The sequence below is a fragment of the Lysobacter sp. DMC104 genome (assembly GCF_056313665.1).
Window position 1 is genome coordinate 1 of record NZ_JBQUZW010000009.1, and the last position, 115,343, is coordinate 115,343.

The 115,343-nt window shown below is 70.1% G+C and carries 87 protein-coding genes and 1 tRNA gene (1 of these 88 running past the window's edge); 46 read left to right on the forward strand and 42 right to left on the reverse strand.

The genetic code is table 11. The features are described 5' to 3' along the window. Positions 1–69: 69 nt before the first annotated feature. Both ACT53R_RS12370 and ACT53R_RS12375 read right to left on the reverse strand, forming a co-directional pair. On the reverse strand, positions 70–258 hold the full coding sequence (locus ACT53R_RS12370) for a hypothetical protein (protein WP_476172189.1): 189 nt from the start codon (positions 256–258) through the stop codon (positions 70–72). Between the two features lie 156 nt (positions 259–414). Then, positions 415–1,662 (reverse strand): hypothetical protein, encoded by a 1,248-nt coding sequence (locus ACT53R_RS12375; protein WP_476172190.1) that lies wholly within the window; start codon positions 1,660–1,662, stop codon positions 415–417. A 620-nt stretch (positions 1,663–2,282) separates the two neighbouring features. On the opposite strand from ACT53R_RS12375, the gene ACT53R_RS12380 reads away from it, so the two are divergent. From ACT53R_RS12380 to ACT53R_RS12425, 10 genes are all read left to right on the forward strand, one after another. Further along, positions 2,283–2,801, forward strand: a complete 519-nt coding sequence (locus tag ACT53R_RS12380; RefSeq protein ID WP_476172191.1) for a Tn7 transposase TnsA N-terminal domain-containing protein — start codon at positions 2,283–2,285, stop codon at positions 2,799–2,801. After that, positions 2,791–4,095, forward strand: a complete 1,305-nt coding sequence (locus tag ACT53R_RS12385; protein ID WP_476172192.1) for a DDE-type integrase/transposase/recombinase — start codon at positions 2,791–2,793, stop codon at positions 4,093–4,095. The genes ACT53R_RS12380 and ACT53R_RS12385 overlap by 11 nt, the downstream gene beginning before the upstream one ends. After that, positions 4,082–4,615 (forward strand): Mu transposase C-terminal domain-containing protein, encoded by a 534-nt coding sequence (locus tag ACT53R_RS12390; RefSeq protein WP_476172193.1) that lies wholly within the window; start codon positions 4,082–4,084, stop codon positions 4,613–4,615. Before ACT53R_RS12385 ends, ACT53R_RS12390 begins: the two co-directional genes overlap by 14 nt. Then, a complete protein-coding gene (locus tag ACT53R_RS12395) occupies positions 4,605–5,561 on the forward strand; it encodes a TniB family NTP-binding protein (protein ID WP_476172194.1) in 957 nt (318 codons plus the stop codon). Before ACT53R_RS12390 ends, ACT53R_RS12395 begins: the two co-directional genes overlap by 11 nt. Positions 5,562–5,564: 3 nt before the next feature. Beyond that, the gene (locus ACT53R_RS12400; protein WP_476172195.1) at positions 5,565–6,017 is read left to right on the forward strand and encodes a TniQ family protein; all 453 of its coding nucleotides are present in this window, start codon (positions 5,565–5,567) and stop codon (positions 6,015–6,017) included. Between the two features lie 832 nt (positions 6,018–6,849). Next, positions 6,850–7,743 carry an RNA polymerase sigma factor RpoH gene (rpoH, locus tag ACT53R_RS12405; RefSeq protein ID WP_476172358.1) on the forward strand — a complete coding sequence of 298 codons (894 nt, stop codon included), beginning with the start codon at positions 6,850–6,852 and terminating at the stop codon, positions 7,741–7,743. Positions 7,744–8,024: 281 nt separating this feature from the next. Next, the gene (locus ACT53R_RS12410; RefSeq protein ID WP_476172196.1) at positions 8,025–8,444 is read left to right on the forward strand and encodes a hypothetical protein; all 420 of its coding nucleotides are present in this window, start codon (positions 8,025–8,027) and stop codon (positions 8,442–8,444) included. A gap of 198 nt (positions 8,445–8,642) precedes the next feature. Beyond that, positions 8,643–9,068 carry a hypothetical protein gene (locus tag ACT53R_RS12415; protein ID WP_476172197.1) on the forward strand — a complete coding sequence of 142 codons (426 nt, stop codon included), beginning with the start codon at positions 8,643–8,645 and terminating at the stop codon, positions 9,066–9,068. A 141-nt stretch (positions 9,069–9,209) separates the two neighbouring features. Then, complete coding sequence (locus tag ACT53R_RS12420) at positions 9,210–10,088, forward strand: NYN domain-containing protein (RefSeq protein ID WP_476172198.1); 879 nt, start codon at positions 9,210–9,212, stop codon at positions 10,086–10,088. Positions 10,089–10,163: 75 nt separating this feature from the next. After that, the gene (locus tag ACT53R_RS12425) at positions 10,164–10,631 is read left to right on the forward strand and encodes a DUF1203 domain-containing protein (RefSeq protein ID WP_476172199.1); all 468 of its coding nucleotides are present in this window, start codon (positions 10,164–10,166) and stop codon (positions 10,629–10,631) included. Between the two features lie 24 nt (positions 10,632–10,655). On the opposite strand, the gene ACT53R_RS12430 is transcribed toward ACT53R_RS12425, so the two are convergent. The 4 genes from ACT53R_RS12430 to ACT53R_RS12445 all read right to left on the reverse strand — a co-directional run bounded on the left by ACT53R_RS12430 (position 10,656) and on the right by ACT53R_RS12445 (position 17,950). Further along, positions 10,656–11,900: an NAD(P)/FAD-dependent oxidoreductase gene (locus tag ACT53R_RS12430; protein WP_476172200.1), complete on the reverse strand. Its 1,245-nt coding sequence runs from the start codon at positions 11,898–11,900 to the stop codon at positions 10,656–10,658. A 73-nt stretch (positions 11,901–11,973) separates the two neighbouring features. Then, positions 11,974–14,388, reverse strand: a complete 2,415-nt coding sequence (locus tag ACT53R_RS12435; RefSeq protein ID WP_476172201.1) for a peptidoglycan-binding protein — start codon at positions 14,386–14,388, stop codon at positions 11,974–11,976. Between the two features lie 39 nt (positions 14,389–14,427). Next, entirely contained in the window at positions 14,428–15,609 is a 1,182-nt protein-coding gene (locus ACT53R_RS12440) for a hypothetical protein (RefSeq protein ID WP_476172202.1), read from the reverse strand. A 106-nt stretch (positions 15,610–15,715) separates the two neighbouring features. Continuing rightward, positions 15,716–17,950: a primosomal protein N' gene (locus ACT53R_RS12445; protein ID WP_476172203.1), complete on the reverse strand. Its 2,235-nt coding sequence runs from the start codon at positions 17,948–17,950 to the stop codon at positions 15,716–15,718. Between the two features lie 495 nt (positions 17,951–18,445). Here ACT53R_RS12445 and ACT53R_RS12450 point away from each other — a divergent pair, with 495 nt between their 5' ends. Beyond that, positions 18,446–19,102 carry a hypothetical protein gene (locus tag ACT53R_RS12450; RefSeq protein ID WP_476172204.1) on the forward strand — a complete coding sequence of 219 codons (657 nt, stop codon included), beginning with the start codon at positions 18,446–18,448 and terminating at the stop codon, positions 19,100–19,102. Between the two features lie 64 nt (positions 19,103–19,166). Here ACT53R_RS12450 and ACT53R_RS12455 read toward each other — a convergent pair whose 3' ends face one another. Both ACT53R_RS12455 and ACT53R_RS12460 read right to left on the reverse strand, forming a co-directional pair. After that, positions 19,167–19,529 (reverse strand): DUF4286 family protein, encoded by a 363-nt coding sequence (locus ACT53R_RS12455; protein WP_476172205.1) that lies wholly within the window; start codon positions 19,527–19,529, stop codon positions 19,167–19,169. A gap of 12 nt (positions 19,530–19,541) precedes the next feature. Next, positions 19,542–20,714, reverse strand: a complete 1,173-nt coding sequence (locus ACT53R_RS12460) for a DUF3667 domain-containing protein (RefSeq protein WP_476172206.1) — start codon at positions 20,712–20,714, stop codon at positions 19,542–19,544. Between the two features lie 95 nt (positions 20,715–20,809). Between ACT53R_RS12460 and ACT53R_RS12465 the strand changes: the two genes are divergently transcribed. Next, entirely contained in the window at positions 20,810–22,234 is a 1,425-nt protein-coding gene (locus ACT53R_RS12465; protein ID WP_476172207.1) for an MATE family efflux transporter, read from the forward strand. A 119-nt stretch (positions 22,235–22,353) separates the two neighbouring features. Beyond that, positions 22,354–24,249: a signal peptide peptidase SppA gene (sppA, locus tag ACT53R_RS12470; RefSeq protein WP_476172208.1), complete on the forward strand. Its 1,896-nt coding sequence runs from the start codon at positions 22,354–22,356 to the stop codon at positions 24,247–24,249. Between the two features lie 72 nt (positions 24,250–24,321). On the opposite strand, the gene ACT53R_RS12475 is transcribed toward sppA, so the two are convergent. Further along, complete coding sequence (locus ACT53R_RS12475) at positions 24,322–24,576, reverse strand: hypothetical protein (RefSeq protein WP_476172209.1); 255 nt, start codon at positions 24,574–24,576, stop codon at positions 24,322–24,324. A 61-nt stretch (positions 24,577–24,637) separates the two neighbouring features. Here ACT53R_RS12475 and ACT53R_RS12480 point away from each other — a divergent pair, with 61 nt between their 5' ends. From ACT53R_RS12480 to ACT53R_RS12495, 4 genes are all read left to right on the forward strand, one after another. Continuing rightward, positions 24,638–25,414 (forward strand): SDR family oxidoreductase, encoded by a 777-nt coding sequence (locus tag ACT53R_RS12480; RefSeq protein ID WP_476172210.1) that lies wholly within the window; start codon positions 24,638–24,640, stop codon positions 25,412–25,414. Positions 25,415–25,418: 4 nt separating this feature from the next. Next, positions 25,419–26,651, forward strand: coding sequence for a DUF418 domain-containing protein (locus ACT53R_RS12485; RefSeq protein WP_476172211.1), 1,233 nt, complete (start codon positions 25,419–25,421; stop codon positions 26,649–26,651). Positions 26,652–26,763: 112 nt separating this feature from the next. Beyond that, positions 26,764–28,263 (forward strand): lipopolysaccharide biosynthesis protein, encoded by a 1,500-nt coding sequence (locus tag ACT53R_RS12490; RefSeq protein ID WP_476172212.1) that lies wholly within the window; start codon positions 26,764–26,766, stop codon positions 28,261–28,263. 31 nt (positions 28,264–28,294) lie between these two features. Further along, complete coding sequence (locus tag ACT53R_RS12495) at positions 28,295–29,125, forward strand: TIGR04325 family methyltransferase (protein ID WP_476172213.1); 831 nt, start codon at positions 28,295–28,297, stop codon at positions 29,123–29,125. Positions 29,126–29,257: 132 nt separating this feature from the next. On the opposite strand, the gene ACT53R_RS12500 is transcribed toward ACT53R_RS12495, so the two are convergent. Together ACT53R_RS12500 and ACT53R_RS12505 are read right to left on the reverse strand one after the other, a co-directional pair. Then, complete coding sequence (locus ACT53R_RS12500) at positions 29,258–41,899, reverse strand: amino acid adenylation domain-containing protein (RefSeq protein WP_476172214.1); 12,642 nt, start codon at positions 41,897–41,899, stop codon at positions 29,258–29,260. Then, positions 41,899–42,711 (reverse strand): alpha/beta fold hydrolase, encoded by an 813-nt coding sequence (locus ACT53R_RS12505; RefSeq protein WP_476172215.1) that lies wholly within the window; start codon positions 42,709–42,711, stop codon positions 41,899–41,901. The genes ACT53R_RS12500 and ACT53R_RS12505 overlap by 1 nt, the downstream gene beginning before the upstream one ends. Positions 42,712–42,786: 75 nt before the next feature. Here ACT53R_RS12505 and ACT53R_RS12510 point away from each other — a divergent pair, with 75 nt between their 5' ends. From ACT53R_RS12510 to ACT53R_RS12530, 5 genes are all read left to right on the forward strand, one after another. Then, positions 42,787–43,635: an alpha/beta fold hydrolase gene (locus ACT53R_RS12510; RefSeq protein ID WP_476172216.1), complete on the forward strand. Its 849-nt coding sequence runs from the start codon at positions 42,787–42,789 to the stop codon at positions 43,633–43,635. A gap of 94 nt (positions 43,636–43,729) precedes the next feature. Beyond that, the gene (locus ACT53R_RS12515; protein WP_476172217.1) at positions 43,730–44,287 is read left to right on the forward strand and encodes a hypothetical protein; all 558 of its coding nucleotides are present in this window, start codon (positions 43,730–43,732) and stop codon (positions 44,285–44,287) included. Positions 44,288–44,455: 168 nt separating this feature from the next. Beyond that, positions 44,456–46,372 carry a M4 family metallopeptidase gene (locus tag ACT53R_RS12520; protein ID WP_476172218.1) on the forward strand — a complete coding sequence of 639 codons (1,917 nt, stop codon included), beginning with the start codon at positions 44,456–44,458 and terminating at the stop codon, positions 46,370–46,372. 268 nt (positions 46,373–46,640) lie between these two features. Then, on the forward strand, positions 46,641–48,449 hold the full coding sequence (locus ACT53R_RS12525; protein WP_476172219.1) for a M4 family metallopeptidase: 1,809 nt from the start codon (positions 46,641–46,643) through the stop codon (positions 48,447–48,449). 150 nt (positions 48,450–48,599) lie between these two features. Then, entirely contained in the window at positions 48,600–50,246 is a 1,647-nt protein-coding gene (locus ACT53R_RS12530) for a S8 family peptidase (protein ID WP_476172220.1), read from the forward strand. 7 nt (positions 50,247–50,253) lie between these two features. Here ACT53R_RS12530 and ACT53R_RS12535 read toward each other — a convergent pair whose 3' ends face one another. The 10 genes from ACT53R_RS12535 to ACT53R_RS12580 form a co-directional block, all read right to left on the reverse strand. Beyond that, on the reverse strand, positions 50,254–50,895 hold the full coding sequence (locus ACT53R_RS12535; protein WP_476172221.1) for a DUF4124 domain-containing protein: 642 nt from the start codon (positions 50,893–50,895) through the stop codon (positions 50,254–50,256). Between the two features lie 2 nt (positions 50,896–50,897). Further along, a complete protein-coding gene (locus ACT53R_RS12540) occupies positions 50,898–51,599 on the reverse strand; it encodes a DUF4124 domain-containing protein (protein ID WP_476172222.1) in 702 nt (233 codons plus the stop codon). Between the two features lie 106 nt (positions 51,600–51,705). After that, positions 51,706–54,258 carry a DNA topoisomerase I gene (locus tag ACT53R_RS12545; protein WP_476172223.1) on the reverse strand — a complete coding sequence of 851 codons (2,553 nt, stop codon included), beginning with the start codon at positions 54,256–54,258 and terminating at the stop codon, positions 51,706–51,708. 267 nt (positions 54,259–54,525) lie between these two features. After that, positions 54,526–55,452 (reverse strand): RDD family protein, encoded by a 927-nt coding sequence (locus tag ACT53R_RS12550; protein WP_476172224.1) that lies wholly within the window; start codon positions 55,450–55,452, stop codon positions 54,526–54,528. A gap of 37 nt (positions 55,453–55,489) precedes the next feature. Next, on the reverse strand, positions 55,490–56,395 hold the full coding sequence (locus tag ACT53R_RS12555; protein ID WP_476172225.1) for an RDD family protein: 906 nt from the start codon (positions 56,393–56,395) through the stop codon (positions 55,490–55,492). A 25-nt stretch (positions 56,396–56,420) separates the two neighbouring features. Further along, the gene (locus ACT53R_RS12560; RefSeq protein ID WP_476172226.1) at positions 56,421–56,957 is read right to left on the reverse strand and encodes a pilin; all 537 of its coding nucleotides are present in this window, start codon (positions 56,955–56,957) and stop codon (positions 56,421–56,423) included. 4 nt (positions 56,958–56,961) lie between these two features. Further along, positions 56,962–57,753 carry a DUF4339 domain-containing protein gene (locus tag ACT53R_RS12565; RefSeq protein ID WP_476172227.1) on the reverse strand — a complete coding sequence of 264 codons (792 nt, stop codon included), beginning with the start codon at positions 57,751–57,753 and terminating at the stop codon, positions 56,962–56,964. A gap of 150 nt (positions 57,754–57,903) precedes the next feature. Continuing rightward, positions 57,904–58,377 (reverse strand): DUF494 family protein, encoded by a 474-nt coding sequence (locus tag ACT53R_RS12570; protein ID WP_476172228.1) that lies wholly within the window; start codon positions 58,375–58,377, stop codon positions 57,904–57,906. Further along, positions 58,374–59,570: a DNA-processing protein DprA gene (gene dprA / locus ACT53R_RS12575; RefSeq protein WP_476172229.1), complete on the reverse strand. Its 1,197-nt coding sequence runs from the start codon at positions 59,568–59,570 to the stop codon at positions 58,374–58,376. The genes ACT53R_RS12570 and dprA overlap by 4 nt, the downstream gene beginning before the upstream one ends. Before the next feature lie 106 nt (positions 59,571–59,676). Beyond that, a complete protein-coding gene (locus tag ACT53R_RS12580) occupies positions 59,677–60,849 on the reverse strand; it encodes a LysM peptidoglycan-binding domain-containing protein (RefSeq protein ID WP_476172230.1) in 1,173 nt (390 codons plus the stop codon). A gap of 131 nt (positions 60,850–60,980) precedes the next feature. Between ACT53R_RS12580 and def the strand changes: the two genes are divergently transcribed. The 5 genes from def to ACT53R_RS12605 all read left to right on the forward strand — a co-directional run bounded on the left by def (position 60,981) and on the right by ACT53R_RS12605 (position 66,004). Then, positions 60,981–61,499 carry a peptide deformylase gene (def, locus tag ACT53R_RS12585; RefSeq protein WP_476172231.1) on the forward strand — a complete coding sequence of 173 codons (519 nt, stop codon included), beginning with the start codon at positions 60,981–60,983 and terminating at the stop codon, positions 61,497–61,499. Positions 61,500–61,670: 171 nt separating this feature from the next. Next, positions 61,671–62,597 (forward strand): methionyl-tRNA formyltransferase, encoded by a 927-nt coding sequence (gene fmt, locus ACT53R_RS12590; RefSeq protein ID WP_476172359.1) that lies wholly within the window; start codon positions 61,671–61,673, stop codon positions 62,595–62,597. After that, on the forward strand, positions 62,594–62,839 hold the full coding sequence (locus tag ACT53R_RS12595) for a hypothetical protein (protein WP_476172232.1): 246 nt from the start codon (positions 62,594–62,596) through the stop codon (positions 62,837–62,839). Before fmt ends, ACT53R_RS12595 begins: the two co-directional genes overlap by 4 nt. After that, on the forward strand, positions 62,836–64,131 hold the full coding sequence (gene rsmB, locus ACT53R_RS12600) for a 16S rRNA (cytosine(967)-C(5))-methyltransferase RsmB (RefSeq protein ID WP_476172233.1): 1,296 nt from the start codon (positions 62,836–62,838) through the stop codon (positions 64,129–64,131). The genes ACT53R_RS12595 and rsmB overlap by 4 nt, the downstream gene beginning before the upstream one ends. 166 nt (positions 64,132–64,297) lie before the next feature. Beyond that, positions 64,298–66,004 (forward strand): ArnT family glycosyltransferase, encoded by a 1,707-nt coding sequence (locus ACT53R_RS12605; RefSeq protein ID WP_476172234.1) that lies wholly within the window; start codon positions 64,298–64,300, stop codon positions 66,002–66,004. Between the two features lie 100 nt (positions 66,005–66,104). On the opposite strand, the gene ACT53R_RS12610 is transcribed toward ACT53R_RS12605, so the two are convergent. The 6 genes from ACT53R_RS12610 to ACT53R_RS12635 form a co-directional block, all read right to left on the reverse strand. Beyond that, the gene (locus ACT53R_RS12610; RefSeq protein ID WP_476172235.1) at positions 66,105–68,000 is read right to left on the reverse strand and encodes an ATP-binding cassette domain-containing protein; all 1,896 of its coding nucleotides are present in this window, start codon (positions 67,998–68,000) and stop codon (positions 66,105–66,107) included. 22 nt (positions 68,001–68,022) lie between these two features. After that, positions 68,023–69,156 (reverse strand): glycosyltransferase family 4 protein, encoded by a 1,134-nt coding sequence (locus ACT53R_RS12615; RefSeq protein WP_476172236.1) that lies wholly within the window; start codon positions 69,154–69,156, stop codon positions 68,023–68,025. After that, positions 69,157–70,086 carry a glycosyltransferase family 2 protein gene (locus tag ACT53R_RS12620; protein ID WP_476172237.1) on the reverse strand — a complete coding sequence of 310 codons (930 nt, stop codon included), beginning with the start codon at positions 70,084–70,086 and terminating at the stop codon, positions 69,157–69,159. Continuing rightward, complete coding sequence (locus ACT53R_RS12625; RefSeq protein ID WP_476172238.1) at positions 70,083–71,048, reverse strand: UDP-glucuronic acid decarboxylase family protein; 966 nt, start codon at positions 71,046–71,048, stop codon at positions 70,083–70,085. The genes ACT53R_RS12620 and ACT53R_RS12625 overlap by 4 nt, the downstream gene beginning before the upstream one ends. 155 nt (positions 71,049–71,203) lie before the next feature. Next, a complete protein-coding gene (locus tag ACT53R_RS12630) occupies positions 71,204–72,775 on the reverse strand; it encodes a protein adenylyltransferase SelO (protein ID WP_476172239.1) in 1,572 nt (523 codons plus the stop codon). A gap of 213 nt (positions 72,776–72,988) precedes the next feature. After that, the gene (locus ACT53R_RS12635) at positions 72,989–73,750 is read right to left on the reverse strand and encodes a glycosyltransferase family 2 protein (RefSeq protein WP_476172360.1); all 762 of its coding nucleotides are present in this window, start codon (positions 73,748–73,750) and stop codon (positions 72,989–72,991) included. 25 nt (positions 73,751–73,775) lie between these two features. Here ACT53R_RS12635 and ACT53R_RS12640 point away from each other — a divergent pair, with 25 nt between their 5' ends. Next, the gene (locus tag ACT53R_RS12640) at positions 73,776–74,828 is read left to right on the forward strand and encodes a CDP-glycerol glycerophosphotransferase family protein (RefSeq protein ID WP_476172240.1); all 1,053 of its coding nucleotides are present in this window, start codon (positions 73,776–73,778) and stop codon (positions 74,826–74,828) included. 120 nt (positions 74,829–74,948) lie between these two features. Here ACT53R_RS12640 and ACT53R_RS12645 read toward each other — a convergent pair whose 3' ends face one another. Genes ACT53R_RS12645 through ACT53R_RS12655 form a run of 3 tightly spaced genes read right to left on the reverse strand, consistent with a single transcriptional unit; the run spans position 74,949 to position 77,951 of the window. Beyond that, complete coding sequence (locus ACT53R_RS12645; protein WP_476172241.1) at positions 74,949–76,478, reverse strand: PH domain-containing protein; 1,530 nt, start codon at positions 76,476–76,478, stop codon at positions 74,949–74,951. Beyond that, entirely contained in the window at positions 76,462–77,034 is a 573-nt protein-coding gene (locus ACT53R_RS12650) for a PH domain-containing protein (protein ID WP_476172242.1), read from the reverse strand. Before ACT53R_RS12650 ends, ACT53R_RS12645 begins: the two co-directional genes overlap by 17 nt. Beyond that, the gene (locus ACT53R_RS12655; protein ID WP_476172243.1) at positions 77,031–77,951 is read right to left on the reverse strand and encodes a lauroyl acyltransferase; all 921 of its coding nucleotides are present in this window, start codon (positions 77,949–77,951) and stop codon (positions 77,031–77,033) included. The genes ACT53R_RS12650 and ACT53R_RS12655 overlap by 4 nt, the downstream gene beginning before the upstream one ends. A gap of 77 nt (positions 77,952–78,028) precedes the next feature. Here ACT53R_RS12655 and dtd point away from each other — a divergent pair, with 77 nt between their 5' ends. The 3 genes from dtd (at position 78,029) to ACT53R_RS12670 (ending at position 80,706) form a co-directional block, all read left to right on the forward strand. Continuing rightward, complete coding sequence (gene dtd / locus ACT53R_RS12660) at positions 78,029–78,469, forward strand: D-aminoacyl-tRNA deacylase (RefSeq protein WP_476172244.1); 441 nt, start codon at positions 78,029–78,031, stop codon at positions 78,467–78,469. A 235-nt stretch (positions 78,470–78,704) separates the two neighbouring features. Beyond that, complete coding sequence (rpoD, locus tag ACT53R_RS12665) at positions 78,705–80,558, forward strand: RNA polymerase sigma factor RpoD (RefSeq protein ID WP_476172245.1); 1,854 nt, start codon at positions 78,705–78,707, stop codon at positions 80,556–80,558. 72 nt (positions 80,559–80,630) lie between these two features. Continuing rightward, a tRNA-Ile gene (locus ACT53R_RS12670) sits at positions 80,631–80,706 on the forward strand. Positions 80,707–80,988: 282 nt separating this feature from the next. Here the strand turns inward: ACT53R_RS12670 and ACT53R_RS12675 are convergent. Continuing rightward, the gene (locus ACT53R_RS12675; protein WP_476172246.1) at positions 80,989–81,423 is read right to left on the reverse strand and encodes a helix-turn-helix domain-containing protein; all 435 of its coding nucleotides are present in this window, start codon (positions 81,421–81,423) and stop codon (positions 80,989–80,991) included. Positions 81,424–81,779: 356 nt separating this feature from the next. On the opposite strand from ACT53R_RS12675, the gene ACT53R_RS12680 reads away from it, so the two are divergent. The 5 genes from ACT53R_RS12680 to ACT53R_RS12700 all read left to right on the forward strand — a co-directional run bounded on the left by ACT53R_RS12680 (position 81,780) and on the right by ACT53R_RS12700 (position 89,499). After that, positions 81,780–82,919 carry a cytochrome P450 gene (locus ACT53R_RS12680; RefSeq protein WP_476172247.1) on the forward strand — a complete coding sequence of 380 codons (1,140 nt, stop codon included), beginning with the start codon at positions 81,780–81,782 and terminating at the stop codon, positions 82,917–82,919. Between the two features lie 1,263 nt (positions 82,920–84,182). After that, the gene (locus ACT53R_RS12685) at positions 84,183–85,451 is read left to right on the forward strand and encodes a cytochrome P450 (protein WP_476172248.1); all 1,269 of its coding nucleotides are present in this window, start codon (positions 84,183–84,185) and stop codon (positions 85,449–85,451) included. After that, positions 85,448–86,824 carry an MATE family efflux transporter gene (locus ACT53R_RS12690; RefSeq protein WP_476172249.1) on the forward strand — a complete coding sequence of 459 codons (1,377 nt, stop codon included), beginning with the start codon at positions 85,448–85,450 and terminating at the stop codon, positions 86,822–86,824. Before ACT53R_RS12685 ends, ACT53R_RS12690 begins: the two co-directional genes overlap by 4 nt. A gap of 21 nt (positions 86,825–86,845) precedes the next feature. Further along, positions 86,846–88,195: a M16 family metallopeptidase gene (locus tag ACT53R_RS12695; RefSeq protein WP_476172250.1), complete on the forward strand. Its 1,350-nt coding sequence runs from the start codon at positions 86,846–86,848 to the stop codon at positions 88,193–88,195. Beyond that, positions 88,192–89,499, forward strand: a complete 1,308-nt coding sequence (locus tag ACT53R_RS12700; RefSeq protein ID WP_476172251.1) for a M16 family metallopeptidase — start codon at positions 88,192–88,194, stop codon at positions 89,497–89,499. Before ACT53R_RS12695 ends, ACT53R_RS12700 begins: the two co-directional genes overlap by 4 nt. A gap of 9 nt (positions 89,500–89,508) precedes the next feature. Here ACT53R_RS12700 and ACT53R_RS12705 read toward each other — a convergent pair whose 3' ends face one another. From ACT53R_RS12705 to ACT53R_RS12730, 6 genes are all read right to left on the reverse strand, one after another. Next, the gene (locus tag ACT53R_RS12705) at positions 89,509–91,440 is read right to left on the reverse strand and encodes a pyridoxal phosphate-dependent decarboxylase family protein (RefSeq protein WP_476172252.1); all 1,932 of its coding nucleotides are present in this window, start codon (positions 91,438–91,440) and stop codon (positions 89,509–89,511) included. Next, entirely contained in the window at positions 91,437–92,150 is a 714-nt protein-coding gene (gene deoD, locus ACT53R_RS12710) for a purine-nucleoside phosphorylase (protein WP_476172253.1), read from the reverse strand. Before deoD ends, ACT53R_RS12705 begins: the two co-directional genes overlap by 4 nt. Next, positions 92,147–93,379, reverse strand: a complete 1,233-nt coding sequence (locus ACT53R_RS12715; RefSeq protein ID WP_476172254.1) for a phosphopentomutase — start codon at positions 93,377–93,379, stop codon at positions 92,147–92,149. The genes deoD and ACT53R_RS12715 overlap by 4 nt, the downstream gene beginning before the upstream one ends. A gap of 16 nt (positions 93,380–93,395) precedes the next feature. Continuing rightward, positions 93,396–94,145 carry a deoxyribose-phosphate aldolase gene (gene deoC / locus ACT53R_RS12720; RefSeq protein ID WP_476172255.1) on the reverse strand — a complete coding sequence of 250 codons (750 nt, stop codon included), beginning with the start codon at positions 94,143–94,145 and terminating at the stop codon, positions 93,396–93,398. A gap of 127 nt (positions 94,146–94,272) precedes the next feature. Then, entirely contained in the window at positions 94,273–95,289 is a 1,017-nt protein-coding gene (rtcA, locus tag ACT53R_RS12725) for an RNA 3'-terminal phosphate cyclase (RefSeq protein ID WP_476172256.1), read from the reverse strand. Positions 95,290–95,520: 231 nt separating this feature from the next. After that, positions 95,521–96,741, reverse strand: coding sequence for an RtcB family protein (locus ACT53R_RS12730; protein WP_476172257.1), 1,221 nt, complete (start codon positions 96,739–96,741; stop codon positions 95,521–95,523). Positions 96,742–96,755: 14 nt separating this feature from the next. Here ACT53R_RS12730 and ACT53R_RS12735 point away from each other — a divergent pair, with 14 nt between their 5' ends. Continuing rightward, positions 96,756–96,953, forward strand: coding sequence for a hypothetical protein (locus tag ACT53R_RS12735; RefSeq protein WP_476172258.1), 198 nt, complete (start codon positions 96,756–96,758; stop codon positions 96,951–96,953). Between the two features lie 858 nt (positions 96,954–97,811). Here ACT53R_RS12735 and ACT53R_RS12740 read toward each other — a convergent pair. Beyond that, entirely contained in the window at positions 97,812–99,365 is a 1,554-nt protein-coding gene (locus ACT53R_RS12740) for a TROVE domain-containing protein (RefSeq protein WP_476172259.1), read from the reverse strand. 181 nt (positions 99,366–99,546) lie between these two features. Here ACT53R_RS12740 and rtcR point away from each other — a divergent pair, with 181 nt between their 5' ends. Then, positions 99,547–101,142, forward strand: coding sequence for an RNA repair transcriptional activator RtcR (gene rtcR, locus ACT53R_RS12745; protein ID WP_476172260.1), 1,596 nt, complete (start codon positions 99,547–99,549; stop codon positions 101,140–101,142). A 27-nt stretch (positions 101,143–101,169) separates the two neighbouring features. Here the strand turns inward: rtcR and ACT53R_RS12750 are convergent, their stop codons facing one another. Further along, positions 101,170–101,931 carry a helix-turn-helix domain-containing protein gene (locus ACT53R_RS12750; protein WP_476172261.1) on the reverse strand — a complete coding sequence of 254 codons (762 nt, stop codon included), beginning with the start codon at positions 101,929–101,931 and terminating at the stop codon, positions 101,170–101,172. A 212-nt stretch (positions 101,932–102,143) separates the two neighbouring features. Between ACT53R_RS12750 and ACT53R_RS12755 the strand changes: the two genes are divergently transcribed. From ACT53R_RS12755 to ACT53R_RS12780, 6 genes are all read left to right on the forward strand, one after another. Next, positions 102,144–102,665: a c-type cytochrome gene (locus ACT53R_RS12755; protein WP_476172262.1), complete on the forward strand. Its 522-nt coding sequence runs from the start codon at positions 102,144–102,146 to the stop codon at positions 102,663–102,665. 80 nt (positions 102,666–102,745) lie between these two features. Continuing rightward, positions 102,746–104,410 carry an ExeM/NucH family extracellular endonuclease gene (locus ACT53R_RS12760; protein ID WP_476172263.1) on the forward strand — a complete coding sequence of 555 codons (1,665 nt, stop codon included), beginning with the start codon at positions 102,746–102,748 and terminating at the stop codon, positions 104,408–104,410. A 22-nt stretch (positions 104,411–104,432) separates the two neighbouring features. After that, entirely contained in the window at positions 104,433–105,107 is a 675-nt protein-coding gene (locus ACT53R_RS12765) for an alpha/beta hydrolase (RefSeq protein WP_476172264.1), read from the forward strand. Then, complete coding sequence (zapE, locus tag ACT53R_RS12770; protein ID WP_476172265.1) at positions 105,104–106,201, forward strand: cell division protein ZapE; 1,098 nt, start codon at positions 105,104–105,106, stop codon at positions 106,199–106,201. Before ACT53R_RS12765 ends, zapE begins: the two co-directional genes overlap by 4 nt. A 517-nt stretch (positions 106,202–106,718) precedes the next feature. After that, positions 106,719–107,966, forward strand: a complete 1,248-nt coding sequence (locus ACT53R_RS12775; RefSeq protein WP_476172266.1) for a zinc metalloprotease — start codon at positions 106,719–106,721, stop codon at positions 107,964–107,966. Then, entirely contained in the window at positions 107,963–109,837 is a 1,875-nt protein-coding gene (locus ACT53R_RS12780; RefSeq protein ID WP_476172267.1) for a tetratricopeptide repeat protein, read from the forward strand. Before ACT53R_RS12775 ends, ACT53R_RS12780 begins: the two co-directional genes overlap by 4 nt. Before the next feature lie 30 nt (positions 109,838–109,867). On the opposite strand, the gene ACT53R_RS12785 is transcribed toward ACT53R_RS12780, so the two are convergent. Continuing rightward, the gene (locus tag ACT53R_RS12785; protein ID WP_476172268.1) at positions 109,868–111,157 is read right to left on the reverse strand and encodes a hypothetical protein; all 1,290 of its coding nucleotides are present in this window, start codon (positions 111,155–111,157) and stop codon (positions 109,868–109,870) included. Between the two features lie 40 nt (positions 111,158–111,197). Here ACT53R_RS12785 and ACT53R_RS12790 point away from each other — a divergent pair, with 40 nt between their 5' ends. Continuing rightward, positions 111,198–111,560 (forward strand): putative signal transducing protein, encoded by a 363-nt coding sequence (locus ACT53R_RS12790; protein ID WP_476172269.1) that lies wholly within the window; start codon positions 111,198–111,200, stop codon positions 111,558–111,560. A 194-nt stretch (positions 111,561–111,754) separates the two neighbouring features. Further along, on the forward strand, positions 111,755–112,216 hold the full coding sequence (locus tag ACT53R_RS12795) for a bacteriohemerythrin (RefSeq protein ID WP_476172270.1): 462 nt from the start codon (positions 111,755–111,757) through the stop codon (positions 112,214–112,216). A 21-nt stretch (positions 112,217–112,237) separates the two neighbouring features. On the opposite strand, the gene mnmG is transcribed toward ACT53R_RS12795, so the two are convergent. Together mnmG and ACT53R_RS12805 are read right to left on the reverse strand one after the other, a co-directional pair. Then, complete coding sequence (mnmG, locus tag ACT53R_RS12800; protein ID WP_476172271.1) at positions 112,238–114,121, reverse strand: tRNA uridine-5-carboxymethylaminomethyl(34) synthesis enzyme MnmG; 1,884 nt, start codon at positions 114,119–114,121, stop codon at positions 112,238–112,240. Between the two features lie 515 nt (positions 114,122–114,636). Then, a protein-coding gene (locus tag ACT53R_RS12805) for a hypothetical protein (RefSeq protein ID WP_476172272.1) crosses the window boundary here: on the reverse strand, positions 114,637–115,343 show its 3' portion. It continues 70 nt past the right edge of the window; only the last 707 of its 777 coding nucleotides appear in the window; the start codon falls outside the window, past its right edge — the gene reads right to left on this strand; its stop codon occupies positions 114,637–114,639.

The following is a 115,343-nucleotide window of genomic DNA, read 5'->3' on the forward strand; positions in this document are numbered from 1 at the left end:
TTCTTCATGAGTTCTCCTTGGTCTGTCGAGGGTAGAGAACTCACCTCCCGGGCGGCTACATGATTCGTCTCAGGTCACCGCCTCATACTCTGGACTGTCGAATTCCATGCTGTCTAAATTCAGGGCGCGGAGGGCGATCACAGCGCTGTCCGCTATGCGTGCCGCTTGCTTTGTTTCGCCCTGATGGCAGGCATACACGCTTGTCCAGACCAACCGCTCCCGGTCTGACATCTGGTGCCATGGCATGAATGAAGTCATTGTGATCTCCTGAATTGAAAATTCGACGAGCACAACCATGCGGCCTGGAGTGAGAAGCTCTCGCCATCGACCTGACGATCTCCATGTCGAGCTAAGCGTTAACCCGCACAAGCGCCGGCACCACATTACCGGCCGACGGTGAAACAGCGAATTTTCTTATGATATTTCGACAGGAATGACGTCATATGGTATTTCTTTGTCACCGAAATGCTGCCAACTTTCGGCATTCATGCGGGGCCTCTCTCGTAAGCAATGCAAGGATGCCGGCATAACCAAGGGGGGAGGTTGTTCTTGACCGACCTCGGACATAGAGGTACCTGAGCCATCACTGTTCATCAGGAAGTCCACCGCGTGGTCGCAATGGGCAGCGATGAGGTCCCGATGATCCACCAGCCAATCTCCCATCGCAGAATTCGCGCAGTAGCAGTCGAAGGGGCGCGTACCCGTCGCCGCGTCGTTCTCTCTTTCTAACGACAACCGACAGGCTCTGGCCCAGATTTTTCTGCGCCACCGACGTTCGGCACGGCCTCGTGTATAAGAATCCGGCGGTAACGCTGGCCTTCCGCGCACGTTCTTGCCTCTAGGCGTGGCATGCCATTCATCAAGCAGAATCTCCTTGGCCTGCTCCAATTCGACTTTCTTCGGCTGGAAGCTCGGATCCCAACGCAACATTCTTGTTTGGATCAAGTAATGCCAGGTATCGAACTGTTCGCCCGAATAGCCATGAGCATCAGCAAACAGAAGCGCCGCTTCGTTTAGTTCTGCTCTTAGCGCCTTGACCTGCCAATTCCAAGCCATGTCTTGCGCTTCGCGATACAGCATCAGGAGCAATTGCAATGCATCAAGCGTTGCCCGCTTCGCGGTGTCGTTGATGCCATGAGGAAGTTCGCCCAGTCTTTCCAACCATGAGGCTGTGTTTGCATCGTATTCGCTGATCAGGCCGAGCGTCATACCGTGCGATACATCGACAAAATCCAGTCGGACGAGTCCATGCAAGCGCAACAACCTCTGTATGTCTTCACCATCTCGCGCACTTCGCGAGTGACGTGCCCCCAGCAGTTCCCACAGCGGGTGCTTGTAGCTGGCATGTGCACTCCTGTATTTGGCCTTGTCAGGCACGAACTCTGCAAAGTGCCTGAGCAATGACCGCGACGGTGCTACCGCCTGAACGCGATCAGGGTCGTAGCCGTCCAGTTGGATGGACTCGAACCGCCGGCTGACCGAGAGATCCCTGGAGAGAGGATGTCTTGGATGGTTCCGATCGAGTTCGGCGATCTCATCAACGCCGGCGATACGGACGATGTCTCCTAGCCAGTGCCAAGCCTTGGCCCGGGCAACCGGCTCTCTGAACGTTCCTGACGGACGCCCGGTACTTTTAGAGTGTAATGAGTATTTTGTGCTCATCCCGAGGTCGAGATGATGTGGTCTATTGGCGCAAATGTCCATGCATGACCACGACTGACCAAAGAAAATGACTATAAAAAAGTCAACGGCCCGCCAACTTATCCAAGCCGATCTGCTCCAAGTTTTTTTGGAGCGATATGGAGAATTGATGGACGCTGCCGCACTTGGAGCGCTGTTCGGGTTCCCGAGTGACCGTGCATTCCGCCGGGCAGTCGCCAAGGGAGCGCTGCCCATTCCGGTGTTCCGGATACCGGGGCGGCCGGGCGCTCATGCCAGAACCAGAGACGTGGCGGCATGGCTACGCGATGTCGGCCAGTCGGGCTGATGACGCCCCTTTATCTCTACAAGCCGTAAGGAGGAAAGCCGCGGATCGAACGCATCCGCATGAAACAACGAGGCCAGAAACGACAAAGGCCCAAGCGTTGCAGCGCTTGAGCCTCGTCGCATCGGCTTGCCCTGAGGCGCCGAAAGAATTGTCGATGTGAACCCGACAATCGAACGGTACCCCCATCCGGCAACTGCGTCAAGCAGCTGTGGTGGGAGCGTGTGCGCCGCTGAAGGGCAAGGGCCTCAGGACCCAACTCGGTCGCCATATCGGCGACCCCACCTGAGGAACCACCATGAACGTATACAGCGAGGCACAACGCCTGCGCGGCCGACTAGCAGCACCCATCGATCCGACAACCATCGAGGTTATACGCGTGCAGTTGGAGGCACGCACCATCCCCCTATCCTACGGTTCGCATGTGCGCGGGTGGCATCCAGTTCGCCCCGGACATGGATCCATCGCATTCGAGTCGAAGCTTGAGGCTCGTCTGATCACCCGGCTCGCGCAATTGCCAGAGCTGGTGTCCATCGTTTCGCAGCCCATCACGGTGCACTACCGGCAAGCCGGTACCTGGCGGCGCTACACCCCTGATTTTCTTGTCGAGTTGTCGTCAGTGCCGATTGAGCTGGCTGCGCTTGGATTCTGGCGGCGCACGCTCGTCGAGGTAAAGCAGCTCAATCGTGCCCTCCAGGCAGAGGCGAACTTAGTCCACCAGTTTGCTGCCGCATGCCTGGCCACTGGCCATCCCATCGCCTTGGTGACGCAGGTGGACATGTCACCCGAGACCAGGGAGGCGCGCCATGCTGCATGAGCTCAAGCCCGGTTGCCACGTGGTCTACCATGGCATGCTCGGCATGCTTGAGGAGTTCGTCCGGCACGATAGCGCTCTAGTGCGGCTGGAAGAGGACGGCGGCATTGTCGAGGTGCCTCGTGCCGCGTTGATCGCCTTGGCAGCGCCCGACAAGACGCTGGACAGGATTGAGCTGAACCGGATCGATCCTGTGGTGTGGAAGCAGGCAGAAGCTCGGGCCAAGGCTGTGCGTGAAGTGATGGCATGCCTCGAAGGGCGTACGCAATTGGCTAGGCGGAAAGCGCGAGAGCTGCGTCTCAGCGAACGCCAGTTCTGGCGAATGCTCGCGGACTACCAGCGCCACAGGATGGTCAGCGCAATGATCACGAAGGTCGGCGGACGACGCGTCGGCACTACGATTCTGGACGCTGAGGTCGAGCACATTATCGCCAAGCGCTACGAGTCAGATTACCTGCAGCGTGAACGCCCCACGATTAAGGCATTGTTCGAACGGATCGCAGCCGATTGTCGCCAGGCCGGAAGGAAGCCTCCGACACAGGCCACCGTTCGGCGACGGGTGGCTCGATTGGCGGGGCGTGTGGCCCTGCTGAAGCGCGAAGGCAGCAAGCGCGCCAAGTACAACTATGACCCGATGCCGGGCCACGTGGAGGTTTCACGCCGGTTGGAGCGGGTTGAGATCGACCATACACCGCTGGACATGTTTGCCCTGTCTGACGACGTGCTGTGCGCGTACGTCGGTCGACCTTGGCTGACAGTCGCAATCGATGTCTTCACGCGCTGTGTACTCGGCATCCATATCGGATTCGAACCGCCAAGTGCGCTGTCAGTGGCACTGTGCCTGACTCACGCAGTCCTGCCCAAGTCACCGGCCGAAGAGGTCGGCGTGCCCCTGGACTGGATCATGCATGGGCTACCGAGGGAAATCGTGGTCGACAACGGCAAGGACTTCCAGTCCGAAGCGTTCCGCCGCGGTTGTGGCGAATACGGCATCCAGCTCAGCTACCGACCTGTAGGATCACCGCATTATGGCGGCACCATCGAGCGCCTGATCGGCACGATGGTCGGGCAATGCCATCTTTTGCCCGGCACGACCAAGAACTCGATCAAAGCCAAGGGTGACTACAACCCGCAGATGCACGCGACAATGACGCTCAGCCAAGTGCGTCGCTGGTTCGTCGAGCAGTTGCTCGGGCGTTACCACACAAGGGAGCACCGGATACTGCGCGTCCCGCCGCTGGTGGCATGGCAGCAGGCAGCGAACCACGAGGAGGGTAACGACAATGCTGCCCACTAACCCTCTTGAATTCCTGGCAGCGTTCTTGCCCGGCGAAGACCGCGTGCTGACCCGCACAGGAGTCGAGATTCATCGGCTGCAGTTCTGGGCCGACGGACTCGAAGTGTGGGTGGGGCAGCGCGCCACGGTCCGGGTGCACTACGACCCGCGCGACATTACCTATGTGTACGTACGCACGCCAGTCGGAACGTTGATCAGGGCGAACGTCACCACGCCCGGCGTGAAGGCGATCTCACTCGCGGAGTGGTCGGCGCGCCGCCAGCATGAGCGCGCCTTGTCTTGCAATCCGAGCCTGACAAAACAGGCGGACGAAAGCCTGCGGCGCAATGACGAGAGCATCAAGCAAACCAAGATATCGCGCGCCGTCAAGCGTCGTCAGGCCACGGCCGCGGCAGGTGATCGCTATCGCGATAAGTCCAGCCCCACGCCGCACGAAACTCATGAAGGACCTGAAGCCCTCCCGATGCTTGCCGGGATAACCCAATCTTTTGCCGTCGAGGAACTCGACTATGATCTTTGACAGCCACGACACAACGGAAACTGCCCCGTCCACGACAGCTGCCGTGATGTCACCGGACGCCGTCTTGCCGGGGAATCGCTTGCATCCGGCGGCAGAGCGGGCACTGCAGTCCGGGACGCGCGACCGGATGGTGATGGCGATCCGTGACCATGTCATCCACTACCCCGCACTGGACCAGATCATCACCGAGGCCGAATGGATGGTGTACGAACCGCGCCAGACCCGCGCCCGCGGGCTGATCGTGGTGGCCAATCGCGGCAATGGCAAGACCAGCCTCTCCAGGCTGATTCACGGCCGCTTCGATGCCTACGACAGCCCCGGCCTGCCGTGCGTATTGCGCATCTCGATCTCCGGTGTGCGCGATGCCCGTTCTCTGTACGGGCGCATCCTGGAGGAACTCGGCAGTCCGGCACGCATCTCCCATCGCCTTAGCGACCGAGAACTGCTCGTCCAACGACTATTGCGCGAAGTCGACTGCCGCCTGCTTGTTCTGGACGAAGTGCAGGATGTGCTGTTGGGCAGCGATCGCGAACAGCAGCGTGCGCTGGAAGGAATCAAATTGTTGATGAACGAATTGAGCCTGCCGATCCTCGCCTTCGGTACGGACAGGGCTGGACAAGGGTTCGGCGCGGATCCGCACCTGCAGGCGCGCTTCAGCCACTTCGCAATGCCGACCTGGAAGGCGGACAACACGCTGGCCAATTTTCTCGCGACGTACGAACGCCTTTTACCGCTCAAAGAGCCCTCGAACTTGGCGGCAGCGGAGAAAGTCGCATACCTAGCAAGAATGAGCGAAGGCGTACTCGGCAAGATCGTCACGCGGGTGCAGAATGCGGCCCTTGCGGCCATCGTCGACGGCACCGAGCACATCACCATCGCGCACCTAAAGGCCGCGGTCACACGACCGGCGGTGTGCGGGCTGCGCCCGGACAACGCGGACTGCTAAGCCATGGCCAGAGCGTCCCTATGCCTGCGCGTCGACTCGCCATATCCTGGCGAGTCGATGTCATCATTTCTATCAAGGGCAGCGCAGTTCTATGCCATGCCGGCACCCGCCCTGCTCAAAGAGTTGTTGCAGGGGCGGAGCTGGTCGAGCACCGAACGTCGGGACCTTGACCTCGCGCCTTCGCCGGTGCTGTTGCAACGACTGTCGGAGACTGTTCGTAACTGGCAGCCACTGATCGAGGAACCGCAGGGGTTCATGAGCTGGACCCTCGCACAACGCTGGCGCCACGCCTACTGCCCAACCTGCTTCTTGGAAGATCTAGCAGCGGGGCGAACACCGTACTTTCGTAACGACTGGATCCCGGCACTGGTGACGACGTGTTGGAAGCACGGCACCCCACTGTTCGATTGGGAGATGGTGCGTTCCGGTGGGTGGCGTTACTGGCCGCAAACTTGACTGCACAAAGAGCGCGTGGCCCGGGACATCCCGGCTTTCATGCAGAGCCACCTCGACTTGGTGAAGCAGTTGGGGAGCCCAGCTGAGTCGGTCGTCGACGTCGGTGGTCGGATGCCGGCCTCCGAGGCACTCGCCTACCTGCACCAATTGCAAACTCTGGTCGAGAAGCCTGCAGGAATACCGATGCCGCGGCCCGAATCGTTCAGGACGGACTTGGGGGCGCTACGTTCTATCGCCCGGGAACTCGTGCGGTTCGTCTCCAGGTATCAAGACCAGCACAGAGAGCCACCCATCGCGACGGTGATTTGCCCGCCAGAAGCCTCGGACTGGATCGCGCCGATCCCCCCCAGTGCGGCCCGGCGTAGGTGGGAGTACACAGAGTTCGGGATACGGCAGACGGGTTGCATCCGTTGGCGGCGGTGTTACGCCTTGTTCACCGCCCGGACCCTGCTGGGGATGGAGCGGTTCAGGTTCCTTTTCCCGCCAGCGCCTTCGACAGCGTTCTCTCCATGGCGGGAGTGGTGGCTGGAGTGGGTACGACCGCGATTAGGTACCGAGCAGCAAGGTTCACTGGACTGGTATCGGCAATCGGTGCTTTGTGATGACTAGGGTTGCTGCGGCGAATCCTTTTAAGTAATTGAATTACAATCATTTTTGATCAACGGAAACGGCTCAACTGACACGGTTAAGCACGCGCTGACATGGTCAATTGGTTTGCTGACACCGTTAAGTGTTCTCGACACATCAGATGGCTTTCCGTTCCATGAATGGAACACAGGGAACTCCGCGCGGCTTTAGCACTCCAAGGACCCGACTGCTAACATCCATGACCATGACCCAGACCAACGCACCCACCGCCCTGATTCCCAACAGCCTGCCGGTCCCCGCGTTGAACGGCCTGAGCGCGCTCGGCTCGCTTGAGGCCTACGTCGGCGCCGTGCACCAGATCCCGGTCCTGTCGGCCGAGGACGAGCAGGCCCTCGCCCGCCGCTACCACGAACAGAACGACCTCGACGCCGCCCGCGAACTGGTGCTGTCGCACCTGCGCTTCGTGGTCCACGTCGCCCGCGGCTACAACGGCTACGGCCTGCAACTGTCGGACCTCATCCAGGAAGGCAACATCGGCCTGATGAAGGCGGTGAAGCGCTTCGATCCCGCGATCGGCGTGCGCCTGGTGTCGTTCGCGGTGCACTGGATCCGCGCCGAGATGCACGAGTTCATCATCAAGAACTGGCGCATCGTGAAGGTCGCGACCACGAAGGCGCAGCGCAAGCTGTTCTTCAACCTGCGCCGCAGCAAGACCCGCCTGGGCTGGCTCAACGCCGAGGAAGTGCGCAACGTCGCCAAGGATCTCAACGTCTCCGAGCGCGAAGTGCTGGAGATGGAAGCGCGCCTGTCCGGCCGCGACATCGGCTTCGACGCCCCGGACGACGCGGACGACGACCACGCCCCGCCGGCGCCCTCGGCCTACCTCGTCGCCGAAGGCGAAGATCCGGCCCAGGCCTACGAGGCCGCCGACAGCGAGGCCGACCAGCTGGAACTGCTGCGCGAAGGCCTCGCCCGCCTCGACGCCCGCTCGCGCGACATCGTCAAGCGCCGCTGGCTGGAGCCGGACAGCAAGGTCACGCTGCAGGAACTGGCCGACCAGTACGGCGTCTCCGCCGAGCGCATCCGCCAGATCGAGGCCAACGCGCTGAAGAAGATGAAGGCGCTGTTCGCGGCCTGATCCGCAACGGCATCGCCGGCACCACATCACGAAGACACGACGACGGCCCGGGCTACCGGGCCGTCGTCGTTTCCGGGCCCCGCGCTGGCCGGTCGGGGGACTTGATCCTGTCCGGCGCCGGATTGCGCTGAAGGACATACGGGACGGATGCGGGCACGCGCTCGCGGACCGTCCCGCGTCCGCACCCGTGCGTGGCAGTGCGCTCCCTCGACGCGCTGCCGTCCGCCGGCCACCGGACGGAAACGCCCGTCCTTCCATCGCGTACCCCAAGGAGCCCCGCCATGCGATCCACCCTGCTCTCCCTCGCCGCCTCCGCCGCGCTCGGCGCCTCGCTGCTGCTGCCCGCCCCGGCCGCGCACGCCGGCAACGTCACCAACGCCCAGCTCGGCTGCTACGTCGACACCTACGCCTACGACTACGCCGAGATCGGCGAGTGCTACGGCGTGTGGACGCCGTCGACCGCCAACAATCCGAGCGTCGCCGTGTTCCAGGTCGTCGGCCTGACCGCCGGCAGCTACACCTTCTACTGGACCGATCTCGCCACCGGCCAGACCGGCATCTGCCCCACCGGCAACATCAGCTGCCTGCGCACGATCCGCGTCGGCCAGAGCAAGAGCGTGATGGTCACCGTGGTCGACAACGCGACCGGTGCCAGCAAGACGGTGTCGGCGACGGCGTACTACGAGGACGGCTGGAACTGATCGCGGCACGCACCCTCGCGTGATCCGGCGGCCCGGGAAACCGGGCCGTCGTCGTTTGGGGCCTCCCGACGCTGGCGACACGCGCCATTCACCGCGTTCCACGTCGCAGGTCTCAATCGCGGCGACGTCGCGTGGTTACGCTGCACGGGCCCGCGACGGACGCGGGCGTTCCCCCGACTCTTACATTGGAGGTAAGCGATGAAACTGCTGAATGGGCCGCTCGGCTTCACCCTGCTGGCCGCTGCCCTGCTGGCCGGCCATGCCGAACCCGCACGCGCCGGCGACGTGAGCAACGCCCGCGTGGACTGCTACGTCGACACCTACGCGTACGATGTGCCGACCGCAGGCGATTGCTATTCGGTGTGGACGCCGGGCACGGCCAACAATCCGTCCGTCGCCGTGTTCACGGTCGCCGGCCTGCCCGCGGGCAGCTATTCGTACCAGTGGCGGAACCTCGAGACCGGCGGCACGATCTGCGGCAATCAGGCTTACTGCCTGGTGTCGATCGCCACCGAAACCCGCGGCGACGGCTACGCCGCAGCGTCGGTGACGGTGACCGATACCCAGACCGGCGCACAGAAGTCGTCGACCGCCGAAGCCTATTACTTCGACGGCTACAACTGACGGCTGCGAGGGCAGCCGGAACCGATCACGGCAGGTTGCATCGCAGGATCGGGCGGCCCGGGCGACCGGGCCGTCGTGCCCGACAGGTGACGCCACCACCGCATCCGGACTAGGCTGGCATCGTTCATCCCCGGAGGCGACATGGACGACCGGATGCGGATCGCGCTGTTGATCGATGCGGACAATGCGTCCGCCTCGACGCTCGAATATGTGCTCGGCGAGATCGCAAGCCTCGGCGTGGCGAATGTCCGCCGCGCCTACGGCGACTGGGCCAGCGGCTCGCTGAAGTCGTGGCGCGACGCGCTGCTGGACAACGCGATCCAGCCGATGCAGCAGATCGCGTACTCGAAGAAAGGCAACGCCTCGGACATGGCGATGATCGTCGACGCGATGGACCTGCTCTACACCGGGCGGTTCGATGCCTTCGCGCTGATGTCGAGCGACTCCGACTTCACGCCGCTGGCGATGCGATTGCGCGCCGCCAACATGCAGGTCTTCGGCTTCGGGAAGGCGAACACGCCCATCGCCTTCAAGGCGGCCTGTTCGACGTTCTTCCTGGTGGATGCGGCCGATGACGCCGCGCCGGAGGAAACGCAGGCGACGCCGGCCATGCATTCTCCCGTCGAGGCCGCGAAACATGTCGCCGAGCCGGTCGTGACGGCCACGACAGAGGTCGCTGCGACGGCGACGAAATCCGCTGCGCAGCCCGCACGCCCGAAGCCATCGCCTGCCCAGCCGCCTGCAAAGCGCTCCGGCGCCCAGTTGCGCAGCGACACGGCGCTGGTGAACCTGCTCCTGGGCGCGATGGAAGCCGCGAAGGGCGAGGACGGCTGGTCCAAGTTGAGCAAGGTCGGCAATCACATCGCCAACCGCGGATCATTCACGCCGAAGAACTACGGGTACCGGACGCTCAAACCGCTGATCGTGGCCACGGAACTGTTCACTCTGCATCCCGACGGGAACCACATCCGCGCCAAGGGCGCGAAAGGCGCGAAGAAAAAGCCGGGCACGAAGTCCTGACGCCACCGCAAGAATCGGATATCGCGCAAGCGCACCGGCGCACATCCTGCGCGCACCCCTTCCCGGAGTGCCGCCATGTCCTTCCAGATCCATGCCCTGCCACTCGATGCGTTCGCGCCGCTGTTCGCGCTGTCCGACGATGACCTGCGTGCCCGCAACGCGCGCCGCGTGGTCGCCGACGGGCGGCCGGTATATCCCTGCCGCGTCAGCCTGCAGGACGCGACCGAAGGCGAACGCCTGCTGTTGCTGCCGCACGACCACCACGCCGTCGACACGCCGTATCGCGCGTCGGGGCCGGTGTACGTGCGCGAGGCCGCGATGCAGGCGATGCCCGCGATCGACGAGATCCCCGCACTGCTGCGCACGCGGCTGCTGTCGCTGCGCGCCTACGATGCCCGCGGCATGATGGTCTGGGCCGACGTGCGCCCGGGCACCGAGGCGGAAACGGCGATCGAGGAACTGTTCGCGATCGAACGCACCGCCTACCTGCACCTGCACTACGCCAAGCCCGGCTGCTACGCCTGTCGCGTCGTGCGCGCATGAGGCGAACGTGCCGCGCAGCGCGCGTCAATCACGACCGAGGATGATCCGGGCGCTGCGCTGGTAGCTCCAGTACGCCTGCGCCCAGTCGATCAGCACGACGAGGCGGTTGCGGAAGCCGATCAGGAAGAACACATGCGCGGCCAGCCAGAACCACCACGCGAGCAGGCCCGACAGCCGCAGGCCATGCACGTCGACCACCGCGGCCATGCGGCCGATGGTGGCGAGATTGCCGAAGTCGCGGTAGCGGAACGGCGGCGGCGTGCCGCCGCGCAGTCGCGTGCGGATCGACCGGCCGAGATAGCGGCCCATCTGCTTGGCCGCCGGCGCCACGCCCGGCACCGGCTTGCCGTCGCACTGCACGGCGGCGAGATCGCCGGCGACGAAGACGTCCGGATGCCCGGGCACGGACAGATCCGGCTGCACCGGCACGCGACCGGCGCGATCCAGCGGCACGCCGAGGTCGCGCGCCAGCGGTGACGCGGCGACGCCCGCGGCCCACAGCACCGTGCGCGCGGCGATACGCTCGTCTCCCAATTGCACGCCGGCGTCGTCGATCGCGGCCACCGGCACGCCGGTGCGCACCTCGACGCCGAGCCGCGCCAGCTGCCGGCGCGCCTTTTCCGACAATGCTTCCGGAAAGGTCGACAGCACCCGCGGACCGGCTTCGAGCAGCAGCACTCGCGCCTGCCGCGGATCGACGCGGCGGAATTCGCCGTGCAGCGTGTGGCGCGCGATCTCGGCCAGCGTGCCGGCCAGTTCGACACCGGTGGGGCCACCGCCGACGATCGCGAACGTCAGCCACGCCGCGCGCGCGGCGGGATCGTCCTCGGCCTCGGCGCGCTCGAACGCGAGCAGGATGCGGCGGCGGATCTCCAGCGCGTCGTCCAGCGTCTTCAGGCCCGGCGCATGCGGCGACCAGTCGTCGTGGCCGAAATAGGCGTGGGTGGCGCCGGTGGCGAGCACGAGCGTGTCGTAGTCGAGCGTCCGGCCGTCGGCGAGTGCGAGGCGATGCGCGTCGGGATCGAGCCGCGCGACCTCGCCGAGCAGGACGGTGACGTTCTGCTGCCGGCGCAGGATGTGGCGCAGCGGCGCGGCGATGTTGGGCGCGGACAGGCCCGCGGTCGCGACCTGGTACAGCAGCGGCTGGAACAGATGGTGATTGCCGCGGTCCAGCAGCGTGATCCGCACCGGCGCGCCGCGCAGCGCGCGTGCCGCCCACAACCCGGCGAACCCGCCGCCGACGATCACCACATGAGGCACCGCATCCATCCGCCGCTCCTGCCGCCGCGGCGCCGTCGCCGCGGTGCGCATTGTCGCGCATCGCGGGCAACGGGTGGGACGGTCAGCGCGCGCCTTGTGCGATCGGCGCCTGCTGCGGCTGCTGGCGTTCCTGCGCCTGCTGGATGGCGACGTTCTGCGCGACCTGCACGGTCTGTTCGCTGCTTTCGCGGATCGGCTGCTGCACGGCCTGGCGCGTGGCGACGCCGTCGGTGTTGCGGTTGAGCTCCGGCTGATCGCCCATCGCGCTGAACTGCACCGCGCGCGCCATCGAACCGTCGCGGCTGAGATCGACGCGATCGACCTGGGTCAGGCGCTCGCGGACGGCCTCGACGGTGAGCGCGCCGGCGAGGTTGCGGCTGTGCTCGCCATGCGGCAGGTGGCGGGCGTTCTCGGCCTCGTACACCTTCTCCAGCGTCTGCCGGAAGGTGCGGTTGTTGGGGTGGTCCGGATGCGTGACCAATTCGCGGCCAGCCTCTTCGGCGGCGGCGCGCGTGCGCGGGCCGAGCGTGCCGGTCGGCTCGATGCCGTGGTCGCGCTGGAAGGCGCGGGTCGCGTGCTCGGTGTTCGGGCCGAACTTGTTGTCGACCGCCAGCGGGCGACCGTCGGCGCCGCGGTAGCCCATGTCGGCGAGCATGCGCTGGTACTGGCCGACTTCCGGCGCGGTCTCGCCGCGACGCAGGACGTTGTCGGCCATGGCGTCGCTGCGCGCGGGTGCGGCCGGGTGTGCGGCCGGGTGTGCGTCGGGCTGGGCGCGGGCGGCCTCGGCCGGCGGGCGCTGCGGATCCGCATGCGCGGGCTGGGCCGGGGACGGCGTCTGCGCCGGCGCGGCCTGCGGATGCGCGGGCTGTGCGGGCGTCGGCTGGGCGGCCTGCGGGTGCGCGTCCGGCTGCGCCGGGGTCGGCTGGGCCTGGCCCTGGGTGCGCTGGCGACCGTTCCAGAATGCCTCGGGATCGGTCAGCTGGCCCTGCGGGTCTCGGATCTGGTAGTGGACGTGCTGGGCGTACTGGTTCGGGCCGTCGGGACCGCGGCCGCCCATCGTGCCGATGGGATCGCCCGCCTCGACCCGCGTCGGCGGGTTGGTCACCCGCACCGACCGCGAATCCATGTGCAGGATCTCGTGCATGTTGCCCTGGTCGTCGCGGATCTTCACGGTGCCGTACTGGCCCTGGCCTTCGCCGTAGACCACTGTGCCGCTGACCGGCGAGCGCACGACCGGATGTTCGAGGTTCCGGCCGCTCTGGCCGCCGGTGTAGTTGAAGTCGACGCCGCCGTGGTTGTCGGGATGCCCGTTGAGCATCCGCTGGCCGTAGTGGCTGGTGAGGTGCGGCGCAGTGCCGGCCTGCGTCGGCAGCATGGTGCGCATCGTCTCGTCGAACGTGTGCGCGCCCTGCGCGGGCTGCGCCGGGGTCGGCTGCGCCTGCGGCGGCTGCGGCTGGGCCTGCTGTGGCTGCGGCTGCGCGGGATCGGCCGGCGTCGGCTGGGCCTGCGTACGTTCACGCGCGGCGGTGCCGATCGCCTGGCGGGTGGCGTCGTCGGCGATGCCGGTGGGCGGCAACTGGTGGCCGGTCTGGAAATCGCGGACCGCGGCTTCGGTCTGCGCGCCGTAGAAGCCGGTGGGACCGATCGGCCGATTCTGGTTGTCGCGGAACTGCACGCCCAGGGTCGCGAGGTCCTGCTGCAGCGCGCGCACGGGCTCACCGCGCTCGCCACGCTGCAAGCGGCCGTCGGCCAGCGGGTCGTTCGACGCATGCGGCTGCGCGGGCGTCGGCTGCTGGCCGGGGGTCGGCTGCTGGCCCGGCGTCTGCGCCAGCCCGGGCACCTGGTCGGAATACTGCCGGTACGGGGCCAACTGCTGGCCCATGCGGTCGTAGGCCTCGCGCACGGTCAGCACGCGGTCGCCGTCCATGTACAGGCCGGGATTGCGGCTGACGACGGTCTGCGACAGCAGGCCGTTGTCGGTCACCAGCGCGTCGGGATGCTCGGAATACGCGCGCAGGAACCGCGGGCCGGCGGTGCCGCCGAGGTTGTGCATGGCGTAGACGTTCGCATCGGCATTGGGACCGGCGAAATCGCGGACGGCGGCGAGGTTCTCGCGGGTGAACTCGGCCAGCATCGCGGCCTGCAGGTCGCGGTTGGTGCGCAGCTCGGGGGCGTTGGCCTGCTCGCGCGTCATCGTCGCGGCGCCTTCCACCCCGTGCTGCGCACCGTAGCGGTTGATCATCGTCTGCCAGGTGCCGTCCAGGAACTGGCCGTACCCGTAGGCGGAGGACATCGCCATCGTGCCGTCGAACTGGCGGACGGTGTTCTGCTCGGGATGCCGGCTGGAAACCGGTCGCGCCGCGTCGTTGAACCCGTGCGATTCGAAGCCCGCGATGCGGATCATCACGCCCGGGTCGATGCCGGCATTGTTGGCGGCGGTGACCAGGCGCTCGCGCGCTTCGTCGAACCGTTCCTGGACGCGATCCTGGTTGGCCATGGCAGATCCTTGCTGGAAACCTTGAAGTGAAAGGGGTGATCAGTGACTGGCGGGCACGGGATAGCGGCCGCCGGCCGGGTCGAACTGGATCGTGCTGCGGCCTCCGCCGCCGCCACGCGTGGTGACGATCAACGGATAGTGCTCGGCCGCGGGGTCGCTGGTGTCGAAGGCGATGTCGTGGTGCACGTCCTGCGCGTTCTCCTCGACGTCGGGAACGGTGGCGACCCGCGCCACCTTGCCGCCGACCGGCGCATAGACGGCGTGCGTCGACACTTCCACGCCCTGCCAGATGCCGCCGTCCACCATCGTCCAGCCGTAGACGTCGCGGCCCATGCGCTCCAGCCGGGCGGTGGCGCAGGCGCAATCGCCATTGGTGCCGATGGTCTCGTCGTTGGTACCGGCGACCAGCGACCAGCCGCCGCCAGGCTGCAGCCCGACCACGAACAGGCCGACCATGCCCGGGTCGGTCGAGGCATACGTGTACTTGCGCGGGCTCTGGTCGAAGTCCTGCACGCTGCCGGCGAGGAACAGCAGCTGCCGCCCCGCGCTGGTTTCCACGACGCTGGGCGTGCCCGGGCGCAGGCAGTAGTCGGTGGTTTCGCCGTTCTCGTCCAGCGTGGTCGGCCAGCAGTCGCGGGCCGCGTCGTAATGGTCGCCGTAGCGCGAGCGCATCACCTCGCGGACGATCGCGCGGTGGTCGGTCGCGGGCGCCGGGGCTTCGCCCGGGAAGGCCTTGCCGAAGGCCGGATCGACGATCTTCACCAGCGTCCAGCACCCGGCGTCGCGGCGGAAGACATAGCGCAGCTGGGCGTCGGTGTCGGGCTTCTCCAGCACGATGGTGGTGCGGTCGCCGGTGGTGCCGACCTCGCGATACTGCAGGCCGTCGCGCCGTTGCGCGGCGCGGTCGGGCATCACCGGGAAATGCAGCTTGTCGCGGGACAGCGGTTCCACCGACTCGGCCGGCTCCGGCTGCGCGTTCATGTCGACGAACGCGGTGTCGACCGTCGGCGCGGTGAAGGTCTGCTGGAGCGCCGGGTCGTCGGCGAAGGCGGCGACGAAGCCGGCGATGTCGGTCGCCGGGCAGGCGGTCGCACCGGCGGCGGACGGGGCCTGCGCGCCGGGCTTGCCGGTGCCGGCATCGCAGGCGCCGACCACGGTGATCAGGGCGGAGAGGCAGAGGGCGCGGAGCGCGCGGCCCCGGGAATCGGCAGTCGGTGACATCAGTGTCGTGGATCCGGTGGGGAGAGGTCTCGGGCCACCGGCGATCCCCCTCGCCCACGGCCTCTGTCGGCAGAGTAGCAGACGGCCCGGAACCCGCGCCGTGCGTTCAGTACAGGTCCACCGGGTCCACGTCGAGCGACCAGCGCACCTTGCGTGCGTCCGGCAGGGCGTGGATCCCGGGCAGGGCCGCATCGAGCGCGGCATGCAGGTGGCGGCGCTGCGCGGCGGTCAGCAGCAGCTGGGCACGGTACAGGCCGGCGCGGCGCGGCAGCGGCGCGGGCACCGGGCCGTCCAGCGCGAGGCCGGCCGCTTCGGCCTCCGCTCCCCGGGGTGGGCGCTGGGCGACCTGCAACAGCGCCGCCTTCGCCGCGTGCAGGAAGGTCATCGGCGCGTCGGCGTGTTGCGCCTCGGCACGCAGCAGCGCGAGATGCGCGTACGGCGGGAAGCCGGCCGCCTCGCGCTGCGCCAGTTCGGCCTCGGCGAAGGCGTCGTAGCCGCCGTGCAGCAGGGTGTGCAGCAGCGGATGGTCGGGATGATGCGTCTGCAGCACCACCTCGCCCGGACGCTCGGCGCGACCGGCGCGGCCGGCGACCTGGATCAGCAGCTGCGCCAGTTTTTCCGACGCCCGGAAATCGGCCGAGAACAGGCCTTCGTCGATGCCGACCACGGCGACCAGCGTCAGGTTCGGCAGGTCGTGGCCTTTCGCCAGCATCTGCGTGCCGACGAGGATGCCCGGCCGTGTGCCGAGGTCGGCGAACAGGGTTTCGAGCGCGTCCTTGCGCCGGGTGCTGGCGCTGTCGACGCGCAGCACCGGCACGTCGCCGAAGCGTTCGGCCAGCAGCGCTTCCAGCCGCTCGGTGCCCACGCCCTGCGGTTGCAGCGCGAGGCCGCCGCAGTCGGGACAGGCCGGCGGCGGCGTCTGCCGCGCGCCGCAGTGGTGGCATTGCAGGCGCCGGCCACCGCCGTGCACGGTCATCGGCGAGGCCCGCAGCGGCGTGCTGCAACGTCGGCACTGCGCGCTCCAGCCGCAGTCGTGGCACAGCAGCACCGGCGCGTAGCCGCGGCGGTTGCGGAACACCAGCACCTGGCCGCCGGCGTCCAGCGCCTCGCGGATGCGCAGCAGCAATTCGGACGACAGCCCGGCCTCCAGCGCGCGCTTGCGCACGTCCAGCACGCGCACCGCCGGCGGGCGGGCGTCACCGGCACGGCGGCGCAGGCGCAGGTGCGCGTAGCGGCCGGCGTCGGCGTTGTGCAGCGTCTCCAGCGACGGCGTGGCGCTGCCCAGCAGCACCGGCACGTCCAGCGCCTTGCCACGGACCATCGCGAAGTCGCGGGCGTGGTAGCGGATGCCATCCTGCTGCTTGTAGCTGCCGTCGTGTTCCTCGTCGATCACGATCAGCCCGGCCTGCGGCAGCGGCACGAACACGGCCGACCGAGTGCCGACGATCACCCGCGCCTCGCCGCGCCACGCGGCGGCCCAGACCCGGGCGCGCTCGGCGTCGGTCAGGCCCGAGTGCAGCACGTGCACCGGCACGCCGAGCCGGCGCCGGAAGCGTTGCAGCGTCTGCGGGGTGAGTCCGATCTCCGGCACCAGCACCAGCGCCTGCCGGCCGAGGGCCAGGCAGTCGGCGATGGCGTGCAGGTAGACCTCGGTCTTGCCGCTGCCGGTCACGCCTTCCAGCAGCCACGGCTGGAAACCGGGCCGGGCGCGCAGCGCCTCGACGGCCTCGGTCTGTTCGTCGTTGAGCATCGGCCCCGGCTGCGGCGCCGGCGCGTGCGCCACGGCGGCCACGGCGAGGCGTTCGGCCAGCCCGCGCTTCGCCAGCGCCCGGGCGGCGGCGCGCCAGTCGTCGAAGGCAAGGTCCAGCGCGTCCTCGTCGACGCCGGATTCATCGGCCGCTTCGCCCAGCCGGTCGGCCAGCAGGCGCGGGCGGCCGCGCAGGCGGGGCAATCCGGTGCGGCCGGCCTCGGTCAGTCGCCAGGCCCAGGCATGGGTGTCGGGCAACGGGTCGCCGTGGCGCAGGGCGACCGGCAGCGCGGTCGCCAGCACCTCGCCCGGCGGCGCGTGGGTATAGCGGATCAGCCAGTGCAGCGAGGTCCACAGCTCGTCGGCCAGCAGCGGCACGGCGTCGAGCGCGGCCTCGGCGGCCTTCAGTTCGCCGGCGACGGCCGGGTCGGGATCGCCGATCGCCGCGACCACGCCGATCAGGCTGCGGCTGCCGAACGGCACCCGCACGCGGCCGCCGACCACGGCCGTGCCCGTCGCCGGGGGCCGATAGTCGAACAGGCGCGGCAGCGGCACCGGCAGGGCCACGCGCAGGACGGATCCGGGGGCGGACATGGCCGGCAGTCTAGGGCCTGTCGACGCGATTCGGGGGTTGCCGGGTCCGTGCCCGGACGGCGGTCGCGGCAGGGGGCGACTTGCGCGCGATTGCTGCCCCCGGCCACACGAATGGCGTGCAAGTGGCGGATCGGAAAGGGATTCGCACCTTATCCACACAACCTGTGGACAACTTTGTGCATGACTGGACGCGCGGGCCGTTTTGCTCGGGAAATGCGGGGTATGCAAGACCTCTGGCGAAAAAAACGCCACCCCGTGTAACGCCTTTTGAATCAATCGGTTAGCCGTGAAACATCCGCCGCCGCCGACGTCGCCGCGACGCGTGCGGATCGATATGTCGGAAAAATGACCGCTGTGCACAACCTCTGCCGGGCCGGCTTGATGCGCAAGCCCTTGTCCTGCCGTGGGCGGCCGATTTCGTGACCATTGTCAAGTCGCTCTTTCATGGCCGGGGGGCATCATGGCGGCCCGACGTCCCCCTGCCAGCAGTACTGCATGCCGTCACAGAACACGCTCGATGCCGCCGCTGCGGCGACCGCTCCCGTCACCGGGTTCCTGCGCGGCGTGGAACGCCGGGCCGCCCTGCTGGCGGAACTGCAGTGCGGCGAACTGGCCCGGGGGGACCAGGCGCTGGAAGCCGCGATCCAGACCTTCGCCGAGACCTGCGAGGCCACGCCCTCGTCCGGCTGGCCGCTGCTGTTCTGGAGCACCCTGCTTCAGACCCCGATCCTCAACGCCGAACCGGTGGCGCCGTTCTGGGACGGCGACTTCGCGCCGCTGGCGCGGCTGGACTTCGGCACCCGCGCGGTGCTGCTGCTGCGTGTGGTGGCCGGGCTGGACGACGGCCTTGCCGCCGAAGTCTTCGGCGTGGCACCGCCGGAGTTCAAGCAGGCGCTGCAACGCGCGCTGCCGCAGCGCGAGGACGGCAGCCTGGACGGCGAGGCATGGCTGGCGATGAACGACGAGGCCCGCTACCTGCTGACCCATCTGCCCGCCGACCGCGTGGCCGCGATCGCCCGGCTGCGCGACGCCGCGCTGGCCGCGGCACTGACCGCCGCCGAACCCCGCCCCGCCCCGCGCGCCGTGGCCGGCCTGCCGCTGGGCAAGCCGCGCTGGCTGGGCAAGCTCTGGACCGGCATGGGTCTGGGTTGAGCAAGTCAGGCTGAACGGGTCGGCTTGACCCGGCCGGACCGGGCCGGCTCGTCCCCGTGCCGCCTCAGCGCGTCCCGCGCAGTACCCGTCGCGAGGCCTGGAAGCGATCCCCGAACCGGGCGACGCCGTCGGCGCGCAGCCGCGGCGCATGGTCGCGCAGGTAGTCGTCCAGCGCGGCGCGATCCTGCAGCGTGTACTGCACGCACAGGCCGATGCGCCCCGCGCTGGGCGGCGGCTCCAGCACGTCGAACACCTTCGCGCCCTTGAAGCCCGGCAAGGCCAGGATCTCGGCGACGTGGTCGCGCAACCAGGCGCGGTAGGCGTCCTGGACCGCGGCATCGACCTCGACGTTGACCTCGTAGATCACCTGCGTCGCCGTGCGGCGGGGGCGGGTGGCACGGCCGACTTCCGCCTTCGTGTCCGTCATGATCGTCTCCGGTCAGCTGCTCATGCCCGCGAGTACCGCATAGACCAGCACGAAGCTCAACAGCACGGTGTAGACGCTGCCCAGGATCGTGTATTTCGCCAGCGTCGCGAACCAGCCCTGGCCGTAGACCCGCTTCTGCATCCGCAGCAGGTACAGCGGCACCAGCACGAACATCAGCAGCGAACCGAGCGCCGCCAGCCCGCCACCCGCGGCGGCCGGGACGCCGGGCAGCGAGCCCAGGCCCAGCAGCAGGAAATCGGCGAGCAGCACGACCAACATGAAGGCATGGCTGTAGAACGCCACGACCAGGTGTTCGAGGTAGCCGTAGCGGCTGCGCAGGTACAGCAGCCGCAGGCACAGCGCGAACAGCGGCACCAGCAGGAACAGCGCGCCCGGCACGGCACCCAGCACGAGGCGGATGAATTCGTCGGGCGAGGCGCGCACCTTCTCGGCGTTGACCTTCAGCCGTTCCAGCCGATGCTCGATCCAGCGCTGGAACACGCCTTCGGACTCGGCGGCCTTCTTCGGCGGTTCGATCGCGGACGCAGGCACCGCCGCCGGCACGTCGAGCGCATGCAGCTGCGCAGGCGTCGCCCCCAGTTGCCGCAGGCGCGCGCGCGCCTGGCCGTCGATCTCGTCGTCGGCGACGTCGCCGATGGCGGTCAGCAGCCAGCCGGCGGAGGGGTCCTGCTTCGCCTTCGCCAGCTCGCGCTGCTTGTCCGCGCGCAGCCGCAGCACCTCCTCGACGGTCTTCGCCTCGGCGAAGTCGCTTTCACCGGTGTCGCCCGCGGCGCGCAGGTGCAGGCTGTTGGGCGTGCGCACGGGGGCGTCGCCGGCGTCGATCTGGATCGCGTTGCCGTTGTCGAAATGCAGCGTCAGCTTGCCGACGAAGAAGGTCAGCACCGACAGCACCAGGAACAGCCGCAGCGGCGGCACGTAGCGGGCGCGGTGACCGGCGAGGAAGTTGGCCGCCAGCCGCCCGGGCACGCACAGGTCGCGCAGGGTGCGGAAGAAACGGCCGTCGAGATGCCAGAACGACTCCAGCACCTCCTCCACCGCATGGCCGAAGCTGCGCAGCGGGTTGTGGCCGTGCTGACCGCAGACATGGCAGTAGGGGCCCTGCAGCGCGGTCGCGCAGTTCTCGCACTGCGCGGGCGCGGCGTGGGCGGCATCGGAGGCAGGCATGCGATTCCGGGAGGCGCGGACGTCGGGCGGTAAGATAACAGCCCGTGCGCGACGCCCGCGCCCGGCGCCCCGCCCCTTCCGCCGCCGGTTTCCCCATGTCCCCGCCCGCCCCCGAACGGACCCGCTTCCGCGACGAGCTGCGCACCAGTGCGCGGCTGGCCGCACCGTTGATGGCCGGCCACGTGTCCACCGGCCTGATCGGCCTGATCGACGCGGTGATCGCCGGCCGCCACGGCACCGCGACGCTGGCCGCCGTCTCGATCGGCACGGCGCTGTTCTGGCTGCCGCTGCTGGTCCCGATGGGCACGCTGATCGCGGTGCCGGCGTCGGTGTCGCAACTGGACGGCGCGGGGCGGCGCGAGGAGATCGGCCCGCTGTTCCGCCAGGCGATGTGGCTGGCGCTGGCGCTGGGCCTGCTGATGTTCGCCTTCCTCAGCGTGCTGCCGGCGTCGCTGGGGCTGCTGGGCATCGCGCCGGAGATCCGCCCGGGCGCGGCGGCGTTCGTGTCCGGCATCCGCTGGGGCGCGCCGGCGCTGGCGCTGTACCTGTGCATGCGCTACCTGTGCGACGGCCTGCATTTCACCCTGCCGACGATGGTGCTGGGCTTCGGTGGCCTGCTGGTGCTGGCGCCGGCGGGCTGGGCGCTGACCTTCGGCCTCGGTGGCCTGCCGGCGATGGGCGCCGGCGGGCTGGGCGTGGCCTCGGCGCTGATGCTGTGGGTGCAGGCGCTGGGCATGGCCGCGTACCTGCTGCGCGCACGGCGGTTCAAGCCGCTGCGGCTGTTCGCGCACCGCACCCCGCCGAAGTGGGCGCCGATCCGCCAGTTGCTGGCGCTGGGGCTGCCGATCGGTGTGACCTGGCTGATGGAGGGCGGGCTGTTCGTCGCCACCGCGCTGATCATCGGCCGCCTGGGCACGGTGCCGGCGGCGGCGCACCAGATCGCGATCAACGTCTCCAGCCTCTGCTTCATGCTGCCGATGGCGCTGGCCGAGGCGACCACGGTGCGCGTCGGCCACGCGGTGGGTCGCGCCGATCGCGACGGCCTGCGCCGCGCCGCGCTGGCGGGCTACGCGCTGGTGCTGGGCACGCAGCTGTGTTCCGGGGTGACGCTGCTGGCCGGTGGCCATGCGATCGCCGCGCTCTACACCGGCGACGCCGCGGTGATCGCGCTGGCGGCGTCGCTGCTGACGCTGGCGGCGGCGTTCCAGTTCCCGGACGGCGTGCAGGTGCTGTCGGTCGGCGCGCTGCGCGGACTGAAGGACACCCGCGTGCCGATGGTGCTGGCGGCGATCGCCTACTGGGGCATCGGCATGCCGCTGGGCGCGGTGCTCGGCCTCGGCCTGGGCGGGCTGACCCCGGCGCTGGGGCCACGCGGGATGTGGATGGGCCTGATCGCCGGCCTGAGCGTCGCCGCGGTGCTGCTGGCGCTGCGGTTCCGCCGCCGCCTGTCGCGAACCCCACTGCCGCTGGCCGACGACCGCCGGATTCCGCTGCACGATGCGGCAGAATCGGCGGGCTGACCCGCCCTTCCCCCTCGCTCCGACCCTGCAATCCGTCGCCGTGACGGATGGCGGATGACCGCGGCCGGGGCCACCGGCACACTGACCGCGAACGGAATACCCTCCAGGAGATGTCCCCCATGACCGACCCGCGACCGCGCGGCCCGATCCTCAGCCTGCTCTCCGGGCTGTGGGATGCGATGAACTTCGTCCGCCGCCTGATCCTCAACGTGGCGTTCTTCGCACTGGTCTTCTTCTTCATCGCCGCACTCGGCGCCAGCCGCCCGCGGGTGATGCCGGTCGATGACCGCAGCACGCTGGTGATCGCGCCCGAGGGCAGCCTCGTCGAGCAGTACAGCGTCGACCCGACCAGCCGCGCGCTGGCGCAGGCGCTGGGCGACAAGCGCAACAGCGAAGTGCAGCTGCGTGACCTGCTGCAGGTGCTGCAGGCGGCGAAGACCGACCGCCGCATCGAACGCGTGCTGCTGCGCGTGGACCGCATGCAGTTCAGCGGCTACGCCTCGATCCGCGAAGTGGCCAAGGCGCTGGCCGACCTGCGCGCATCCGGCAAGCAGATCATCGCCTTCGGCGAGAGCTTCGACCAGGCGCAGTACCTGCTGGCTGCGCAGGCCAACGAGGTCTACCTCGACCCGATGGGCGGCATCCTGATGGAAGGCCTCAGCCGCTACCGCCAGTACTACCGCGAAGGCCTGCAGGACAAGCTCGGCGTCGACGTGCACCTGTTCAAGGTCGGCGAATACAAGTCGGCGGCCGAACCCTACGTCCTCGACGCCGCCTCGCCGGCGGCGAAGGAAGCCGACCTGTTCTGGATGAACGACGTGTGGCAGCGCTACCTCGGCGACATCGCCAAGGCGCGCAAGCTCGACGCCGCGGCGCTGGGCGCCGGCGTCGAGACCATGCCCGCCGACATCGCCGCGGTGCAGGGCGACCTCGCGAAGTACGCGCTCGGCAGGAAGTGGGTGGACGGCCTGAAGACGCAGGAAGAAGTCGACGACCTGCTGATCAAGCGCGGCGTCGCCGACGACGGCGCCGAAGGCGGCTTCCGCCAGGTGTCGTTCGGCGAATACCTCGCCAACCTCAACGGCGCCCTGCCCGACTTCGGCGACAAGGGCCACATCGCGGTGGTCGTTGCCGAGGGCGAGATCCAGGGCGGCCAGCAGCCGCCGGGCACCGTCGGCGGCGAATCGACCGCGGCCCTGCTGCGCGAGGCCCGCGACGACGAGGGCACCAAGGCGGTCGTGCTGCGCGTGGATTCGCCCGGCGGCGAAGTGTTCGCCTCCGAGCAGATCCGCCGCGAGGTGGTGGCGCTGAAGAAGGCCGGCAAGCCGGTGATCGTGTCGATGGGCGACCTGGCCGCGTCCGGCGGCTACTGGATCAGCATGAACGCCGATCGCATCTACGCCGACCCGTCGACCGTCACCGGTTCGATCGGCATCTTCGGCATCGTGCCGAACATCACCCACACGCTGGAGAAGGTCGGCGTGCACACCGACGGCGTGGCCACCACGTCGATGGCCGGCGCGTTCGACATCACCCGCCCGCTGTCGCCGCAGGTCTCGCAGGTGATGCAGAGCGTGATCGAGAAGGGCTACCGCGACTTCACCGGCCGCGTCTCCGACGCCCGCAAGAAGCCGGTCGCCGACGTCGACGCCGTCGCCCGCGGCCGCGTGTGGACCGGTGCGCAGGCGAAGGAACGCGGCCTGGTCGACGCCTTCGGCGGCCTGCAGGACGCGCTGGCCGACGCCGCCAAGCGCGCCAAGCTCGGCGACAAGCCCGGCACCTACCACGTGCGCTACATCGAGCGCGAACTGACGCCGTTCGAGCGCTGGTTCGGCGGCTTCGCCACCAGCCGCAGCGGCCGCGCGCTGCTCGGCCATTCCGACGTTGCCCGCGAACTGGTCGCCAAGGCCGCACCGCAGGCGGCGCGCGACCTGGAACTGTTCCAGCGCGCGGTGGAAGACAACGGCAAGGGCCCGCACATCCGCACCCTCGCCTACTGCTTCTGCGGCTTCTGACCGAAGCCGGCATTGCAGGCAACAGGCGACGCCCGGCTCCGGCCGGGCGTCGTCGTTTCGGGGGGGGGGAACTCAGCCGCCGGTGGCGTCGTCGATCGCCTTGCGCTGGTCCTGGCCGGCCTGCTCGGTCTCGGCGCGCACGTCCTTGGCCTGATCGATCGGCTGCTGGATCGCCTCGCGCAGCGCGCCGGGCTGCGTCACGGCCGCGGGTGCGGCGGCCTGCGGGTCGGGCGGGGCATCGTGCGACGGCATTTCGGGCTTCGAACAGCCGGCGAGGGCGCAGAGCAGGCACGGGACGGCGAGGACGGCGTAGGTCAGGCGGCGCATGATCGTGCTCCCGGGGGGATGCGGCTTATCCTACGCCGGTCCCCCGCCACCGCCGCCCACCATGCCCTCCGATCGCTGGCGTCTCGACGGTCAACTCGCCCTGGTCACCGGCGGCAGCGCCGGTATCGGCCGCGCCATCGCCCGCGAACTGCTGGGCTTCGGCGCGCGCGTGCTGATCGCGGCGCGCGACCCCGGCGGCCTCGACGCGGTGCGCACCGAGCTGGAGGAGGAATTCCCCGACGGCGAAGTGCGCGCGTTCGCCGCCGACGTCAGCGACGACGAGCAGCGCCGCGAGCTGCTGGACTGGGTCGACGACCTCGGCGACGGGCTCAACCTCCTCGTCAACAACGCCGGCGGCAACGTCACCAAACCGGCGAACGACTACGGCGAGGACGAGTGGCGCGCGATCTTCGAGACCAACCTGTTCAGCGCCTTCGAGCTGTCGCGCAGTGCCTATCCGCTGCTGACGAAGCATGCGGCCTCGTGCATCGTGAACGTCGGCAGCGTGTCCGGCATCACCCACGTGCGCAGCGGCGCGCCCTACGGCATGAGCAAGGCCGCGCTGCACCAGATGACCCGCAACCTCGCGGTCGAATGGGCCGAGGACGGCGTGCGCGTCAACAGCGTCGCGCCGTGGTACATCCGCACCCGGCGCACATCAGGGAAACTCGCCGATCCCGACTACCTCGACGAAGTCCTGCTGCGCACGCCGCTGGGCCGCATCGGCGAGCCCGAGGAAGTCGCCGCCGCGGTCGCGTTCCTGTGCCTGCCGGCGTCGAGCTACGTCACCGGCGAATGCATCGCGGTCGACGGCGGCTTCCTGCGCTACGGCTTCTGAGCGCGTGACCGACGACGTCCGCACCGCCGCACCGCGGCTGGCGCTGATCGATGCCCTGCGCGGCGCGGCGCTGGCCGGCGTGCTGCTGGTCAACCTCGGCGGGTTCTCGCTGTACTACTTCCTCGACGACGGCGCGCGCGCCGCGCTGCCGACCGCGCGCGTCGATGCATGGCTGCACATGGCGATCCAGCTGCTGGCGCAGGACAAGGCGATCACGCTGTTCTCGCTGCTGTTCGGCGTCGGCACCGCCTTGCAGGCCGGACGCGCGACGACGCAGGGCCCGGGCGACGGCGCGCTGCCGCGCCGGCTGCTGGTGCTGCTGGCGATCGGTCTGCTGCACGCGCACCTGCTGTGGTGGGGCGACATCCTCGCGTACTACGCGATCGCCGGGCTGCTGCTGCTCGCGCTGCGGCGGTTGCCGGATCGATGGCTGCTGGCGAGCGGTTTCGCGCTCGCGCTGTTCTGGCCGCTGCTGACGCCGCTGGCGAACCGGCTGCTGCCCGCGGATCTGCCCGAAGACGCAGTGGCCCACGCCCGCGCGCTCGCCGCGTTTTCGTCGCCGGACGTGGCGACCGCGATGCGCGGCAACGTCGTCTACACGTACTGGAACTGGATGGCGTTCTGGGGCGTGTTCCCGTTCGTGCTGGCGCGGCTGATGATCGGCGACTGGATCGGCCGCCGCGGCATCCTCCAGCAGCCCGAAGCGCATCGCGCGCTGCTGCGCCGCACCTGCTGGATCGGGATCACGCTCGGGCTGGGCACCGGCATCGCGCTGGAAGTGATGGAAGCCACGGGCCTGACCACGATGCTGCTCGAAGGCGGCCGTCTGAGCGAATTCGCGCTGCGCACGCTGCGTCGCGTCTCGCCGCTGGCGCAGGGGCTGGGCTACGGCGCCGGCTTCGCGCTGCTGTTCCTGCAACCGGCGTGGGCGCGACGCCTCGCGTGGCTGGCGCCGATGGGGCGCATGGCGCTCACGCTCTACCTGATGCAGAGCCTGATCGGCGTCGCGCTGTTCTACGGCATCGGCTTCGATCTCGGCCCGCAGGGCGGACTGCCGCTGCGGTTCGCCGCGTGGGCCGCGATCTTCGGCGCGCAGGCGGTCTTCAGCCGCTGGTGGCTGGCGCGCTTCCGCCTCGGCCCGGTCGAATGGCTGTGGCGCTCGCTGGCGGCGGGGCATCGCCTGCCGCTGCGGCGGATGACAACGCAAGACGCGGCCGGCGCGGCCGGTGAGGGATGACCGCTCCGTTATCATGCCGCGGGGCGCATGACGGGGCAGACACGACGATGACGGCGAAGCGGGGCACGGCGGACGCCGCGCGCGGATGCGTCGCGGGCCGGGCGAACGCGCCATGAGCCGGCGCACGCTGTCCGACACCGCCTACGGTTCGCTCGCGGTCTACATCGAATATCTCTTCGGCCTGGTCGCGTCGATCCTCACCGCGCGCGCGCTGCTGCCCGGCGACATGGGCGTGTACAGCCTGCTGGTGTGGCTGGTCGCCAACGCGGTGGTGATCGCCAACGCCGGCATCACGTTGGGTGCGATCAAGTTCATCGCCGAACTGCGCGGCGCCGGTCGCGAAGGCGACACCGCGCGGCTGGTGCGCCGCCTGCGCGGCATGCAGCGCGCGATGCTCGCGATCGTGGCCGCGGTGCTGGCGCTGGTGTTCGTGCTGTTCCGCGAGCGACTGGGCCCGGGCGTGCCGGGCTGGGTGTTCGCGCTGCTGCTGGGCTCGGTGGCACTGCGCGCGCCGTACATGTTCAACATCGCCGTGCTCAAGGGCCGGCAGGATTTCCGCTCGACCGCGCTGGTCGCGGCGATCGGCGCCGCCACCAATCTCGCGCTGATCGTCGCACTGTGGTCCGGACGCACGCTGCCGGCGACGCTGCCCGCGTTCGTCGTCGTCTATGCGCTGTCGAGCCTGGTGTTCTTCGCCGTGTCGCACCGCCGCGCGATGCGCTTCCCCGAAGGCGACGGCGGCGACCGCACGCTGCCGCCCGAACTCGAAGCGCGCATCCGCCACCACCTGCGCGTGGCCGGCGTGACCACGGTGCTCGGCGCGATCGGCGCCAGCGAGATCGAATTGCTCGCGCTCAACCTGCTGAGCGATTCGGCGCACGCCGGCCTGTTCAAGGTCGCGAACGCGCTGGCCTCCGGCATCGCGCTGCTGGTGCCGGGCGTGCTCAGCGCGCAGCTGCTGCCGATGATGGCGAAGGCGCACGGCAGCGGCGGCGGCGAGGCCGGCCGACGCTTCATCGCGATGACGACGTGGCTGTGGGTGCTGGGCGCACCGCTGATCGCCGCCGGCAGCGTGTTCGCCGATCACGCCATCGGCCTGCTCTACGGCAGCGCCTACGCCGCGGCCTCGCCGGTGCTGGTCGCGCTGCTGATCGCGCGCACCGCAGCGGTGCTCGGACAGGGCGCCACCGCCTACCTGCTCAGTGCCGACCGCCAGACCGCGCTGATGCGGCTGACACTGGTGTTCACCGCGCTGCGCGCGATCGGCGCGTTCGCCGGCACGTGGTTCGGCGGGCTCGACGGCGCAGTGGCCGCCACGCTCGGGCTGTCGCTGCTGGCGACGATCGCCACCGTGCAGCTGGCGCTGCGGGTGTCGGCGACGACGCTGCCGTGGGCGCGCCTGCTGCGCATCGGCGTCGCGGCTGCAGTACCGGCGTTGCTCTGCCTGATCTTCGCGCGCCATCTCTCGCCGCTGTGGGGCCTGCTGGCCGGCACCGCGACGTTCGCGACGTTGTATCCGGCGGCGCTGTGGCTGCTGCGCGGCCTCGACGCCGAAGACGCCGGCTACGTCCGCACGTTCGTCGGGAAGCTGCGCCGACGCGCCGCCCCCTGATCGCCCGCCCTCTTCCTCCAGGCCTTTCCGCATGCGCTTCTTCGATCTCCCCGACCGCCTTGCCCGCCATGCCTGGCGCATGCCGCTGCTCGGCCGCGTGCTGGCCGCGGACTACGCACGCTGGTTCGACGCGAACCGCCCGTCGAACCGCTTCCGCGGCGTATACGCAAGCTTCGCCGAGGCCGAGGCCGCGATCCCGCGCGACCAGCGCGTGGGCTACGACCACGACGCGATGCAGGGCATGTACCGCCATCGCATGGACAAGCCCTGCGAGAGCGACTATCCGGTGCTGTTCTGGCTGCGCGAAGCGCTGGGCGCGGAGCGCGGCGCCGCGGACCACGTGTTCGATTTCGGCGGCCATGTCGGCGTGAGCTGGTACGGCTGGCGCGAGGCGATGCGGTTCGCGCCGACGCTGCGCTGGACGGTGTGCGACGTGCCCGCGATCGCGCGCGAGGGCGAAGCGCTGGCACGGGAGCGCGGCGTGCAGGATCGCCTGCACTTCACCAGCGATGCGGCCGACGGCGCCGATGCGACCGTACTGCTGGTCGCCGGCTCGCTGCAGTACGTCGATTTCGGCATTCCCGAACTGCTGGCGAAGATGGGCGCCCGCCCGCGCTGGATCCTGGTCAACAAGCAGCCGCTGCACGACGGCGACACCTTCGTCACCGTGCAGTCGACCGGGCGCGCGTTCCATCCGTACCGCATCGACAACCGCGAACGCTTCGTCGCGGGCATCGTCGCGCTGGGCTATCGCGTGGTCGATGACTGGACCAACCGCGAAGTGTCCTGCCGCATTCCCTTCGTCCGCGGCCACGACGTCGAGATGTACAGCGGCTACTGCTTCATCCGCGACGAGGGTTGAGCGTCGCTTTCCGGTTTTCGCTTTCGGTAGAGCGGCCTTCAGGCCGCTGCTTTTCAAGATGCAACGAAGAGCAGCGGCCTGAAGGCCGCTCTACCGAACAGCGGCGCAGCGGCCGTCGAAAGCGGGGCGATATCAGTCGCCCTTTCCGCCCAGCCGTGCGAACAGACGTCCGAGCATCCCCCGCCGCGGCGTGTCATGCGCCGGTGCCGGCGCATCGCCCGCGTCGCCCGATGCCGATGCCGTCGCCAGCTGCGGCTCGCACTCCGCCGCGATCTGCCCAAGCGTCTGGAACACGAACGCGCGTGGACCGACAACGACGCCGTATCGCGACTGCAGCAACGCGACCGCACGCATGATCAGCAGCGAGTGGCCGCCCAGATCGAGGAAGTGGTCGTCGACGCCGATGCGGTCGATGCCCAGCAGCTCGCGCCAGAGTTCGGCGAGCATCCGCTCCGCGTCGGTGGACGGCGCCCGCGCACCGCCCGACGGCGCGGTCGCATGCGCGATCGCCGGCAGCGCCCGCCGGTCGACCTTGCCGTTCGGCGTCATCGGCACCGCGTCGATCGACACCCATGCACCCGGCACCATGTACTCCGGCACCGCGCCGCGCAGATGTGCTCGCAGCGCTTCGACATCGAGCGTCGCGCCGTCCCGCGGCTTGATGTATGCCGCCAGCACCGCATCGCCCGCGCGTTCCGCGAGGACGACCACGGCCTGCGCGACATCGGCATGGCGCGCCAGCACCGCCTCGATCTCGCCCGTCTCGATGCGATAGCCGCGCAGCTTCACCTGATGGTCGAGTCGGCCCAGGTGCTGCAGCATCCCGTCCGCGCGCCAGCGGCCGAGATCGCCGGTGCGGTACATCGTCGCGCCCGGATGATCGGGATCGGCGATGAACTTCTCCGCCGTCAGTTCGGGCCGCGCGTGGTAGCCGAGGGTCACGCCGGCACCCGCGATGACGAGTTCACCCGCAACGCCGATCGGCACCGGCTTGCCCGCGGCATCGACCACATGCACCCGCGTGTTCGCGATCGGCCTCCCGATCAGGATGTCGCCCTGCCCCGGCAGCACCTGCGTACACGTCGACCACACCGTCGTCTCGGTCGGGCCGTAGAGATTCCACAGCGCGCCGACGCGCGGCAGCAGCGCTTCGGCGAGTTCGACCGGCAGTGCTTCGCCGCCGCACAACACGGTCCACTGCGGACCACCGCGCCAGCCGGCTTCGAGCAGCAGCCGCCACGTCACCGGCGTCGCCTGCATCGTGTCGACCGCCTCGCGTTCGAGCAGCTCGCGCAGCGCGACGCCGTCGCCGCCGGTCTCGCGCGGCACCAGCACGATGCGCGCACCCACCGTCAGCGGCAGCAGCAGCTCCAGCACCGCGATGTCGAACGACAGCGTCGTCACTGCCGCGAGACGCGCGTCGGGCGACAGGCCCGGCGCGCGCTGCATCGCTTCCAGGAACGCCACCACCGTGCGCTGCGGCACGCGTACGCCCTTCGGCGTGCCGGTCGAGCCCGAGGTGTAGATCAGGTAGGCCAGCGCGTCGCGTTCACACGCCATCGGCGCGAACGGCGTATCCGAGGCGGACAACGCTGCATCGAGTGCCAGCACGCGATCGGGCGACAACTGCAACCCGTCGTCCTGCCCGTCGCTCAGCACCAGTTTCGCGCCGGCATCGTCGAGCATGAAACGCAGGCGGTCGGCCGGGAAGTACGGGTCCATCGGCAGGTACGCGGCTCCGGCACGCAGCACGCCCAGCACCGCGGCCAGCATCGCAGGCGTGCGTTGCAGGTACAGACCGACGACATCGCCCGCGCCGACGCCACGGTCGCGCAGCGCGTTCGCGATGCGCTGCGCCTGCGACGACAGTTCGGCATACGTCAGCGTCGTGTCTTCGAAGCGAACGGCGATGCGGTCGGCGTGCGTCGACAGCGCGGCGTCGAGGTAATGCGACAGCGACGGATCGGACGGCAGCGCTGCTTCCGTCGCGTTCCACTGCGACAGCTGCGCGACTTCCGCCGCCGGCGTCGCCAGCAGCGTCTGCAACGCCGCGCTGTCACCACCCGCCGCCAACGCATCGAGCAGCGCGAGGTAGCGGTCGCGGAACCGATCGGCGCTCTGCGGCAGCAGGGTGTCGGTGTTGTAGTTCAGGCCGCCGACCAGGCCGTCCGCGCCGTCGAGGAACCACAGCGCCACGTCCTGCGCCGCCGCGGCCTGGAACACCGGCACGTTGGCGTGCGCGAGATCGTCCCAGCGATCCGGTCGGCCACGCGCGTCCTGGTACGAGAAGAACGCCTGGTAGATCGGAAAGCGGCTGGTGTCGCGCTGGTTGTCGAGCACGCGCACGAGGTGCTCGAACGGCACGTCCTGGCAGCCGAAGGCGTCGATCATCTCGGTGCGCGCGGCCTGCAGCAGCGTGCGGAACCCGTCGAGGGGATCCAGCTTCAACCGCAGCGGCAGCGCATTGACGAAGAAGCCCATCACCGGCTCGAGTTCGGGCAGGTTGCGCCCACGCACCGGCGTGCCGATCAGCAGATCGCGCTGGCCGGTCGCCTGATGCAACAACATTGCCCACGCCGACAGCAGCACGGTGAACAGCGTCGTGCCCTCGCGCTGCGCCAGCGTGCGCAGCGTCGACGCCGTGGCTTCGGGCACGCGCAGCCACGCAGTGTCGCCGGCGCCGGTCTGGGTCGCCGGGCGCGGCAGGTCGGTCGGCAGCGCCAGCGCCTCGGGCGCACCCGCGAGCTTGGCCTGCCAGTGCGCGAGCTGGCGCGCGAGTTCCGGCCCGTCCATCCACGTGCGATGCCAGGCCGCGAAATCGACGTACTGCACCGGCAGCGACGCCAGCGACGGCGTGCAACCGCGGCGCGCGTCGGCGTAGAGCGCCGCCATTTCCTCGTAGAACAGGTCGAACGACCAGCCGTCCCAGATCGCGTGATGCGCCATGAAGAACAGCACATGGTCGTCCGGCGCCAACGCGTACAGCCGCACACGGAACAGCGGCCCGTGCACGAGATCGAACGGCTGCGCGATCTCGTCCTCGATGCGGCGCATCGCCTCGGCTTCTCGCGCGTCGACAGGCAGTGAGGTCAGATCGTCGATCGGAATCGTGGCGTCGACCGCTTCCAGCACGTCCTGCCACGGCTCGCCGTCGGCAACCGGCAGGCGCGTGCGCAGCGCCGCCTGACGCGCCACCATCGTCGCGAACGCGGATTGCAGCGCGTCGCGATCGAGCGCGCCGCGCAGGCGATGCGCGGACGGCACGTTGTAGACGGTGCGGCCCGGATGCAGCTGTTCGAGATACCAGATGCGCTGCTGCATCAGCGACAGCGGCGCGCGCACGCCGTCCGCGAGTGGCGGCACGACCTGCGGCGCGGCGACGTCTTCGCCGTACAGATAGGCGGCGAGCGATGCCACGGTCGGATGATCGAACACCACGCGCAGCGGCACCGCGCGACCGAGCGTGCGGCCCAGCCGCACCGCGAGCTGCGCGGCCGACAGCGAATGGCCGCCGAGCCGGAAGAAGTCAGCCTTCGCCGACACCTGCGGCAGACCGAGCGCCTCGCGGAACGCGGCCGCGACTTCGGTCGCATACGGCGCATCGAACGCGATGGCGTCGTCACCGTGATCGATCGCTGCGACATCGGAAACATCACTCGACAGCGCCGGCAGCGCCCGCCGATCGACCTTGCCGTTCGGCGTCATCGGCACCGCGTCGATCGACACCCACGCGCCCGGCACCATGTACTCAGGCACCGCGCCGCGCAGATGTGCTCGCAGCGCTTCGACATCGAGTGTCGCGCCATCACGCGGCTTGATGTATGCCGCCAGCACCGCGTCGCCCGCGCGTTCGGCCAGCACCACGACCGCCTGCGCGACGTCCGCATGGCGCGCCAGCACCGCCTCGATCTCGCCCGTCTCGATCCGGTAGCCGCGCAGCTTCACCTGATGGTCGAGCCGGCCCAGGTGCTGCAGCATCCCGTCCGCGCGCCAGCGGCCGAGATCGCCGGTGCGGTACATCGTCGCGCCCGGATGATCGGGATCGGCGATGAACTTCTCCGCCGTCAGTTCGGGCCGCGCGTGGTAGCCCAGCGTCACGCCGGCACCGGCGATCACGAGCTCGCCCGCGACGCCGATCGGCACCGGCTTGCCCGCCGCATCGACGACATGCACCCGCGTGTTCGCAATGGGTTTGCCGATCAGGATGTCGCCCTGCCCCGGTTCGATCCGAACGCAGGTCGACCACACCGTCGTCTCGGTCGGGCCGTAGAGATTCCACAGCGCACCGACGCGCGGCAGCAGCGCTTCCGCGAGTTCCACCGGCAACGCTTCGCCGCCGCACAGCGCCGTCCACTGCGGACCACCGCGCCAGCCGGCTTCGAGCAGCAGCCGCCACGTCACCGGCGTCGCCTGCATCGTGTCGACGGCCTCGCGTTCGAGCAGATCGCGCAGCGCGACGCCGTCGCCACCGGTCTCGCGCGGCACCAGCACGATGCGCGCACCGACGGTCAGCGGCAGCAGCAGTTCCAGCACCGCGATGTCGAACGACAGCGTCGTCACTGCCGCGAGACGCGCGTCGGGCGACAGGCCCGGCGCGCGCTGCATCGCTTCGAGGAACGCGACCACCGTGCGCTGCGGCACGCGCACGCCCTTCGGCGTGCCGGTCGAGCCCGAGGTGTAGATCAGGTAGGCCAGCGCGTCGCGGTCGCAAGCGATCGGCGCGAACGGCGCATCCGATGCGGCAAGTGCGACATCGAGCGACAGCACGCGATCGGACGACAACTGCAGACCATCGTCCTGACCATCGCTCAGCACGAGCTTCGCGCCGGCGTCGTCGAGCATGAAGCGCAGGCGATCGGCTGGGAAGTACGGGTCCATCGGCAGGTACGCGGCGCCCGAACGCAGCACGCCGAGAACCGCGGCCAGCATCGCCGGTGTTCGTTGCAGATACAGGCCGACGACGTCGCCGGGGCCGACGCCACGATCCCGCAGCGCGTTCGCGATGCGCTGCGCCTGCGACGACAGTTCGGCATACGTCAGCGTCGTGTCTTCGAAGCGAACGGCGATGCGGTCGGCGTGCGACGACAGCGCGGCGTCGAGGTAGTGCGACAGCGACGGATCGGGCGGCAGCGGCGCCTCGGTTGCGTTCCACTGCGACAACTGCGCACGGTCGGCGTCGCCGAGGATCGGCAGCGCGCCCAGCGTGACGCCGGCATCGGCGGTCGCCGCATCCAGCAGCGTCTCGAAGCAGGCCAGCCAGCGTGCGACGGTGTGCGCGTCGAACAGGTCGGCGTTGTACTGGCACTCCACGCGCATGCCGTCGGCGCCGAGATCGACGGCGTTGACGAACAGCTCGAACGTCTCGAACATCCGCGCGTTGCTCTGCAGGTCGAGGTCGACGCCCGGGATCGCGTGATGCTCGCCGTTCAGCGCCTGGTCGATGTTGAACACCACCGGCATCAGCGGCAGGCGGCTGCGGTCGCGCTGCATCGGCAGCGCCTGCAGCAGACGGCCGAAGGTGACGCTCTGGTGGTCGTAGGCGTCGAGCACGGTGACGCGGCAGGCGTCGACCAGCATCGCGAACGGCTGGTCGGCCTGCGGGAACAGGCGCAGGGGCAGCATGTGCACGCAGTGGCCGACGAGGCCTTCGAGGCCGGCGGCGGCCTGCCCGGCCGCGGGCACGCCGACGACCACGTCGTCCTGCCCGGTGAGCCGGTGCAGCAGCGTGCCGAAGCCGGCGATCAGCGTCGCGAACAGGCTCGCGCCGCGCGCGGCGCCGAGCTTGCGCACGCGCGCGAGCAGCTCGGCCGGCAGCACGCGATCCTCGCGACCCGCACGCTGCGTGCGCACCGGCGGACGCGGGCGATCGGTCGGCAGGTCCAGCACCGGTCCGCCATCCGTGAACGACTGCGCCCACCACCCGAGATCGGCCTCGCGCGCGCTGCGTTCGTCGGCGTCGGGCTGCGCCTGCGCCGCGGCGTAGTCGGCGAACGACGGGAACGTCGTCGGCGCATCGCCGCGGCAGGTCGCCGCGAGATCCTTCACCAGCACCCAGAACGACCAGCCGTCGAGCACGATGTGATGGCCGCTCAGCACCAGCACGTGGTGCTCCGGCGCGAGCTTCACGATCTCCGCGCGCAGCAGCGGGCCGGTGGCGACGTCGAACGGTTCGGACACGTGGCGCGCGGCGATCGCCGCGAGCACGGCCTGCGGATCGGCGTCGGTGGACACGTCGCGCAGCGGCACATCGAGCACCGGCACGTCGGCCGGCACGCGCAGGGTCAGGCCATCCTCGGAGAACGTCGCGCGCAGCGCATCGTGGTGCCGCGGCAGTGCACGCACGGCATTGCGCAGCGCCTCGACGTCGAGCGCGCCGCGCAGGTGCAGCGACACGGATTCGTTGTACGCCAGCGACGCCTCGGTGCCGAGACGGTCGGCCAGCCACACTTCGCGCTGCGCTTCGGTGGTCGGCACCAGGCGCACGCCGTCGTCCGCCGACAGCGCGGCGCGGCGCTCGGGGAAGAAGCCGCTGGCGATCATCTCCGCCGCCGCGGCGCGGTAGGCCTCGACGATGCGGTCGATGTCCGCGTCCGAGTGCGACGTGGTGAGGAAGCAGGGGAAGTTGTCGAGGATGTGGATGCCGCGGTCGCGCAGCATCGTGTAGATCAGGTCGTTGTAGGGCAGATCCTCGGTGAAGACGTTGCGCCACCACGAGGCGAAGGTGACGAGCTTGAACGGCGCGCCGAGCTCGGCCATCGCCGCGTTCACGCGTTCGACCATGCCCGACGTGCGCGCGGTCAGCGCCGCCTGCAACTCGGGTCCGTGCGCCTGCAGGTGCGCGAGCGTCGCCTTGGTCGCCGCCAGCGCCAGCGGATGACGCACGAATGTGCCTGCGAAATAAGTCACGCCGACCGTCGGCACCGAATCGTCGCCGTACTGCCAGTGACCGCCGTCGAGCGCGTCCATGTACGGGCGCTTGCCCGCGATCACGCCGATCGAGAAGCCACCGCCGACGACCTTGCCGTAAGACGCGAGATCGGCCTGGATACCGAACAGGCCCTGCACGCCGGCCGGATGGGCGCGGAAGCCGGTGACCACTTCGTCGAAGACCAGCAGCGCGCCGCTGTCGTCGCAGAGCGTGCGCAGGTCGCGCAGGAACTCGACCGGACGGAAATCCGGGCGCCGGCTCTGCACGGGCTCGACCAGGATCGCGGCCAGTTCGTGCGCGCGTTCGCGCAGGATGCGCAGCGATTCCTCGGTGCCGTAATCGAGCACCAACACGTTCTGCGCGGTCGACGGCATGATGCCCGGCGCCGCCGGCACGCTGCGCAGCTTCCTGGTGCCGCGCACGATCACTTCGTCGAAGATGCCGTGGTACGCGCCGGTGAAGATCGCGATCGTGCTGCGGCCGGTGACGGTGCGCGCGATGCGCATGCAGCCCATCACCGCCTCGGAGCCGGTGTTGCAGAACGCGACGCGCTCGGCGCCGGTGACCTCGGCGAAGAGTTTCGCGGTCTCGCCGGCCAGCACGTGCTGCGGGCCGATCTCGTAGCCGAGGTCGATGCGTTCGTGCAGCGTTTCGCGCAGGAAATCCGGCTGCCAGCCGAACAGGTTCATGCCGAAGCCGTTGAGCACGTCGACGTATTCGTTGCCGTCGATGTCCCACAGCCGCGAGCCGCGCGAGCGCTCGATCACCAGCTGGTAGGTCAGCTCCTTGGTCAGCGGCCGGAAGCCGTTGACCACGCGCGGATCGGCCATGTGCGACCGGTGCTCGGTGGTATAGGCCTTCGAGCGCGCAGTGCGTGCGGTGTAGCGCGCGATCAGGCCGTCGAGGCGCGCGCGCTGCTGCGGCGTCAGCGCGTCGGCGCGGGTGTGGATGCGCGCGATCGCGCCGAACGCCTGCTTCACGTCGTAGCGCACGGGCGCGGCGGCCGCTTCCTCGTCGCTCGCGGTCGGCGCGGTGTTCGCGGGCACCGTCGCGGCGGGCTCCGGCGAATCCGTGGAGGTCGCCGTGTCCAGCTCGTCGAGGCGTGCGGCCAGCGTCTCGGCGGTGGCGTAGCGCTCCATGATCTGGCGGAACGGGATCTTCGCGCCGAAACCGCGCTGCAGCTGCAGCGACAGCTGGGTGAGCGCGAGCGAGTCGAGGCCGAGGTCCAGCCACGGCGTGCGCAGGTCGTGGGCGCCGAGTTCGACACCCGACACGTCCTCGATCATCGTCAGCAGCCGCGGCAGCGTGTCGCTGGCGGCGGACGGCGTCGCGACGACCGCGGCTTCGACGACGGGCTCGACCGTTTCGACGGATGCCGAAACGACCGGCATCGCGGTCGGTGCGGCGTCGACCCAGTGCCGCTCGCGGGCGAACGGATAGCCGGGCAGCGCGATGCGGCGGCGCGTCTCGTGCGCGACGTGCGCGCGCCAGTCCGGCGTGCCGCCCGCGCACCACCACTGGCCCAGCGCCGCGGCGAACGCGGCGTCCTCGCCGTCGGGCGCGTCGCCGAGACTGGCGATCGCGGCGACGCCCGCACGCTTCGGCACACACTGCCGCGCCAGCGTCGCCAGCGTGGCACGCGGGCCGAGTTCGATCGCGATGCAGGCCGGATCGGCCAGCGCCTGCGCGACCGCGGGCGCGAAGCGCACCGGCAGGCGCAGCTGCGTCGCCCAGTACTCCGGATCGCAGGCCTGCGCGTCGGTCAGCGGCGTGCCGGTGACGGTCGACACGATCGGGAGGCGCGGCGGCGACAGCGTCATCGTGGTCAGCCGCGCGCGCAGCACGTCGACGGCGGGCGCCATCATCGCGGTGTGGAAGGCGTGCGAGGTGACGAGCCGCTTCGCGACGACGCCGTCGGCGGCGAGCTTCGCCTCGATCGCGTCGAGATCCGCATGCGGGCCGGCGACCACGCACAGGTTCGGCGCGTTCTCGGCCGCAAGCTCGACCGCGCTGCCATTGAGGTACGGCGCGACCGCTGTCGCGGACAGCCGCACCGACAGCATGCCGCCGGCCGGCTGCGCCTGCATCGCGCGGCCGCGCAGCGCGACCAGCGCGACGGCGTCGGCCAGCGACATGACGCCGGCGAGCGCGGCGCAGACGAATTCGCCTACGCTGTGGCCGACCAGCGCGCGCGGCCGCACGCCGCGATGCATCCACAGTGCCGCGAGCGCGTATTCCAGCGCGAACAATGCCGGCTGGGCGAGATGCGTCGGCGTCAGCGCGTCACCTTCGGCGTCAAGGAACAGCGCGCGCGGATCGTCCTCGAATTCGGCCGCGAGCAGATCGCAGCAGGCATCGCAGGCGGCACGGAACACTGGCTCGCTCGCGTACAGGCCGCGGCCCATGCCGGCGTACTGCGCGCCCTGCCCGGTGCAGAGGAACACCGCCTCGGGCGCATCGCTCGCGTGAACGGACGGCGCGGCGGTGCGCAGCGCGCGCGCCGCTTCGGCGGCATCGGCAGCGACGATCGCGCGCCGGTGCGGGAAGGCGCGGCGTGCGACGCGCAGCGTGTGCGCGACATCGGCCAGCGGCAGCGACGCGTCGCCCGCGAGTGCATCGGCGAGCCGCGCGCAGGCGACGTCGAGCGCGTCGGGTGTGCGCGCCGACAGCGTCAGCAGCTGGTGCGTGCGCGTCGAAGGTGACGATGCGACCTGCGCCGACACTGGCGCTTCCTCGACGATCACGTGCGCGTTGGTGCCACCGAAACCGAAGGCGCTGACGCCCGCGCGACGCGGCGCTTCGCCGCGTGGCCATGCGGCCAGCGTCGCCTGCGGCAAGAACGGTGTCGCGTCGAACTCGATCTGCGGATTCGGCCTGGCATAGCCGATCGTCGGCGGCAGCGTCTCGCGATGCAGCGCCAGCGCGGTCTTGATGAGCCCGGCGGCGCCGGCGGCAGTGACGAGATGGCCGACGTTGCTCTTCACCGAACCGATCGCGCAGAAGCCGGTGTCGGCGGTGTGGCGACGGAATGCGCGGGTCAGGCCGTCGATCTCGATCGGATCGCCGATCGGCGTCGCGGTGCCGTGCGCTTCGAGATAGCCGATGCTGCGCGCGTCGACGCCCGCGGCGTCCTGCGCCATCGCGATCACCGCGGCCTGGCCGGCGGGATTGGGTGCGGTGAAGCTGGCGCGATCGGCGCCGTCGTTGTTGACCGCACCGCCGAGCAGCACCGCGTACACGGTGTCGCCGTCGGCGATCGCGTCGGAGAGGCGGCGCAGCGCGAGGATCGCCACGCCGTCGGAGAACACCGTGCCGCTGGCATCGGCGTCGAACGTGCGGGTGTGGCCGTCGCGCGAGACCATCGCGCCGTCCTGGTGCAGCAGGCCGCTGTTCGGCGGACAGGTGATGGCGACACCGCCGGCGAGCGCGAGATCGCAGTGACCCGCGCGCAGGCTGTCCATCGCCATGATCGTCGCGACCAGCGAGGTCGAGCACGCGGTGTGCACGCTCACCGCCGGGCCGTCGAGGCCGAGCCGGTGCGCGGCACGGCTGGTGAGGTAGTCCTTCTCGTTCGCGAGCATCGTCGGCATCTCGCCGAGCCGCGCGATCAGTTCGGGATGCGCGAGCACGTGGCGCTGGTAGTACGTCGCGTTGTACATGCCGCCGAACACGCCGACGCGGCCGGGCGCGGTCTCGGGCACGTAGCCGGCATGTTCGAGCGCATGCCACGCGGTCTCGAGGAAATGCCGGTGCTGCGGGTCCATCAGCTGCGCTTCCAGCGGCGCGATGCCGAAGAAGCCGGCGTCGAAGCATTCGACGTGATCGAGCACGCCGCGCGCCGGCACGTAGCCGGGGTCGTCGCGCAGCGCGGCGGGAATCGACGGATCGAGTTCGTCGGGACGGAAGAAGCGGATCGATTCGACGCCGTCGCAGAGATTGCGCCAGAACGCTTCAACGTCGTCTGCGCCGGGGAAACGGCCGGCCATGCCGACGATGGCGATGGCTTCGTGCGCATCATTGCGCGGACGCGACGCGACACGCTGCGGGGACGGCGCTTCCTCGCCGGCGAGACGACGCGCGAGCGCGGCCGGCGTCGGCGCGCCGAACAGCTGCACGGGACGCAGGTCGCCGACGCCGCGTTCGCGCAGCAGCCGCAGCACGCGCAACGCGGACAGCGAATCGCCGCCGAGTTCGAAGAACGCATCGTCGACGCCGACGCGGTCCAGTTCCAGCACGTCGGCGAAGGCAGCGCAGACCGCGGTTTCGGCGGCATCGCGCGGCGCGCGGTACGGGCGCGCCAGCGGCGGACGCTCGCGGCCGGGCGCGGGCAGCGCGGCGCGGTCGAGCTTGCCGTTGGCGGTGATCGGCAGCGCCGGCAGCGCGACGAATGCCGACGGGATCATGACCTCCGGCAGCGTGCGCGCGAGTGCGGCGCGCGCGGCGGCGGCGTTCCAGTCGTCGGCGACGACGTACGCGACCAGCCGCTTGCCGCCGGCGCCTTCGCGCGCAATGACCGCGCCGGCGCGCATGCCCGGCAGACGCGCGAGCGCGGCCTCGATCTCGGCCGGTTCGATGCGATGGCCGCGGATCTTCACCTGGTGGTCGACGCGACCGACGAAATGCAGCACGCCGTCGGCATCGCGACGCACGCGGTCGCCGCTGCGATACAGGCGTTCGCCCGATGCGGCATCGACGACGAAGCGTTCGGCGTCGAGATCGGCGCGACCGAGATAGCCGCGGGCCAGGCCGCGGCCGCCGAGGAAGAGTTCGCCTTCCTCGCCGTCGGGCACATCGGCACCGGCGGCATCGCGAATGCGCAGCACGGTGTCGGGGATCGCGCGGCCGATCGGAATGGCCGTGGCGTCCGCCGGCAGGTCGCGCGGGATCGCGAACGTCGTCGCGAACGTCGTGCACTCGGTCGGACCGTAGCCGTTGTGCAGCGCGATGTCCGGCAGCGTCGCGTACGCGCGGCGCACGTGCGTCGGCGACAGCGCTTCGCCGCCGGTGAACAGCTGGCGCAGGCCGGACAGCGCCTGCGGGTCTTCGTCGACGACGGCGTTGAACAGCGCCGCGGTCAGCCACGCCGTGGTCACACCCAGCGGACCGATGACCTCGGCCAGCGCGCGCGCATCGGGCACCGGCGCGGACAGGATCGCGCAGCGGCCGCCGTTGAGCAGCGGGCCCCACAGCTCCAGCGTCGAGGCGTCGAAACCCAGCGGCGCCGCGTGCAGCATGCAGGTGTCGGCGTCGAGGCGGATGTAGTCGACGTCGCCGACGAGGCGCACGATCGACCGGTGCTCGATCTGCACGCCCTTCGGCGTACCGGTCGAGCCGGAGGTGAACATCACGTAGGCGAGGCTGTACGCACCGGCGATGTCGTCGGGCGGCGCCACGATCTCGACCGGCGCGTCCCACGCCGGCAGCACGAGCATCTGCGGCGCAAGGCCATCGAGCGCGGCGGCATGCGCGGCGTCGGTGACGAGCACGCGCGCCTCGGCGTCGGCGATCAGGCCGCGCAGCCGCGCTTCGGGATAGTCGGGATCGAGCGGCAGGTAGGCGGCGCCGGCCTTGAGCACGGCGAGCGCGGCGACGATCGCCTCCGGCGAGCGCGGCAGGCACAGCGCCACGCGCGCTTCGTGCGCGACGCCGAGTGCGCGCAGCCGCGCGGCGAGCGCGTCGGAACGCCGGTCGAGTTCGGCATACGTGCAGGCGCCATCCGGCCAGACCAGCGCCGGCCGCGCGGGATGCCGCCGCGCGACCTCGCGGAACAGGCCGTGGACGGTGGCGTCGGGGCGATGCGAGGCGCGCGCGCCGGCATCGGCGTGCGGAAACAGAACGTCGGACATCACGGGTGGCAGGCCTCGAGGCGGGCGATCAGCGCGAGGATCTCGCGCATCGGGACGACCGCGGCGTTGAGCGCGGCGTCGGAATTCCAGGCGGTGCTGGCGTCGAGTTCGATCCGGTGCGCGCGCGTGCCCCAGGCCTCGCACAGGCGATCGTCGTCGGCGCCGGCGAGGGTACGCAGCACGGTGGTCATGGCCGCCGCGGGCGGCGCGGCGGCGAGATCGATGGCGGACAGCGCGTCACGCAGGGCGGCATCGATCGGCGTGCCCAGCACTTCGGTCAGCGGGCCGCTGGCGTCGGCCGGCGCGGCGTCGCCGAGTTCCTCGCGGAGGTAGTCGCGATGGGCGCGTTCGAGATCGCGCAGGTAGGCCGCGCCGTCGACCACCGGGTCCCACAGCAGCAGGTGTGCCGGGCGCAGCAACCCGCGCTGCGCGGCCAGCGCGGCGAGCGTGCCGCCCAGGCGCAGGCCGATCACGGCGATGCGCGACTGGCCGGTGGCCTCGCGCAGCGCGGCGGCAGCGGCGGCGATGTCCTCCAGCCAGTGGTCGAGGCCGAATTCGCCGACCTCGCCCGAGGAATCGCCGGTGCCGGCGTAGTCGAAGCGCAGCGTCGGATAGCCGGCCTCGTCGAGCCGGCGCGCGAGCACGCGGTAAGCGCGATGGGCGCGCACCGCTTCCTCGCCGAAGGGATTGCACAACAGCACCGCGACGCCGCGCGGACGCAGCCGCGGCGTGTGATGCACGGACGCGAGCAGTTGCCGGGCGCGTGCATCCGCGCCGCCCGCCGCGTCGACCCACCGAATTGACAGCACCATCCCCCCCGCGTGTATGGTCGCCTCGCTTCCAACGTCAGAATCGCCCGAAGCAGGCAACCGACACAGGTCCTTCCGATGTCCCTCCCGCAGGCCCAGGCCCGCGAGCGCGTCGTCCCGCTGCGGCCGGAGCGGCCGCTCGCGGCGATCGCGACCGACCCGCCGACGCCGCGCGCCGTCCCCGACGTGCTGCTCGTCAACGCCGGCGTGATCCACCGGATCGGCCCGCATCGCCTGCACGTGCGGCTGGCCCGGCGCCTGGCCGAAGCCGGCCACCGTGCCCTACGGCTGGATCTCTCCGGCATCGGCGACAGCGGCGCGATCCCCGACCGCATCGACTTCCGCAGCAGCGCGGTCGCGGACATCCGCGACGCCCTCGATAACGTGACGACGGCCGCACATCCTACCGCAGGCGCGATCGTGTTCGGCCTGTGTTCGGGGGCCGACAACGCCCTCGCCGCGGCCGCGACGGACCCGCGGATCGTCGGCCTGGTGCTGGTCGATCCGCCCGCCTACGCCACCTCGCAGGCACGTCGCCGCGCCCTGCGCGCCCGACTGGGCGACCCGCGCTTCTGGGCGACGCTGCCCGCCCGCATCGCCCGCCGCCTGCGCCGCACGCGTCACGCCGGCGACGGCAACGCGGAAGGCGAAGGCAGCCGCCAGCCGCCGCCGCAGGCCGAATACGGCCGCCAGCTGCGCGCCCTCGCCGACCGCGGCGTGCGCGTGCTGGCGATCTACACCGCCGCGCAGGGCGTGCGCTTCAACCATCCCGACCAGCTGTTCGAAGCCTTCCCCGACCTGCGCGGCCGCATCGACGTGCGCCTGTTCGACGCCGCCAACCACACCTTCACACCGCTCGCCCAGCAGTCGGCGCTGATCGACACCGTCGCCGACTGGTGCCGCAGCCGCTTCCCGGACGCCGGCTGAGTCACCGACGGGTTGCCGCTCCCGCCTGTTTCGCACGTTGTCCCGACCGGCATCGTGAGGCCGCGTCTCCCGCGCGGCAGCCGCAGAGGCACGCATGGACCTGTTCGGGGCGATCCAGTTGCAACAGCTGGCGGAGGTGCGCCGGCTGCTGGCCGCGGGGGTGGACCCCGATACCCGCGATGCACGGGGCAACCCGGCGATCGTGGTGGCACTGGACGCCGCGACCTTCCCGGGCGCGGGCGACCCTGCCGTCCTGCACCTGCTGCGCGATGCCGGGGCCGACTCCGCCCCGCTGGAGGCCGCCCTGCAGCGGATGCTGTCCGTGCTGCCCGCCCGTCTGGCGCGGACCCATGACGACATCGGCGGCCAGTTGCTGGTGCTGGTACCGCGCCTGCATGCGGTGGTGCCGGATCTCGACCCGGCCGAGCGCGAGGCCGTCGGCACGTTCGCCCGCGACGGCCAGGTGTTCTTCGCGGATTCGGATGCCCTGCGCGCCGAGGCCAAGCACCTGCGCGACGCCTTCGCCGGCGGCGCCAGCGACATCGATGTCGCCGTCGACCTGCTGGCCCGCGCGGCCGGGTTCGAGCTGCGCGCCACCGGTCTGGCCATCCGGATGGAAACGCTGGTGCACCGCTTCGCGCCGGATCGATAGACGGCAAACCTCGCGCCACAGGCCGGTGACCGCGTTCTCGTTTCGCGAGATGCGTTTGCCCGATGCTGCCGCCGATGCGGAAAGGACCGCATCGCGCATCCGTCAGGGGGCGGATGCGGACCGCCGGCCGCGCCGCGGTCGGCCCATCGACCTCATGGAGAACGTTCGATGCATCGCATGCCCCGCTTCCACCTGCTCGCACTGGCCACGGCAACCCTCTTCGCCACCGCCACCGCCACCGCAGCGACCGCCACCCGCACCGACCTGCACGCCGCCGACACCGACGGCATCGCCCAGCGCAACGCGGCGCTCGCCAAGTCCGCGTCGGCCGACACCGTCCACGCCCGCCACGAACGCGCGCTCGGCCTCGACGCCGATTCGCGGCTCGTCCTGCTCGATCGCAAGTCGACGCTCGGCGTCCGCAACCATCGCTACCAGCAGACCTTCCGCGGCATTCCCGTGTTCGGCGAGCAGATCGTCGTGTCCGAAGACACCTCTGGTCACGTGCGCACGCTGTTCGGGCAGAAGCTCGACGGTCTCGCCGCGCAGATCCCGGCCGGCAAGCCGAGACTGGCCGCGACGCGCGCGCTGTCGATCGCCAAGAGCGCCGGCCTCGGCAACCGCGTCGGCTTCATGCGCACGCGCGACGAGACCGCGCCGCTGATGATCCATGTCGACGACGCCGGCCGTGCGCGCAAGGCGTATGTCGTGACCTACTTCGCCGACAGCGCCCGCGGCGGCTCGCCGATGCGGCCGACGGTGATCGTCGATGCCGAGACCGGCCGCGTGCTGAAGCAGTGGAACAACCTGCAGACCGCGCTGGTCGGCACCGGCCCCGGCGGCAACGCCAAGATCGGGCAGTACGAGTACGGCACGAACTACGGTTACATGGACGTCGCGCAGTCGGGCAGCACCTGCACGATGAACAACGCGAACGTGAAGACCGTGAACCTCAACCACGGCACGTCCGGCAGCACGGCCTTCGCCTACACCTGCCCGCGCAACACGGTGAAGGTGATCAACGGCGCGTACTCGCCGCTCAACGACGCGCACTACTTCGGCAGCGTCGTCTACAACATGTACAACGCGTACATCGGCAAGCCGCCGCTGACGTTCCAGCTGACGATGCGGGTGCACTACAGCACGAACTACGAGAACGCGTTCTGGGACGGCTCGTCGATGACCTTCGGCGACGGCTACACCACGTTCTATCCGCTGGTCAGCCTCGACGTGGCCTCGCACGAGGTCTCGCACGGCTTCACCTCGCAGAACTCGAACCTGACGTACTCCGGCCAGTCGGGCGGCATCAACGAGGCGTACTCCGACATCGCCGGCGAGGCCGCCGAGTACTACATGCGCGGCAGCAACGACTTCAAGGTCGGCTACGACATCTTCAAGGGCAGCGGCGCGCTGCGCTACATGTACAACCCGCCGCTGGACGGCCGCTCGATCGACAATGCCGCGAACTACTACGACGGGCTGGACGTGCACTACAGCTCGGGCGTGTACAACAAGGCGTTCTACCTGCTGGCGACGAAGCCGGGCTGGAACACGCAGAAGGCATTCCAGGCGTTCGCACGCGCGAACGACTTGTACTGGACGGCGAGCACGAACTTCAACCAGGGCGTGTGTGGCGTGCAGACCGCGGCGCAGGACTACGGCTACAGCGTCACCGACGTGACGGCCGCCTTCAGTGCCGTGGGCGCGTCGTGCGGCACCACGCCGCCTCCGCCGCCGAGCGGCTGCGGGATCATGCAGCCCGGCACCACGCTGGGCAACGGCCAGACGTTCCCGTCCTGCGACGGTCGCTTCTCGCTGGCCATGCAATCCGGCGACGGCAACCTGGTGCTGTACCAGAACGGCGTCGGCGCACTGTGGGCCAACCACAGGTACGGCAGCAACCATCGTCTCGAAATGCAGGGCGACGGCAACCTCGTGGTCTACAACGGCAGCAACCAGGCGGTCTGGGATACCGGGACCTGGGGCCACGCCGGCGCGTTCCTCGCGGTGCAGAACGACGGCAATGTCGTCGTCTACAGCCCGTCGTGGCAGCCGCTGTGGGCCAGCAACACCTGCTGCCACTGATCACGCGATCGCGTCTCCGCACGCCGGGGTCCTCCCTGCACGGGGAGGACGCCGCCATCCGGTCCCGCTTCCGCCGGTCGCAACCGGCGAGACCGGGACATCGCAAGCTTGCGGGGATGCGGGCACCCCCGCATCGCCGACCTGGTCCGGCCCCGGACGGCACGCTGCGGCCCGCACACGCGGGCACGTCAACCGACCGGGTCCGACCACGTTAGCGAGGAGCGGCCTCGTCGCCGCCAACCCACCGTACTCAGGGAGAGACATCCGAATGCATCGTTTCCATCGCATCGCACCGCTGGCCATCGCGACCGCCGCGATCCTCGCCGCCGGAACGGCCTCCGCCGCGATCCGCACCGACCTCCAGCAGGTCGATGCCGCCGCCGTCGCACGCACCAGCGCATCCATCGCCAAGGCCGGCGCGGCCGACACCGTCCACGCCCGCCACGAGCGCGCGCTCGGCCTCGACGCCGACTCGAAGCTGTTCCTCGTCTCGCGCAAGGACAGCCTCGGCGTGCACAGCACGCGCTACCAGCAGACCTTCCGCGGCCTGCCGGTCTTCGGCGAGAGCGTCGTCGTGAACGAAGACGCCGCCGGCAACATCCGCACCCTGTTCGGCCAGAAGCTCGACGGCCTCGCCGCCGAGATCCCGGCCGGCAAGCCGCGCCTCGCCGCTGGCCGCGCGCTCGCACTGGGCAAGAGCGCGGGCCTGGGCAACCGCATCGGCTTCATGCGTACCCGCGACGAGCAGGCGACGCTGTCGATCTACGTCGACGACGCCGGCCATGCGCGCAAGGCCTACGTCGTGACCTACTTCGCCGACACCGCGCGCGGCGGTTCGCCGACGCGTCCCACCGTCATCGTCGACGCCGAGACCGGCCACGTGCTGAAGCAGTGGGACAACCTGCAGCATGCGCTGGTCGGCACCGGGCCCGGCGGCAACGCCAAGATCGGCCAGTACGAGTACGGCACGAACTACGGCAAGCTCGACGTGACCCAGTCGGGCACCACGTGCACGATGAACAACACCAACGTGAAGACGGTGAACCTCAACGGCGGCACCACCGGCACCACGGCGTTCTCGTACACCTGCCCGCGCAACACGGTGAAGACCATCAACGGCGCGTACTCGCCGCTGAACGACGCGCACTACTTCGGCGGCGTGGTCTTCAACATGTACAACGCCTACATCGGCAAGTCGCCGCTGACCTTCCAGCTGGTGATGAAGGTCCACTACGGCACCAACTACGAGAACGCGTTCTGGGACGGCTCGTCGATGACCTTCGGCGACGGCTACACCACGTTCTATCCGCTGGTCGGACTGGACGTGGCCTCGCACGAAGTCTCGCACGGCTTCACCGCGCAGAACTCGAACCTCACCTACTCCGGCAAGTCGGGCGGCATCAACGAGGCGTACTCGGACATCGCCGGCGAGGCGGCCGAGTACTACATGCGCGGCACGAACGACTTCAAGGTCGGCTACGACATCACCAAGGGCACGGGCGCGCTGCGCTACATGAACAACCCGACCCTGGACGGCAAGTCGATCGCCAACACGGCGAACTTCTACTACGGCCTGGACGTGCACTACTCGTCGGGCATCTACAACAAGGCGTTCTACAACCTGGCCACCACGGCGGGCTGGAACACGCAGAAGGCGTTCCAGGTGTTCGCGCGCGCCAACGACCTGTACTGGACGGCCAGCACGACCTTCCACCAGGGCGTGTGCGGCGTGCAGACCGCGGCCGCCGATTACGGCTACAGCGTGGCGAACGTGACCGCGGCGTTCAGCGCGGTGGGCGCGACCTGCGGCGGCTCGGACACCGGCACGCTGCCGACCATCACCAGCTTCGTCTGCCCCGATTCGGGCATGAGCGGCGGCGGCACGTACTACTGCAACGTGACCTTCAGCTCGCCGACGTACGCCGTCGCGACCTGGCCGAATGGCGCGCATACCGCCACGTACTCGGGTCGCTGCACCAGCGGTTCGCGTCCGTCGGTGACGGTGCGGGTGGGCAACTTCTATGGCGAAGTCTCCAGCACCAAGAGCTTCAGCTGCCCGTCCGGCCCGATCCCCTGATCGATCGAACATGATCGATCCGGCATGATCGGTCCGGAGCGAGCCGCCGGTGCGCCCCGGGCGCACCGGCGGCCTCGCAGGCCGGTCACCGGCAAGGCCGTATCCTGTCGGCGCCGCCGGCACCGACGGCAGCAACGGAAGGAGCAGCAGATGGCCGGATCCGGTTCGCGTTACGACGTCCACGGCCTCGTCCTCGATCTGGGCGAGGCCTTTTCCGCCGCCGAACGGCGACAGGTGCTGGCGCGGCTGCGCGCCGACGTGCCGGCCTTCGCGGCGCTGGTCGCGGCGGGCACGTCCGGAACGCCGCTGGGCAAGGGCGCCAGCGACGTGCAGGTGCCGTTCGCCGATGGTCGCCGCGTCGACATCGGCCGCGCCTGGAACGCGGTGCACGCGTTGCGCGCGCATCCGCTGGTGGCGGATGCCGAACCCGCGGTGGGCTATCGCGTCGATCCCCCGCCGGCCACGACGAAATCCCTGCGCGCCAGCAGCGCCGGTGGCGCCGACCTGCCCGCTTCCGATCCCCGCGACTGGTCCAGCCGCGCCGTGCGCGCCGACGTCGCGCGGGCGCAGACCGGCGCGACCGGCCGCGGCGTGCGCATCGGGCATCCCGACACCGGCTACACCGACCATCCGCTGATCCTCGGCCCGCGCCTGCGCACCGCCGACGGTTACGACTTCGTCGACGACGATCCCGACGCCCACGATCCGATGACCGGCCGTTTCCCCGGCCACGGCGCCGCGACCGCCAGCGTGATCTTCAGCGACGGCGCGCCCGAGCTGTTCGGCATCGCGCCCGGCGCGTCGCTGGCGCCGATGCGGGTGTCGGGCTCGGTGATCCATTTCGATTTCACGCGCCTGATCCGCGCGCTGTACCGGTGCCGCGACCGCGACTGCGACCTGGTGTCGATGAGCCTCGGCGGCCCGTGGGCCGGACGCTCGCTGTCGCGCGCCACCGATGCGCTGGTCGCCGACGGCCGCATCCTGTTCGGCGCCGCCGGCAACCACACGATGATGGTGATCTTCCCCGCGCTGCTGGACAGCGTGATCGCGGTGGCCGGCAGCAACGCGCTCGACAAGCCCTGGAGCGGCTCGGCGTCGGGCGCGGCGGTCGACATCACCGCGCCGGGCGAGTCGGTCTGGCGCGCATGGACACACGTGCGCGGCGGCCAGCCGGTGCACGAGACGGGCCGCAGCGACGGCACGTCGTACGCCACCGCCACCGTCGCCGGCCTGTGCGCGATGTGGCTGGAACACCACGGCGGCGGCGCCGCGCTGCGCCAGCGCTATGGCGGTCGCCTCGCGTCGGTGTTCCGCGATCTGCTGCAGGCGCATTGCCGCACGCCGGCGGGCTGGAAAACGGACCGCTACGGCCCGGGCATTGCCGATGGCCAGGCCTTGCTGGCGGCGACGTTGCCCGCGTTCGGCGGCGTGCCGCTGCGCAGCGCACTGCGCGCGCCGACGCGCGCCACCGCCGAGGCCGACTGGTCGCGGCTGCAGCGGCATCTGCCCGAGCTGACGGCGGCGCAGGTCGCGGCGGCGGTCGAAGCCCTGCACGCACCGGCGCTCACGACCGCACGCGCCTCGCGCACCGCACGCGCGATGCCGCCGCCGGGCCTGATCGACGAGATCGAATTCTTCATCGCCACCGACCCGGCCGTGCGCGCGGCCTTCGTCGCGGCCGGCGCGGCGAAGCGCCCCGCGCGCGCCGCCAGACGCGGCACGGCGCCCGTCGCGGGCCCGGATGCGCTGCTGCGCCGGCACGGGTCGGCGGCGTTGCGGGCCGCACTGGGCGACTGACGCCGGCTCAGCCGCCGCAGGTGCTGGCGCGGTAGACGCGGGTGACGCGGTCGAACTCGGCCTTCTGCTCGCCGTCGCGGCCGCCGGAGAACTTCCAGCGGAACTCGGCTTCGTCGACGCGCTTCTTCCACGCCACGCACAGCAGTTCGGCGGGCACGGGCGTGCAGGCGTCGCGGCGCATCTCGCAAGCCTGCCCGGCCGCGAGCGCGGCGCTGCCGTCGATGCCGACCGTCTCCAGCGCGACGCACGAAGCCGGCGGCTCGGCGGTGTCGCCGAGGTAGTCCTTGTCGTCCCATGTGCGGCACTGGAACAGCGGCGGTGGCGGGGTGCGCACGGCCGGCGGCGGTTCCGCGGCGACCGGCGCCGCTGGCGGCACTGCGGCGGATTGCGCATCCGGCTTCGGTGCGGCCGGCTTCGACGCCGCGGGGGGCGGCCGGAACGCCGGCAGCGGCGCGACGTTGCGGATCGTCTGCTGCTGGCCCTTGGGACAGGGCACGTCGTTCTGCAGCGTCACCGCGCCACTGGCGGGATCGACGCAGCGGTAGATCACCATGCCGCCGGGGGGCGCCGCGGCCGGCGCCGTGGACGGCAGCGTGGCGAAGGCGAGTGCGAGCACGCAGGCCGCGGCGGCGGAGCGGAAGCTCGGCATGGTCAACGGCAGTCCTGATCGATGCGGGCGACCAGACTGCGCTCCTCGCGCGCCAGCGCGGCGCGTTCGGACGGCTGGGCGATGGCGTAGCGGCGACCGATCTCGCCGCGGCGGTCGCGCAGGCGGCCGCAGACGTCGGCCTGCGGCAGGGCGTAGCAGGCGTCGCGGACCCACGTGGTGGCGCCGTATGCAGCCGGTGTGGGGACGATCGCCGTGCCGATGCTGCCGCTGCGGTAGTTGCCGCTGACGCGGCCGTTCTCGACCTGGAAGTCGATCCGGCCCGGCTCGTTCACCGGCACCCGGCCGAACAGCGGCGCACCCAGCGTCCACATCGGCACCGCGCGCAGATTACCCTCGGGGCTGTCACTGAGGTAGCGCTGGTCGTCGGGGGTGACGCATTCGTACATCGGCCGCGGTGCCTGGACCACGATGACCTCGCGCGTGGTGACGGGGATGGCCGGCGCGGCGGCTGCGGGCGCCGACGGGCGCGGAGGCGCGTCCTTCGGCCGCAGCATGGTGCGGGTTTCCTGGCGCTGGCCCTTGTCGCAGGGCGAATCGCGCAAGGTCAGGCGGCCGTCGGCGCCGGTGCAGCGGTAGATGACCACGTCGTCGCCGGCCCGGGCCGGTGCCGGCGGCAGTGTCGCCGACAGCGCGAGGCCGGCGACGAGAGCGAGGGCGGGAAGCGGGGCGGGGCGGGCGCGCATGGCGCCATCCTGCAACGCGCGGCGGGCGAGGGAAAGCCGCCGGGCGACCGGCGGCGGACGCGGTTCAGCCCGGCCGGGACCGGGCATCGCGATCAGGCCGTCTTGATCAGGCCTTCTTCACCACCCGCTTGCCCGGGGTGACGACCGGGCTGGCGGTGATCAGCGGCTTCGCCGGCGCGGGGGCCGGGGCGGCGGCCTTCTTGGCCGCGGCCTTCTTCGCCGGCGCCTTCCTGGCGGTGGTCTTCTTCGCGGCAGCCTTCTTCGTCGCCGCTTTCTTCGCCGGGGCCTTCTTCGCGGCCGGCGCCTTCTCGGCCTTCGGCTTGGCGGCGACCTTCTTCGCCGCAGCCTTCTTGGCGCCGAAGCCGCGACGCGCCGGCTTGCCGGTGGTTTCCAGCAGTTGCGTGGCTTCTTCCAGCGTCAGCGACTTCGGCTCGCGATCCTTCGGGATCTTGCCGTTGAGCTTGCCGTCGCTGATGTACGGACCGAAGCGGCCGTTGAGCACCTGCACGTCGCTGCCTTCCCACTCCAGCAGGATGCGGTTGCGGGCGATCTCTTCCTTCTGCTCGATCAGGAACACCGCGCGGCCGAGGTCGATCGTGTACGGATCGTCTTCCTTCGCCAGCGAGGCGTAGGTCGCGCCGCGCTTGGCGAACGGGCCGAAGCGGCCGATGCCGACGCTCACTTCCTCGCCGTTGCTCTGCCCGAGCTTGCGCGGCAGCCGGAACAGCTCCAGCGCTTCCTGCAGCGTGATGGTGTGCATCGACTGGCCGGGACGCAGCGAGGCGAAGTCCAGCTTCTCGTCGGTGTCCTTGTCGCCGATCTGCGCGTACGGCCCGTAGCGGCCGAGGCGGACGCTGACCGGCTTGCCGGACTTGGGATCGGTGCCGAGTTCGCGCGCGCCGGTGGCCTCGCTGCGATCGACGGATTCGGTCTTCTCCTCGACCAGTTCCTTGAACGGGCCCCAGAACTTCTCCATCAGCGGGACCCAGTCCTCCTCGCCGCGGCTGACGGCGTCCAGCTCGTCCTCCATCTTGGCGGTGAAGTCGTAGTCGACGTAACGGGTGAAGTGGCCCGAGAGGAACTTGCTGACCGCGCGGCCGACGTCGCTGGGACGGAAGCTGCGGCCTTCCATCTCGACGTACTTGCGGAACAGCAGCGTCTGGATGATCGAGGCGTAGGTGGACGGACGGCCGATGCCGTATTCCTCCAGCGCCTTCACCAGCGCCGCTTCGGTGAAGCGCGGCGGCGGCTGGGTGAAATGCTGGTCGGCGTGGACGCGATCGAGCGGGATGCGGTCGCCCGGCTTCATCGCCGGCAGCTTGCGGCCCTCGTCGTCGTCGTCCGCGCTCTTCTGGTCCTTGCCTTCCTCGTACACGGCGAGGAAGCCCGGGTCGACCACGGTGGTGCCGCTGGCGCGGAAGCTGTGCGCGGTGCCGGCGGCGAGGTCGACGCTGACGGTATTGAGCGTGGCCGGCACCATCTGGCAGGCGACGCTGCGCTTCCAGATCAGGTCGTAGAGCTTGCGCTCGTCATCGCTGAGGAAGCGCGCGACCTTGGCCGGCGTGCGCAGCGCCGAGGTCGGACGCACTGCCTCGTGCGCTTCCTGCGCGTTCTTCGACTTGGTCTGGTAGAAGTTCGGCTTGTCCGGCAGCGCCTTGGTGCCGTAGTCGCGGGCGATGACGTCGCGCAGTTCGGCGATGGCGTCCATCGACAGGTTGACCGAGTCGGTACGCATGTAGCTGATCAGGCCGACCGTGCCTTCCTCGCCGATCGCCACGCCTTCGTACAGCTTCTGCGCGACCTGCATGGTGCGCTTGGTGGTGAAACCGAGCTTGCGCGCGGCTTCCTGCTGCAGCGTGGAGGTGGTGAACGGCGGCGCCGGGCGGCGCTTGCGCTCCTTGCTGGCGACGTCGGTGACCTGCAGCACGCCGTTGGCGGCGGCCACGATGCGCTTGCGCGCGGCCTCGGCGCTGTCGCCGTCGGTGACGGTGAACTGCTCGAACTTCTTGCCGTCGAGCTTCGCCAGCTTGGCGGTGAAGGCCTGCGACGGATGCGCGCACTCGGCCTCGATGGTCCAGTACTCGCGGGCGACGAAGGCTTCGATCTCCTCCTCGCGCTCGACAATCATGCGCAGCGCCGGCGACTGCACGCGGCCGGCGGACAGGCCGCGCTGCACCTTGCGCCACAGCACCGGCGAGAGATTGAAGCCGACCAGATAGTCCAGCGCGCGGCGGGCCTGCTGGGCGTCGACCAGCGGCGTGGCGATCTGCCGCGTCTGCGTCATCGCTTCCTTGATGGCGCGCGGGGTGATCTCGGTGAACACCACCCGTTCCAGGGTGCGGTCCTTGAGCAGGCCCCGCTCCTTCAGGATCTCCGCGATGTGCCAGCTGATGGCTTCGCCCTCGCGGTCCGGGTCGGTCGCCAGGAAGAGGTGGTCGGCGGCCTTGGCGGCCTTGGCGATGGCCTCGACGTGCTTCTCGTTCTTGTCGATCAGCTCGTAGCGCATGGCGAAACCGCGGTCGGGGTCGACCGCGCCCTCCTTCGGCACCAGGTCGCGGACGTGGCCGTACGAGGCCAGGACCTGGAAGTCCTTGCCGAGGTACTTGTTGATCGTCTTCGCCTTGGCGGGGGACTCGACGATGAGGAGGTTCTTGGGCATTTCGGGTGGGGATCCGGAAGGGCCGCGACCCCTTGCGGGAGGTCGGCGGCGAGGCCCGGGACAAGGCCCGGACCAGAAGGCGACGCCCGGGGGAGGCCCGGGCGTCGGTCAATTCTCTTTTTTTAGTCGTGTCACGTCCGGGCGCCCCGTGTCAAGCGTCCGGAAGTCGAAGTGGGAACCGCTCCCGGCTCCGGAGGCGGCCACCGGGCAGCCTGCACGAGGCTTCCCGGGTCGCCCCGCGTGGCCTGCGCAGGCGGCGGGACGGGCTCAGCGCACCCCGCCGGCGATGACCGCGAGCATGGCGCCGAAGGCCGCCAGCGCGCCCAGGATCAGCAGGCCGGCCAGCGCCAGCACCACGATGGTGACGGTGCCCAGTTCCTCGCGCTGCCATTCCGGGTGGTCGGTGTAGGCGTACTTGTCGACCACCAGGGTGTCGCAGACCATGTCGTGCAGGGCCTGCTTGCGCTCGGTGAAGCCGGCCATGATGTAACCGATCATCAGGATGAGGCTGCTGAGGACGGTCGCGAACAGGCGGCCGAAGGCACGCCAGAAGGTGATGCGGGTGCCGTCGGCGCGCACGACCTTGATGCCGATCGCCATCTTGCCGAGCGTGGCCTGGTGCTTCGAGGCGTGCATCCAGGCGAAGTACAGCACCGGGATCGCGATCGAGACCAGGTAAATGGCGCCGATGAAGGCGATGCCCGCGCCCGTGGCGAACGGATCGTTCGACGAGGCGCTGGCGCCGAACCCGACGCCGGCCATGATCCCCAGCGGGATCATCAGCGCGTAGGTCATCGCGGTGACCGCGAAGTAGTCGATGAAATAGGCGGCGAACCGCTTCCAGAACCCGGCGTAGACCACGCGACCGCCCTGCACCACCATGTCGACCGTCTCGACGTTCGCCTGCGGCGGCGCGTACGGTGTGGCTTCGGCGATGGCGTAGGGCCGGTAGGCGCCATCGGCGGGCGCAGCCTCGGCGGCCTTCACGAAGGCTTCCGCCTGCGGGTCGCCCGGCAGGTCGCCGGCCACCACCTCGCGGATCATCTCGCGCCACGGCCGCCATTCGGACATGCCCTCGCGCCACACCAGCGCCTCGGGCGCCAGCAGGCCGCGGGCATGCAGGGCAGCCAGATCGCCGGCCGAGACCGGGCCGTGCTGGAGACGCTGGGCGTCGCTGTAGTACCACTCGCTCATGTCGAAGACACCTGGAAAGGAAGGGGCCGGCGGCGGATCAGTGGCCGCCGATCATCGAGGTCAGCGCCACGCCCGCGACCACGATCAGCGCGAGCAGGCCGAGCATCATCAGGCCGAACAGGATCAGGATCACGATGGTGACCGTGCCCAGCTCCTCGGACTGCAGTTCGGGCTGGTCGGTGTAGGCGTACTTGTCCACCACCAGCGTGTCGCAGACCATGTCGTGCAGCGCCTGCTTGCGGGCGGTGAAGGCCGCCATCAGGTAGCCGATCATCAGCGTGAAAGTGCTGAGCAGCGTGGCGAAATAGCGGCCGAATCCGCGCCAGAAGGTGATCGGCGTGCCGTCGGTGCGCACGACCTTGATGCCGACCGCCATCTTGCCGAGGCTGGCCTGCGAGGACGAGGCATACATCGCGCCGAAATAGCAGCCGCCGATCAGCATCGACACGATCTGCAGGACGGCGTCCGCGGTCGAATAGGTGGTGCTGTAGTCGCCGGCGCCCATGCGCCCGATCCCGACCATCGCGCCGAGGATGCCGCCGATGATGCCGAGCAGGAAATTGTCGATCACCGAGGCCGCGAACCGCTTCCAGAACCGGGCGTAGACGACGTGGCCGCCGTGCACCGGGGCGGCACGGTCCTCGACCCGCGCCTGCGGCGGCGCGTAGGGCGTCGGCTCGGCGATGGCATAGGGCCGGTAGGCGCCGTCGGCCGGCGCGGCCTCGGCGGCCTTCACGAAGGCCTCGGCCTGCGGGTCCTCGGGCATGCCGCCGGCGATCACCTCGCGCAGCATCTCGCTCCAGGGGCGCCAGGCGGACATGCCTTCGCGCCAGACGAGGGTCTCGGGCGGCAGCTGGCCGCGGCCGTGCAGCGCGGCGAGGTCCGACGCAGACACCGGGCCGTGCTGGGTGCGCTGCGCGTCGCTGTAGTACCAATCGGTCATGGGGGCGGATCCGGAATCGAAGGCGTCAGGGACGGGTGCCGCTGCGGCAGGACATCGGCAGGTAGCGCTCGTCGAGCGTGCCGGCGTCGCAACGCCAGCGGGTGCCGTCGGACACCGCCACGAGGGTCTTGCCGTCGACCGTCGCGCCGACGCCCTCGAAGCGCAGCTCGATCGCGCATTCGTTGCTGTCGAGGCTGCCGACGGTGAGCCGGGCCAGTCCCTTGGCGTCGCCCGAGGCCGACAGCGGCAGGCTGGCGTCCTCGGGCTGGCCGACGTCGACGTTGCCCGGACAGGCCTCGTTGGCCTCGCGCCAGGCGTCGACCTGCGGTTGCAGGCCCTGCACGGTGGCGTAGGCGGCCATCACCTTCGAGCGCACCACGTATTCCTGGTACTGCGGGATGGCGATCGCGGCAAGGATGCCGATGACGAAGATGCCGAACACGCCCACCACGGCACCGATGATCAGGGCGATGGCGCAGCCGGACATGCCCTTGCGGGGCGGGGGCGCCTGCGGCGGAGCAGCGGACGAGGGCGACGCGGGCAGCGGCGGGGGCATGTTCATGCGGTCAGACTCCGCAGCGCGGCGGGATCGCGCTGGCCGGCATGTCGAGGTTGCGGCAGTCGATGCGGACCGCATCGCCGCCGAGGGTGACGTCGTACTGCACGGCATGGCCCTTCACTTCGGCGCCGAGACCGAGGAACTGCACGCGATATGCGCAGACGCCGCCGGCGGGCCGCGCCGGCTCCAGGCTGAACCAGCCGTCCTCGCCGCCCTGGAAGCGCTGTTCGCGCACCATCAGCTTCTCGAACTCCAGCTCGTCCGGACAGGCGTTGCCATTGGCGACATAGAACTCGGCCATGGCCGCGGTCACCAGCTCGCGCGCCAACGCGTCGGTCTTGTCCAGGCGGCGCGCGTCGAACACGCCATCGCCATGCGATTGCGCGGCTTGCGCGGCCTTCGCGCGCTTCACGTAGTCGTTGTAGGCCGGCAGCGCGAGCGCCGCGATCACCCCGACCAGCAGCAGGCCCAGCACGCCGATGACCGCCAGCGCGATCAGGCAGCCGTTGCGCCGCGACGGCGGCGGCTCCACGGGCACGCTCGGGCGTGCCGCATGCGAAGCGGTGGCTGCCGCCGGGCGGATCGGCGGCGGAGGCGGCGGCTTGGTCAGGTCGGGCTCGACGCCGGTGAGACCCAGCTCCTCGATCAGGCGATCCAGCGGCTGCCATTCGCGCAGGCCGTCATGCCAGGCCAGGGTGTCGCGCACGATCACGCGGTCGCGATACCGCTGCTGCATCTGTTCCGCAGTCAGCGGACCCACCCGGCCCTGGCCGGGTGCGTGGTAGTACCAATCGGTCATGCATCCCCCAATCTCGCGGCGCCGTCGCCGGCCGGGGACCTCCGGCGGCATGGCGCGCGCGGGCAGTGTCCCAGAATTGCCCCGGCCCGCGCCATGCGCAGGCGCCGGGCGTGGTCCATTTCCGGACGGGCGTCGTGCCCGCGGACGGCGTCAGTGCACCCGCTCGCCGTCGTCCTCGAACATCTGCGTCTCCATCCAGGCGTACGCGGCCTCGGAGCCCGGCTGGTTGAACAGCACCATCAGCACGACCCACTTGAGGTCGTCCAGGTCCAGCTCGTCCTGGTCCAGTGCCATCGCCCGGTCGACCACCAGTTCGCGCTGGTCGGCGTCGAGGATGCCCTGCTGCTCCAGGAACATCAGGAAGCCGCGGCAGTCGACGTCGAGCTTGTCCAGCTCGGCGCCGAAAAACACGCGCACGGGGCCGTCGGCGCGGGGCGCGGCGGGCTCGGAACGACGGGCGGCGAGCGTGTCCAGCCAGTCGAAGGCCTTGTGGATCTCGGCCGGGCTGAAACCGGCCTGGAGCAGGCCGTTCTGCAACGAGTCCCGGTCGCCGGCGAGGTCTTCGTCCTGGGCGAAGTAGTGCTCGAAGAGGTAGAGCAGGACGTCGAGGATGCTTTCTTTCATGTCCCCTGACTTGCGCCGGTCGGCGCACTGGAAAGGAAGGAGGTGGAGCGTCGGCAGTAACGACCGTGCTCGACCGACACCCGCCCCTGCAACTCCATGCCGAGGAGCATGGAGGAGAGGGCCGCGGCCGTCAATCCGGTGCGTTCGACCAGCTGATCCATGGTGCTGGGGTCGTGGCCGAGCGCGGACCACAACCGGTGGTGTTGCGGATCGTCCGCAGGCGCCGGTGCGGCAACCTGCGCGGACGCCGGCCGGGCATCGCCCGTCGCCCCCAGCCGGCGCTGCAACTCGCCGCGCAACGCCCCGGCCCAGGCGCCCAGCGCTCCGATCACCTCGTCCGCCGATTCCACCAGCATCGCACCGTCGCGGATCAGCCGGTGGCAACCACGGGCCATCGGGTTGTGGATCGAGCCGGGCAGCGCGAAGACGTCGCGCCCGGCATCGGCGGCCAAGCGGGCGGTGATCAACGCCCCGGACCGGGTCGCCGCCTCGATCACCAGCGTGCCCAAGGTCAACCCGGCGAGGATGCGGTTGCGGCTGGGGAAATGTTCGCGGCGGGCGGAGGTGCCGGGCGGGTGCTCGCTGACCACTGCGCCGGTACGGGCGATGGCCGCCATCAGCCCGGCATGGGACTGCGGGTACGGCACGTCAGGCCCGGTGCCGAGCACGGCAACCGTCAGGCCGTCCGCGGCCAGTGTGGCCTCGTGCGCGGCGCGATCGACCCCGGCGGCGAGCCCGCTGGTCACGGCAAAGCCGGCCCGCGCCAGCGCCCGGGCGAAATCGCGGGCATTGTCGCAACCGCCGGCGGTGGGGCCGCGGCTGCCGACCACCGCCACCGCCGGATGCCACAGCCGGGTCGGGTCGCCGTCGACGAACAGCGCCAGCGGCGGGCTGCCGGCGCGGCGGAGCAGCGGCGGGTAGTCGGGATCGTGCCAGCCCACCAGCCGGTGCCCGGGCTCTCGCAGCCAGGCGCGACAACGGGCCAGCACGTCGGCATCGAGCGCCCCGGGCTCGCCTTCGAGCGCGCGGATCTGCGGCGTGTCCAGGCCGGCCTCGCGCCAGCGCGCCCGCGGCAGTGCGCGCACGGCGGCGGGGCCGCCACGGGCATCGAGCAGGTCGCGCCGCGGCGCAGTGGCGCCGCCGGGCAGCAGCAGGGCGAGCAGGGCTTCGGTATCGGCATCGAGCGTGTCCATGCCCACAGCGTGCCCCGGACACGACGAAGGCGCCTTCGGGCGCCTTCGCGTTGTGCTGTCGGGGAATTCCTATCAGGGCATGCCGATCAAGGCATGCCGAACCGCGTTACTTCGCGTCCGGACCCTTCAGGCGGTAGCCGACGCGGCTGGGCTTGGTGCTCTGCATCACCAGGCCGTAGCTGACCTTGTCGAAGGTGCGGAAGATCATGACGTGGCCGGCGTATTCGTCCGGCAACTGCACGCGGGAACCCTTCGGCACCGATTCCTCGCCGCGCCAGTAGCCGACCTCGACGCGGTCGACCTCATTGGAACCCTGGCGCCAGATCGACAGCACGGTGCCGTTGTCGATGCCGTCCTGCGCACCGACCGACAGCGCGACCACGTCGCGCGGGCCGCCGCTGGTCAGCGAGTTCGCCACCGCCAGCACGCGGGCCTTGTTCTCGTCCAGCGGCTGCTTCGGCGCGTGCGGGAAGAACTGCAGGTCGTACGGCTGGGCGTCGACCGGGATCAGGCGGTCGCCGACGCGCACTTCCACGTTCTGGTCGTCCAGCTTCAGCGTGGTGACCTCGACGTTGCCCTCGCGCAGCTTCACGACCGTGCCGGCGTTGACGCGCAGCAGTTCGTTGCCGAGGAACTCGTGGCCGATGTCGGCACCGGCGGTGTCGCTCCAGCCGGTGCCGAAGCCCGGGACCAGACCGCCACGGAAGTCGTAATGGTTGCGGGTCAGCTTGTCGCAGCACTCGCGCTTGCCGATGCGCATGTAGCGCTGGGTCGGGCGGACGATGGCATAACGCTGGCCGAGCTGGGCGGAATCGAGGTTGCGGGCGTAGACCAGATGGCCCTGCACGCTCCGGGCGATGTCCTCTTCCATGCCGACCACGTACGGCAGCGTCTTGAACTCGTCGACCACCCGCAGGTCGCGCAGGTAGGCCTCGATCTCGGACAGCGGGATGGCGTTGATGGGGCCGCCGCCGTCATTGCGCGGACCAGGCAGGACCGAGACGCGGTCGAGATAGGCCAGACTGATGATGTCGCCGGGGTAGATCAGGTGCGGATTCTTGATCTGCGGGTTGGCCTGCCAGATCTCCGGCCACAGCCACGGCCGCTTCAGGAAGCGCCCCGCGATGTCCCACAGCGTGTCGCCGCGCTTCACCACATAGGTGTCGGGGTGGTCGCCACGGAACTCCTCCTGGGCCACCGCATAGGTGCCCACGGTCAGAAGGGCAATCGCGCCTGCCACCTTCACACGGTGAGAAAAGCGCTTAAGGATGCTGGCCATCTACTTGCTCCCCTTGGGATTTTCCCCAACACAACGGCCGCACTATAGCCCACAAATCCCGGCCGTTGGCAAGTCGGAAGCGGGTACAATGCCCCGGAATGGGCCTTTGGCCCGCCCCCATCGACGCAAACATGACGTCCCTCTCAATTCTCGAATTCCCCGACCCCCGGCTCCGGACCAAGGCAAGGCCGGTCGAGGCCGCCGAAATCGCCTCCGCCGAGTTCCAGGCCCGGCTCGACGACATGTTCGAGACCATGTACGCGGCCCCCGGCATCGGCCTGGCCGCCAGCCAGGTGGACGACCACCGCCGCTTCATGGTCATCGACGTCAGCGAGGAAAAGAACCAGCCGCTGGTCTTCATCAATCCGGAGATCGCGGTCGCCGACGGCCACCAGGTCTACCAGGAAGGCTGCCTGTCGGTGCCCGGCATCTTCGCCGACGTCACCCGCGCCAACGTCATCACCGTGAAGGCCATCGGCCGCGACGGCCAGCCGTTCGAGCTGGAGACCGACGGCCTGCTGGCGATCTGCGTCCAGCACGAGATGGACCACCTCGACGGCAAGCTGTTCGTCGACTACCTCTCGCCGCTGAAGCGCGAGATGGTCCGCAAGAAGCTGGAGAAGGCACGGCGGGCCAAGTCGGCGGCGTGAGTGTGAGGCGCGTCACCCCGTTCGTGTTGGTAGAGCGGGCTTCAGCCCGCTGCAGTTCCACAGAAGCATCGACAGCGGGCTGAAGCCCGCTCTACCGGGTTGCCGCGAGTCGAAGACGGCGATCGCGTTCCATCGCACCGACCACCGGTGCCCGCTTGGTACTCCATGTCCCTGAGAATCGTCTTCGCCGGCACGCCGGCCTTCGCCGTCCCCTGTCTGCGCGCCGCGGCGCGGCAGAATGAAGTAGTGGCGGTCTACACCCAGCCCGACCGGCCCGCCGGCCGCGGGCGCGCGCTCGCGGCTTCGCTGGTGAAGCTGGAAGCCCTGCAGCGCGGGATCGAAGTGCTGCAGCCGGAGACGCTGAAGACGCAGGTCGCGCGCGATGCGCTGCGGGCGCTGAAGCCGGACCTGATGATCGTGGTCGCCTACGGCCTGATCCTGCCGCAGAAGATCCTCGACATCCCGACCCACGGCTGCTGGAACGTCCACGCCTCGCTGCTGCCGCGCTGGCGCGGCGCGGCGCCGATCCAGCGCGCGATCGAGGCGGGCGACACCGAAAGCGGCGTCTGCCTGATGCGCATGGAGAAGGGCCTGGACACCGGCCCGGTGCTGCTGTCGCAGCAGGTCGCGATCGGGCCGGACGACACCGGCGGCCAGTTGCACGACCGCCTGTCCGAACTCGGCGCGCAGGTGCTGGCCGACGGCCTCGGCCTGCTGCGCGCGGGCATCCTGCCGGTCGCACGGCCCCAGCCCGAAGAAGGCGTGACCTACGCACACAAGCTCGACAAGCACGAGGCGAAGCTCGACTGGACGCAGCCCGCGGCCGCGCTGGCGAACAAGGTGCGCGCGTTCAACCCGTGGCCGATCGCCGAGGCGACCCTCGCCGGCGAACGCGTGCGCATCCACGGCGCGATCGCGCTCGACGTCGCGCACGATCGCGCGCCGGGCACCGTGCTCGCAGCCGCGCGCGACGGCATCGACATCGCCTGCGGCCAGGGTGCGCTCCGCATCCGTGTGCTGCAGCGCGAAGGCGGCAAGGCGATCACCGCCGCCGATTATCTGAATGCGCGGCGGGATCTCGTGGCGGCATCGGCATGAGCATGCTCCGCGCGTTCGATGTCGTGCGCGTGCTGTCCGTCGAGGGCGCGCACTCGCGTCGCGTCGCCGACGACGCACGCACGCCCCGCATCGGCGATGTCGCTGCCGTGGTGGAGGTGCTGCGTGCGCCCGGGCATCCCGACGGCTTCGAGTGCGAGTGCGTGGACGGACATGGCCGTACGCTGTGGTTGGCGACTTTTCACGCCGAAGCGCTCGAACTGATCGCGAAGGACACCCGATGACCACCGGCACCGCCCCCCGCCTCGCCGCCGCGCGCGTCCTCGACGCGGTGCTGCATCGCGGCCGTTCGCTGAAGGCGGAGTTCGCGAAGGCGCTGCCGGCGCTGGACGATCCCCGCGACCGTGCGCTGGTCGAGGCGATCTGCTTCGCGGCGCTGCGCGAACGCGCGCGCTACGCCGCCACGCTCGATGCCTGGGTCGCGAAGCCGCTCGCCCGTCGCGACGATCCACTGAAGGCGCTGCTGTACGTCGGCTTCGCCCAGCTCGACGCGCTGCAGTTGCCGGCGCACGCCGCGCTCGACGCGACGGTCGAAGCCGCCCGCGCGCTGGGCCGCACGCACCAGGCCGGGATGGTCAACGCCCTGCTCCGCCGCGCCCAGCGCGAAGGCCTGCCCGCCGCCGATCCGGCGCAGGCGTGGCCGGCGTGGCTGCTGGCGGAACTGCGCCGCGATTGGCCCGACGACGCCGACGCGATCCTCGCCGCCTGCGCCGCGCCGGCGCCGCTGTGGCTGCGGGTGAACCGTCGCCTCGGCACCCGCGACGCCTATCTCGAACAATTGCGCGAGGCCGGCATCGACGCGGTCGCCCATGACGCACTGCCCGACGCCCTGCGCCTGGACGCCTCGCGCGCGGTGGCCGAGCTGCCGGGCTTCGCGGACGGCGCGGTGTCGGTGCAGGACGCCTCGGCGCAGGCCGTGGCCGACGCCCTCGCACCGGCGCCGGGCGCCCGCGTGCTCGACGCCTGCGCCGCGCCCGGCGGCAAGGCCGCGCACCTGCTCGAACGCGACCCGTCGCTGCGGATCACGGCGCTCGACATCGACGCCCGCCGGCTGCGCCGCACCAGCGAGACGCTGGCGCGGGTCGCGCCGGGCGCCACGGTGGACCTGAAGGCCGCCGACGCCACCTACCCGCCCGACTGGTGGGACGGGACGCCTTTCGACGCCGTGCTGATCGATGCGCCCTGCTCCGCCACCGGCATCGTGCGCCGGCAGCCGGACATCCTGCTGCATCGGCGCGAGTCCGATCTCGATGCGCTGGTCGCGACCCAGATGGCGCTGCTCGACGCGCTCTGGCCGACGCTGGCGCCGGGCGGGACGCTGGTCTACGCGACCTGTTCGCTGCTGGCCCGCGAGAACGCGGTACAGGTCGACGCCTTCCTGTCGCGCACGCCGGACGCCGTCGCCGAACCGCTCGACGCCCGCTTCGGCCACGTCGCCGGCGCCGGCCGCCAGCGCCTGCCGGGCGAGGACGGCATGGACGGCTTCTTCTACGCGAAGCTGCGCAAGCGGGGCTGATCCACGGTCCGGAGCGACGGTTCCTGTGGGAGCGACGTGAGTCGCGACGGCGATCCGACGCCCTCGGCCGTTCGTCGCGACTCACGTCGCTCCCACAAGGAAGACCTTCTGGACGGCAGCGCCATCGTGCACGAGCCCACGCGAACCGACCCGGTATCATGCGCGGATGCTGAAGACCCGCGCCTCCCGTGAATTCTGGCTGCTCGCCGTCGTCGCCCTGCTGCTGCTCGGCACGGGACTCGGCCTGCGCGACCCGTGGCCCTCCGACGAACCGCGCTTCACCCTCGTCGCCAAGCACATGGTCGAGAGCGGCGACTGGCTGTTCCCGCGCCGCGGCACCGAGCTGTACTCCGACAAGCCGCCGATGCTGATGTGGTTCGAGGCGGTGTTCTACACGCTGGTGCGCGACTGGCGCGTCGCGTTCCTGCTGCCGTCGCTGCTGGCGGCGCTGGGCACGCTGTGGTGCGTGTACGACCTCGGTCGCCGGCTGTGGACGCGGCGCGTGGGCCTGTACGCGGCGTGGGCGCTGCTGTTCACGCTGCAGTTCGCGTACCAGAGCAAGAAGGCGCAGATCGATCCGCTGGTGTGCTTCTGGATCACGCTCGCCAACTACGGCCTGCTGCGCCACCTGCTGCGCGGGCCCGACTGGCGGATGTGGACACTGGGCTGGTTCGCCGCCGGGCTGGGCACGATCACCAAGGGCGTCGGCGGCCTCGCGCTGCTGATGATCCTGCCGGCAGCGATCGCGTCGCTGCGCGGCTGGCCGGACGTGCGCGTGCATGCGCGCAATTGGCGCTTCTGGATCGGGCCGCTGGCGTTCGCGTTCGCGGCGTCGCTGTGGCTGGTGCCGATGGTGACCGCGGCGCTGCATCACGCCGAACCCGAATACCGCGCCTATCTCAACGACATCCTGTTCCGGCAGACCGCCGGGCGCTACGCGAAGTCGTGGGACCACCCGCAGCCGCCGTGGTACCACTTCGAGGTGATGGCGACCGCGTGGCTGCCGACCGTGCTCGCGCTGTTCTGGGCCGTGCCCGCGTGGCGTCGCCGCCTGCGTCGCCGCGACGCGCGCTACCTGCTGCCGCTGGCGTGGTGGGCGCTGATCATCCTGTTCTTCTCGATCCCGCACGGGAAGCGCGACGTCTACATCATGCCGGCACTGCCGATGATGTGCCTCGCGCTGGCGCCGCTGCTGCCGGGCATCCTGCGCCGCGCGGCGGCGAAGCGCGTCGCCACGGGTTTCGCCGCGGTGCTGGGCACGCTGCTGCTCGTCGCCGGCCTGTGGATGTGGTTCGGCGAACCGAAGTTCGAGGCGAAGCTGATGTCCGATCGCGGCTTCGTCGACGGCGGCCGCGCGCTGTACCTCATGCTGATGGCGATGGGCGCGTGGGCGCTGGCGAGCGTCGGCTGGCATCGCGTGCGCGGCGGCGAGAAAGGCCTGGCGTGGGCGCTGTGCGGCATCTGGGTGCTGTACGGGCTGATCGCGTACCCGCTGCTCAATCCGTCGAGTTCCGCGGTCGGCCTGATGGCGCACGTCGGAAAGCGCATCGGCCCCGACGCCGAACTCGGCCTCGTCGCGTGGAAGGAACAGAACCTGCTGATGGCCGACCGCCCCGCGGCGACGTTCGGCTTCCAGACGATCTGGCCCGAACAGCTCGCGCGCGGCATGCGCTGGCAGGCCGAAGCGCCGCAGAAACGCTGGCTGCTGGTGCAGGAGCCCGCGCTGTCGCAGTGCGTCGACAAGGCGAAGGCCGAATTCGCCGGCGTGTCGAACCGCCGCCGCTGGTGGCTGGTGCCTGCCGCTGCCGCCGATGTGGCGTGCACGCCGCACGGCATCGAGACGCAGAACCAGGCGGACGGGCAGGACGAGTGAGTTTCACGTGGCACGGTAGAGCGGCCTTCAGGCTGCTGCTCCTGATTTCACCCAAGACCGCAGCGGCCTGAAGGCCGCTCTACCAACGCGCGGGGGACGCTCAGCCGTCGAGCGCTTCCCACCGCGCGTATGCCTGTTCCAGTGCGGCCTGCGTGGCCGCCAGCTCCGCGTTGTGCGCGGTGACGGCGGCATGGTCGCGCTGGAAGAACGCCGGATCGTTCATCGCCTCGGTCAGTTCGGCGATCTTGGTTTCGAGCGCTTCGATGCGCGCCGGCAGTTCGTCCAGCTCGCGCTGGTCCTTGTAGCTGAGCTTGCGCTTCGCCGGCGCGGCGGCGGAAGCAGGCGACGGCGCGGGTACGGCCGCACGCGCGGGCTCCGCGGTCCTGGCGGCCGCTTTCGACGCCGCATCGACCGGCGCCGGCCGCTGCCGCAGCCAATCGCTGTAGCCACCGACGTATTCGCCGACGCGACCGTCGCCTTCCATCACGAGTGTCGAAGTGACGACGCTGTCGAGGAAGTCGCGATCGTGGCTGACCAGCAGCAGCGTGCCTTCGTACTCGCCGAGCAGTTCTTCCAGCAGTTCCAGCGTCTCGACGTCGAGGTCGTTGGTCGGTTCGTCCATCACCAGCAGGTTCGACGGCTGCGCGAACAGCTTCGCCAGCAGCAGGCGGTTGCGCTCGCCGCCGGACAGGCGGGTGATCGGCGCGCGCGCGCGTTCCGGCGAGAACAGGAAGTCCTGCAGGTAGCCGATCGCATGCTTCGAGCGGCCGTTGATCGTCACCGAATCCTTGCCCTCGGCGACGTTCTCGATCGCGTTCCAGTCCTCGCGCAACGTGGCGCGATACTGATCGAAGTACGCGACCTGCAACTGCGTGCCGACCTTGATCTCGCCGGCCTGCGGCTGCAGATCGCCGAGCAGCAGCTTGAGCAACGTGGTCTTGCCGCTGCCGTTGTCGCCGATCAGACCGATGCGGTCGCCGCGCAGGATCGTGGTCGAGAAGTCCTTCACCAGCACGCGCTCGCCGAACGCGAACGTCACGTCCTTCGCCTCGATCACCTTCTTGCCCGAGGCCGTCGCTTGCGCCGCTTCCATGCGCACGTTGCCGGTGAGGTCGCGGCGCGACGCGCGCTCCTCGCGCATCGCCTTCAACCGGCGCACGCGGCCTTCGTCGCGGGTGCGGCGGGCCTTGATGCCCTGCCGGATCCACACTTCCTCCTGTGCCAGCAGCTTGTCGAAGCGCGCGTTCTCCTGTGCCTCGGCGTTGAGGCGTTCCTCGCGGCGGCGCAGGTAGTTGGCCCAGTCGCCGGGCCAGCTGGTGAGCTGGCCGCGGTCGATCTCGACGATCCGCGTCGCCAGCGACCGCAGGAAGCGGCGATCGTGGGTGACGAACATCAGCGCGCCCGACCACGCCTTGAGGAAGCCTTCGAGCCAGTCGATCGCGGCGATGTCGAGGTGGTTGGTCGGTTCGTCCAGCAGCAGCAGGTCCGGCGCCGACACCAGCGCGCGCGCCAGCAGCACGCGGCGCTTCATGCCGCCGGAAAGCCGTCCGAAATCGGCATCGCCGTCGAGCTGCAGCCGCGCCAGCGTCTCGGTGACGCGCTGGTCGACCGACCAGCCGCCGGCGTCCTCGATCTTCGACTGCACCGTGGCCAGCGCCTCGGTGTCGATGACGTCGGCGTGGATCAGGTGGTGGTAGTCCGCGAGCAGCGCACCGAGTGCGCCCAGGCCCGCGGCGACGACGTCGAAAACGGTACCGACGGCATCGCGCGGCACTTCCTGCTCCAGACGCGCCACGCGCACGCCGGTCTCGGCGCGGATGTCGCCGTCGTCGGGCTTAAGTTCGCCGGCGAGCAGGCGCAGCAGCGTCGACTTGCCGGCGCCGTTGCGGCCGATCAGGGCGATGCGTTCGCCGGGTTCGATGGCCAGGTCCACGCCGTCGAGCAGCAGCGGACCGCCGACGCCGAAATCGACGTCATTGAGAGTGAGCAGAGGCATGACGACAGTGTAGCGCGGCGGCCTAGGCCCGCGCCGCCAGCAACGACACGTACGCCGCCTCGGTGGCTTCGACGAAGGTGTGCAGGCCAAACGCGCGTTCGGCCTTCGCGCGCGCGGCGGCGCCCATCACGGGCAGGCGGTCGCGGGCGTCGAGCAAGCCTGCGAGCGCGCGGGCGATGGCGTCGCGGTCGCGCACGGGCACGACCCAGCCGTCGATGCCGGCGTCGATGTTCTCGGGCAGGCCGGCGTAGTCGCTGACCAGCACCGGTTTGGCCATCGCCATCATTTCGCGGCAGGCGAAGGAAATGGTCTCGACCGCGTAGGACAGCACGAAGCCCGCATCGAACGCCGCGACGGCCGGGCGCACGTCGGACAGCAGCCCGGCGAAATGCACCTGCGACGCCAGCCCGAGCGCGGCGATGCGCTGCAGCTGTTCGTCCGCGGGCGGCTTGCCGCACAGCACGACATGGATGCGCGCGCGCTGCGCGTCGGGCAATGTCGCCAGCGCCTCGACCAGATCCATCCAGCCCTTGTGCAGCGCGGTGCCGGCGTTGCTGCCGAGCAGCAGCGCGTCGTCGCCGCACCACGCACGCTTCGCTTCGGCGCAGCGATCCACCGGCCACGGCGCGTAGTGCGCGATGTCAACGCCGTTGCGGATGCTGCGCGGTGCGCAGCGCGCGTAGGGCGAGGTCTGGAGCTGGCGCAGCGTAGCGTCGCTGACGCCGATCGCGAGGTCGGTCTTCGCCGCGCGCAGGCGATGGGTGAAGCCCTGCATCGACTTGGAGTTGTGCTTGGTCAGCACCAGCTTCGGCCGCTGCGGCAGACCACGCAGCGCGGCGAGCACGAGCCGATGGTCGGCGGATCCGTTGACATGGACCACGTCGAACCGATGCAGCCGCAGCAGGGCGCGCAGGCGGCGCTTCGCGCGCTGCGCCTGCAGCAGCTTGCCGAGACCGTTCGGATACGGCTGCGCGTGCACGTGCACGCCGTCGAGCCGCGACGCCTCGCGATGCAGGCGGCTGCTCGCCGGCACCGCCAGATGCACCTCGTGGCGCACCGCGAGGCCGCGGGCCAGCGCCATCAGGTAGGTGGTGTGGCCGCCGCCGTCGCCGTCGTGGAAATTGGTGAGCAGCAGCTTCATGGCGGCGGCGCGCAATCAGCCGTTGCGCGCGGGCTTCAGCGCGTACGCGAGGATGCTCAGCGCGCGCTCGACACGCTTGAACCACGAGCCGCGGGTGCGCATCGCGAGGCCGGCGTAGCGACGGATCTCGGACCAGTCCGGCGATGGCTTGGTCTTGAACTCGAACTTCACCAGCTCGACCGATTCCGGCGACACGCCGGCCATGCGCGCGTATTCGTTCACCAGTCCGCGCGAACGCAGGCGGTTGAGGTAGCGCTCGACGTGGCCGCGGTTCGACCACCAGCCGTTCTTGCCGTGGATGCGGTAGCCGACGGTGCCGGTGGGCAGGAAGTACTTGCGCCCGGCGAACAGGCTGGCGCCGTAGACGAGGCAATTGTCGGCGGACAGGCGCCAGGTCTTCGTCATCTCCGGCGGCAGGTCGAGGCAGCGCTGCGCCATGGCCCGGCGCAGCGAGATCGCCGACGTCGGCGCACCGTACCAGTGCACCAGCTCGAAGGTCGCGACCGCGGTGTAGCCGAGGTCCATCGCGCGATCGGCGAAGGCGATCCTGCGCGATTCGTTGCCGAACAGCACGATGTCGTTGAAGATGAAATCGACGTCCCTGCGCGCGTCGTACACCGCGGCGAGCTTCTCCAGGTGCGCCGGCTCCCAGCGGTCGTCGGCGTCGAGGAAGCAGACCACGTCGGCATCGGTCGCGGCGAGGCCGCGCTGGAACGCGACCAGCTGGCCGCCGTTCTCGCACATCAGCAGGGTCACGCGCGGATCGTCGCCGTAGCGTTCGCGCAGCAGGTCCTGCGAGCCGTCCTTCGAGCCATCGTCTACGACGACGACGTGCTTCGGCGCGCGCGTCTGCGCCAGCGCGCTGTCGACCGCCTCGACCACGAAGTCGCGGTAGTTGTAGCAGGTGACGACGACGGCAAAGGTGGTGGGCGCAACGGCGCTCATGCCGAGCGACCTTCGCCGATGTCGGTCTCGGCCAGCAGCTTGCGGAAGTAGGCGATGGTTTCCTTCAGGCCGTCTTCCAGCGCGACCTTCGGTTCCCAGCCCAATTCGGACTTCGCCAGCGCGATGTCGGGCTGGCGCTGTTTCGGATCGTCCGACGGCAGCGGCCGGAACACCAGCTTCGAGCGGCCACCGACCAGCGACAGCACCTTCTCGGCGAGTTCGATCATGGTGAATTCGCCGGGATTGCCGATGTTGATCGGGCCGGTGAAGCCGGCCGGTGTCGCCATCATCCGCTCGAAGCCCTCGATCAGGTCGTCGACGTAGCAGAAACTGCGCGTCTGCAGGCCGTCGCCGTAGATCGTGATGTCCTCGCCGCGCAACGCCTGCACGATGAAGTTGCTGACCACGCGCCCGTCGTTGGGATGCATGCGCGGGCCGTAGGTGTTGAAGATGCGCACGACCTTGATGTCGAGGTCATGCTGGCGGTGGTAGTCGAAGAACAGCGTCTCGGCGCAGCGCTTGCCTTCGTCGTAGCAACTGCGGATGCCGATCGGATTGACCCGGCCCCAGTAGCCTTCCGGCTGCGGATGCACTTCCGGATCGCCGTAGACCTCGCTGGTCGACGCCTGCAGGATGCGCGCGCGCAGCCGCTTGGCGAGGCCGAGCATGTTGATCGCGCCGTGCACGCTGGTCTTCGTCGTCTGCACCGGATCGTGCTGGTAGTGCACCGGCGACGCGGGACAGGCCAGGTTGTAGATGCGGTCGACCTCGACGTACAGCGGGAAGGTCACGTCGTGGCGGATCAGCTCGAAGTACGGATGGCCGATGCGATGCGCGATGTTGCGCTTGCTGCCGGTGAAGAAGTTGTCGACGCAGAGCACGTCGTGGCCTTCGTCGAGCAGGCGGTCGCACAGGTGCGAGCCGAGGAAACCGGCGCCGCCGGTCACGAGGATGCGAGCCATCGCAGGAGGGTATCCAGCTGGTGCGCCGGCGCGGGGGCGGCGGCGCGGGGTGGGGGGAGGCGGCCATTTTCGGCGATCGCCCCCCGCGCTGACCAGCCTCGGCACGGGCCGGGATGCGATCGAGACCGCGACCGCGGTCGCGCTACGGCTGCGGTTCAGGAGCTGCAGGACAACGCGCCGCAGCCGGGACGGTCCCGCGCCCAGTCCGGTCGCTTCGCCGCGAATGGCTCGCGTTCCGGGCGATCGTCGTACGGCCGGCGCATCGCCTCCAGCAGTTCGTCGATGGCCGAAGCGTCGCCGGCCTCGGCACGATCGATGGCCTGCTGCGCCAGCCAGTTGCGCAGCACCACCTGCGGATTGGCCAGGCGCATGCGTTCGCGGCGCGCCTCCGGCGACAGCGGATCGTCGGCCACGCGCGCGGCGTAGCGCGCGAGCCACGCGCGCAGGTCCGTATCGTGCGCGCCGCGCTTCGCCGGATCGTAGAACGCGACTTCGAGCGGCGCGGGATCTTCGCCGACCAGATCGATCAGGCCGCGGAACCACAGGGTCATGTCGATCTCGGCCGCCTGCATCAGTGCATGCAGGTCGCGGACCAGCGCGACGTCGTCGTCACGACATTCGGCCAGGCCGAGCTTGCGTGCGATGTTGTCGCGATCAGCCGCGGTGTACGCAGCGCCGAACGCGTCGATGCCGGCCGTCAGCGGCGCGGCATCGCCGAACAGCGGCGACAGCGCCTGCGCGAGGCGCATGAGGTTCCAGCGCGCGATCGCCGGTTGCCAGCCGAAGCGGTAGCGGCGGCCGCCGGCGTCGGTGGTGTTGGGCGTCCAGTCGGGATCGTAGGCGTCGATCCAGCCGTACGGGCCGTAGTCGATGGTGAGGCCAAGGATCGACATGTTGTCGGTGTTGAGCACGCCATGCACGAACCCCACGCGCATCCATTCGGCGGCCAGCCGCGCGGTGCGCGTGCAGATCTCGGCGAACCAGTCGCCGTACAGCGTTTCGCCTTCGCCGTGCAGGTGCGGAAAATCGCGGCGGATCGTGAAATCGGCGAGCACGCGCAGCAGGTCGGTCTCGCCGCGCGAGGCCGGCAGCTCGAAATGGCCGAAGCGCAGGAACGACGGTGCGATGCGACAGACGACCGCGCCCGGTTCGGGTTTCGGATGGCCGTCGTAGAACATGTCGCGGACCACGTCCTCACCGGTGGCGATCAGCGACAGCGCGCGCGTCGTCGGCACGCCGAGGTGGTGCATGGCCTCGCTGCACAGGAATTCGCGGATCGACGAGCGCAGGACCGCGCGGCCATCGGCGAAGCGCGCGTACGGCGTGGGCCCGGCGCCCTTGAGCTGGAGTTCGAGCCGCGTGCCGTCCGCTTTCACCGTTTCGCCGAGGCTGATCGCGCGACCGTCGCCCAACTGCCCGGCCCAGTTGCCGAACTGGTGGCCGCCATAGTTCGTCGCGAACGGATCCATGCCGGGCAGTCGCGCGTTGCCGGCGAAGACCTGCGCGAACGTCTCCGACGCGGTGTCGGCCTCGCTGAAGCCCAGCACTTCCGCCATCTCGCGCGACACCGCGAGCGTGCGCGGCGCCGCGACCGGCGTCGGCGCGACCCGCGACCATACCGCGCCACGGACCTCGCGCCGGCGCGGGCCGGATTCGGGGTCGCCGGGGAGTTCGGCGAGCAGGCGGTTGTCGAAAACCAGGTTGTCGAAGGTCAGGGTGTCGAGCATGCGGAGTGTCCGTTCTGAAAGCGCGAGCATCATCGGATGCGGAATCGGCTGCGCTCGAAACAGCCCGTCATCCTCGCGCATGCGAGGACCCAGGCGTCAGCGGCGATCATGTGTGGGTCCTCGCATGCGCGAGTATGACGGCATGTTGTCGCGCGAGCGTGGCGGGAAAGCGGCGGCGAACGTCGATGCGGTGCGCATCGCGCAACGCATCGCTCACTCCACCTTCTGCCCGCGCTCCAGCATCCACAGCATGATCGTCTTCTGGCGCACGTAGTTGGCGCGGACGTAGGCGTAGACCAGGCCGTGCCAGCCTTCGAGGAAGCCGAGCCGGAACACGTAGCCGCGCCAGAACCGCCACGCCGGCGACAGGATCAGTTTGCCGAGCGACGCGCGCTTGCCGCGGGCGAATTCGTGTTCGGCCATCATCCGCGCGTAGCGTTCGGTCTTCTGCAACTGCTGCATCAGCGAACGGTACGGATAGTGGATGAGGTCGCCCGGCAGCGTCTTCACGGCGCCGTCGACGCTCGCGGCCTCGTGGATCTCGCGATTGCCACGCCAGCCGCCGCGGCGACGGTCGAACAGCCGCAGCACGCGATCCGGATAGGCGTTGCCGCGACGCAGGAAACGGCCGAAGTATTCGCTGAGCCGCGCGAACCGGTAGCCCGCGGCACCGGCGAAGCCGCGGTCGCGTTCGGCCAGGATCGCGGCCTTCAGCTCGGGGCTCACGCGCTCGTCGGCGTCGAGGCACAGCACCCAATCATGCGCGGCCTGCTCGATGGCGAACTGCTTCTGGCTGCGGAAGCCGGTGAAGGCGCGGTCGAACACCCGCGCGCCCGCGGCCTCGCACAGCGCCCGGGTGCCGTCGGTCGAACCGGAGTCGACCACCACGATGTCGTCGCAGAACGCCAGCGACGCCAGGCAGTCGCCGATGCGGTCGGCCTCGTTGAAGGCGATAATCACGCCGGAGATCGGGATCGGCGACGAGGGCGGGGAACTGGCGATGGCGGAATACCTGTTGTTCGCGACCGAGCGGTATGCGCTGCCGATCCTGCAGCCGCTGGCCGATGCGCTGCAGGCGGCGGGCCACGGCGTGCACGCCTGGTTCGCGGACGGCGCCGCCGGCGCGCGCCTGCCGGACCCAGTCCGCATGATAAGCCTGCGCGAGGCGGTGGCGCTGCGACCGCGGGCGGTGTTCAGCGCGGCGAACTGGGTGCCAACCTTCCTGACCGGGCCGAAGGTGCAGCTCTTCCACGGCTTCAACGTCGAGAAGCGCGACGCCGCCCGCGGCCATTTCCGCGTGCGCGGCCTGTTCGACCTCTACTGCACGCAGGGCCCGGCGACCACCAGTCCGTTCCGCGAGATCGCCGCGCGGCATCCACATTTCGCGGTGGTCGAGACCGGCTGGCCGAAGCTCGATCCGCTGTTCCGCGACGACCACGGCGCCTCGGCCGCACTCCGCGCGCCATCGGGCGGTCGTCCGACCGTGCTGTTCGCCTCGACCTTCACCGAGCGCCTGAGCGCGGCGCCACACCTGTTCGACGCGATCGCCGCCGAGGTTGCGCGCGGCGAGCGCTACTGGCTGCTGACCCTGCATCCGAAGTGCTCACCGGAATTGTTCGACCGCTACCGCGGCCTCGCCGGCGCGAACGCCGCCTTCGTCGAGACCGAGCAGCTGATGGCCGCGCAGCGCGCCGCCGACGTGCTGGTGGCCGACACCACGTCGGTGGTTTCGGAGTTCGTGGTCCAGCACAAGCCCGTCGTCACCCTGCGCAACCGCGCGCCGAAGCCGCACATGCTGGATTTCGACGACCCGCTGCGGCTGCCGGCGATGCTCGACCACGCATTCGCGCCGACGCCGGAGCTGCAGGCGGCGATCGTGGCCTACGCCGATGCCATCCATCCGTATCGCGACGGGCAGTCGTCCGAACGCGTCATCGCGGCGACCGAGGACCTGATCGCAGGCCGCCTCGGCCGCCTGCACGGCAAACCGCTGGGCGGGCGTTTCCGCGCGCTCCAGATCCGCTCGAAGCTGGGGTATTGGGGCCTGGGCTGAGCGAACACGATGCCGGAAGGCTGTGCTTTTGTGGGAGCGGCGTGAGCCGCGACGGGCTGCGGCAAGCGTCAGAAAAAGCAGTCGCGGCTCACGCCGCTCCCACAGGGAAGATCGACACACTCACCACCGCAACGACTTCCGCGCCTGCGCGCGGCTCAGGCGTTCGAACAGCACGCGGGCATCGGCTTCGGGCAGGAAGCGCAGCTGCAACGGCTTCTCCATCGCGTTGCCGCCGGCAGTATCCAGCAGCAGCCGGGCCATGCCGAGCATGCGATCGACCGGCGTCTGGCCCCAGCGGATCGCCTGCAGCTTGCCGATCTCGGCGAAGCGCCATTCGCGGGTCCACCAGCCGCCGCGCACGGCAACGAGGCGATCGTCCGCCGCGTAGCCGGCGTGTCGCGCGTTCTGCCAGGCGATGTAGGCGATCCACGGCACCCACAGCGCGACGAAGATCAGGCCCAGCTTGCCGAGGCGCCACCACGCGACCGCGCCGATCACGCAGGCCAGCAGCAGCTGCGGCAGGAACAGCCGCCAGAACGCCAGCCGGTGCAGCGGCTGCCATTCGGACGGCGGCCAATGCAATTGCGGGGCGAGGTGTCGGATCAGGGCGTCACAGCGCTCGGGCGTGGCCACCGGCGCCAATTCGCGCAGCGAGCGCGGATGGTGGTGGCGCGATCCGTTCTCCAGCACCGCGGTGCTGACTTCCAGCGTGCGCCGGCCGAACCAGCGGTGCAGCATGCCTTCGTGCAGGATCCAGGACTGGATGCGCCGGCGCGGCGTGCTGGTGCGCAGGCGCGTGAGCAGGCCGCGCTCCAGGGTGAGGCGACGGCCGTGTTCCTCCAGCCGGAAGCCGGCGTAGTTCAGCAGCGCGATGCCGATCGAGAACAGCCGCAGCACCAGCACGAAGCCGACGATCAGCACCAGTGCCGCGCTGGCCACGTGGCCGTGGCCGAAGCCCGAGAAGAAGCCCTCGAACACGCCGAACATCGCCCGCCCCCACTTCTCCAGCAGGTCGGAGATCAGGTCCGGGCTGAACTGGGCGAGCGCGGCGAACGCACCGCCGACCACGATCATCCCGCGGTTGGAGATCAGGCCCAGGCGCACGATGTCGGCCAGCGTCAGCGCGTACAGCACGTCGCCCGACGGCGTGGCCGCGTGCGCCTCGGCGACGGTCTCGCCGCGGCGCCGGCGCACCAGCGCCTCCAGCGCCAGCGCGTCGGAGAGCGCCAGCACGCGCATCTCGGCCTCGGGCTTGATGCCGCCGGCCGACTCCAGCCGCACCTCGGCCACGCCGAAGATCCGGTGCAGCAGCGTCTGGTGCAGGGCGACGTTCTGGATCCGCGCGAACGGGATCTCGCGGAGGCTGCGTTCCAGCATGCCGCTGCGGATCTGCAGGCTGTCGTGGCCGATGCGGAACCGGTAGGTGTAGTAGCGCCAGATCGCCAGCGTCGCCAGCACGCAGATCACCACCACCGACCACAGGTCGTTGCGATCACCGCGGCCGAAGAACAGCAGCACCAGGATCGGGAAGATGAACTGCTTCAGGTGCGCCAGCAGCACGAACAGCCACGACAGCGGATGCAGCCGCCGCTCCGGCTGTGCGGTGGGCGAAGGCGCCGGCGCGGCCACGGCCTCAGGCGCGATCGTCATCGTCGCTCGCCTGGCGTTCGATCTCGCGGCTGAAGTGCTCGCGCAGGCGTTCGGCGACGGTCTCGTCCAGTCCGGACACATGCACGCCGCCCAGCCGCGTGCCCGCGGTGTGCAGCACCAGCGACGCCAGCTTCCGCATGCGTTCCAGCGGCCCGCGCTTGATATCGAGGTGCTGCACGCGCGAGGTCGGCACCTGCGTCTCCCACAGCCACAGCCGGCCGCGCCGCACCGCGAAGCCGTCGGTGTCCAGCCGCCAGGAGGTGTAGCGGTAGCGTCGGAACGCGATCCACAGCGCGCCGAGCCCAATCAGCACCCAGCCGACCGCGATCGCCGTCCACACGTACTGGCCGTGGTGGTAGTGGATGAACAGCCGGCGCAGGATCAGGCTGAGGATCGCGCCGGGCACCAGCGAGGACACCAGCGAAGCGACCACGAACACCCCGAATGCGCGGGACGGCAGCCGCTGCCAGCCCGCGGGTCCGTCCCAGGCGGGCGTGCGGGGCTCCGGCGCGGCGGGCGCCGCCATCTCGTCCATGGTGGCCAGCGGTTCGGTCATGCGCGGCGTTCCTGCAGGTCGCGGTAGGGATTGTGGAACGGGTTCATCGACGGGTGCAGCGTGTAGCGCTTGTAGGTCCATTGATACTGGGCCGGATCGCGCGCGGCAATCCGCTCGACGGCCGCGTTCAGCGCCGCGGTGGCGACCAGCGTGTCCGCGGAGGCGATCTCCGGTGGCGCCGGCTCGATCCGCAGCGCGAAGGCGAGGTCGCCGATGCGCTCGCAGTAGGCGAACAGCACCGTCGCGCCGCTGCGCTCGGCCAGCCGCGGCAGCAGGGTCATGGTGTAGGCCGGGCGGCCGAAGAACGGCGCGAACTCGCCGTCGCCGCTCTTGGGCTGCTGGTCCGGCAGGATGCCGACCACGCCGCCGCCGCGCAGGCGCTTGAACAGCTGGCGGATGCCGGCCGCCTCGGCGCGGACCTGTTCCACCCGGCCGTCGTCGTCGGCGCGCACGATCCGCAGGAAGGCCTCGCCCAGCGCCGACTCCGGCGGCCGGTACAGGATCGCCAGCGGCGTATGCGCGGCCAGCCACTGGTTCAGCAGCTCCCAGTTGCCGTAATGCGGCGCCGCGACGATCACCCCGCGCCCGGACGCGATCGCGGCGTCGAACAGGTCGACGCCTTCGGTCTCGCGGATCAACCGCAGGTTGTCGGCATGCGGCCGGGTCCACAGCCGCAGCGTCTCCAGCGCCTGTCGGGCGGTGGTGCGCAGGATCGCCCGCTGCAGGACGTCACGCTCGCCGGCGGGCAGCTGCGGGTAGGCCAGCTCGAGATTGCGCGCCGCCACCCGGCTCTCGCGGGCGCCGATCCGCCGCCACAGCGCGGCGATGGCATCGGCCAGCCGGCGCAGCCAGGCCCAGGGCAGGCGCGCGAGGGCGGCGGCGATCAGGTACAGGAATCGGGCGAACGCGGCAGTCATCCCGGGAAGTCTACTTGCAGCGCCCGGCGTTCCCGGTAATCCTCGCCCGCCCGCCGCCAGCCCGCCCGGAGCCGCCCATGCTCGCCCTGATCCAGCGCGTGACCGAAGCCCGGGTGACCGTGGCCGGCGAGACGGTGGGCGCGATCGGACCCGGCCTGCTCGCGCTGGTCGGCGTCGAACCCGGCGACGGCGCGGCCCAGGTGGCGAAGCTCGGCGACCGCCTGCTGCGCTACCGGGTGTTCTCCGACCCCGCCGGCAAGATGAACCTCTCGCTGGCCGACACCGGCGGCGGGCTGCTGCTGGTCAGCCAGTTCACCCTCGCCGCCGACACCCGCTCCGGCCTGCGTCCCAGCTTCAGCACCGCCGCCCCGCCTGCGGAAGCCGAGAAGACCTTCGCCGAACTGGTGGCCTATTGTCGTCAACAGCACGCAAAAGACGTCGAAACCGGCCGATTCGGCGCCGACATGCAGGTGTCGCTCGTCAACGACGGGCCGGTCACGTTCCTGCTCCGCGCCTGAACATGCCGCCGCTGGTCGCCCCGACGGCTTGAATGCCGGGCACCGGCGCACCACATCGCCCGCCGGACGCCTCTGATCCGCATCGACGTCCCCGCCGGCCCGGCACCCGCCCTCCCCGCGCCTGCCCTGCCCCGACGCTTTCGCCCGCGCGCCGCCTCCCGTCCGGCGCGCCGCCCCGGTTCCGCTCCGGGGCGGTTATAATTACGGGTTCACTTTTTCCAACGGTGGCGTCCCCATGGCCAACGAACGTCCGGCTCCCCAGTCCGACATCAAGCAGCTGATCAGCAAGGGCCTGGAGCAGGGCTATCTGACCTATGCCGAGGTCAACGATCACCTTCCCGACGATCTCGTCGATCCGGAGCAGATCGAAGACATCATCGGCATGATCAACGGCATGGGCATCGAGGTGCACGAGGTCGCGCCCGATGTCGATACCCTCCTGCTCGCCGACGGCAACACCGGCGGCCGCGAGGTCGACGACACCGCGGCCGAGGAAGCCGCCGCCACCCTGACCGCGCTGGACGGCGAAGGCGGCCGCACCACCGACCCGGTGCGCATGTACATGCGCGAGATGGGCACGGTCGAGCTGCTGACCCGCGAGGGCGAGATCGCCATCGCCAAGCGCATCGAGGAAGGCCTGACCCAGATGATGTCGGCGCTGGCCAGCTTCCCGTGGTCGGTGCAGCTGCTGCTGGAAGAGTACGAACTGCACAAGGCCGGCAAGAAGCGCCTGGCCGACATCGTCGCCGGCTTCAACGACGTCGAGGAACCCGCCGAGGAGATCCCGGTGGCCGAGATCGCCGATGACGCGGCGATCGCCGACGACGCGGATGAAGACGACGACGTGGGCGGTGGCGACGACAGCGGGCCGACCGGCCCCGATCCGGCCGAGGTCGCGCGCCGCATGGAGCTGCTGGCCGCGAGCTACGCGAAGTTCCAGAAGAGCTACGCCAAGCAGGGCGCCGGCAACAAGGCCGCGGCCGCGCTGCGCCAGGAGATGGCCGACCAGTTCATGACCCTCAAGCTGCCGCTGCCCCTCACCGACACGCTGGTGCGGAAGCTGCGCGAAGTGCTGGGCCAGATCAAGGAACACGAGCGCCGCATCCTCGACCTGTCCACCCGCATCGCCCGCATGCCGCGCAAGGACTTCATCCGCGCGTGGGAAGGCAACCAGACCAACCTGGGCTGGGTCGACGAGATGCTCAAGCGCAAGCAGAAGTGGTCGTCGGGCCTGCGCGAGGTGAAGGACCAGATCATCGCCGAGCAGGAAGCGACCATCGCCATCGAGCAGGCGCTGTTCCTCGATCTCGCCGACATCAAGGAAATCAGTCGCGCGATGGCCTACGGCGAGGCCAAGGCGCGCAAGGCGAAGAAGGAAATGGTCGAGGCCAACCTGCGCCTCGTGATCTCGATTGCCAAGAAGTACACCAACCGCGGCCTGCAGTTCCTCGACCTGATCCAGGAAGGCAACATCGGCCTGATGAAGGCGGTCGACAAGTTCGAATACCGCCGCGGCTACAAGTTCTCGACCTACGCGACCTGGTGGATCCGCCAGGCGATCACCCGCTCGATCGCCGACCAGGCGCGCACCATCCGCATCCCGGTGCACATGATCGAGACGATCAACAAGCTCAACCGCATCAGCCGCCAGATGCTGCAGCAGTACGGCCGCGAGGCGACGCCAGAAGAGCTGGCGAAGGAAATGGACATGCCGGAGGACAAGATCCGGAAGGTCCTGAAGATCGCCAAGGAACCGATCTCGATGGAAACCCCGATCGGTGACGACGAGGACAGCCACCTCGGCGACTTCATCGAGGACACCAACGTCGAGTCCCCGATCGAGAACACCACCAACATCAACCTGCAGGAAACCGTGCGCGACGTGCTGGCCGGCCTCACCCCGCGCGAGGCCAAGGTGCTGCGCATGCGCTTCGGCATCGACATGAACACGGACCACACGCTGGAGGAGGTCGGCAAGCAGTTCGACGTCACCCGCGAACGCATCCGCCAGATCGAAGCCAAGGCCCTGCGCAAGCTGCGCCACCCGAGCCGCTCGGAGCAGCTGCGCTCGTTCCTCGACATCGACTGAGGTCCGGAGCGGTTCCCGATCCGACGAAGAGCCCGCCGCAAGGCGGGCTTTTTCGTAGAATGCGGGCGACACGGGCCTATAGCTCAACGGTCAGAGCAGGGGACTCATAATCCCTTGGTTCCAGGTTCGAATCCTGGTGGGCCCACCACACGGACATCCGGCGACGCCCCAAGAGGCACACCAGACCCCGGTTATCCCGGGGGGTCTTGTCCCCTGCCGTCCATGCCCGTCCTGCTGCATCCCGACGGAAAGCGAGCAAGGCCGTGAGTAAGGATGCACTCGCATCCGAGCTTGCTCACTCGCGACTTGCCCGCATGCCGACCGATACCAAGCAGCGCGCGCCGTAGCCGAACGCGGAGTCCTGCCGCCGCGCGCACCCACGGCCGAGCCATCGAAGCGCACGCGACGGGCACGAAGCCGTGGCGCGCCACTACGGCGGCAGGCGCACGCGACGTGCGCGTTGCGGGCGCGCGGACAGGGTTTCGGTGAGCACCACCACCGCGGCACGGTCGAATTCGTCGAGCGCACGAAAGGCTTCGATCAGTTGCTCCTCTTCGTCGTTGTGCGCGAAGTGGCGGTAGAGCACCGCGGGCGATGGGTCTTCCTCGCGGGCGTCGCCGCTGCGACGCGAGGGCGACCGCGGCCCCTGCCCGGTGGCCAGCCACTCGAACGTGCATCCCAACGTCGCGGCAAGGCGAGCGAAGCTCGCGGTGGACGGTGCAGATCCCGAGGCGCTTTCCCATTGCGCGACGGCGCTGCGACTGAGGTTGAGGGCAGCGGCCAGTTCCGACTGGGTGAGGCGTGCGGCCTGCCGTGCGCTGCGGATACGCAGGGCGATCTGTTTCTGCAGTGATCGATTTGGCATATGTCATCCACTTTGTCATGTCGAGGATTGCTGACGTCGTCTTGTCTCCTTTCACTGACAAAGCCGCCCCCGTCCGTTGCGTTCGGCCACCCCCTGTTGCCTGCGTCAGTGGAACTATCGTGGAGCACGAAACCGGAACGTCGCCACTTGGTTATGGTTGACCCGCAGTCGATGCGAGGCGCGGGGCGACCGATCGGGGACACCGATCGAAGCAGCGGAAGCCACGCCGCACCAGGATCGTCGACCGCCGCCACAGGCGATGGACAAGGCTCGGGAATCCCGTCTGCCGTCGCCACGCAACGAGGCGCGGATCGCGCGACGACGCGATGCCCGCGGTGCCACGGAAGGACAGGACGATGCTCGAAGACGACCTCTCGGACCGCTTCACCCAGGACCCCCTGCGATTCCTGGACGAACACTTCCCGCTCGGCGGCGGGGTCGTGCGCACCGGCGCCGCCGAGTACGCGCTGGGCGATCCGATCGCCGCGCGCAACGTCCTGCGCAACGCCGACGGCCGCTATCACGAACACTCCGATTTCTTCCACAGCCGCTACGGCGACTTCGGGCCGCGCACCGCGCAGCTGAAGGTGCGCCGCGAAGCGCGCGCGCTGGTGCGCGATTTCCTGCAGAAGCAGGATCCGCACGCGCTGCGCGCATCGATCTCGGAACGCCTGCCGGAGGCCAGCGAATGGCCGGACGCGGGCAACCGACTGGTCTACGGCTATCTCTCGCCGCTGCTGCTGGCACCGGAAAGCCCGCCGAAACTGCATGCGCTGCTCGACCGCATCGTCGAGCGCGCGGTGCTCGCGGGCGCGCGGGCACGGCAGCCACGATGGCGACGCATGCTGCTGCAGTTCCAGACGACGTTCCAGCTGTCGAACGCGATCGAAGCGCGGCAGCGCATGGGCCGCATCGAACCGCACGACCTGCTCGACGTCGTCGCCGGTGCGGCCGAGCCCGGACAGCGACTCGACGAGCTGTCCGAGATCTACCTGTCGTTCCTGTTCGCGGTCGCCGGTTCGATGGGCTTCGTGCTGGCGTGGTCGCTCTACCTCGCCGGCACGCATGCGCGACGCGACGTGCCGGCCGAATGGATGGTGCGCGAGGCACTGCGGCTGTGGCCGGTCGCGTGGCAGCTCGGCCGCCAGCCGGCGAAGCCGCACGCAGTCGCAGGAACCGACGTGACCACGACGGACGAAGTGGTGGTGTGCCCGTACCTCGTCCACCGGCATCCGGATTACTGGCCGGACGCCACCGAGTTCCGGCCCGAACGCTGGGGCGATCCCGAGGCCTGGCACAACCCCGCGTTCATTCCGTTCGGCCACGGCCCGCATCGCTGCGTGGCCGCAGACCTGTCGCAGCAAATCGTCAGCGCGCTCTACGCCGCGATCGACGAAGGCCATGCGCTCGAGGTCACGCCGCACGACACGAAGCCGACCATCGCCGCGGCGATGGCGCCGCCGCCGTTCCGGCTGACGCGCCGCCGCACCGGTTGAAGCGCGCTGCGCACGCGATCGCGCCGGCGAGGCGACGACGCGCAGCCGCCTGCAGCACCACGGCGGACGACCTTCTTCGTCGCCCGCCCTGGCACCAAGCGTTGAACCCCGACCACACGACCCACGAAGGAGCAAGACCATGAAGAAGGCGATCTGCGCGATGAAGGCGGCCATGGGCATCCGCACCGGCACCAAGGCGCTCTACCACTGGCTGCGCTACCACAACATCTGATCGAACCCCGGCGCATGCCGGGTGTCGACGAGGCATTCCGTCGGCGGAAGCGGGCCCGGGTCCGCCGTCGCCGGCGGGACACATGCGGTGATCCCACCGCGATTCCGACCAACAAGGAGAGTGAGATGAAGAAGGCTATCTGTGCGATGAAGGCCGCCATGGGCGTCCGCGGCATCGGCTGGTGCTCCGGCTGGCGCTGGGTGCTGTACCACAACATCTGATGCGATCACGACGCCGCGATGGATTCCGTCGCGGCGTCGGCGTTGAAGGCACACCTGCATTCCCATTCAAGGAGATCGACATGAAGAAGACCCTCTGCGCGATGAAGGCCGCCCTCGGCATCCGTGGCATCGGTGGCTGCCAGATCGGTGCCTGGCGCTGGGTGTACTACCACAACATCTGATGCGACCACGGTGCGGGAACCGCATTCCGGTACAGGCCGGATACGTTCCGCGCCAGCGCTGAAGATGTCCCTGCATTCCCGTTCAAGGAGAGCGACATGAAGAAGACCCTCTGTGCGATGAAGGCCGCCCTCGGCGTCCGCGGTGCCGGCTTCGGCTGCAACATGTGGCGCTGGGTGCTGTACCACACCATCTGATCGGCTGACAGGCGGATGCCGGGCGAACCCCGGTCCGTCCGAATGCGATCGATCACTGCAATCCATACGAGAAGGAGAGCGAAATGAAGAAGGCTATCTGCGCGATGAAGGCCGCCCTCGGCGTTCGCGGCATCGGCGGCTGCGGCATGTGGCGCTGGGTGATGTACCACAACGTCTGATCGCGATGACGGACGACGGACCGGTGCATGCCGGTCCGTCGTCCGCACGCCATACCGGCGATCCGACGCATTCCATGACGTTCGACATGAAGAAGACCCTCTGCGCGATGAAGGCCGCCCTCGGCCTCCGCGGCATCGCCGGCGGCTGCCCCATGTGGCGCTGGGTGCTGTACCACACCCTCTGAACACCGATGCAGGCCCGGCCGGGCAGCCCGGCCCGTGCCTTCGAGATCCCTTTCCCCGGAGCGCGACCGATGCAAGCACGAACCGTCACTGAAACCGAGAAGGTGAAGGAATTCCGGCACCGCATCCGCGAGGAAGGCCTGATCTTCTGGGAGCGGCCCGACGTGCTGGCCATACTCGATCCGCAGACCGCGCAGCGCGTGGAGGCGTTGAACTACGCCGACCTGACGATGTTCGACGACGTCGCGGACGTGCTGCGCGGGCGCGAGAGCGCGCCGTTCAACTGGAACAAGTTGCGCCAGGGCTGGCTGGGCCAGATGCGCCACCTCAACGATACCGACGGCCTGCGCACGATCGCCGGGCGGATGGACGCGATCCTCGCCGCCGAGGCCGGACGCGAACAGGACCTGCTGTGGCTGGGCGAGCGCGTGGCAGTGGAGCCGCTGATCCCCGCGATCATCGACGGCCTCGGCCCGATCGACCGCCGCTGGGTGGTGTCGGAAGTGTTCTCGAAGGTCGCGTGGTTCCTGTCGGACGTCGACGACGGCCGCGTATCGTCGTGGCACAAGCCGAAGATGATCACGCTGCAGGTACTCGCCGGCCTCGCCGTGCGCCGCGAACTGAAGGGCCGGCTGTCGGGTCGCCGTCCGCGCCGCAAGGACCTCACCGATCCGGTCGTCGACATGATCCCCACGCTCGGCCTCGGCCGTGCGGTCGATGCGGTGACATCGCTGCTCACCGCCGTCACCGGCTCGCCCGGCGCGGCCGCGGCCTGCCTGCTGTTCGAGCTGGACCGCAACCCCGAGTGGCGCGCGAAGATGGAAGCCGAGCTCGGCGCCATCCCGCTCGACGAATTCTGCACGTCGCCGACACGACTGGCGCCGATCACCGGCCGCTTCGTGAAGGAAGTGCTGCGCATCTGGAGCACGCCGCCGGTGGTGGTGCGCGAGGTACGTACCGACCTGGCGCACGGCGACGTCTGCCTGAAGAAGGGCCAGCAATATGTGCTCAGCTCGTACATGCTCCATCACGGCGAGCAGGACTGGGGCAACGCGGACGTGTTCGATCCCGACCGCTGGCTGGCGGAGGCGCGTCGCAGCGGGCAGTGCCCGCACGGCAGCTACGTCCCGTTCGGCTGGGCACCGAAATCGTGCATCGGCGCCAACCTCGGCATGGCGCAGATGATGCTGCTCGCGCATTTCGTCTGCACGCGTTATGCACTGCGGGTGCCGGAGCACGGACACGGATCGATGGCGGTCGCCTCGCTGGTGCGGCCCAAGGATTTCCGCGGCGCGATCGTCCGCCGCGACGCCAGCACGCAAGGCGCGAACGCACCATGAAGGATCTCACCACCGGTCGCATCGAAACCCACCTGGCACGGATGTCCGGCGCCATCCTGCTGAACATGCTCGCGGGCAACCTGTTCGCGCTGATCAACCTCTACTGGCTGGGGCGGCTCGGCCCGCACGCACAGGCGGCGGTGACGCTGGCCGGCTTCCCGATGATGCTGCTGCTCACGCTGATGCCGGTGGTCGGCATGGGTGCGGGCATCCTTATCTCGCATGCGGTCGGCGGCGGCGATCGCGATCGCGCCAACCGCATCTTCAACGAAGCCTTCGGCGCCGCACTGCTGTTCATGGGCGTCCTCGGCGTGGTCGGCTGGATCGAACGCGACGCCTTCGGCCGGCTGCTGACCTCCGACGCCGACACCGCGACGCTGATCGCCACCTATTTCCGCTGGTTCATCCCGGCGATCGTGGTGCAGCTGCCGATGTACATCGTCGCCAGCGCGCTGGAGTTCACCGGCAACGTGCGCACCGGCACCATCGCGCAGCTCGCGACCGTGGCGCTGAACGCAGTGCTGGCGCCGGTGCTGATGTTCGGCTGGCTGGGCCTGCCCGCGCTGGGCGTCGCCGGCACCGGCATGGCGACGTTCCTCGCCTGCGGCCTGACCATGCTCGGCGTGTTCGCCTACTTCACGCTCAGCGACACTTACCTGCGCCTGCAACCGTCGGTCTGGATCTCGCGGCCACGGGAATTGTGGGGCGCGCTGAAGATCGGCCTGCCGACCGGCATCGAAAGCGCCGTCGTCGCGGTCTACCTGCTGGCGATCGCGCTCCTGCTGCGGCCGTTCGGTGCCGACGAACAAGCCGCGTTCGGCGTTGGCCAGCGCGTGTTCCAGTCGGTGCTGATGCCGCTGATGGCGCTGAGCAGCGCGACCTGCGTGATCGTCGGCCAGAGCCACGGCGCGGGGCTGGCCGATCGCGTCCGCGACACGCTGCGCCGCAGCCTGCGCGTCGGCCTGGTCCTCGCGCCGCTGATGCTGCTGGCGATCGAACTCGGCGCACCGTGGATCTGCAGCCTGTTCACCGACGATGCCGCGGTCGCCGCTGCCTGCGCGCGGTTCCTGCGCATCGCCGCGATCACGCTGATCCCGTCGGCAATCTCGTATCTGGTCTTCGCGGCGCTGTCGGGCACCGGCTACACGCGTGCCAGCCTGATCACCCAGGTCGTGTACGCGTCGACGGTGGTCGTGGTGGCCTTCGTGCTGTCGCGCCTGCCCGGCTTCCGCCCGACCTGGCTGTGGACCACGATGGCCGCGGCCGGCTTCGTGCAGGCGGGCATGGCCGTGTTCTTCGCGCGTCGCCACTTCCGCAGCCGCGCCGATGCCGCACCCGCGGTCGGTGCGCCCGAAGTCGGCGCACCGGCCTGATCGATGCGGACACCGCCCGCCATGCGCAACGCCGCCCTCGCCCTCGACGGTCCCGTACGCGATGCCGCGACCTTCGTGCGCGAAGTCGGCGGCATCGAGGAATACCGCCTCGCCGCCAACGGCCTGCGCGTGCTCTTCATGCCCACGCCCGCCCTGCCGGTGGCGCTGTCGATGCTGACCTACGCGGTCGGCAGCGGCCACGAGCCCGCCAGGCTGAAGGGCGCGAGCCACATGATCGAGCACATGATGTTCAAGGGCACCGCGCGCTTCCGGCATGCGCTCGGCACCTCGATCCACGACCTGCTGCACCCCTTCGGCGCGCAGGTCAACGCGACCACGTGGATGGATCGCACGCACTACTTCAACCTCGTGCCGCTGGACCAGCTCGACCTGTCGCTCGAGATCGAGGCCGACCGCATGCGCGGCCTGCGCATGGACGCCGACGACCTGGAAGCGGAGCGCGCGGTGGTGCTGAACGAGCACGACCTGTACGCCGGCGATCCGCTGGAGCGGCTGCACCAGGCGCTGTGGAGCGCGGCGTTTCCGACGCATCCGTACGGCCATCCGGTGCTGGGAACGCGCGAGGACATCCTCGGCCTGCAACGCGACGCGCTGTTCGACTTCTACCATCGTCACTACCGCCCGGCCAACGCGACGCTGACCGTGATCGGCGACGTCGCGCGCGAGCGCGTGCTCGACCTCGCGCTGCGCCATTTCGGCGACATCGTCGTGCCCGACGCGCCCGCGGACATCGAACCCGCGGCAGTACCGGAACAGCACGGCGAACGGCGCTTCACGCTCGCGCAGGCCACGCCGCCGGACTGGGTGATGCTGGGCTACCGCGGGCCGCACGGCCGCAGTGCCGACGCCGACGCGCTGGAGCTGCTCGGGCACCTGCTGATCGGCGGCAAGCTCTCGCGGCTGTACCGGCCGCTGATCGCGAGCGGCATCGCCATGCATGCCTGGTACACGGTGGCGCGGCTGCACCAACCCGGGCTGTTCCAGTTGCAGGCGCTGCCGACGCAGCCACGGAACCACGCCCGCGTCGAACGCCTGATGCGCGAGGCCGTCGACGCGATCCGCCGCGACGGCGTGACCGACGCCGAGCTCGCACGCGCGCAGGGCTTCCTGCGCGGCCAGCTGACCACCGGCCGCGACGGGCCGATGGCGATGGCGATGCAACTCAACGAAGCGATCGCGGCCGGCGACTGGACGCTGTACGCGACCGCGCTCGATCGCTTCGCCGCGGTCACGCCCGCCGACGTGCAGCGCGTCGCCAGGACCTACCTGACCGACGCGCGCCTGACCGTGGGCCATCTCGCGCACGATCCCGACCAGGCGCGTGCCGATGACGACGAGGCCGGCGCATGACGGCCGTCCTCGCCGCCTCCGCGCGATCGACTGCCGCGATGCCCGACATCGTGTCGGTGCCGCTGGCGCAGGGCAGCCTGCATGCACTGCGCGCCGCGACGCCGGCGGCGTTCGCGCTGGCCGGGTCGTTCCGCACCGCGCCGGTGATCGAACACGGCGGCCATCTGCTGCAACAGCTCGTGGTCGCGCTGCTGACCAGCGGCACCACACGGCGCGACGAATTCGCCTTCGCCGAAGCGCTGGAAAGTCGCGGCGCCTCGCTGGCGTTCGAGGCCGAGCCCGAGCGCGTGTCGTTCTCGGTGCGTGCCTGCACCGCCGACCTGGCGACCGTCGCCGACCTGCTCGGCGACGCGTTGCGCGCGCCGCGCTTCGACGAAGCGAGCTGCCGTGCCGAACGCCAGCGCATGATCGCCGACCTCCACGCAATAGCCGCCGATCCGGCGACGCAGGTTTCCGATGCCCTGGCGCGCGCGCTGTACGCGCCCTCGCATCCGCGCCACCCGGCCGACGTCGACACGGCGATCGCGTGGCTGGAAGGCTTCACCGTCGACGACGTGCGTCGCCATCATCGCGATCACTTCGGCGCGAACACGCTGCGCGTCGTCGCCGTCGGCGACGTCGAGCCCGACGTCGTCGCAGCCGCGCTCGACCGCGCGCTCGGCGATTGGGCGCCCCGCCCCGTGCGCGACTGGCCCGCGAGCGCGGACGTGGCGCCGGTGCCGACGCAGGCGCCGATCCGTATCGACGTGCCCGACAGCGGGCATTTCCAGGTCGCGCTCGGCCAGCGCTTCGGGCTGCGCTGTCGCGACACCGACTACGCCGCGCTGTGGCTGGCGAACCATGTCCTGGGCGGTGGTTTCGGTTCGCGGCTGGTCGCGTCGGTGCGCGAGGAGAAAGGCCTGACCTACGCGATCCGCTCGCAGCTGGCGAAGCCGGACCCGGGTTTCGACGGCCACTGGCAGATCGATCTGTCGCTCAGCCCCGAGGCACTGGACGCCGGACTGGCGGCGACGCGCGAGACGCTGGCGCGGTTCGTCGACGGCGGCGTGCCTGCGGCGGAACTCGACCTGCGACGGCGCCAAGCCATCGGCGCCTTCCAGATCAGCCTCGCGACCGTGTACGGCCTCAGCGAAACCGTGCTGCTCGGGCTGGAACAGGGCTGGGGCGCGGACCATCTGCGCAGCTTCCCCGAACGCCTGCGCGCCGTGGACGCGGCGCAACTCGATCGCGTGCTGCGCACCTGCTTCGTGCCCGACGCCGCGCAAGTCGCGATCGCGGGTCCGTTCGGCGACGCGAACGCCTGACCTCGCGGATCAGGCGTCGGGCGCCTCGTCGGCCGCCGCGGCGATGCGCCGGGCGAGGAAGTCGAAATAGCCGTCGATGTAGACGCTGTCGCCGTCGGCATCGAGCAGGAACGGGTTCATCAGCGTGTGGCGCAGGATCACCAGCCGGTCGCGCTCCGGGTCCGCATCGTCCAGTGCGTCCGCAGCGAAGCCCAGCGCAGCGAGCACACGCGCGGTGTCGGCATCGCCCATCGTTTCGCGGCGCAGCGTGGTGATCGAGCCGAAGTGCTCACCGAGCTGCAGCGGCTTGGTCGGATCGGCGCTGAGCGCACGATGCAGGCCGCGCACGAAGCGGTTCATCGTCGCGATGTCGTGGTTGCCCTGCGGATTGAGCGCGAGGCAGACGAGGTTGCTGTCGGGCGCGAACGGCACCACCGCCTTCGCCAGCGGCGCGATGCGCGCGATGAAGCGGTCGGCGGCGGCGAGAAAGGCTTCGGTGTTGCGGATGCTCTGCGCCGGCAGCCGGCCGAAACGCGCGTGGTCGAGCGGCATCACGCGATGGGTCACGTACACCGCCGCGGCCATCGCGCCGGGCTTCGAGCCTTCGGGAATGTACCGGCCGAGCTGGCGATGGCGCTGGAAGTAGTCGCCGTCGGCGGTCTGGTCGAACACGTAGTCCGCGCCTTCCGACAGCAAGCCGATCGCGCGCTGGTCGCGGCACAGGAACGCACCTGCACCGTACGGCAGGTAGCCGAGCTTGTGCGGATCGATGGTGATGGCATCCATGCGCGCCATCGCACCGACCGCGGCATGCACCGCGGGGCTCGGGAACGCGGCGAATTCGGCGCCGACCGCGTCCGCGCCGCGCAGTGCGCCGTCGGCATCGCGGAACAGCGTCGCGAGATAGCCGCCCCACGCGGCGTCGAGATGCAGCGCCATGCCGAGGCCGTCGCGATGCAGGCGGTCGCGCAGGTCGGCGAGGCCGTCGAGCGGATCGATGGTGCCGAACTCGGTGCTGCCGAGCACGCCGACGGTCATCAGCACCGGCTGGCGGGCGCGGCGACAGGCGTCGAGCTGTTCCGCGAGCGCGTCGAGATCCAGCCGCATCGCCTTGCCGGGGATGAGCCGCAGCTGCGCACGGCCGAGCCCGAGCAGCTTCGCGCCCTTGCTCCACGAGTAGTGCGCGGTGGCCGGCGCGAACACCAGCGGCGTCGACAACGTCGGATGCCGCGCGAGGAACTCCGCAAGCCCCAGCGTCTCCAGCCGCGCGTCCTCGACCCGGCGCGACCAACGCGCGCGTTCGTCGCCGGGCATCGCCACCAGCGCGTCGCACCAGCGCGCGTACAGCGCGGTCGATTCGGCGGGGAGCAGATTGAACGCAGTCCAGTCGTCGTCGGGCAGATCATCGAGTGGTGCATCGGCGGCACGCAGCGCGACCGGGAACGCCTTCAGCGCCAGCGCGAGGCGCAGGCCCTGCACGTTCGCCAGCGTGCCACCGGAGGTGAGATGTCCGAACGCGCAGTCGGCGCGCGCAGGATCGGCGACGTAGCCCACCATCGCCGCGAGCTGCAGGCCGGCCTTCAGTTCGAGATCGATCGTGACCGGTGCGGCATCGGCGCTGACGTTGTTCGGGTTGTACGGCAGCGCCAGCATCTGCGCGACCAGCCCCGGCAGCAGCAGGTCGCTGACCATGTGGCCGATATAGCGCGGGCTGTGGAACGGCACGCTGCGCTTGAGCGCCGCGGACAGCTGGTGCAGTTCGCGCCGCAGCCGCGATTCGAAGTCGACGTAGTCCGCGCGGCGGTTGGCGCCGGTGGGGATCGCCGGCGCATCCTCGGGATGCAGGTTGCGGCGCCAGTAGACGTGGTCGCGCAGGAAGCCGACAACCAGCGATTCCAGCAGGTCGTCGTTCTCGGCGTACGGCCCGAGGAAGCACGGATACAGCGCGGGATCGGCGCTCATGCCGCCGCGCCGCAGAGGCTATCGAGCGCCAGCGTGGTCATGCGCGCGAGGCCGCGTTCGCGCTCGTCGGCGGGCATGTGCCGCCCTTCCTCGAGATGATCGCTGACGGTGAGCAGCGACAGCGCGGCGATGCCTTCGCGCATCGCCAGCCCGTACAGCCCGGCCGATTCCATGTCGATGCCGAGGATGCGGTGCCGGCGCAGGCGCGCGACGAGATCCGGATCGCCGTCGTAGAAGCAGTCGGTGCTGAAGACGTGGGCCACGCGCACCGCGACCGACTGCCGCTCGGCGGTGTCGACGACCGCGCGCAGCATCGCGAAGTCGGCGCAGGCGGCAAGGTCGTGGTCGCCGAACTGCAGGCGGTTGAAGCGCGAGTCGGTGCTCGCGCCCTGCGCGATCAGCAGATCGCCCAGCGCGACGTCGCCGACGCCGCCGCAGGTGCCCAGGCGCACGATCCGGCGCACGCCGTACACGCGCGCCAGCTCGGTGGCGTAGATCGCCGACGACGGGATGCCCATGCCGCTGCCCATCACCGACACCGGCCGCCCGCGCCACGTGCCGGTGTAGCCGAGCATGTTGCGGCGTGCGTTGAACTCGACCGGCGCATCGAGGAACTCGCGGGCGATGTGCCGCGCACGCAACGGATCGCCGGGAAAGAAGACGGTGTCGGCGATGGCGCCGGGTTCGGCGTCGAGATGCGGCGTGCTCATGCGGAAGAGGCCTGCGATGGGGCACGTTCGGTGAGGAAGCAGCGGCCCGCCGCCAGCGGCGGCAGGCCGAGATGGGTGGCCAGGCCCTGGCCGAGGTCGGCGAACGAGTCGCGGCGGCCCAGCGCGCGCGGCGCCAGCCCCGGGCCATACGCGAGCAGCGGCACGGTCTCGCGGGTGTGGTCGCTGCCGGGCCAGGTCGGATCGCAGCCGTGGTCGGCGCCGAGCACCAGCAGGTCGCCCGGACGCAACGCGGCCAGCAGCGACGGCAGACGCGCGTCGAAGGCTTCGAGCGCGGCGCCGTAGCCCAGCGGGTCGCGGCGATGGCCGTAGACGCTGTCGAAGTCGACGAAATTGACCGCGACCAGCGCACCGTCGCCGGCACCGTCGAGCGCCGCCAGCGTCGCATCGAACAGCGCGTCGTGGCCGCTGGCCGGCCGCACCGACGACACGCCGTGGTGGGCGAAGATGTCGCCGATCTTGCCGACCGCGATCACGTCGCCACCGGCGGCGTCCACCGCATCGAACAGCGTTGGCGCCGGCGGCGGCAGCGCGTAGTCGCGGCGATGGCCGGTGCGCGTGAAGCCGGTCTCCGTCGTGCCGATGAAGGGCCGCGCGATCACCCGGCCGATGTCGTACGGCGCCAGCAGGAAGCGCGCGAGTTCGCACAGCGCGTGCAGCCGCTGCAGGCCGAAACTGTCCTCGTGCGCGGCGATCTGCAGCACCGAATCGGCCGAGGTGTAGACGATCGGCTTGCCGCTGGCCATGTGCTCGGCGCCGAGCCGGGCGATGATCTCGGTGCCCGAGGCGTGGCAATCGCCCAGCACGCCGGGCAGGTCGCCCTGTTCGATCAAGGCGCGCAGCAACGCGGGCGGGAACGAATGTTCGTGCGCCGGGAACAGCCCGAACGGGCGATCGAGCACCACGCCCATGCTTTCCCAGTGGCCGGACGGCGTGTCCTTGCCGCAGGCGCGTTCCACCATGTGCCCCCAGCACGCGCCCGGCATCGGCAGGTCGAGGAACCCGGCGGCCGCACGCCCGTGCACCTGCGCGTGCGCCTGCGGCAACCCCAGGCGCGTGAGCGCGGGCAGGCGCAGCGGCCCGCGCGGGGCCTCGGCGCAGGCGGCGGCGATGTGGCCGAAGGTGTCGGCCCCGGCATCGCCGTACGCCGCGGCATCCGGCGCGGCACCCAGGCCCAGCGAATCGAGCACCACCCAGATGGCACGCGGCATGGCGGCGTCCCCCTGTTCAGGCGGCCGGCGCGGCGAGCGCGGCGGCGATGTCGGCGAACAGGCCGCTGGCGCCGATGCGGAAGCGCTCCGGCGTCACCCACTCGGCACCCAGGCGATCTTCCGCCAGCGCGACGTAGGCCTGCGCCGCGGCCAGCGTGCGAATGCCACCGGCGGCCTTGAAGCCGCACAGGCCGCCGCCGGCCGCGATCTCGTCGAGCATGATCGCCGCGGCGTCGAGCGTGGCGTTGACCGCGACCTTGCCGGTCGAAGTCTTCAGGAAATCCACGCCGGCGGTCAGGCCGATGCGGCAGGCGGCGCGGATGCGGGCCGGCGACGCCAGTTCGCCAGTTTCGAGGATCAGCTTGAGCGTCGTGCGCGTGCCGCAGACCTCGCGGCAGGCATCGACGCCACGGCGCGCGGCATCGGTGCGGCCCTCGATCAACGCGCGGTACGGCAACACCAGATCGATCTCGTCGGCACCGGCGGCGATCGCGCGCCGGGTCTCGCGGACGATGCGCGCGGCATCGTCGCTGCCGTCGGGGAAATTCACCACCGTCGCGACCTTGAGGTCGGTGCCGACCATGGCCTCGCGCACCGCCAGCACGTACTCCGGATACACGCACAGCGCCGCCGGCAACCCGGCGGGCAGGCGCGCGGACGCGCACAGCGCGCGGATCGCGGCGGGCGTGTCGTCCTCGCCGAGGCTGGTCAGGTCGAGCAGCGGCAGCAGGCGCGCTGCGAGGTCGGCGGGCGGAGCGATGGACACGGCGGCGGATCCCTGCACAGGAACGGAGGCGACAGCCTAGGGAGCCGGCCGCGCCGCCGTTTTGACCTGCCGCAAATCGGCGCGGCCCGCCTCCCGCGAGCCGTGGCGCAACGCAACATCCGCGGGCTCAGCCCGCCACGGTGACGCGCCAGCCGTCGGCCGTCTCGACCCAGTCGATCTCCACCGGCAGGAACTTCTCGATCAGGCGCGCGTTGCTCGACAGGTGGTCGCTGATCGCCGCGGTCGTGAACGTGCCGCCGCCAGCCAAGGCCATCGGCAGCAGCAACTGGTCGGACAGGTGCTCGCCAACGCAGGCCGGGCGGTCGAGATACGCCTGCGCCTCCGCGGCCAGGCGCTCGGCCACCGTCTCCGCCGACAGCCCGCGCTCGCCGTGGCCGGTGAAGACTTCGACGTGATGGGCGTGGCGCACATGCAGCAGCAGCGCATTGCCCGGACCGATCGACGGCCGCACCTGACGCTGGTGCAGCGCAGATGCCGGCAGCTTCAGCATCCGCGCCAGCGTCTCCAGCTCGCGCGTGCCGATGCCGGCGGCGAGGCCGGACAGCAGCGCGGTCGCTTCGATGGACTGCAACTCGCCGCGCTCACCGAAGTCGAGCTGCGCCAGCGTCGGTGCCGGTTGCACGAGCGCATGCGCGATGCCGCCGCCGGCCGGGAAGAAGCCGGGGCGCTCGACGTCCAGCCTCGCCTCGATCCCGAACCGCCGCAGCGACGGCAAGTAGGTGTCGATCAGGAAATCGGCGCTCGGCGCCAGCGGATTGTGGGTGCCGCCCTCCAGCCGCAGCCGCGACGGCCGCTCGCAGCGCCACAGCGGCGGCAGCACGGTCTGCAGCACCAGCATCGCCGACCCGGCGCTGCCGGTGGCGAAGGCGTAGTCGCCGGCCGTCACCGGGCCGGGCGTGAAGCGCAGCGTGGTCGCACCCAGCACCGCGCCCTCGACGAAGGCGTTGCCGACCTTCGCCGCGGCGTTGACGGCCGTGAGGTGCTGGCGCATCAGCCCCGGCTTCGAGCGCTGCGCGCGGATGCGCGTCATCGCGAAGGCGGTGCCGGTGCACAGGCTGAGGCTGAGCGCGGTGCGGAGCAGTTGCCCGCCGCCGCCGGAGCCGTCGAGTTCGATCATGTCCATCGTCTTTCCGGATCAAATGCGGTTCGGTAGAGCGGCCTTCAGGCCGCTGTTCTGCATCAAGAAGAACAGCGGCCTGAAGGCCGCTCTACCAAAATCGAGGTTGCGACTGCGGATGATGACGCGCGATGCCCTCCATGGCGATGCGCGAACGGCTTCGGACCGCCCGGCCTGCACATCCGTGTGCAGGCGTTCGGGGCCACTGCGCGGCAGTGCCACGCAGGCGTGCGGCCCTCACCCCTTCACGCACACCACCTGCCGCAGCGTATGCACGATCTCCACGAGGTCGGCCTGCGCCGCCATCACCGCGTCGATCGGCTTGTACGCGGCCGGCGACTCGTCGACGACGTCGGCGTCCTTGCGGCATTCCACGTGCGCGGTCGCCTTGATGTGGTCGTCGAGCGTGATCAGCTTCTTCGCCTGGGTGCGGCTCATCACGCGGCCGGCGCCGTGGCTGCAGCTGCAGAAGCTGTCCTCGTTGCCGAGGCCGCGCACGATGAAGCTCTTTGCGCCCATGCTGCCCGGTATGATGCCCAGCTCGCCCTTGCGCGCGCTCACGGCGCCCTTGCGGGTGACGTGCACGTCCTTGCCGAAGTGGTGCTCGCGCTGCACGTAGTTGTGGTGGCAGTTCACCGCCTCGGCCTGCGCCTCGAACGGCTTGGTGATCACCGTGCGCAGCGCCTCGACGACGTGCCGCATCATGATCTCGCGATTCATGCGCGCATAGCGCTGCGCCCAGTCCACCGCGAACACGTAGTCGGCGTAGTACTGGCTGCCTTCCGGCAGGTAGGCGAGGTCCTGGTCCGGCAGGTTGATCATCCAGCGGCGCATCTCCTGCTTCGCCAGCTCGATGAAGTGCGAGCCGATGGCGTTGCCGACACCGCGCGATCCCGAGTGCAGCATCACCCACACGCGATCGGCCTCGTCCAGGCACAGCTCGATGAAGTGGTTGCCGGTGCCGAGCGTGCCGAGGTGCTTGAACTGGTTGGTGTTCTTCAGGCGCGGATGACGCTCGCAGATCTTCTCGAAGTCGGCGACCAGCTGCGACCAGCCCTCAACCGCCAGCGCCGGTGGCGTGTCCCACGCGCCCTTGTCGCGCGCGCCGACCGTGCGCCCGTGCGGCACCGCGCGCTCGATCGCGCTGCGCACGCCGGCGAGATGGTCCGGCAGGTCGCTCGCGACCAGCGTGGTGCGCGCCGCGATCATGCCGCAGCCGATGTCCACGCCCACCGCCGCCGGCACGATCGCGCCGATGGTCGGCACCACCGAGCCCACGGTCGCGCCCTTGCCGAGATGCACGTCGGGCATCACCGCGATCCAGCGATGGATGAAGGGCAGCTTCGCGATGTTCTGAAGCTGCTTGCGCGCCTCGTCCTCCAGCGGCACGCCGCGGGTCCACAGCTTGATCGGCGCCGCGCCCGGCTCCTGGATGACGTCGTGATTCTGCGGTTGCATGGATTGATTCTCTCATGTCGAAAAAAAGGTGCGGCGACGAGGATGACGGGACGCTGCGCGTCGACCCGGAGGCTTACATGCAGCGGGACTTGAACCCACCCAAGCAGGGCCGTCATGGTGACGACACCAAGGCCACGCCTGCGGCCGAAAGCGGCGAAGGGATATCGATGAAGATCGTCGGCAGCGACAAGTGTCGATGGAACATTCCTTGAGCTCTACCAGACTGAGCTACCGCCTTTCGACGGACGGGATTCGAACCCGCGACCGCAAGATCCTGTAGTTCCATCCGGCATTCGCGGCCGGCGAATTTGAAACCTTTGAAGCATGCGTCATCCATCGCTGCGCGGGGATGACCGGTGAATCGACGACCACGACGAAGGGGGTGGGAACATCCTGCTCTATCCGACTGAGCTACCGTCTCGCGACGGGCGGGACTCGAACCGGCCCAGGCAGCATGCCGCCTGCGACGAGAACGAGGCCGCGCCTGCGGCTGAGCACAATGAATCGATATCGCCTTGTGGAAAGGATCGCCGGTCGCGACGAAGGTGACGGGACATCGTTCACTGCTCTACCAGACTGAGCTACCGTCTTGCGACGGACGGGATTCGAACCCGCGACAAATGAGTCATGTAGTCCCGTCGGCATTCGCGGCCGACGAATTCGAAAAGCGCTGCTTCCCTCTGTCATCCCGAGCGCAGCGAGGGATCTGCTTTTTGCTTTCGGCTTTGAAAGCAGGTCCCTCGCTCCGCTCGGGATGACAACGGAGTCACCGACCGCGACAACAGTGTGGAAACGCCTGCTCTACCGACTGAGCTACCGTCTCGCGACGGGCGGGACTCGAACCGGCCCAGGCAGCACGCCACCTGCGACGAGAACGAGGCCGCGCCTGCGGCTGACAACATTGAAGCGATGGCGCATGACCCCCAACCGCGACAAACATGCCTCCGACTGCCGGATTCGAACCGGCTTGACCCATGTAGTCGGGGGCGCATTCGCGATCGACGATCCTGAACCCGTATTGGCCTCCTGCGCCCGGCCGGCCCCATTGCCGGCCGGGACTGTTCCCTGCCCTACACCTCGATCGAGGCGATCCTGTCCACCCAGCGCTGCGTGCCGGCGCCTTCGGCGGCGAAATTCGCGAGCAAGTCGAAGACCGCGTCGCTGAACCCGCCGACGTGCAGCACGTCCTCGCGCTCGAACGTCTGACTGGTCGCGACCGGCTGCAGGTCGATGCACACCAGCTTCGCCTGCGGGCAACGCGCCTTGATCTGCGCCCACTGGCGCATGGTCTCGGTCTCGCCCGCGAAGCGCGTGTCACGCCAGCTTTCGTTGTCGGACACCAGCACCAGCAGGTCGACCTGCGCGCGTTCGCGATTCAACCGTGCCAGCGGCGCACTGACCGCGGTACCGCCGCCACACAGTGCCGCGAGCCGCTGCGCCTGCGTCATCACGCTGTCGCGCGGATTCATGCGCACCTCGCGCACGTCGGTGTCGAACGGCATGACGCGCGCCTGCGGGCTGTTGCGCTGCACGCAGGCCGCGATCAGCGCCGCCACGTCGACGCAGCGCGTCGCGGTGGTCGCGCCCTTGCGGAAACCGGTGACCGGCGAGGCCATCGACCCCGACACGTCCACCGCCACCACCACGTCGCCCGACAGCGCCGGCACGTTGCGGGTCGCGATCTCCATCGCGTCCTGCAGCGCTTCGGCGATCGCGCGCGGCAGCCCGGCCGTCGCCTGGTACGCGGTCAGCAACTGGTACGGGAACACGCGCGCCTTGCGGATCGACGCTGCGTCCGTCAGCTTCGCCACCACCGCGTACAGCGCGGCCTGGTCCTCGAACACGCCGTTGCGCGCGAACGTGTTGAGGTTCTGGCGCAGGCTCTGCCACGACGCGCGCCGGGCCAGCGTCGCCCACTGCGCGCGGGTCAGCGGCAGCGAGGTGAAGTACTGGAACGGCAGGTCCGGCAGCTCCGCGGCCGACGGATCGCGCTTGAAGGCTTCGTAGCGGCGCAGCAAGTCCGGCAGCGCGGCCTCGGCGTACGGCTTGCCGAGGATCCACGCGTACAGCGCCTCGCGCTCGGCATCGGCCGGCTTCGGGTGGACCATCTTCACCACGTCCGCCAGCGACGGATCGTTGCCGATGGCCGCCTGCGCCAGCTGCGCGACGCTCGCCTGCGCCAGCCAGCCGCGGATCAAGCGCTTCGGCAGCGAGCCCAGCGACTTGCGGCCGACGCGACCGCTGCGCAGCACCTGCACCAGGTTGCGCAGCAGGCGGCCGTTGTCGATCACCTGCGGGAACGCCGCCTCGAACAGTGCGCGGTCGCGCACAGACAGCGTGGCCAGCAGCAGCGCCGGCATGTCCTTCATGAAGGCGGTGCGGCGGGCGTGGATCGCGGTGCGGGCGACGAAGCCCGGGTCGACCGCCGCGGCCAGCGCCAGCACGCGATCCAGCTGGGCCTCGGCGTTTGCGTAGAAGGTGCCGTTGAGGCAACCGGTCGCGGCGAACAGCGCCAGCGCCGCCCGCGGATCACGGACGTAGGCGAGGCCGCCGGCCTCGTTGCGGGCGGTGGCGGCCGGCAGACGCGGGCCGCGGGTGGAAGCGAAGAGGGAGGTGTTGGCCATGGTCGTTGCCTGTCGGGAATTCCCGGGGAATGCCCGATACAAGGCAATCCGCGTGCCAACTCCCGCCGCCACCACATATCCATCTGTTCCGAAAAGATTTTTTATTTTTTCGCGCCAGAACCAAGCGTCGCCGATCCGCGAATTTCATATATGATTAGATCGTTTTCTATCGGATCGGATCATGCGCAAACCGCTGGTGGTGTTCGGCATGCTCGGCACGCAGATCGACGCGGGCACGGGGCCGGCGCGCTGGGAGAAATGGCGGCCGACGGTGTCGCTGGGCCAGCACGAGGACTTCGTGGTCGACCGCCTGGAGTTGCTGGCCGACGAACGTCGCTACGGCTGGCTGGCGCAGCGGGTGCAGGAGGACTTCGCGCAGATCTCGCCGGAGACCACCTTCCGCCGGCACGACACCCATCTCGCCGACCCCTGGGACTTCGAAGGCGTCTACGCGACGCTGCACGACTTCGTGCGCGGCTACGACTTCCGCCCGGAGGACGAGGACTACCTCATCCACATCACCACCGGCACCCACGTCGCGCAGATCTGCTGGTTCCTGCTGGCGGAGAGCCGGCACTTCCCCGGCCGGCTGCTGCAGACCTCGCCGCCGCGCAAGCAGGGCAGCGGCGATCCGGGCAGCTTCACCGTGATCGATCTCGACCTCTCGCGCTACGACCGCATCGCCACGCGCTTCGCGCAGCAGCGGCAGGAGGATCGCGACCTGCTCAAGAGCGGCATCGCCACGCGCAACGCGGCGTTCAACCGCATGATCGAGCAGATCGAGACCGTGGCCACGCGCTCGAAGGCGCCGATGCTGCTGATGGGCCCCACCGGCGCCGGCAAGAGCCAGCTGGCGAAGCGCGTGTTCGAGCTGAAGAAGCTCAAGCACCAGCTGCCCGGACGCTTCGTCGAGGTGAACTGCGCCACCCTGCGCGGCGACGGCGCGATGAGCGCGCTGTTCGGCCACGTGAAGGGCGCGTACACCGGCGCCGGCACCGATCGCGCCGGCCTGCTGCGCTCGGCCGACAAGGGCCTGCTGTTCCTCGACGAGATCGGCGAGCTGGGGCTGGATGAACAGGCGCTGCTGCTGCGCGCGCTCGAGGAAAAGCGCTTCCCGCCGGTCGGTGGCGACCGCGACGTCGAAAGCGATTTCCAGTTGATCGCCGGCACCAACCGCGACCTGCAGGACGCGGTTGCGCGCGGCCGTTTCCGCGACGACCTGCTGGCACGGCTCAACCTGTGGACGTACCGGCTGCCCGGCCTCGCGGAGCGGCCGGAGGACATCGCGCCGAACCTCGAGTTCGAGCTGGAACGCTGGTCGCGCGAGCAGGGCCGGCGCGTCGCGTTCAACCGCGAGGCGCGCGAACGCTACCTGCGCTTCGCCGCGTCGACCGAAGCGGCGTGGGCCGGCAATTTCCGCGATCTCGGTGCCTCGGTGATGCGCATGGCGACGCTGGCCGACAGCGGGCGCATCGACGTCGCGCGCGTGGACGAGGAGATCGCACGTCTTCGCGCGCTGTGGCGCAGCCCGGCGCAGGCGTCGCCGCTCGACGCGCTGCTGGGCGACGGCGTCGATGCGCTCGATCGCTTCGATCGCGTGCAACTGGAAGAGGTCGTGCGCGTCTGCGCGCGGGCGAAGTCGCTGTCGGAGGCCGGGCGCCTGCTGTTCGCGGCCTCGCGCGCGAAGCGCAGCAGCACCAACGACGCCGACCGCCTGCGCAAGTACCTGGCGAAGTTCGGACTGGAGTGGGCGACGATCCGGGACGCGGCCGGCTGACACCGGCGCGCGCGGACACCGGCGCGATCAGGCGCGGCGCTGCTTTCCGTCGCCGGCGGAATCGCCGCCGTGGGCGAGGCGCAGCAGTTCGGGGACGTTGAGGATCTCGACCCGGCGGCCGGTGACGGCGATGACGCCGTCGTCCTGCAGGCGGCTGAAGCCGCGGCTGACGGTTTCCAGCGCGAGGCCGAGGAAGCGCGCGATGTCCTCGCGGCTCATCGGCAGCTGGAACTGGCGATCGGACTGGCCGACGTTGCGGTAGCGCTCGCCCAGACTGTGCAGGAACAGCGCGATGCGCTCGTTGGCCTGGCGACGGACGAGGATGCCGAGGTGGTCGTGGTCGCGGCCGACGCTCTGGCCGATGACGCGCAGCAGCTGCTGCTGCAGGCTGGGAATCTGCGCGGCGACGGTCGACAACTGATCGTACGGGATTTCGCAGACGTTGCCCGAAGTCAGCGCCACGCCTTCGCAGCGATGCTCGCCGCTTCCCAGCGCGTCGAGGCCGATCAGTTCGCCCGGCAGATGGAAGCCGAGCACCTGCTCCTCGCCGTCCTCGCTGATGCTGACCGACTTGAAGGCGCCGTCGCGGGTGACGAACACCGCGGCCAGCGGGTCGCCCAGGCGGAACAGGCGTTCGCCGCGGGCGATGGGCCGCCGGCGCTGGACGATCTGGTCCAGGCGCAGCATCTCGTCCGCGCCGATGCCGCCGGGCAGGCAGAGCTGGCGCACGGAGCAGTACGTGCAGCCGCGGCGCAGCTGGATCAGGTCAAGGACGGAGGAATCGCTCATTCGGCGGATAGTGTGCCATGCGCAGCGCCGCAAGCCGAACCCGACTTCGGTCCAACGGCGATCCGGGCCGTCGGCAGCGGTCCGCCGGGGCGTCCGGGTGCCGGCGGGCGTGAATCCTTTATACTGCCCCGGTTGCGCGCCGGGGACCGGTGCGCGGGCGCCTTCGCGCCAACCTCCCTTTCCGTTCCCACTTCCGTTCCCGCGGGTGAGTCGTGCGCAATTACGATCTGGACTTCCTGAAGCGCTTTTCCATGGTCATCGCCTTCCTGATGGCGTTGACGCTGGCCCTGATCCTGTTCGCCCGGCACCTCCAGAAGGAGATCCCGCAGGAAACCAATCCGGTCGAAGCCGCGCGCATCGAGGCCCGCATCGCCCCGGCGGGCGCGGTCTACGCCGGCGCCACCGGCGCGGCCGAGCAGGCCGCCGCCGCCGAGGCCGCGAAGGCCGCGGCCGCGTCGCAGGTGGCCTACGGCGGCACGACCGACGGCTCGGTGATCTTCGGCAACCTCTGCGCCGGCTGCCACAAGACCGGTGCCGGTGGCGCGCCGATGCTGACCGCCGACGGCTTCGGCGCCCGCGCCGCGAAGGGCAAGGACCTGCTGTACACCCACGCAATCGACGGCTTCCAGGGCACGGCCGGCGTGATGCCCGCCAAGGGCGGCAACCCGGCGCTGACCGACGAACAGGTCAAGGCCACGGTCGACTGGATGCTGGGTCAGGTCGGCAAGTCCTGATCCGCGACGCCGGTCGCTCGACTTCCGCAACGCCGCCTCCGGGCGGCGTTCGTCTTTCCGCTCCCCGACGGAGTGCCGCGATGACCCGTTCCCGCCTGTTCCCCGCCACCCTCCTCCCGCTGCTGGCCGCCGCCGCGCTGGCCCAGGCCGCGGACCCGACCCCGATCGGCCGGCTGTCCCGCGACGACGGCGGCGAAGCGACCATCGAGGGCGTGGTGACCGCCCGCACCGCCGACGGCGGGTTCGTGCAGGACCGCGGCGACGGCGACCCGGCGACGTCGGACGCGCTGCGGGTCCGGTTCGACGCGATGCCGGCGGTGGGCGAACGGGTCCGCGTGCAGGGCCGGCTCGCCGACGACGGCAAGTCGCTGCAGGCGAGCGAACTGACGCCACTGGGCCGCGGCTCGCTGCCGAAGGCGACGGTGCTGCGCCAGCCGCCCGCGGACTGGACGCCGTACGCCGGCATGCGGGTGAAGATCGCCACGCCGCTGACCGTCGCCGGCACCGATCGCCTGCCGAAATACGGCGAACTGACACTCAACTTCGGCGATCGCCTGCGCACGCCCAGCGACGCCGCGCGCCCCGGCGACGCCCTGCGCGCCGTCGCCGCGGACAACGCCCGCCGCACGCTGTGGCTGGACGACGGCAGCGATGCCGAACAGCCGCCGACGCCCGGTTTCCTGCCCGGGGCCGGCGTGCCGCGCGCCGGGACGCGCGTCCGCGGCGTGCAAGGCGTGGTCGACCTGCGCCACGGCATGCCGCTGTTGCTGCCGACCCGCACGCCGCGCTTCGACCGCGATGCCCGGCCGCGGGCGCCGCACGTGGCCGGCGACGTGCGCGTGGCCAGCTTCAATCTCGAGAACTTCTTCAACGGCGACGGCCACGGCGGCGGCTACCCGACGCCCCGAGGCGCCCGCACGGAAGCCGAACACCGCACCCAGCAGGCCCGCCTCGTCGCCACGATCCGCGGACTGGCGCCCGACATCGCCGCACTGATGGAGCTGGAGAACGACGGCTTCGGCCCGGACTCGGCGGTCGCGCAGCTGGTCGACGCGCTCAATGCCGCCGGCGACGGCGACTGGCGCTTCGTCTCCGCCGCCGACCCGGGCAGCGACCAGATCAGGATCGGCATGCTTTACCGCGCTTCGCGGGTGCAGCCGGTCGGCGACGCCGCGACGCTGATCGACGATCTCTTCGGCAGCCGCAGTCGCAGCCGGCCGCCGCTGGCGCAGAGCTTCCGCGCCGGCAACGGCCCGGTGTTCACGATCGTCGCCAACCACTTCAAGTCCAAGGGCTGCAGCGGCGCCACCGGCGCGGATGCCGACCAGCACGACGGCCAGAGCTGCTGGAACGCGGTCCGCACCGCTTCGGCGCGGCGGCTCGACGCCTGGCTGCGCACCGACCCCACGCATGCCGGCAGCGATCTGACGCTGATCGTCGGCGATCTCAACGCCTACACCCGCGAAGACCCGGTACAGGCACTGGTCGACGCCGGCTGGCGCGACGCCTTCGCCGGGCATCGCGAGACGCCCTACAGCTACGTCTACGCGGCGCAGACCGGCCGCCTCGACCACGCCCTGCTCAGCCCGTCGCTGGCCGCCCGGCTGGCCGGCGCGGCCGAATGGCACACCAACGCCGACGAACCCGACAGCCGCGGCTACCAGGAACGGCCGGACGACCGCGCGGTCTGGCGCAGTTCGGACCACGACCCGCTGGTCGTCGGCCTGCGCCTGCGGACGCCCTGAGCCACCCCGGTATCATCCGCGCATGGACTTCCCGGCCTTTCCCGCGACCGCGACCACGCTGACCCTGCCCGGCCCCGCCGGCGGGCTGGAGGTCGCGGTCGATCCGCCCGAGGCCGACGCCACGCCGCGGCCGCTGGTGGCGGTGCTCTGCCATCCGCTGCCGACCGAGGGCGGGACGATGCACAACAAGGTCGTGACCATGGCCGCGCGCGCGCTGCGCGAACTGGGCGCGACCACGGTGCGCTTCAACTTCCGCGGCACCGGCGCCTCGGAAGGCGCGTTCGACCACGGCGACGGCGAACGGGACGATCTGCGCGCCGTCGTCGCCTGGGTGCGCGCGACGCGCCCCGGGGACACGCTGTGGCTGGCCGGCTTCAGCTTCGGCGCCTACGTCAGCCTGCGCGCCGCGGCCGAGCTGCAACCGGCGCTGCTGCTCTCGATCGCGCCGCCGGCCGGACGCTGGGACTTCGCGAAGGTCGTCACCCCGACGATGCCGTGGAAGGTGATCCAGGGCGAAGAGGACGAGATCGTGGACCCGCAGGCGGTGTACGACTGGTTCGCGCGGGTCTCCGCGCAGCATCCCGACGCCGAACTGGTGCGGATGCCGGAGACCAGCCATTTCTTCCATCGCCGCCTGATCGACCTGCGCGGCGCGATCCGGCACCTGGTGCAGCCCTACCTGCCCGATCCGGCATGAGCGACGCAGGCCTGCCTTCCGCGCGCTACGCCGCAGGCGTGGCCCGCGGCGACTGGAGCGACGACCCGGCGCAGCACCCGGCGCTGCGCGAGCTCGATCGCCTGCATGCGGCGCTGGCGGCGCCGGTCGCGCGCAAGGGCCTGCTCGACCGCGTGTTCGGCAAGCCGCAGGTCACTGCGCCGCAGGGCCTGTACCTGTGGGGCGGCGTCGGCCGCGGCAAGACGTTCCTGATCGACCTGTTCTACGCCGGCCTGCCGATCGCGGAAAAGCGCCGCACGCATTTCCACCGTTTCATGCGCGACGTGCACGAGCGCCTGCGCGCGCACGCAGGCGAGCGCGACCCGCTGGCGATCATCGCCCGCGAATGGCGCGCGCAGTTGCGCGTGCTGGTGCTGGACGAATTCTTCGTCAGCGACATCGGCGACGCCATGCTGCTGGGACGCCTGCTCGAACGCCTGTTCGACGAAGGCGTGGCGCTGGTCACCAGTTCCAATGCCGCACCCGCCGACCTCTACAAGGACGGCCTGCAGCGCGCGCGCTTCCTGCCTGCGATCGCGCTGATCGAACGCCACTGCAACGTCGTGCACCTGATCAGCGACCACGACTACCGCCTGCGCGCGCTGGTGCGCTCGCCGGTGTACCGCGCGCCACTGGACGCCGAGTGCGACGCATGGCTGCACGAACGCTGGCATGCACTGCGCGGCGACGACGACCACCGCGACGCCGGCATCGTCGTCGACGGCCGCCGCATCGCGGTGCGCGCCCGCACGCAGGGCATGGCCTGGTTCGATTTCGCCGCGCTGTGCGAAGGCCCGCGCGGCAGCGCCGACTACATCGAGATCGCGACCGAATTCCACACCGTGCTGCTGGGCGGCATTCCGGTGTTCGACGCGCGCCGCGATGATGCAGCGCGGCGATTCGTCACGTTGATCGACGAGCTCTATGACCGCCACGTCAATCTGGTCTGCACCGCCGATGCCGCACCGATGGCGCTCTACCGCGGCGAACGGCTTGCATCCGCCTTCGAACGCACGGCATCGCGCCTGATCGAGATGCAGAGCGCGGACTATCTCGCGGCGGAACATCGCGGTTGACGCCATCGATCGCTGCTGCCATGCAGCAGCGGCCGCAATTGCGAATGCGTCGCAATGGTGCTAAAGCTGGTGGTGCTTCGCGCCTGGATCGTCATGGAACGACTGGATCCCCCTCGGGAAATCGAGCCCGTTCCGCGACTTGTCCCGCCGCGGGGCCGGCCCTTGCGCCGTCGCGCTCACCGCCGAAGGAATGCGGGTGCCGTCCAATCGACAACTTCACCAGTCCAAGGAGAGACGTCATGAAGAAGGTTTCCGTCGTCAAGGTGCAGAAGCTGAAGACCACCGCCGTCGCGCTCTACCCGATCTGGGAGTGCTGGCCCTGGTTCTGATCGATCGCATGCGATCGACGGTTCGGCGCATCGTGATGGCCGCGTCCGCGGTCCCTCCCGCGATGCCTTGAGCCGCGGGCCGGCGGTCTTCCGTCGGCCCGTCTTCCCCCGCTTCATTCGCGACCCGCAACGGCATCGACTGCGCGCGCCTTCGCTGCGCCGCGATCGATGCTTCATCGACGCACGCCATGTCCATCGCACCGCCCGTTGCCGACGCATCGCCCTGGTTCGTGATCCCGCTGTCGGTGCAGCGGGAAGGCGAGGTGTACTGCGTCGGCAATCGCGAGCTCGATGCGTTCTACCACTTCCCCGAGGAAGGCGTGCGCATCATCGCGCTGCTGCGCGAAGGCCTGTCCGCCGACGGCATCCGCGCGCGGCTCCAGGCCGACGGTTTCGACGACGTGGACGTCGATGATTTCATCGGCACGTTGCACGAAATCGGCTTCGTGCTTCCGGCCGCGGAACGCGAGCGCTTCGCGGCGACGATCGCCGCAACCGAGGCCGGCGACCGCCGCCTGCGGTTCTCGATCCCGACCGGCGTGGCGCGCGCGCTGTTCTCGTGGCCGACGTTCGCGCTGTATCTCGCCGTCCTCGGCGCCGCCGTCGCGTCGGCCATCGCCGATCCGCGCCTGCGCCTGGATTTCGGCGCGTTCTTCCTCGAAGACCATCTCACGCTGACACTGGTCGCGCTGCTCGGGCTGTATGCGGTCAGCGCGTCGTTCCACGAATTCGGGCACATGGCGGCCGCGGCGCGTTACGGCATCCGCTCGCGGCTGGGCGTGGGCCATCGCCTGTGGCAGATCGTGGCCGAGGCCGACCTCACCGGCATCCTGTCGCTGCCGCGCCGGCAGCGCTACCTGCCGCTGCTCGCGGGCATGATGACCGACCTGCTGAGCATCGCGCTGATCACGCTGGCGCTGCGCTGGCTGCTCGCCGGCGGCGAGGACGGCTTCCTCACCCACCTGCTGCGTGCGTGGATCCTGCAGATCGCGATCTCGATCACGTGGCAGTTCAACATCTTCCTGAAGACGGACGTGTACTACGTCCTGTGCAACCACTTCGGCCATCCCGATCTCGACGACGAAGCGCGCCGCTACCTGCGCGATCGCCTGCACCGTGCCAGCTTCGGCATCGTCGGACAGCGCGACGACGCGCTCGATCCGCGGCATCGCGGCGTGCTGCTCACATTCACCGCGATCTGGCTGCTGGGCCGCATCACCGCGCTCGCGTTCCTGCTGCTGGTGCTGATCCCCACGCTGCTGCGTTATGCCGAGCGCGCGTTCGACGCGTTCCGCGGCCCCGCGGGCGGACGCGCGGACGCCTGGGACGCCACCGCGTTCGCCGCCATTTCCATCGCGCTGTTCGCCGTCGGCATGACCATGTGGCTGCGGCGACGGAAACGCGTGACGCCCTTGCAGACTGGAGAATCGACATGACCGGAGACGTCGCCGGCGCCGATGCGCGCCCCCTGTTCCGCCTGCGCAACGTGCAGCCGCCGACGCCGCCGTTGCCGACTGCAGGCGCCATCGACCGGTTGTTCCATCTCGATGCCGACTTCCGCCGTGACGGTACCTGGAGCGGCGTGCGCGACCTGGTCGCGACGGCATACCTCGAACTGGCCGCGGCGGGCGAGGACGCGCTGATCGATCGCCACGCCTACGAACTGCACCGCGTGCTGCCCGAGCATCGCGACCGCATCATCGTTCGCCACGCCTGCCTCACCGATACCGCGCGCGGCTCCGAACGCACGCGCAATTTCCCGCTGGATCGCGCCTACCGGCTGCTGCACGGGCTGGTCGAACTGCTGCTGGCGTGGAAGCAGGCCTCGGCGCCGGGACGACGCTGGGTGGTGGCGGTGGAAGGTTTAGGTCACGTCCAGCATCTCGGCGCACGGTTCTTCGCCGAACTGGCGCGCCGCGGCACGGCGGCATCGATCGAGGTGCTGGTCGATGATCCGGCGCCGGTCGCGGGCATCGCCGGCGCGGGCTTCGTGCCGGCCGGCATCACGTTCGGCGACCTCGGCCTTGCGCCGCTGCCGCGCCGCATGCTCGACGACGCGGCGCGCGAGACGATCGAACGCCAGCTGCGCGACAACGACATCCTCGACTGGGAAGCGCAGTACCCGACGATGCTGGCGCACGCCATCGAGCGCGGCGACGCGCGCACGCGGGCGCACATCGCGCTGCGTGCGCTGTGCATCTGCAACCACTACGGCTACTACCACGAATCGGCGAGCTTCGCCGATGACGTGCTGCCGCACCTCGACGACATCGTGGGCGACGACGAGGACGCGCGCTGGAACTACCTCGGCAACATCTTCCAGGGGCTGGCGACGACCGGCGCGGAGATGCGCGCGCGCGAGATCGTGCTGACGCTGGGCGAACCGCGCCTGCACCGCGCCGTGCTGCGCGCGAAGATGCACTACCTGCTGTCGATGTCGTACCTGCGCTACACCGCGGCGCCGGACCTGCCGCGCGCCGAGCACCACATCCTGCAGGCCGCCGCCGACATCGAGGCGGCGCGGCCGGAGATCGGCCACGACGACTACAGCTTCCTGAAGGTCTTCATCGACAACGGCCTGGCGTTCCTGCGCGTGCGCCAGGGCCGGCAGGCGGAAGCGCTGGCGCTGTGCCAGGACGGCTATGCCTTCCTCACCGGCGAAGTCGGTGAGGAGAAGCACATGCTCCATCGCTCGGTGCTCCAGTACAACACCGCGCAGGTGCACGTGATGCTGGGCCGCCACGACGACGCGATGGCGCACTACCGCAAGTCGATCGAGATGGATCCGTACTATTCCGAGTACTACAACGAGGTCGGCAACATCCTCCAGCGCCAGGAGCGCTACGAGGAAGCGAACGCGATGTACGACCTGGCGATCGCCTACAGCGCGCCGTACCCGGAAGTGCACCACAACAAGGGTATCTGCCACAGCGCGCTGGGCGAGATCGACGCCGCGCTGGCCAGCTTCGACCGCAGCCTGGAGATGAACCCGTTGCAGCCGGAGCTGCACGCGATGCGTGCGGAGCTGCTCGAAGCCGAGGGCCGCAGCGACGAAGCGCTGGCGGACTACGACGCCGCGATCGCGCTGGCCCCGGACCTGGTGGCGGCGCGCGTGAACCGCGCGGTGCTGCACTACGAGGCCGGGCGTTTCGAGGCCGCGCTGGCGGACATGGACCGCGCGATCGCGCTGGAGCCGCAGCAGCCGGACCACTACCTCAACCGCGCCGAGATCCACAAGGCGATGGCGCAGCGCGATCTGTACCAGCGCGACCTCGCCGCGGCCGAGGCCTGCCGCGAAGCCGCCTGACGGCGGCTTCGCCGGCGACGTCCGCGGTGGTTACTTCGCCGCGGTGACGATGCGCGCGCCGTGCAGCTCCGGCACGCCATCGACGACGTCGGTCCACACCGCGTAGGCGGCGTCGGCGCCCAGCGCGAGGCGCGGGAAGCCGGTGCCACGGCCGGCGCCCTGCAGGTCGGCCAGCTTCGTGCGCTGCAATTCCTTCGAGAGATCCGGCGCATAGCGCGCCAGCCACAGCGACTGCTTGCCGGCGTCTTCGCGCATCCACAGCAACCAGACCTGACCGGCATCGACCGCGACGGCCACGCGGCCGATCACCGCCGCGCCGCGATCCACCGCCACCGGCGCCGCGAACTTCGCGCCACCGTCGACGCTGCGCGCGAGCTGCACCACGGGCGTGTCGCCCGGCGCCGTGTACCACGCAACCACCGCATCGTTCCCGCGCGCGGCCACCGACGGACCGTTGACCGGGCAGGCGGGCATCTTCCAGCCGTCGGCATGCACGCGCACCGGCGTCGACCACGCCTTGCCGTCGAAGCGGGTGGCGTACAGGTCGCGGATCTCGTCTTCGCTGCGATCGCGATAGACCAGCAGCGCACCGTCGGCGGTGGCCGCGGCATCCGTCTGGCAGCAGTCGCAGGTGCGGGCGTCGATCTCGGTCGCAGCGTTGGTGCGCAGGCCGCCGTCGAAGACCGCCGCGCGCAGCGTCATCGGGCCGGCGCCTTCTCCGTCATCCGCGGCGTGGTCGCCATGGTCGCCGGTGGCCTTCGCCGTGCCGCCGGTGCGGCGGCCATCCAGCCAGGCGACACCGAGCTGGTTCTCGCTCTGCGGCCAGAACGCGACGAAGCCGTGTTCGGTCTGCGTGCCGTCGTCATGGACGCGCAGCGGCGCGCTCCAGTTCATGCCGTGGTCCATCGACCGCACCAGCATCACGTCGTAGGCATACGGCGCCTCGGCGGACTTCTGCAGCCAGTGCGCCCACAGCGCGCGATCTTCGGTGACCGCGATGTGCGGCGTGTCGGCCCAGTTCACGAACATCGCATTGCCGATGGCGATCGTGCGCGGGCCTTCCCAGTGGCCGTCGATGAAGCGTTCGGCCATCTGGAACGCGGGACGGCGCCCGGTCTGCACGTTGAGCCAGCTCAGCAGCACGCGGTCGTCGGAAGTGACGATCAGGTCCGGCTGCGCCGACCCGGGCGGCGCGGGCAGCGGCCACGCCTCGATCGCGAGGTCACCGACGCGCAGGGGTTTCGGGGCTTCGGCCTCCTCGCCGCAACCGGCGACCAGGACGAGGGCGGACAGGGCGAGCGGACGGAGGAAGTTCTGCATTCTGATAGGGTACGCCTGTCGCGTTTGCCCGGCATCCCGCATGTACCGCACCGTCGCGAGCTATCTGGATCCGATCGAGGCCCACATCGTCTGCGGCCGGCTGCAGGCCGAAGGCATCGATGCCTTCGTCAGCGACGACCAGACCAACCTCGCGAACTGGGAATGGCGGCAGGCGATCGGCGGTACCCGCGTGCGGGTGGCCGAGGCCCAGTACGCGGAAGCGCAGGCCCTGATCGCGGCGCTCGACGACGGCGACTTCGCGCTCGAACCCGAAACACCGCCGACACCACCGTATCGCGAGAGCTGGTCGAGCCGGCTGGCCCTGCTGTTCGGTCTCGGCCTCGGCATCCCGCTGCCGTGGCGACGCGACCGGCGCGACGACGACGAGACACTCCAGGCCTGAAGCAGCCCGGCATGCGGTGGCCTTCCGCGTGCCGACGCGTGGCGCACGCACGGACGAATGCGAAGCCGCTCACGGATCGTCGACGCGATCGCGCGGATCCCCCGGGTTTCCGCGGCAATTTGACTGCGCTCAACTCGATCCTGCGCGGGAATGCTGTGATGGCGATGCCCGCACACGCCCCACACGGAGGTGGCATGAAAGTCCTGACCTGGAGCCCGGACCTGGACACCGGCGTCGCCGTCATCGATCAGCAGCATCGGCGCATCGTCGATCTGATCAATGCACTGAATGAAGCCTCGAAAAGCCATAGCCGCGATCTCGTCGGCGAGGCCATCGGCGAACTGATCGACTACACCATGTCGCACTTCGCGTTCGAGGAAGAACTGATGGACGAGGCCGGCTACCACTTCGGCACGGCGCATCGCCGCGTGCACGAGATGTTCACGCGCCGGGTGAACGAGTACAAGATGCGCTTCGACGCCGGCGAGGACGTGACCGACGAACTGCGCTCGATGCTGTCGCGCTGGCTGTTCAACCACATCCGCACCGACGACAAGGCGTACTCGGACACGGTCAAGCGCTACCTCGACCATTTCAGCCGCGCACACCAGGGCGGCGGCTGGATGCAGCGGACGTTGAACCGCCTGTTCGGCTGAGCCGCGAACGAAGCCGCGGCGTCAGGCCGCGGCGCCGCGGCGCCGGATGAGGTGCACCAGCAGCAGCGAGATCGCCGCCGGCGTCATGCCGGGGATACGCTGCGCCTGGCCGACGGTCTCCGGGCGCACGCGCTCCAGCTTCTGCTGCACCTCGATCGACAGGCCGCGCACGTTCGCGTAGTCGAAATCGCCCGGGATCGGCGTGTGTTCATGGCGGCGCTGGCGCGCGATCTCCTCGCGCTGGCGGTCGAGGTAACCGGCGTACTTCGCCTCGATCTCCACCTGTTCGGCCACGTCGACGGCATCCACGCCCGGGCCCAGCAGCGGCACCGTCATCAGCGTCGCGTAGTCCATCTCCGGCCGGCGCAGCAGATCCAGCGCCGGCGTTTCGCGGCTGAGGTCGATGCCCAGCGTCGCCACGGCCTCGCGGCCCAGCGCGTTGTTCGGCGCCGCCCACACGCCGCGCAGGCGTTCGGTCTCGGCGGCCACGGCGTCGCGCTTGCGCGAGAAGCGCTCCCAGCGCACGTCGTCGACCAGGCCGAGCGTCCGGCCGGTCTCGGTGAGCCGCAGGTCGGCGTTGTCTTCGCGCAGCTGCAGCCGGTATTCGGCGCGGCTGGTGAACATGCGGTAGGGCTCGCGCGTGCCGTGGGTGATGAGGTCGTCGATGAGCACGCCGACGTAGGCTTCGTCGCGGCGCGGCGACCATGCGTCCTTCGACTGCGCATGGCGCGCGGCGTTGACGCCGGCGACCAGCCCCTGCGCGGCGGCTTCCTCGTAGCCGGTGGTGCCGTTGATCTGGCCGGCGAAGAACAGGCCGTCGACCAGCTTGGTCTCCAGCGAGGTCTTCAGCCCGCGCGGGTCGAAGAAGTCGTATTCGATCGCGTAGCCGGCGCGGGTGATGTGCGCCTGCTCGAAGCCGCGGATGCTGCGGACCAGTTCGAGCTGCACGTCGAACGGCAGCGAGGTCGAGATCCCGTTCGGATAGATCTCGAACACGTCGAGTCCCTCCGGCTCGACGAAGATCTGGTGGCTCGCCTTCTCGGCGAAGCGCACCACCTTGTCCTCGATCGACGGGCAGTAGCGCGGGCCGATGCCCTCGATCTGCCCGCTGTACAGCGGCGAGCGGTGCAGCGCGTTGCGGATGATCTCGTGGGTGCGCTCGGAGGTGTGGGTGATCCAGCACGACACCTGCGGCGGATGGTCGGCGGTGCTGCCGAGGAACGAGAACACCGGGCGCGGATCGTCGCCGGGCTGCTCCTCCATCGCCGCGTAGTCGAGGCTGCGGCCGTCGATGCGCGGCGGCGTGCCGGTCTTCAGGCGGTCGATCGCGAACGGGCGCTCGCGCAGGCGCGCGGCGAGCGTGGCCGCCGGCGGGTCGCCCATGCGCCCGGCGGCGTACTGGGTCTCGCCGATGTGGATCTTGCCGGCGAGGAACGTGCCGGCGGTCAGCACCACGGCCGACGCGCGGAAACGCAGGCCGGTGTTGGTGATCACGCCACGGACCGCATCGCCTTCGAGGATCAGGTCATCCACCGCCGACTGGAACACGGTCAGGTTGGGCTGCGTCTCCACCGCGCGGCGGATGAAGCGCCGGTACAGCGCGCGGTCGGCCTGGCAGCGCGTCGCGCGAACGGCCGGACCCTTCGATGCATTCAACCGTCGCCACTGGATGCCCGCGGCGTCGGCGGCGCGCGCCATGATCCCGCCGAGCGCGTCGATCTCCTTCACCAGATGGCCCTTGCCGATGCCGCCGATCGCCGGGTTGCAGCTCATCGCACCGACGGTCTCGATGTTGTGGGTCAGCAGCAGCGTGCGCGCACCGGCGCGGGCCGCGGCGAGCGCGGCCTCGGTGCCGGCATGGCCGCCGCCGATGACGATGACGTCGTGGGTCAGGAAGTCGTTCACGGGGATGCGTTCACAGGAGTTCGTTCACGGGAGGGCGCCCGTCAGCAGCGGCCGCCTCGGCCGCATCGCGATGCGGCGGTGGAAAGTCTAGCGCCGTCGTCCTTCCGCGCGCCGCGGCCGCGAAAGTTGGCACGCAATCTGCTTCTCCCAAGTGGCACTCAGCGCGGCAAGCGCGAAAGCGCTGGCCGGGGTGGAACAGGGCTGGCCATGCGCGCGCTGAGGGAGCCAGGGGCCGAATGTCGGGGGACGTTCGGCCCCTTTTTTTTGCGCGCGTTCCGACGATGCGGAACCGCCGCGGCGTCGCCATGCGGCGCGGGAAACGGTCGCTGCGGTTTCAGGCACAAAAAACGGCGCAGTGCGCCGTGAGAAGGTGCCGACGCCCGACGGGGAGCGGAACAGGGGGGATCCGGATTTCCCCGCCGGGGTCGGCGATGCCTACCGAGATGCGTCGTAATTCGACGTAACCGGTCATTGCTGGTTAGCTTGCGACCAATCCCTCGTGTTGGCAAGCGCTATCACGGCGTCGGATTGAGACCGGGTTCTCGTTCCCGGCGTTCCATGCGTCCTGCCGGCTGCGGCGCGGGCCGCGGCATCTCGACGCGCTCCATGCGTCGCGGGAACGCGGGCGCGGATTCCTGCATAGGCGGACGTCGCGGACGTTCCTGCGGCATCGGCACGCCACCGGGCTGGCCCGGCGACGGACCCGCGCCCGGCACCGGCCGGATGCGCGGCTGCGCTCCCTGCAACGGCGCACCGGGTTGGCCCGGCTGTCCCGGCTCCGACACCCGCCAGCGAGGGCGCGGCGTCGGCTTGGACATCGGGGTGGGTGCCTGTCCGGTGCCGTTCTGCGCGATGTCGCCGGGACGCGGCGTACCGGGCGGATCGAGGATCACGCCCGGCGGGAGCGTGCCGGGCGGCAACGGGCCCGGCGGATGCGGACGATGCGGACGGTGGTCGCCGTCGTGGTCGCGGTGGTGCCAGTAGATCGGCGGATAGAAGCCACCGTAGTAGCCGAACGGCCCGCCGTAATAGCCGTAAGGCCCGCCCCAGTACGGGAAGCCGTAGTGCGAGTACGGCAGTGCGCCGTAACCGAAGCCGTAACCGAACCGCCCGTACCAGCCGCCGTCGTAGCCGAGGCCGACGTACGGCATGCCGTAGACGTCGCGGTATTCGACCTCCGGCTCGGCGTAGTAGTAGTCGCCGCCGTTGGCGCCGTCGCGAT

Coding starts and splice junctions, on each gene's coding strand:
- ACT53R_RS12645 (WP_476172241.1), bottom strand. CDS start 76,478: ATGACGATCGCGCCTGAGGCCGTGGCCGCGCCGGCGCCTTCGCCCACC.
- ACT53R_RS12780 (WP_476172267.1), top strand. CDS start 107,963: ATGACCGGAGACGTCGCCGGCGCCGATGCGCGCCCCCTGTTCCGCCTG.
- ACT53R_RS12650 (WP_476172242.1), bottom strand. CDS start 77,034: ATGACCGAACCGCTGGCCACCATGGACGAGATGGCGGCGCCCGCCGCG.
- ACT53R_RS12510 (WP_476172216.1), top strand. CDS start 42,787: ATGTCCCTCCCGCAGGCCCAGGCCCGCGAGCGCGTCGTCCCGCTGCGG.
- ACT53R_RS12795 (WP_476172270.1), top strand. CDS start 111,755: ATGAAAGTCCTGACCTGGAGCCCGGACCTGGACACCGGCGTCGCCGTC.
- ACT53R_RS12425 (WP_476172199.1), top strand. CDS start 10,164: ATGTCCTTCCAGATCCATGCCCTGCCACTCGATGCGTTCGCGCCGCTG.
- ACT53R_RS12565 (WP_476172227.1), bottom strand. CDS start 57,753: ATGACCGATTGGTACTACCACGCACCCGGCCAGGGCCGGGTGGGTCCG.
- ACT53R_RS12685 (WP_476172248.1), top strand. CDS start 84,183: ATGCAAGCACGAACCGTCACTGAAACCGAGAAGGTGAAGGAATTCCGG.
- ACT53R_RS12445 (WP_476172203.1), bottom strand. CDS start 17,950: ATGTCCGCCCCCGGATCCGTCCTGCGCGTGGCCCTGCCGGTGCCGCTG.
- ACT53R_RS12620 (WP_476172237.1), bottom strand. CDS start 70,086: ATGAGCGCCGTTGCGCCCACCACCTTTGCCGTCGTCGTCACCTGCTAC.
- ACT53R_RS12540 (WP_476172222.1), bottom strand. CDS start 51,599: ATGCGCGCCCGCCCCGCCCCGCTTCCCGCCCTCGCTCTCGTCGCCGGC.
- ACT53R_RS12700 (WP_476172251.1), top strand. CDS start 88,192: ATGACGGCCGTCCTCGCCGCCTCCGCGCGATCGACTGCCGCGATGCCC.
- ACT53R_RS12525 (WP_476172219.1), top strand. CDS start 46,641: ATGCATCGTTTCCATCGCATCGCACCGCTGGCCATCGCGACCGCCGCG.
- sppA (WP_476172208.1), top strand. CDS start 22,354: ATGACCGACCCGCGACCGCGCGGCCCGATCCTCAGCCTGCTCTCCGGG.
- ACT53R_RS12675 (WP_476172246.1), bottom strand. CDS start 81,423: ATGCCAAATCGATCACTGCAGAAACAGATCGCCCTGCGTATCCGCAGC.
- ACT53R_RS12515 (WP_476172217.1), top strand. CDS start 43,730: ATGGACCTGTTCGGGGCGATCCAGTTGCAACAGCTGGCGGAGGTGCGC.
- ACT53R_RS12370 (WP_476172189.1), bottom strand. CDS start 258: ATGACTTCATTCATGCCATGGCACCAGATGTCAGACCGGGAGCGGTTG.
- ACT53R_RS12390 (WP_476172193.1), top strand. CDS start 4,082: ATGCTGCCCACTAACCCTCTTGAATTCCTGGCAGCGTTCTTGCCCGGC.
- ACT53R_RS12735 (WP_476172258.1), top strand. CDS start 96,756: ATGTCGAAAAAAAGGTGCGGCGACGAGGATGACGGGACGCTGCGCGTC.
- ACT53R_RS12655 (WP_476172243.1), bottom strand. CDS start 77,951: ATGACTGCCGCGTTCGCCCGATTCCTGTACCTGATCGCCGCCGCCCTC.
- ACT53R_RS12715 (WP_476172254.1), bottom strand. CDS start 93,379: ATGCCGCGTGCCATCTGGGTGGTGCTCGATTCGCTGGGCCTGGGTGCC.
- ACT53R_RS12630 (WP_476172239.1), bottom strand. CDS start 72,775: ATGCTCGACACCCTGACCTTCGACAACCTGGTTTTCGACAACCGCCTG.
- deoD (WP_476172253.1), bottom strand. CDS start 92,150: ATGAGCACGCCGCATCTCGACGCCGAACCCGGCGCCATCGCCGACACC.
- rtcR (WP_476172260.1), top strand. CDS start 99,547: ATGCGCAAACCGCTGGTGGTGTTCGGCATGCTCGGCACGCAGATCGAC.
- ACT53R_RS12415 (WP_476172197.1), top strand. CDS start 8,643: ATGAAACTGCTGAATGGGCCGCTCGGCTTCACCCTGCTGGCCGCTGCC.
- ACT53R_RS12450 (WP_476172204.1), top strand. CDS start 18,446: ATGCCGTCACAGAACACGCTCGATGCCGCCGCTGCGGCGACCGCTCCC.
- ACT53R_RS12385 (WP_476172192.1), top strand. CDS start 2,791: ATGCTGCATGAGCTCAAGCCCGGTTGCCACGTGGTCTACCATGGCATG.
- ACT53R_RS12375 (WP_476172190.1), bottom strand. CDS start 1,662: ATGAGCACAAAATACTCATTACACTCTAAAAGTACCGGGCGTCCGTCA.
- ACT53R_RS12595 (WP_476172232.1), top strand. CDS start 62,594: ATGAGCATGCTCCGCGCGTTCGATGTCGTGCGCGTGCTGTCCGTCGAG.
- ACT53R_RS12480 (WP_476172210.1), top strand. CDS start 24,638: ATGCCCTCCGATCGCTGGCGTCTCGACGGTCAACTCGCCCTGGTCACC.
- ACT53R_RS12395 (WP_476172194.1), top strand. CDS start 4,605: ATGATCTTTGACAGCCACGACACAACGGAAACTGCCCCGTCCACGACA.
- ACT53R_RS12640 (WP_476172240.1), top strand. CDS start 73,776: ATGGCGGAATACCTGTTGTTCGCGACCGAGCGGTATGCGCTGCCGATC.
- ACT53R_RS12765 (WP_476172264.1), top strand. CDS start 104,433: ATGGACTTCCCGGCCTTTCCCGCGACCGCGACCACGCTGACCCTGCCC.
- ACT53R_RS12435 (WP_476172201.1), bottom strand. CDS start 14,388: ATGGCCAACCAGGATCGCGTCCAGGAACGGTTCGACGAAGCGCGCGAG.
- zapE (WP_476172265.1), top strand. CDS start 105,104: ATGAGCGACGCAGGCCTGCCTTCCGCGCGCTACGCCGCAGGCGTGGCC.
- ACT53R_RS12545 (WP_476172223.1), bottom strand. CDS start 54,258: ATGCCCAAGAACCTCCTCATCGTCGAGTCCCCCGCCAAGGCGAAGACG.
- ACT53R_RS12680 (WP_476172247.1), top strand. CDS start 81,780: ATGCTCGAAGACGACCTCTCGGACCGCTTCACCCAGGACCCCCTGCGA.
- ACT53R_RS12705 (WP_476172252.1), bottom strand. CDS start 91,440: ATGAGCGCCGATCCCGCGCTGTATCCGTGCTTCCTCGGGCCGTACGCC.
- ACT53R_RS12730 (WP_476172257.1), bottom strand. CDS start 96,741: ATGCAACCGCAGAATCACGACGTCATCCAGGAGCCGGGCGCGGCGCCG.
- ACT53R_RS12460 (WP_476172206.1), bottom strand. CDS start 20,714: ATGCCTGCCTCCGATGCCGCCCACGCCGCGCCCGCGCAGTGCGAGAAC.
- ACT53R_RS12520 (WP_476172218.1), top strand. CDS start 44,456: ATGCATCGCATGCCCCGCTTCCACCTGCTCGCACTGGCCACGGCAACC.
- ACT53R_RS12610 (WP_476172235.1), bottom strand. CDS start 68,000: ATGCCTCTGCTCACTCTCAATGACGTCGATTTCGGCGTCGGCGGTCCG.
- ACT53R_RS12380 (WP_476172191.1), top strand. CDS start 2,283: ATGAACGTATACAGCGAGGCACAACGCCTGCGCGGCCGACTAGCAGCA.
- ACT53R_RS12750 (WP_476172261.1), bottom strand. CDS start 101,931: ATGAGCGATTCCTCCGTCCTTGACCTGATCCAGCTGCGCCGCGGCTGC.
- ACT53R_RS12400 (WP_476172195.1), top strand. CDS start 5,565: ATGGCCAGAGCGTCCCTATGCCTGCGCGTCGACTCGCCATATCCTGGC.
- ACT53R_RS12505 (WP_476172215.1), bottom strand. CDS start 42,711: ATGGTGCTGTCAATTCGGTGGGTCGACGCGGCGGGCGGCGCGGATGCA.
- dprA (WP_476172229.1), bottom strand. CDS start 59,570: ATGGACACGCTCGATGCCGATACCGAAGCCCTGCTCGCCCTGCTGCTG.
- ACT53R_RS12535 (WP_476172221.1), bottom strand. CDS start 50,895: ATGCCGAGCTTCCGCTCCGCCGCCGCGGCCTGCGTGCTCGCACTCGCC.
- ACT53R_RS12570 (WP_476172228.1), bottom strand. CDS start 58,377: ATGAAAGAAAGCATCCTCGACGTCCTGCTCTACCTCTTCGAGCACTAC.
- ACT53R_RS12410 (WP_476172196.1), top strand. CDS start 8,025: ATGCGATCCACCCTGCTCTCCCTCGCCGCCTCCGCCGCGCTCGGCGCC.
- ACT53R_RS12550 (WP_476172224.1), bottom strand. CDS start 55,452: ATGAGCGAGTGGTACTACAGCGACGCCCAGCGTCTCCAGCACGGCCCG.
- ACT53R_RS12530 (WP_476172220.1), top strand. CDS start 48,600: ATGGCCGGATCCGGTTCGCGTTACGACGTCCACGGCCTCGTCCTCGAT.
- ACT53R_RS12740 (WP_476172259.1), bottom strand. CDS start 99,365: ATGGCCAACACCTCCCTCTTCGCTTCCACCCGCGGCCCGCGTCTGCCG.
- ACT53R_RS12555 (WP_476172225.1), bottom strand. CDS start 56,395: ATGACCGATTGGTACTACAGCGACGCGCAGCGCACCCAGCACGGCCCG.
- ACT53R_RS12625 (WP_476172238.1), bottom strand. CDS start 71,048: ATGGCTCGCATCCTCGTGACCGGCGGCGCCGGTTTCCTCGGCTCGCAC.
- ACT53R_RS12605 (WP_476172234.1), top strand. CDS start 64,298: ATGCTGAAGACCCGCGCCTCCCGTGAATTCTGGCTGCTCGCCGTCGTC.
- ACT53R_RS12455 (WP_476172205.1), bottom strand. CDS start 19,529: ATGACGGACACGAAGGCGGAAGTCGGCCGTGCCACCCGCCCCCGCCGC.
- rtcA (WP_476172256.1), bottom strand. CDS start 95,289: ATGGACATGATCGAACTCGACGGCTCCGGCGGCGGCGGGCAACTGCTC.
- rpoD (WP_476172245.1), top strand. CDS start 78,705: ATGGCCAACGAACGTCCGGCTCCCCAGTCCGACATCAAGCAGCTGATC.
- dtd (WP_476172244.1), top strand. CDS start 78,029: ATGCTCGCCCTGATCCAGCGCGTGACCGAAGCCCGGGTGACCGTGGCC.
- ACT53R_RS12560 (WP_476172226.1), bottom strand. CDS start 56,957: ATGAACATGCCCCCGCCGCTGCCCGCGTCGCCCTCGTCCGCTGCTCCG.
- def (WP_476172231.1), top strand. CDS start 60,981: ATGACGTCCCTCTCAATTCTCGAATTCCCCGACCCCCGGCTCCGGACC.
- ACT53R_RS12690 (WP_476172249.1), top strand. CDS start 85,448: ATGAAGGATCTCACCACCGGTCGCATCGAAACCCACCTGGCACGGATG.
- ACT53R_RS12790 (WP_476172269.1), top strand. CDS start 111,198: ATGTACCGCACCGTCGCGAGCTATCTGGATCCGATCGAGGCCCACATC.
- ACT53R_RS12475 (WP_476172209.1), bottom strand. CDS start 24,576: ATGCGCCGCCTGACCTACGCCGTCCTCGCCGTCCCGTGCCTGCTCTGC.
- ACT53R_RS12695 (WP_476172250.1), top strand. CDS start 86,846: ATGCGCAACGCCGCCCTCGCCCTCGACGGTCCCGTACGCGATGCCGCG.
- ACT53R_RS12775 (WP_476172266.1), top strand. CDS start 106,719: ATGTCCATCGCACCGCCCGTTGCCGACGCATCGCCCTGGTTCGTGATC.
- rsmB (WP_476172233.1), top strand. CDS start 62,836: ATGACCACCGGCACCGCCCCCCGCCTCGCCGCCGCGCGCGTCCTCGAC.
- ACT53R_RS12495 (WP_476172213.1), top strand. CDS start 28,295: ATGCGCTTCTTCGATCTCCCCGACCGCCTTGCCCGCCATGCCTGGCGC.
- ACT53R_RS12760 (WP_476172263.1), top strand. CDS start 102,746: ATGACCCGTTCCCGCCTGTTCCCCGCCACCCTCCTCCCGCTGCTGGCC.
- ACT53R_RS12580 (WP_476172230.1), bottom strand. CDS start 60,849: ATGGCCAGCATCCTTAAGCGCTTTTCTCACCGTGTGAAGGTGGCAGGC.
- rpoH (WP_476172358.1), top strand. CDS start 6,850: ATGACCCAGACCAACGCACCCACCGCCCTGATTCCCAACAGCCTGCCG.
- ACT53R_RS12785 (WP_476172268.1), bottom strand. CDS start 111,157: ATGCAGAACTTCCTCCGTCCGCTCGCCCTGTCCGCCCTCGTCCTGGTC.
- ACT53R_RS12465 (WP_476172207.1), top strand. CDS start 20,810: ATGTCCCCGCCCGCCCCCGAACGGACCCGCTTCCGCGACGAGCTGCGC.
- ACT53R_RS12440 (WP_476172202.1), bottom strand. CDS start 15,609: ATGTCACCGACTGCCGATTCCCGGGGCCGCGCGCTCCGCGCCCTCTGC.
- ACT53R_RS12420 (WP_476172198.1), top strand. CDS start 9,210: ATGGACGACCGGATGCGGATCGCGCTGTTGATCGATGCGGACAATGCG.
- ACT53R_RS12500 (WP_476172214.1), bottom strand. CDS start 41,899: ATGTCCGACGTTCTGTTTCCGCACGCCGATGCCGGCGCGCGCGCCTCG.
- ACT53R_RS12490 (WP_476172212.1), top strand. CDS start 26,764: ATGAGCCGGCGCACGCTGTCCGACACCGCCTACGGTTCGCTCGCGGTC.
- ACT53R_RS12430 (WP_476172200.1), bottom strand. CDS start 11,900: ATGGATGCGGTGCCTCATGTGGTGATCGTCGGCGGCGGGTTCGCCGGG.